This is a genomic window from Ruegeria sp. D3 (assembly GCF_056534465.1).
Genome location: NZ_JBQFPK010000002.1, coordinates 55,795 through 171,137, shown reverse-complemented (window position 1 = coordinate 171,137; position 115,343 = coordinate 55,795). Strand labels below are relative to the sequence as shown.

The following is a 115,343-nucleotide window of genomic DNA, read 5'->3' as shown; positions in this document are numbered from 1 at the left end:
GGTCTGGTGGCCTTGTCGGACGTGGCACGGATGGATTCGGCCCCGAACAGTTATCATCTAGGTTTCCTGCTGGGCCCCCGCGTGAATGCCGGGGGGCGGATCGGTCAGGCCGATCTAGGTGCGCGATTGCTCAGCACCGATTCCATGCACGAGGCCGAGGCCCTGTCGCAACGGCTGGATGAGTTGAACACCGAGCGCCGCGATATCGAAAACGCCGTGCGCGCGGCCGCCATCGAACAGGCCGAGGAGCGCGGGCTGGACGCGCCTTTGGTCTGGGCCGCCGGTGAGGGCTGGCATCCCGGCGTCGTGGGCATCGTTGCCTCGCGCCTGAAGGAGGCTGCGAACCGCCCCGCCATCGTCATCGGTTTTGATGGAGATGAGGGTAAAGGCTCGGGCCGGTCTGTGAGCGGTGTTGATCTGGGTGCCTCGATTCAACGGCTGGCGGCTGAGGGGCTGCTGGTCAAAGGTGGCGGGCACAAGATGGCCGCCGGGCTGACAGTGATGCGCGATCAGCTGGAACCGGCCATGGCGCGGCTTTCGGAACTGTTGGCCAAACAAGGCGCGGGCGAAGGCGGCCCAGCGGATCTGAAACTCGACGGCACATTGATGCCGGGTGCGGCCACCGTGGACCTGATCGAACAGATCGAAAAAGCAGGACCGTTCGGGGCCAGCGCCCCTGCCCCACGCTATGCCCTGCCCGATCTACAGGTGCGTTTTGCCAAACGCGTGGGCGAATCTCATTTGAAACTGTCCCTGTCCGATGGCGTGGGCGGCGGTCTGGACGCCATAGCCTTCGGTGCGTTCGATGGACCAATGGGCGAAAAGCTGTCCAATCACGGCGGCGCGCGGTTCCATTTCGCCGGTCGGCTCGAGGTCAATACATGGGGCGGACGGCAATCCGTGCAGCTTCGGCTGGAAGATGCCGCCGAGGCAAATTGAACCCGTCCCCGGCCCCAGCAAAAAACTTTTCCCTCCCTGCATTTTTCGGCTTGCGGGGGTGGTAGGTAAACCGTAAAAGGCCCTCCACAAGCCAGCGTGGCCCGTTCGTCTATCGGTTAGGACGCCAGGTTTTCAACCTGGAAAGAGGGGTTCGATTCCCCTACGGGCTACCACTTGTGCTTGTTTTGCCTAAATGGCCCGTTCGTCTATCGGTTAGGACGCCAGGTTTTCAACCTGGAAAGAGGGGTTCGATTCCCCTACGGGCTACCATTTCCTTACACTCCGAATTTCTCGCGGCACAGGTCTTCGATCTGCCCCCACGTGGATTTGAATTCTGGCGTGTTTTCTGCTGCATAGTGGAAGTTTTTCATCAACCCTGTCAGCTGCGTGAAAACCTGCCGCACCTCGGCCTTATCTTTGAATTCTGCGGTGGACTGGGTCACGCCATAGACAAGCTTGAAGGTCATCTTCTGTCGCTCCAGCGGGACGGTCGCGTCCACCTGATCGAATGCGTCCTGCTGCAGATAGACCATATCCACGAACAGCCCCTTTTGCTGGGTGACGAAGTCTTCGATCGTGACGCCCTCTTCGCCCGTCACCTGCATCATCTGGTCGACCTGTTCGCCCTTTTCGATAAGCGCCAGAAGATCACGGACCTTGCCGGTCCAACCGGCTTCGGCGTTCTTGTCATACCAGTCCGAGAGCTGATCCAGATAGCGCGACCAGCTGAGCATCGGGTCCACCGCCGGGTAGAATCGCTTGTAGGCACGCTCTGATGACAGGCCGAGGAAACACTTGACCGTGGACAAGGTCGACTGCGTGACTGGCTCGTCAAAATTGCCCCCGGCGGGTGAGACCGTGCCAATCAGCGTCAGGCTGCCCAACGCGCCATCATTGGTCTTCATCGCGCCCGCGCGTTCGTATAGCCCCTTGATCGAGCTTTCCAGATAGGCGGGGAAGCCCTCCTCACCCGGAATTTCCTCAAGCTTGCCCGAGGTCTCGCGCATGGCCTGCGCCCAGCGGCTGGTGCTATCGGCAATCAGCAGCACGTCATAGCCCATCTGGCGATAATATTCGCCCAACGTGATGCCGGTGAAGATCGATGCCTCGCGCGCAGCAACCGGCATGGACGAAGTGTTGCAGATGATGATCGTCCGGTCCATCAGGCTGCCGCCCGAGGTCGGGTCGGTCATCTTGGGGAATTCCGCGATGGTTTCCACCACCTCGCCCGCGCGCTCGCCGCAGGCCACGACGATCACGATATCGACCTTTGAGTTCCGCGCGATCAGGTTCTGCAAGACCGTCTTACCTGCACCGAACGGGCCGGGAATACAGGCCGTCCCTCCGCGCGCGATGGGAAAGAACGTGTCGATCAGGCGTTGCGAGGTCAGAACCGGTTCGGTCGGGTACAGACGTTCCGACAAGGCGCGTTTCAGGATGCCTTCCGGTAGCGCCCGCCGGACAGGCCATTTCTGCGACAGGGTCAGCGTGTGTTCGCCGCCCTGCTCATCCTCAAGCCGGGCCACGATGTCGTGGATCGTGGCCGCGCCTTTCTGGACCCAGACGACCTTATAGTCGCCCACCCAGTTGAACGGCAGCATGATCTTATGCTCGAACCGCCCCTCGGGCACAGTGCCGATACTGTCGCCCGCCGTCACCGTGTCGCCCACCTTGACCGAGGGCGTAAACGACCATTTCGCCAGCGTATCCAGCGGGGCCACATCTGCGCCGCGTGGCAGGAAAGTGCCAAAATCCGCCGCCAGTTTCGGCAGCGGCGATTGCAGCCCGTCAAACACCTGACCCAGCAGACCCGGCCCCAGTTCAACCGACAACAACTGGCCCGATTGTTCCACCGGGTCACCGACAGCCACGCCATCGGTGCTTTCATAGACCTGCACATCCGCCGTGTCGCTCCGCACGCGCAGCACTTCGGCTTTCAAACGCTCCTGACGGCCACCGGGGCCGGGGCGCGTGGGCAGGATGAAGACCACCTCGTTCTTGACCAATTGCCCCGGCGCGCCCGAGGCATCTGCGTTGGCCTGAATTTGCACCAGCCCCTCTTGCACCGCGACAACGCGGGCAGTGGCGGTTTGGGTGACGGGGGTTGGGGCGGTCATGCGTAGGCTCCCTCAAAGTCGATATCGGCGACGTCGGCCATTGCCTGTTGTGCCAGTTTTTCAAATCGCGTTGCCGCATCCTGCGCATTGCTCTGCGCCCAGCGGTCGAAAATATTCCAGATCAGAACGTAAATCGCTACGGCCTCGAAATCGAACAGATGGCGGGCAGCGTGGCGTTTCAGCTGCTTATGGCTAACCGAAAGCAGAAGCCTCTCCAGACCCAGCGGGTCCTCGGCCTCCAGCAGTTGATGCGCTTCCTTGAGCCACGGCATCGAGCTCTCAAGCTTAAAGGTCGGATCGCTCCAGTTGGCCGGGATGTGGCGGGCCCAGCGGCCCATGCCGAAGGTTCCGGCGGGCGAGCTGCCACCCTGTTTGCGAAGGCGCAATGCGGCTACGGCGGTGCGCAAATCCATCCGCTCCAGAAACAGCTTCTGCAAAGTCGGCTGCGGAATATCAGCAAGCGCGGCCTTGCACCGTTCGACGGCCTGCACGTCTGTCACGTCAATATCGTAATCGCCCCAGTTCAGGGCGTGCTCCAACACCCGCAGCACCTGCGCATCCTCTGGCGTCAACGCGCGCAGCCGCCGGTCTAGCCGTAAGCGCGAGATTGGGGGCTGTTTGGCGATAAACAACCGCTCTGAGCCGGGAAGGCTGCTGATTAGCGCGATATAGGCGTCGGGGTCCGACATGTCAGCGGATCACCCCTTCCAGCACGGCACGGAACCGGGGCTGCAGATGCTCCATCAACAACGAGGCCACGGCCTTGTCAGTCAGGTCCAGCACCACGCCCTGATCCTCGGCGCGCACCCGGATACCGTCCTGCGTGCCGTCTGCGGCGTGAAGTTCCACCTGTTCGCGCAGCATGTCGGCAGTCAGGCCCAGCACATATTTCGTCAGCTTGCCTGACTGGATATCGTCAGCGTTTTGTTTGATATCCTCTTGCGTGGCTACCTTGGCGGGCAGGATCACCTGCACCTTACCGTCCAGCTTGGCCCCTTCCGCCGCGCGCCCAACGACCTCGAGGATCATCTGTTTCAGCATCTCGGGGTCGGCCATTTCCTTGGTGACAAGGCGTTCGACATCTTCGCGGAACCGATCGGTCAGACCCGCCTTCATGGTCAACACCGCATCACGCATGGCGGTGTTCAGCGCCTCTTCCCCGGCGGCACGGTAATTGTCGGATTCGGTACGGGCCTTTTTCTGATACTCATCCGCTTCGCGCTTGGCATCGGCGAGGATCTTGGCCGCCTCGGCCTTGGCCTCAGAACGCAGCTTGTCCGCATCCGCCTGCCCTGCCGCAACACCGTCGCTGCGCAGCTTGTCGATCAGCGCATCCACCCCGTGCGAGATCATTCCGTCCTGTGTCATCAGCTGATCCCCGCGCTAATGACCAATGCGAAAACAAAGGCAAAAACGCCGAAGCCTTCGATGATCGCCGCCGGAGCCAGCGACAGGCCGAAGATTTCCGGTTTCTCCTTGGTGGCATTGATGGCCGCCGCACAGGCGCGGCCCTGCCAGATGCCGCAATACATCAGCGCAATCCCTGACAGGATGCCGATACCGAACAGCCCGCCCGCGTTTTCCGGGGTCACATCGCGGTTCAGCGTAAACATGATCACGATGCCGTAGATCACCATCGTAGACGGAAACGCCGAAACGCCGATGAACCGGCCATAGCCGCCCTCGGTCTCGGTCATCGCGCCGATACTGGCCTGCCCCGCAATGGCACAACCAATAGCGCTAGACGCCGCACCCAAAGCCATGGGCGCGTAGATTCCCAGCCAACCCAATGTCAATACAAGCTCATTCATTCCTGAACCTCCTTGCGGGCGAACGGGCGAAAGACGATGCCTTCATCCGGCAGACCCCATTTAAAGAATTCGATGTAATTCAGACGTAACCCGTGGACGACGCCACTCATCATCGCGAGGGCGAAATTGAGCAGATGCCCGGCAATCAGAATCAGCAGCCCGAACAGGATGCCCGGCCCTTTCAGCGCCTGCATCACTTGGACCGCCAGATCGTTGAACGTGATCGCCAGCGAGGCCGAGGCCAGACCAAGCGCGAACAGGCGCATATAGCTGAGCACGTCGCCAAAGGCTCCCATCGCACCCGCCAGCCCCTGCAGCCCTTCGATCAGACGCCACAGCCAGTCGGTAGGTTTGGTGATCTGTCGCTCGCTAGTGAACAGCAGAATGGTCAGAAAACCGGCAACCATCAGGACGGTTCCGGGCAGGGTCGCGCCGTCATTCATGTAGGCCAGCCACAGAACAAACCCGCCGATTAGCACTCCGATCCAGCCCAGATTGGCAACCGCTCTGCGCCGTCCCCACGCCGCCCGAGCGGCCAATGCGTTGGCCAGCACCAGATGGAACACCCCCACCACGATCGAGATCATCATCATGGCGTTGAAATTGTTCAGGTCCAGTATCTTGAGCCGCGCCCAGATCGACCCCTCCGCAGGGGACGCACCAAAATAGCTGCCGACCATGACCCCATAAATCACCGTCGCACCCGCTATGATCACACCATAGAGCCGCCACGACCGCTGCGCCGGGGACTTGTCCATCTTTTTCCAGAAGGTCAGCAGGCCCAACAGGATCACCGCGCCATAGCCCGCATCCGCGACGATCATCGCAAAGAAGATCGCGAACGAGGCCGCAACGATGATGCTGGGATCCCAATCCCGGTAGCCCGGTATCTGGTAAAACAGCGCCAGATCGACCGCCGCGCTGCGGTTTTCAGGCTGCTCCAGTAACGTCGGAGGGGCGTCATCCGGCCCCGGCTCCTCGATCAGAACAGCAGCGTCTCGCGCCTGCGCCATCTCCAGCACCGCATCCACGCGATCATCGGGCACCCAGCCCTGCAGGGCAAACATCGCGCCCTCGTCGCGCACTTTCTGCGTGGCATGGGCCAGTTCCGCCGCGCTTTCCGCCGCCGACAGGTTGCGGCGCATCAGCGTCAGGTAGCGGGTTTGGGCGATGCGTTCGGCCTCCAGCGCCTCGATCGCAATCTCGGCCTCTTCCAGCTGCGCCTCAAGCTCATGGATCGGCAGCGACCCGGTATGAGTGCGCGGCACCGGCAGAATATCATCACCCGGATCCTCGGGCGCGATCAGCACGGCATAGATATAGCGGTGATCCTGTTCCAGAATGGCCCAGGGCAGTTTGACCTCGGACAGCGCCTCGCGGTGTTTCACCGGCAGTTGGTAGAACCACAGCCGATTGCCCGCCAGAACGTCATCGGGTGGAAAGTCCAGGTCCCCCCACGGACGCACCTGCGCAATCCGATGCGCCAGAAAATCCCGCCGATCTGTTGCCTCTCGGGTGCGCTGCATCAGGTCAAGCACGTCGCGCACGAACTGGTCCATGTCGAAGGCCGGATCGCGCTGTATCTGGCGGCGCGGGTCGGCCACGTCGGTCAAAAAGCGCAGCGCCTTATAGGCGTCATGCGCGCCACGTTCGCTGATCTTTTCCGGCTCGGCGGGTGGAGGCGCCAGCGGCAGTACATGCATACAACCTAGCTCCTGCAACGCCTCTAACGTGCCGCCCTTATGCGCGGCCGGTCCGACGAGGGACAGTTTCTTCAGCCGTGCAACGCTCATGTCAGTGCCTCCTGCGCATGTTTGCGTTTGGAGATCTTCGAGCGCACAACCGATTGCATCTGTTCATCGCTCAGATAGATGCGGATCTTCTTGATATTGGCCTTGGCGCGCGGGATCAGAACCTTCTCGAACAGGTTCACCCGCTGCGTGATCGTGGCCACGGCCTTATCGAAGATGCGCACCCGTTCCTCGGCGACCTTCACACGCAGCCGCGCCTCGATCATGTCGTGCAACAGGCTGGAGGTAGCATCGACCCAATGGGGTTTGGCCAACAGCGAATAGGGTCGCACGGCAACTTCGATCCGGTCCAGATCGGGCATCTTGACGCCGACCACGTTGACCTCTTTCAACTGGTAATCCTTCAACTCGACCAACCCGTCCAGGTCGACCCCCTGCTGTGCCAGCATCGGCAGCTTTTCCCCGACCTGCTGCGCCAGATCATGCACCTCTCGCTGAAGGCGTTGGACATCTTCGCGTGCTTTGGCACGTTCCGCCATCAACTGCTGGCGTTTGAGGTCCAGCGACGGCAGGAACCGCTCGTAGCTTTTCAGCTGGGTCTGCTGGCGGGCCAGCGACGATTTATTCAGCTGCAACCGCGCCATCGGTATCCTTTGGGAAATACTTGTCGACCAAGGCCTGCTTCATCAGCAACTGCTCGGGTTGGAAACACTCGGCCAGCGTCTGCCACCCCAGATCCAGCGCGTCCTCCAGCGGGATCGAGACGTTGATATCCATGAACCGCGCCCGGAACAGCGCGCCGAATTTCAGCAACTGATGATCGTAATCCGACAGATCGAAGGCCATCGCCTGTTTCTGCGCCGCATCGCGGCTTTCGGAATAGAACCGGATCATCGTGTTCATGATCTGCCCGTGATCTTCACGCGTGGTCTTTCCGATCACGTTCTGCTTGAGGCGCGAGAGACTTCCGAACGGGTCAATCACCCCCGAATGCAGGTAAAACTGCCCCTCGGTGATATAGCCCGTGTTGTCCGGCACCGGGTGGGTCACATCATTGCCGGGCATTGTCGTCACGGTCAGCACCGTGACCGAACCGCCCTTGGCGTAATCGCACGCCTTCTCATACCGCCGCGCCAGCTGGGAATAGAGATCACCCATATAGCCGCGCTGCGAGGGCACGCGTTCCTGGCTGATGCCCACCTCTTTCATCGCATCGGCATAGGCGGTCATGTCGGTCAGCAGAACCAGCACCCGCTTGCCTTCCTCGACCGCGAATTTCTCGGCCACCGCCAGCGCCATATCCGGCACCAGTAGCCGTTCCACCAGCGGGTCCATCGCCTGATTGACGAACATCACCGTACGCGAGAACACGCCCGCATCCTCGAACGACGTCCGGAACGTGTGGTAATCGTCAAAGATCAGCCCCAGCCCGCCAAACACCACGATATCCGCGTCCGCCTGAATGCCGATCCGGCTGAGAAAGGCATTGAACGGCTCGCCCGAGACCGAAAAGATCGGGATTTTCTGGCTTTCCACCAACGTGTTGAACACGTCGATCATCGGCACGTCCGTGCGAATCATCTTGTTGGGCACTGCACGTTCCGAGGGGTTCACCGTCGGCCCGCCAATCTCTATCCGCGGCTCGGACGAAAGGTCCGGCCCACCGTCGATTGCCACCCCTGCCCCGTCAAAAACACGGCCCAGAATATTCGCCGAGTACGGTGTCTGCATCGGATGACCCAGAAAAGTGGCTGTCGCCTCGGTCGAGATACCCTTGGTGCCCGAGAACACCTGCAGCGTCACCACATCCCGGTCGATGAAAATCGCCTGCGCCAGCGTTTTATGTCCGTCGATGGTTTCGATCACCGCCAGATCGTTGAACCGCACAGCGGCGTCAGCCGACCCGTCCAGCGGCACCCGAACCTTGATGGTGTCGCCGACAATTTCCAGAACGCGTGTGTACTTCAAAAGACTTTGGGACATGAAACATCCTCAGTCATCAAAATGAAATTTGTCGCCCGGGCGCGCACCGCTTCGGGGCTTGTACGTGGAAGCAGCTTACTAAGAATCAACAACTTGGCAAGGATAGATGCCGATCAACGAATGAGTTACCCGACAAGACGCGCGAATCCGTCCGTCAAAGGCCCTCATCATCAAAAAGCGCATGTTTCTAAGGCTGTAAGGTGACCAATCTCATTTACTAAAAATTTAGTTTGACACATATGCAAAAAATCGCTGATGCTGAGCGCTATCCGGTCCGCACCGGATCACATAATCTTTGGGAGGAGACAGATGCGGAGACATCTACTTTGCGCAGTGGCGGCGGCGGCCGTCATTGCGGGCCACGGCTCTGCTTGGGCCGACGAAGCCGCAGCAACACGTTGGATCGACGACGAATTCCAGCCATCGACCCTGTCGAAAGACGAACAGATGGGCGAGATGAAGTGGTTCATCGAAGCTGCACAACCCTATGCCGGGATGGAAATCAACGTTCTGTCCGAAGGCATCCCCACGCACTCGTATGAATCCGAGGTTCTGACCAAGGCATTCGAGGAAATCACCGGCATCAAGGTCAACCACCAGATCCTGGGCGAAGGCGAAGTGGTTCAAGCTGTTCAGACCCAGATGCAGACGGGCCGGAACCTGTATGACGGCTATGTCAACGACAGTGACCTGATCGGTACGCACTCGCGCCTTCAACTGGCCTATAACCTGACCGAACAGATGGCAGGTGACTGGGCGGCGACCACATCGCCGACGCTGGATCTGGATGACTTCATGGGCATTCAGTTCACCACTGGCCCGGACGGAAACCTGTATCAGTTGCCCGACCAGCAGTTCGCGAACCTCTATTGGTTCCGCAAGGACTGGTTCGATGATGAGGCCAACAAGGCCGCATTTAAAGAGAAGTATGGCTATGACCTTGGTGTTCCTGTCAACTGGTCAGCCTATGAGGACATCGCCGAGTTCTTCACCAATGACGTGAAAGAAATCGACGGTGTCGCAATCTATGGCCACATGGATTACGGCAAGCGCGCGCCGGACCTGGGCTGGCGTATGACCGACGCTTGGCTGTCGATGGCCGGTGCCGGTGACGTGGGCGAGCCGAACGGTGTTCCGGTCGACGAATGGGGCATCCGCATGGAAGCGGGCACCTGTAACCCCGTTGGCGCGTCTGTTTCGCGCGGTGGTGCTGCAAACGGTCCGGCTGCGGTCTATGCGATCCGCAAATGGGACGAATGGCTGCGGAACTATGCGCCTCCGGGTTCGGCGTCTTATGACTTCTACCAGTCACTGCCCGCGCTCAGCCAAGGCAACGTGGCCCAGCAGATCTTCTGGTACACCGCCTTTACCGCCGACATGGTCAAGCCGAAGTCCGAAGGCAACAACACCGTGGATGACGAAGGTACGCCGCTGTGGCGGATGGCGCCCAGCCCGCATGGCCCCTACTGGGAAGAAGGTCAGAAGGTTGGTTATCAGGACGTGGGCTCTTGGACGTTCCTCAAATCGACCCCCTCGGATCGTGCCCAGGCCGCGTGGCTGTACGCTCAGTTCGTGACGTCCAAGACTGTTGATGTGAAGAAGTCCCACGTGGGTCTGACCTTCATCCGCGACAGCTCGGTCAACCACGAGTCCTTCACCGAACGCGCACCCAAGCTGGGTGGTCTGGTCGAGTTCTACCGCTCGCCCGATCGTGTGGCATGGTCGCCGACCGGCATCAATGTTCCGGACTATCCGAAGCTGGCCCAGATCTGGTGGCAGCAGATCGGTGACGTGAACTCGGGCGCCTTCACCCCGCAAGAGGCGATGGATCGTCTGGCCGAGGAAATGGACATCACCATGGCCCGGATGCAGGCCGCGGATGAGGCAGCCAACGTCTATGGCGGCTGCGGCCCGCGCCTGAACGAGCCGCAGGACCCTGCCTTCTGGCTGGAAAAAGCCGGTTCGCCTAAGGCCAAGTTGGACAACGAAAAGCCGCAGGGCCAGACCGTCAACTATGACGAGCTGGTTGCGCGCTGGCAGGCCAACTAAGCCAATGCACCCGGGGGTGCCGTGCGCGGCATCCCCACCCCACGACCAGTGCGCCGCACTGAAGGACCGGAACCCACGGACATGATCGAACTTCAAGACGCCACCAAGCGGGTTGGCAACGTTATTCATATCAAGCCTACCAACCTGAAGCTGCAGACCGGCCATTTCAATGTGCTGCTGGGGGCTACGGGATCGGGCAAGACCTCTCTGATCAAGATGATGGCCGGGCTGGATCCGATGGCCTCGGGCAAAGTGCTGATGGACGGGCAAGACGTGACCCGGCTGAACACGCAAAAGCGACAGATCAGCCTGGTGCACCAGTTCTTTGTGAACTACCCGCACATGACTGTTTTTGACAATATCGCCTCGCCCCTGCGCGTGGCTGGTATGGCGCAATCCGAAATCGAAGGCCGCGTCGAAGAGGCTGCTGACCTGCTGCAGTTGCGCCCCATGCTGCACCGCCGCCCGCACGAGCTGTCGGGTGGTCAGCAACAACGAACGGCTCTCGCCCGCGCGATTGCCAAGGAAAGCCGCGCGGTATTTCTGGACGAGCCGCTGGCAAACCTCGACTACAAACTGCGTGAGGAATTGCGCGAACAACTGCCCGACTTGTTCGCCGGGCGCGGCGCCGTGGTGGTCTATGCCACCTCGGAACCCGAAGAGGCGCTGCTGCTGGGTGGCTACACCGCCCTAATGGAGGATGGCCGCGTGACGCAGTTCGGCCCCACAGCAGATATCTATCGCAATCCTGAAAACATCGCCGCCGCGCGTGTGTTCTCGGACCCGCCGATCAACGTGGCCCAAATCACCGTGTCCGGCGCTCAAGCGCAACTGGCAGGTGGCGGTGGCTGGGCCGTCTCGGACATGGCCGATGGAGACTACATGGTCGCCGTGCGCCCGCACCGGGTGACGCCGTTCCGCACATCGGATGCGGATGTTGAACTGACGGGCCGGGTCATTGTGACCGAGCTGTCGGGATCAGATTCCAGCGCGCATTTCCGCCATGGATCGGATGATTGGGTTTCGCTGGCGGCGGGGGTGCATCCCTACCAAGTTGGCGAAGATCACAGTTTCTACATGAACCCGGCGCATTGCCGGTATTTCAGCCAAGACGGCAAAAGGGTGGCCTGACATGGCACAGATAAAACTTTCGAACCTGCGACACAGCTATATGCCCGCGCCGAAAGGCCCCGAAGATTATGCGCTAAAGGAAATCGACGTCACATGGCGCGATGGCGGAGCCTATGCGCTGCTGGGGCCGTCGGGCTGCGGCAAGTCCACCTTGCTGAACATCATCTCGGGCCTTCTGACCCCGTCCGAAGGACAAATCTTGTTCGATGATCGGGACGTGACCACCCTGCCCCCCGACCAGCGCAACATTGCGCAGGTGTTCCAGTTTCCAGTGATCTACGACACGATGACTGTGGGCGAAAACCTGGCCTTTCCGCTGAAAAACCGAGGCGTTGACCCGGCAACGATCAAACGCCGAGTCGATGAGATCGCCGAAATGCTGGATGTCACGGATATGCTGAGCACCCGCGCCAGCGGCCTCAGCCCGGATAACAAGCAGAAAATCTCGATGGGACGCGGGCTAGTGCGCGACGACGTGAACGCGGTGATGTTTGACGAACCGCTGACCGTGATTGACCCACATCTGAAATGGAAACTGCGGTCCAAGCTGAAAGAGCTGCACCAGCGGGTCAAAGCCACGATGATCTACGTGACCCACGACCAGACCGAGGCCCTGACCTTCGCCGACGAAGTCGTTGTCATGCAAGAAGGCGAAGTGGTGCAGATCGGCACGCCGGTTGAACTGTTCGAGCGCCCTCAGCATACGTTTGTGGGTCACTTCATCGGCTCACCCGGCATGAATGTTCTACCCTGCGAGGCCAAGGGCGACCGGGCCGTGTTTGAGGGCCATGAAGTGGTGCTGGAAGGTCCAACCCATGGCGACGGAGGACGCACTGATCTGGGTATCCGCCCGGAATATGTGGGCTTTGGCGATACAGGCATTCCGGCGCATGTGACCAAGGTCTCGGATATTGGTCGCCACTACGTGGTCAGCGCCATGGTCGGAAATACCGCCCTGAAAGCCGTTACCGAACACAGTGTGCCCGAGCCGGGTTCGCAGGTCTTCCTGCAATTCAAACCTGAACAATCCCGCGTCTACCGTGACGGCTGGATCGCAACCGAGGAGCGCAGCTGATGAGAACGGAAAACCAAAAAGCGTGGTTCTTTGTCCTGCCGGTGCTGGCGCTGGTCGCGTTCAACGCGCTGGTGCCGATGATGACGGTGGTCAACTACTCGGTGCAGGAAACCTTTGGCAACAACCAGTTCTTCTGGGAAGGACTGGGCTGGTTCGAACAAATCCTGCGCTCAGATCGGTTCCAAGCGGCCCTCGGTCGGCAGTTCCTCTTTACCTTCCTGATCCTGCTGATCGAGGTGCCTCTGGGCATTATTGTAGCCCTATCGATGCCCCGCAAAGGGTTCTGGGTGCCAGTCTGTCTGGTGCTGATGGCCCTGCCTATGCTGATCCCATGGAACGTGGTGGGCTCAATGTGGAACATCTTCACCCTGCCGAAAATCGGCCTGATGGGGTACTTCCTGAATGACGTTCTGGGCATCAACTATGACATGACGCAGCAGCCGCTGTCGGCTTGGATCACGGTCATTGTCATGGATGTCTGGCACTGGACCTCGCTGGTCGTCCTGCTGTGCTATGCGGGCCTCGTGTCGATCCCAGATGCCTATTATCAAGCGGCCAAGATCGACGGAGCCAGCCCGTGGTCGGTGTTCCGCTATATCCAGCTGCCCAAGATGAAAACCGTCCTGACCATCGCCGTTCTGCTGCGGTTCATGGACAGTTTCAACATCTATACCGAGCCCTTCGTTCTGACCGGCGGTGGCCCCGGCAACTCAACCACCTTGCTGTCGATCGACCTTGTGAAGATCGCGCTGGGACAGTTCGACCTCGGCCCTGCCGCCGCGATGAGCCTGATCTATTTCGCCATCACGCTGCTTGTGTCGTGGGTCTTCTACACTCTGATGACAAAGGATGACGCAGAATGAAAAAGCGCCCCATCATCCCGATTCTCTATGTCGCGTTCCTGATGCTGCCGATCTATTGGCTGGTCGCGATGTCCTTCAAGACCACGAACGAGATCCTGTCGGGCTTTTCCCTTTTTCCCCAGACCTTTACGCTGGAGAATTACATTACCATCTTCACCGATCCGACGTGGTATTGGGGCTATATCAACTCGATCGTCTATGTGACGCTGAACACGGTGCTGTCGGTCTGTGTGGCTCTGCCAGCGGCCTATGCGTTCTCGCGTTATCGGTTTCTGGGCGACAAGCAGCTGTTCTTTTGGCTGCTGACCAACCGGATGGCCCCGGCCGCCGTGTTCGCGCTGCCGTTCTTTCAGCTCTATTCCTCGATCGGGCTGTTTGACACCCATCTGGCCGTGGCGCTGGCGCATACGCTGTTCAACGTCCCGCTGGCGGTGTGGATTCTGGAAGGCTTCATGCGCGGCATCCCCAAGGAACTAGACGAAACCGCTTATGTGGACGGCTATTCCTTCCCGCGTTTCTTCGTGACGATTTTCCTACCCAACATCAAGGCGGGCGTCGGCGTGGCGGCGTTCTTCTGCTTCATGTTCTCGTGGGTCGAAATGCTGTTGGCTAAAACGCTCACAGCGGTCGAGGCGAAACCCATCGCCGCTGTAATGACCCGCACCGCCTCCAGCGCAGGGTATGAGCTTGGCCTGCTGGCTGCGGCCGGTACGCTGACCATCATTCCCGGCGCCATCGTCATCTGGTTTGTCCGCAACTACATCGCGCGTGGGTTCGCGATGGGCCGTGTGTGAGGTTCGATATGCGTAAACTACTTCTCACCCTCCCCTTCCTGCCGTCGATGGCGGCGGCCCAACAGGCAGGCTGGGGCAGTGTCGGCCAGCAAGAGGAAAAAGGGTTTTCCTGGACCGATCCCTTGTGGCCCGATTTCTGGATGGCCTGGACGCCCGCAACGCTGGCATTGTTCGTCGGCATCTTTTCGGCCATCGCGCTAATCGGCGTGCTGGAGGGCTTCAAATTCCGCGACGGGATCGAACGGCGCGGCGTGCTGGGCCTGACGACCACCCTGGGCGACCGGCTGTTCATCACCCTACTGGGATCGGCCTATATCTTCCTCGCCTGGCTTGGGATCGTTGGGCAACCCGTCTGGACACCGCTATTCCTATCCATCGGCTGGGGTATTTTCGTCTTCTGGAAAGTTTGAGCTTTGCGAAACAGCGAAAGGATGCTTGTCTGTCAGGCATACTAAAAAATGCGACACGAAAGACCGATGCGAAAGAAAAAGACAACAAACCTTCTGACCGAGGTAGAGCTGGAGTTCATGAATGAACTCTGGGCGCTGGGTCAGGGCTCGGTCCGTGACGTGCTTGATCGCCTGCCACCAGAACGCAATCTGGCGTATACCTCTGGCGCAACCATCCTGCGGATTCTCGACGAGAAAGGCTTTGTCGAAAGCCGCAAGGACGGCAAGACGCTTATCTATACGCCGCTGCTGGAGAAGGACAAGTATCAGGCACGGTCGTTGCAGAACCTCTCGCGTACATTGTTCGATGACACGCCTGCCTCGCTGGTGGCGCGTCTGGTTGACGATGCGGGCCTGAGCGAAGCCGATCTGGAGGATATTCGGGCACTGGTAGAGAGGAGACTGCAAAATGACAGCGGTTAAACCGGTTCTCGACGTATATCTGGAATTAAACATCGTGCTGGGTCTTGCTGCCCTGATTTGGATGGCCGCCCGGGTGGCTCTGACCAAAACTCCGATGCAATATGGATTTGTTGCGCAATTGAGGGCGCTCAAAGCGTTGTGCCTGTGCGTTTTGATCAGCCCAGTGTTGGCTGTGGGTATAGGCGCGCTTGCGGCGCAAACGTCGTCTCACGGGACAGTCGCAATAGGCGACATCGCCGTAGCGGCCTACTTGCGCGGAGAAATCGCAATGCCTGCAACCCAGTTCGAAGCGCTTCTGAACACGCGTGAACGCTGGGTCGAAATATTGCTCTCGGGCGCCTATCCCTTGGCGTCTGCTGCTCTGTCCCTTTTGGCGGTTATGGCGGTTGTCTATCTATTGCGGGCCGTCCGCGATGGGATAGCGATCCGCCAAACGATTCAAAACAGCTTTCTTTGGCGTCGCTCGGCCAAAGTAGACATTCGTCTGTCGGACCGGATTACCGTGCCCTTTGCGGTTCGCGGCCTGTTCCGCCGTCATGTCGTTTTGCCCAGCCACCTGCTGGACACCCCGCGCGAGCTGCGATTTGCCCTTGCGCATGAGCTGCAGCACTTGCGCGCCGGCGATGTGGAATGGGAATTGGGTTTTGAACTGCTTCGACCCCTGCTGTTCTGGAATCCAGCCTATATTGCGCTGAAATATCAATTCGACCGCTTGCGCGAACTGGCTTGTGACCAGTCGGTGGTCTCCCGCAGGGGTATCGACGCGCGCGACTATACGAACTGCCTGCTGGACTACTGCGCCAAAACGATCAGCCGCGGCAGCCCGCGTGTTCTGAACGTCGCGCTTGTGACCGGTGGAAAAGCCAAGCGAGTCCTGCGCCAACGTGTATTGGCCCTGACTGAGGCCCCGTCGGTGCAATCCACTGCACCGGTCGTTTTCCTTGTCCTAACGCTGACATTCGCCGCCGTTCTGGGCTTGGGCGCTGCTTCTGTCCAGCAGACCGAAGACTGGAGCCACGACCGGCTTATGCTGTCCACGGTCGTCAATCTGGAGCGTCTTGAGGCCCGCAACGCTGGCAACTGATCCGGGGGGCTACCACCCCCGGCGGCCAAACAGGGCCTGCAGGCGGTTCTGCCCTGCAAATGGATCAACACGCTGTGGCGCTTTCAGGCCGGACACAACGCGGCGCACAAGCACCCAACAGACCAAAGCGAATATGACCCCACCAAAGGCTTGGCCCAACAACACTCCCGGTGCTCCGGCAAAATATGCGCCCGCGACTGCAAACGGCCACGTCCCCAGTGTATGCCGTCCCCAATTCACCCAAGTGGAATAAATGGGGTGCCCCAGATTGTTAAAGCTGGCATTGGAGACAAAGATCACACCGTTGAAAAACGACGCCAGCGCCAACGGCCCACAAAACAAGTAGATCAAAGACCGCGTCTCTTCTTGCGCTTGAAACAGATCGGCGATGGGCGCGCGCAGCGCGAACAAAACTGCGGCCATCAACAGGACGTAGACGCCGGTAAATTTCACCCCTGCCAGAAAAGTTTCCTTGACGCGATCGTACTGCCCGGCCCCGAAATTCTGACCGACGATTGGACCAATGGCCCCCGACAACGCAAACACGACTGAAAACGCAACCGGCATCAGTCGCGCGATGATTGCCATGCCCGCCACGGCATCTGTTCCGAATTGAGCGACTTCGCGTATGACAATGGCGTTGCCCACCGGTGTTGCGATATTGGTCAGCACCGCAGGAACGGCGATACCGCGCACCGCCTGGAAATCCTGGGCGACTTGCCGCATCGAAGGCCGCGCAAAAGCGCGGTGTACCCTGATCGCCGGCCCAAGCGCAAAAACCAACATACAGAGACGGGCGATCACCGACGCAATAGCCGCACCGTCCAGTCCCAACCCGACAGCAAAGATCAGAATCGGATCCAGCACGGCATTTGCTACTCCGCCATAAATCGTCGCCATCATGGAACGACGCGCATCTCCATGGGCACGCAGAACAGCCATACCCGCCATGGCCAAAGCCATGACCCACATCGTTGGCAGAATTATCGAAACATAGCGTGCAGCCAGCCGCAGGACCTCGCCCTCTGCCCCCAGCAGTGAGAGAAAAAACCTGAGATTGAACAGGACAATCCCGGATACCAGAATCCCGAACACGACCCCCAGCATGGCGACGCTGGTGGCGTAATGGCGGGCACGATCGCCCCGCCCGCCACCAAGTTCGCGAGCGACAAGCGCCCCGGCCGCGATGGACAGGCCCACGTTTACGGAATTGGTGAAGAACAACAGCGTTCCCGCATATCCCACCGCCGCAGCCAACGCATCATTCCCGAGCATCGCGATGAAAACCATATCCACAAAATCGACCGCGAAAATGGCCATCAAGCCAATACTTGTGGTCAAGGACATGCGTGTCACATGCCGCATGAGGCTGCCTGTCAAAAAGACCGCCCGACCGGACGCTTGATTTGCCATTGGATTTCCCGCCCCCATTTGTTGTCATACAGAGACAACGCACAACCGATCTGAGCAACCCGAAAATGGCCGTTGCACCGCTGAAAACAGTGCCCGTTAACTCCGTGCGATCAAATGGTCGGCCAGGCGCAGCGATAATTGCACAATGGTGAAAGTGGGGTTCGCCTGTCCACATGTCGGAAATACACCAGAACCCGCGACGTAGAGATTAGTGGCTCCATGCACTTTGCAATCAGAGTCCACTACCCCGGTTTCAGCCGTCGCAGACATCCGCGCCCCGCCCATGTGATGGTTTGAATAGCCCAGCCCGATCTCTTCAACTGGCGCTAAGTCCCAAAGCTCAGGCACCATCCGCATCCGCCCCAGTCCATTGCGGATCAGGAACTTAGCCGCCTCACCTGCCGAACCGCGCATAGTTTCGATGTCTTTGTCAGTGAATTGCAGATCAAGCCCAACAACATTCAGCCCAAAGCGATCACGTTGTTCGGTCAGAACGATACGGCTGTCCATATTGGGCAGTTGTTCGCCCGTCACGAAACAATCACCCGTAAAGAAATAGTCCTGATCGTAGGTCAGCCCCTTGATGAATTCAGAATCCCCTACCAGCGCTTTGGCAATCGGACGCTGTTTCAGACGCTCCAGCCTGACGCTGGAATTCAACCAGCCATTTGCCATCATTGTCTCTTGGCTGGGACTTAACATCAGTTCCGGCACCGAGCGACGCAGAAGGCGTTCGAACTCCCATGACGCTGAATGAGAGTATAGGCGCTTGGTGATAAAGTAGGCACCAAACACGACAATCGGGTGCTCCATGAAACAGCGGCCGACCATGTCATTCTGATTGCCAAACCGGTTGTTTTCCTGCGCATTCAAATGCAGCAACATACGGCTGTTTTCAACGCCACCCATCGCCAGCACGAAGGTGTCTGCCTGAACTTTTCCTTCACCTTCAGCATAGTTTCGAACATGTGCTTGAGTGACGTTGCCGCTGTCGCCATCAACTGTGAAGCCCACGACGTTGGCATTCAGGACCAGATCAATGTTCTCCGAAGTCTCCAGATCCGACAAGTATTTGGTTCCAAAGCGGGCTGCTTCGTCATCACGCACGTCATAAAACTCGCGATCCGAACTGAACCTTTGCTCGACGATGTCGATTTGTCCGGTTTCGTCTGCTGGTTTGCGAAGTCGAGGGCCGAATTTACCCGTGCCTAACATACGTTCTGCGCCCGCCTGATAAGGCTGCAGGTCATCAAAGCCGATAGGCCAACCACTCAGTGGCACATCTTCACGAGGCAAAAAGTCAAAGGGATCAAGCATAGGGCAACGGCCATACCATGCAGACGTCGACCCACCCAAGGCCCGCATGCGCGTGGCAGAAAGAGATCCGTACTCAACGCCCAAATCTTGACCTTCGTACAGGTCTTGCGACTCTGACTCGATGTCCCTGTCACCGGCCTCTAGTACAAGCACCCGTTTGCCCGCCTCGGCCATTTTTAATGCCAGCGACAAACCCGCCGGCCCCGAACCTATGACACAGCAATCATACGTCCCGTTGAGGTTTGGAATTTCGGAACGCGCATCAAGGATCACGACGCTTCTCCTGCGCCAGGGTCACTTTCATCCAGCAGCCATCCGTCGACCAGAGTCAGTCGCGGCTCTGGCACCTGTGGAAGGGGATTGTCTTTAAGTTTCATCAAGCCGATCCGCGCGACTGGCACCACCGCAACCGCAGAAAGAAGCATCGCAAGGACCCGCCGACGGCTGGAAAATAGATTCATTTCAGTCACCGCAAACTAAAAAACTCATTCACACTACGAAGACCTGACACGGGTAAAGCAAACACCCGAGGGCCACATGTCATCAATGCTAGGCGGAACACACCAGAATTTCAAATATTTCCATACTACGCCGGATTGGGCGATGTTCCGGAGGGCGCGCATATCTGGGAAATCTGTTCTTACGTAGGCAAAAAGCCGGTGGGTGTGCCTGCCGTTAAGCCTGATTTCGGCGCACATCCGAAACCGACTTTTGCAGTGCCACGATCAGTGCATCGCGTTCTCGCGACAGGGCCGCAGGCGGCATTCCCTGTGTTTGCGCTTTTATCCCTGCGGTCAGCTGGTGCCTTACATCATCTGTCAAATAGACCTGACCCAGATCATCCCACCACCCGTTGAAGGTCTGGGAAAAATGATCGCAAAACGCATCCAACCCACCATCGCCTGCGCCAAGGTTGAACAGCATTGTCGGCCCCATCGCCGCCCATCGCAGGCCCGGCCCGGCCCAAACAGCTTTGTCCACATCCTCGACCGACGCGACGCCCGATATCACAAGATGGATCGCCTCGCGCCACAAAGCCGCCTGCAGGCGATTGGCGACGTGACCTGGGACTTCCTTGTTCAGGCGAATGGTGGTCTTACCCAAACTCTCGTAAAACCGCTGGGCGGTTTCAACCACTCCCGATGTCGTCCTGTCATTTCCCAACACCTCGACCAAGGGGATCAAGTGCGGAGGATTGAACGGATGCCCCAGAACAAACCGAGAGGGGTCTCTCCAGCCAGATTGCATCTGGCTTAACGTCAAACCGGACGCCGAGCTGGCAACGATTGCATGCGCTGAAAGCGAAGGTTCAATACTGGCAAAGGTCGCGTGTTTGACCTCTAGCTTTTCGGGGACGTTTTCCTGAATAAAATCTGCGCCTTCAACGGCTGCTGCCGGGTCTGTGCAAAAGGTGATCGCGTCAGGCCCGCCGGTTTCAGTCAAGCCAAGCGCGGCCAGCGTCTGCCACGCCTCTTCGATATAGGCGCGTACCTTGCTTTCGACATCCGGGGCGGGATCATACATCGCGACCGAGCGGCCAGAGGCCAGAAAAAGCGCCGCCCAACTGGCACCGATGACGCCACCGCCAAGACAACCCGTATGTTTAACATCCATCAAAACAGCCCCGGATTGAGTGGGGAGGCAGCGGTCATGCCGCCGTCCACTGTGAACAATTGCCCTGTTGCGAACCCGGCCTCGTCCGAGGCCAGCCAAAGGGCCATGGATGCGATATCTTCGGGTTTGCCAAAACGGCGCATCGCGTGCCGGGTCAGCGCGTCTTTTCGCGCGGCATCCGGATCGCCAGCCAACTCGAAACCGGCGTCGAGCATTCCTGTCTCAATCCACCCCGGGCAAATCGCGTTACAGCGAATGCGCGGGCCGTGATCCACAGCAATGGACCGTGTCAGCCCATGCACAAATGCCTTGGACGCATTGTACAGCGCCATAGACGGATCAGCGACATGGCCAGAAATAGAACCAATATTGATAATCGAACCGCCCTCGGGCATGCGGGGGATGTAAGCGCGGCAGAGATTGAATACGCCCCGGCAATTTGTCCCTATGACCGCCTCCCAATCCGCGTCCGTACTGTCCGCGACAGTCTTTTCCACCTGCACACCGGCGTTATTGACCAGAATATCCGTACCGTCGGTTGTGAAGGCCAGTTCCGCAACCGCAGCAGCATCGGTTACGTCCAGCGTGTACCAGATCACGTCCTTGCCCAGATCTGTCGGACGGGTACCGCGACCACACGTGGTGACAGCTGCGCCTTCGCGAACAAACGCCTCGACGATCCCGCGCCCGATACCCTGCCTACCGCCTGTCACCAGCGCTCTTTTACCAGCCAAACGCATCACTATTCTCCTGAACTGTTTTGCGAGGCGGCGTCTATCCCTGCCGCAACCCCGCTTGTCGACGGCATGCCCGGTTCGTCCCTAAGATCAGGGGCTGTCATAGCTTCATCTGCTGGACCTGAGCGCTCAAGCCTCCGTCCAAGACCCAAAGCTGTCCGCTGGCGTAACGCGCCTCGTCCGAGGCCAGCCAATTCACGAGGTTTGCGATATCATCAGGTGTGCCATAGGTCCGCATCGGGTGGACGTCGCGAACCGCCTGCTGCAACTGGTCGATCGACTTGCCACCTCCGCCTGAACCGTCACCCGAGAAAAAGCTCTGCAACATCGGAGTGTCGACATAGCCCGGGCAAATCGCGTTCACGCGAATGCCTTCAGGGCCGTGATCGCAGGCCATGGCCCTAGTCAACGCATGAACCGCGCCTTTGGTCGCACAATAAGCAGCCAGACCGGGGTCGGCTATAAAGCCGTCATAGCTGCCGAAGTTGATGATAGACGCCGTGGTTCCCTGTGCTGCCTTACGCATCAGTGGCAGCGCGTGTTTCGATGTCAAAAATGTCCCGGTGACATTGACCGCAAACGACAGGTTCCATTCTTCCAGTGTCGTTTCCTCAATCGTCTTTTCAATCTCGATCCCTGCCGCGTTGACCAGAATGTCCAACTGTCTAGATTCTGCCCCGACCTTGTGCATCGCCGCGACCGCGTCAGCCTCTTGCGTGACGTCGAGTTTTACGAAGATGCTGCCATCTTCATTGTGTTCCGCCAGCGACCCCTCGGGTGAAAGATCCGCAGCGTAAACGTGGGCCCCTTCGCGCAGGAAACGCGAAACGATGGCGCGTCCGATTCCCCCGCGTCCACCGGTGACCAAAGCGGTTTTGCCTTTCAGCATCATTCACTGTTCTCCTTTCGGGGCGGGTACCGATATCTTGCGGCGGCCGCAGTCCAGTCCATATGATTACGGACGTATTCCTGCGTCGCGTCGCGCCGAGGCGTATAGTCCCACGCTTCGCCGGCACCGGCCTCCATTGCGGCGTGTAGGGCACGTCGCGATTTCTGGGTCGCGATCACATCCTTACGCAACACCTCGCTGTCCCAGCGATGGGCGACCTCGGCCGCAAAAGCCCTGGCTTGTTTGATGTAGGCAGGGTCATTCGCGACGTTCGTCCGTTCACCGGGATCCTGTTCCAAATCATACAACTGCGGCGGATCGGGGTCACAATGAATGTACTTGAGCGCCCCCCGACGGATCATGAATACAGGATAGGGCGTCATCTCGGCGCAGTACTCGCCGATGGCCTCATCCACCGTGTCGACCTGCCCCTGCGCCAGAGGCATCAACGATCGGCCATCAATCGGTTCGCCCAGAATGGCATCTGTTCCACCGGCAATATCAATGAAGGTCGGCAACAGATCCACCAGCGAGCACGCACTCGCGGCCGCCCCGCAAGCGATCTCTGGCCCCGCCATGATCAGCGGCACCCGTGCCGAGTGTTCAAAGAAGTTCATCTTGTACCAAAGCCCGCGCTCGCCCAGCATGTCGCCGTGGTCTGCGGTCACGATGACGATTGTGTTGTCGCGTTCTCCGATATCTTCCAGGGCTTGGACGATGGCACCGACTTTGCTGTCGAAATAGCTGACATTTGCCAGATAAGCGCGGCGTGCACGACGAACCTCCTCATCACTCAACGGCACGTAGCTTGCTTCGATCCCGTCCATCACACGGCGTGAGTACGGATCCTGCTCCTCTGGTGTAAGCGTGTAATCCGGCATCGGAACGTCCAGGTCCGAGTACAAGTTCCACCATTCGGGTTTTGCCACATAGGGATCGTGCGGGTGGATGAAACTTGCGACCATGCAAAATGGCGCGGCATCCCCCGCGGCCCGATCCCTGCCCCGATCAATCAGCCATCGACGAGCTGCGAATTCGACCTCGTCATCATAGTCTGTCTGGAAGGTTGCGATAGCCACGCCGCTTTCTTTGACAGTTTGCATGTTGTGGTACCATTTGTCGATCCGTTCATCCGGCGCCTCCCAATCCGGGGTCCAGGCGAAATCAGCCGGATAGATATCGGTCGTCACCCGATCCTCGAACCCGTGTTTCTGGTCAGGGCCGACAAAGTGCATTTTACCGGACAGGCAAGTCCGATATCCCAGCGCCTTGAGGTAATGCGCAAAGGTGGGGACCGAAGCTTTGAACTCGCTGGCATTGTCATAGGCTGCAATCCGGCTGATCAGTTGTCCCGACATGAATGCGAACCGCGACGGCGCACACAGCGGAGAATTGCAATATGCCGCATCGAACCGCATCCCGCGAGCCGCCAACGCATCAATATTAGGTGTCTTCACCGTCGGATGGCCGTAAGCGCCGCAAAAATGCGGTGCTAACTGATCGGCCATGATGACGACGATATTGGGCCGCCTCACGGCGCAACCTTTTCATAAGCGTCGAGCACAAGACCATGAAAATGGTGAACCGCATGCTCGGACTTGCCCGATCCGCTAGGGTCGTGAACGATCCGCCCCTGCGAGAAAGCCGGGGTATTCATGCCGCGCTGCACACTTTCAACAATATCTATGTCTTCGCGCTGCAGTACTTCGTCAAGATAGCGGATCGCTTCAAGCTCCATATCGTCAGGCTCAGGAGTTTCCAAAAAGAAGTCATAGGTTTCCAGCGTGCGATCAGGGCCTACCGGGATAACGTTCAAGACAATCATCGACGATCTTCCCGGATAGCGCATCAGGCAGGTCGTGGGCCACAACCACCAGACCGCATGCGTACGAACGGTCGCGTTGGACACGTCATAGGCCGAGTTTGCGCCCTTGCCCGCCTCTGCCATATGGCTGGAATAGATCCCGTAGGTCGTGACCTTGTAGGTGTCCATGTCGACCAGGTCACAGAAATCTTTGTGTGCAGTCGGACAATGATAACACTCAAGAAAGTTGTCGACGACATTCTTCCAGTTCGACTTGATGTCATAGGTCAGTCGATGACCAAAAGTCAGATTATCGATATCGGGCGCCCAATGGCGGATTTCAGTCTGCAGATCGCCAGAGACCTCGGATAACGGGCGCGCCCCGGGGTCGAGGTTCACAAAGATAAAACCGGCGAACTCTTCCACTCCAACTTGGTCCAGGCAGATATCCGCAGTATCGAAACCTGTCAGGCTCTCGGTCTCGGGCGCCCGAACAAGCTGACCGTCCAGTTTATAGACCCATGCATGATATGGGCACATGATACGCGTCGTTTCGCCTTCGCCGGTTAACAAGTGATGCGCCCGGTGTTTGCAGACGTTATAAAACGCACGCAATACCCCCTGACGATCCCTAACCACCGCAATCGGTCGGCCTGCGATCTCAGTCGTCAAATAAGATCCCGGTCGGCGCAGCTTTTCGACATGACACACCCATTGCCATGTCTTCGCAAGAATCGCTGCCACATCTGCCTGATACCAACGAGGATCCACATAGGCGTCAGCTTTGAGCGAGCTTGAGTTGAACGGATCGGGACTAAAGCCTTCACAAATCGTATCAAATTGCGCTTTTGAGGGTAGCTCGCTCATCGTTCTCTCCGCGAAATCGGACGGTAAATTGGCCCGCCAATTGGGTCATCAGGCTCATGATCCGTGGAAAAAACACTTTTTCCTTAACTTTTTTTGCCATATTTTTTATTTTTTTAGCCATCTCGGTCCTTGGGATTTCTGTGCATTGGCCAAGCACGAAATTCAAATGGCACCCTGCCTTCGACCCTATCCACGCTGGGTGGCAAGCCAAACCTGTCTTTGTATGACCTGCTGAAATGCACTTGGCTGGCAAAGCCTGATGCAATGGCAATCTCGGCCAAGGGAAGGCGCGTCTGCGTCACAAGGCCCCGCGCCCGATCAAGACGGATATCCCGGTAATACAAGGCTGGTGTCTTTCCGACATGGACCGCAAACAAGCGATCGAGTTGCCGATGCGAGATACCGACGACTTTGCATATGTCGGGCACAGGCAATGGGTCTTCCAAATTGGCCTCCATAGCCTGAATTGCTAGACGCAGTTTCGCTGGAACCGTTGCCCCCAGCGGCTCGGCGCCGTCGGGTTGCTGCCTGTTGGCCGGGCCGCGTAGTGTGTCGTGGAACACGTACCGGGCCGCCGCATTGGCAAGCGCGCTTCCATGCAGACCCTGTAACACTTGCAACCCCAGATCGACCGAAGCCCCGCCACCACAGCATGTGATCCGGTTGCCGTCCAAAACAAACAAGTTCTCGACAACTTCCACGTCGGGGAAAAGCTCTTGGAACGCGTCGATATGTTCGTAATGCACTGTCGCCTTACGCCCCCGTAGCAACCCTGCCTGGGCAAGAATGAATGCTCCAGTATCCAGCGCGATCATACTCGCGCCTCGACGCGCCCAATTCCTAAGCGCCTTTTCGGTGCGATCCGTCGCATGCTTTTCCGGGGCCCAGCTGGCCGATACGACAACGATGTCCACTTCGGACGCAGCGACCTCGTTCAAAGGAAGGGTCCAGATTGCAGCCCCATTGCTGGACGTGCATGATCCTCCGGCTTCGGACGCAAATTCCCATTTGAAATGACCCGCGCCGTCGAGGTAATTCGCCGCCCTTAACGGATCGATAAACCCCATTGTTGTCGCGATGTTGAAACTGGGCGCGACGACGACCAAAACCCGCGTTTCTTGCAGCATGGTATCAGCCATTCAGGAGCTCCCGCCTCATATTCCCTAAATTCGAACATGATGGGTTTTGTGACCGCAGTGCAAGACCGCTGCGCCACGCCCACCGCAGCGATGTATCGCGGCCTTCTTACAGCCCCATTTCGAAGTCAGCCGGCTATCTTTCCTTGAATGCGCGATCCAATGTCGTCTGGACCGGCTTAAGAAGATAGGCCAGCAGCGTCTGTTCTCCGGTTTTCATTTCAGCAACCACGGTCATCCCGGCCTGCAGTGGTCGAGCGAAAGACCCAGTTCCGATCGACGCCTGCGCCAACGCCAAAGAGGCGCGGAAATAGGTTTCGCCCGTTTTTTCATCTGTTAATGGCAAGGGGTAAATCGAGTTCAATTGCCCCTCGACTTTGCCAAAACGGCGCACATCGAATGTGTCCACGCTGATCGATACCGGATCGTCGGCGTTGACATGCCCGACCTCGGCATTCGGAATACGTGCCTCGACTATCAGCGCCTGTCTGGTTGGTAGGATCTCAAAGATGGTTTCTCCGGGCGCGATCACTTCGCCTGGGTTGGGAAATGCGACCGATTGAATAACTCCACGCGCCGGCGCAACGATGCGCAGCCCGGCGAGTTTACCAGCTACGATCTGTTGGGACACACGCAGACGATCTCGTTCCTGCTCTAATTCGGAAATCCGGGTGAGAACGTCATCACGCAAAGACAGTGTCTCTTCTTGCAATGTCGAACTTGCCAAGATGAGCGCGCTTTGCGCCTCGGCAAGACGCACCGAAACTGCAGATGCGGCTGAGCGTACCGCTTCGACTTCGTCCTCCTCTTCGAGATAATCGCTAAGCGACTTGAGACCTTGAGCCTGAAGCTGAGCATACTTCGCCAGAAGCTCCTCTTTCTTGACCACACGCCTATTGGCAAGGTCCGCCGCCTGCCGCAAAATATTCAGCGTTTCCTTCTGCTGCTCCAATGATGTTTGTTGGATTCTCTGACGTTCAAAGAACAGCTGCAATCTGGATGACGCCGTCACAAGCCCCTGAGCTTCGAGCGCTTTGATCTCGGACACGCTTGGAGGCACAGCCCTGTTGAGCATCGCAAGTACGGTCATCGCATTTTCCAGATCTCGCTGGATTGCCTTGATCTGTTCTGCAGCCAGATCCCCTTCCTGCGTCAAATCCGGATGCTCCAACTCTACCAGTACATCGCCTGCCTCAACTCTTTGACCGTTTCGGACGTGGACCTCCTTTACGATTCCACCATGTAGAGTTTCGATCTGCGGGTAGTCCCCAATTGGCATGATCGTACCCGGCGCGCGCGTGATCTGTGGCATCATTGTTCGCCCGGCTACCGTCACGAGGCCACAGATCATCAAAAAAAAGACCAAAGTTAAAAAAGCCGCAAAACGAGGAGGTTTCTTGCGCCTTCTTTCCACCGCCCTGGCCATCGGTCCCGGCTTGGTATTGGTGTATTCCTTACGTGTCATGATCGACCCTCAGCAGTTTTCAGAGCAGCTTGGATTTTCTTTAACCCGGCATCCCCTGTTGCATTTACAACGACCCTATCGCCGTTCAGAAAAACGAAACGGTCTGCAATGTTGAGGAACGAGCGGTCCGCGCTGGAAATGAGTATCGTTTTTCGCCCTCTTTGCTCCCAAACCCATCTTTTGAATCCGTTACGGCGCATGTCCGAAAAACCGTTTGTAGGCTCGGAGAACAGATAGACAGTAGACGGGCGCGCGATACTGCGCGCTAAGGTCAGCGCTTTGACGGTTTCATCTGACAATTGCGCCAGTGTCACGTCCGTCAGGCGCGTTTCCAGCCCCTTTGCCAACAACCCAGTGTCATTCAACAAGTCCATATGATCCAGGGCGGCAACGATTTCGGCATCCGAAAGCGACGAACATGCAAGACGGAAATTTTGCGCGACCGTACCGTAAAACAGAGACTTCTCATAAGGGGCGTAGGTGACTGACTTACGCAGCTCATCCCGCGCTATCTGACGAATGTCGATGCCATCATGTTCGATCGTACCGGCCAATGGCGTGTGCAGCCCGTCGATCAGATCCAAAACCGCAGTCCGGCTGGTAGCATCACTACTCATGAGCAAAACAATTTCACTCGGTTCGCAATTCAAACTGGCCTGCGACAAAATCGGGCCAGTCAGCGGGTCCGGCCGATACGTAACCGAGGACAGTGAAATCGCTCCACGAAGTGTTTTTCGATGCGATTGGGCCAAACCCAGTTCCAATTCTTCCTGCAACCCCAGGACCCGGTCCGCCTGCGCTCGGCTGGAAACTGAATTTAACATCTGAGGGAAGCTGGCATACAAAGTCTGCACCGGAGTCAGCACCTTGGAAACCAGCGCTATGGCCGCAATCAAAGCGCCAAAACTCAGATCGGCAGTTACCGCCCCGTGGGCGCTCAGGATGATTGAGCCGACGACCGTCAAAGCGGACAAAGTTTGCGCAAGTGACTGGGTAAACGCCTGAAATTGGCGCGCGCGACGGGCTGCGGCTTCGGCGAGTTCGATCATTGGCGTCGAACGTCGCATCCATCTTTCCTGCAAGCCCAGGTTTGCAATTACTTTTTGATGAACGATCGCATCCTGAGCCAACGACTGGCCGACTTCTACGGCCTCGGCAGCGGCGCGATCCAAGTTGCGCTGACGCGGAATGGTAAGACAACCGACCAAGATGAACACGACAACCATGCCGAGACACAACAATCCGGCTTCGGGTGCGAGAAAGAATAGAAGGGTCAGAAAAATCAACACAAATGGCAAATCCAGAACGGTTGCCATCACCTGACCTGTGAAAACTTCTCTCAAAGATTCGAATTGGCGAAATCGAGCCAATTGCTGCGTCACATCTGACTTTTGCAGCTGGCTCAGCGGAAGGGACATCAGTTTTTGAAACAGGGCGATCATCAACTGACGCTCACCGTGCCATCCGACGTAAGCAAGCGCGCGAGATCGCGCAAGACGGAAGGCGAAATCCGATATTCCGATTATGGCGACACCGACTGCCAATGAAACCAACATATCAATGGATCCCGACGGAATGACACGATCATAGATCGCCATGATCAACAATGGAGTCAGCAGGCCCAAAACGTTTGTAAGCAGCGACGTAACCAACAACCAAGGCAGCATCGCGCGCATACCAGCGAAAGCCGAACGTACAGATGTAAATTTCTTCTCCGATATCCCTGGTGTCGCGGTTTGCAACTTGATTACAGTGCAAAGGCCTGAACCTGGAAGATAGTGACGCAGGTCGGGGTTTTGATTGTCACTGACCCTGATAGTCCGCGCGGAACGCCCAAGGGCAATGTAACACCCGCCGGACTTGGGAAAGACAAGCGCGGGACATTCTTGATCAGTTATCTCGCTTTCCCTGCACCTGACTCTCGAGAAGGGAATATTCAGGTTGCCAAGCGCTTCTATTATGTCGTCGCGGTGCAGTTCGGACGACAAATGAGGGAACGCTTCGGCAATAGTGTCCTTTCCATTTTTCCAACCCTCCGCCAATAGAAGTCGTTGTAGAAGTCCCCTTGCGCTTTGCGTACTTAGACTTGTCATGCCGCCCCCCGTTGTTTAAGCAGCGCGGCCTGGCGATCCAGCTCTGCATCATCCCTCCAAGACGTGATCTCGTCAGACAGCTTTGCCTTTAGATGAACGACCTGATCTGCCAGTTGTCGTAAGCGCGGGTCCGGACTGGACAAAACAATAGTCGGCCGCGGCGCAAGGGTTCTTAAACAATCCGCCAAAGCCTGGCGTTCTGGTGTGTCCAGAGCCGCCGACGGCTCATTCATGAGCAAAATTTTGGGTTGCAACGCCAATGCCCGTGTCAAAGAAACCAAGTGACGGTTGACTGGATCTTTCTCGAAACTTGTTCGCGCAGTCATGACGGCGTTGTATCCTGCGGGGAGCCGGTGAATGCGTTTTTCCAAACCCAACGCAGCAGCAAACTTTTTCGCCCTCTCAACGACTTGCGCGTCCCCAAATGCGCTCAGGTTTTCAAGTAAAGTGCCTGAAAACATTGCAGGGTCCGCCTCAAGCACGATCGTCGCGCCCTGCCCTTTTTGATTGACACGTTTGGCCCCGGAAAAGCCATCGATCAAGACCTCTCCGTTCGAGGGAAGCCGTTGACCAGAGATCGCATCAAAAACGGAGTCAACCATCCAACTCTGTTCGGCTTCCACCAAAACGCAACCAGAGGGCGGTACTAAAAAACTTACCGGAGCCATGAGCGCGCCTGCACTATCCGTGCGCTCGACAGTCATCTCGCGCACCGAAATTTGCCCCATTATTTCAGGCACTTGGCCAGAAGGTATTTCGTTGACTTCCAACTCCTCCATGTCATTCAACCGCCCTCGTGCAACCGAGACATTTTCGGATTGAACCCACAATGTCATCAACTTGGTCAAAGGCTGGATGATACGACCGTTCAACAACATGCAGGCTGCAAGCTCGGCAATGCCTATATGGTTCTGGATGACGAGGCAGGCCCCCCAAAGCCCCATTGCCGCGACCATCATTTGTGAAAAAATCGCTCCGAAACTCTGTGCAATCCCCGCAAATTGGATTAATTTGTTACTAATATTTACGGTTTGCTCTTCGAGCATTTCAAACCGGCGCGCCATCTGCGGTTCCATCCGGTTAGCTTTTACAGTCTGCACGTTGGACAGAGTTTCTAACAAAAAAGCGTATCTTCGGGCGTCCAGAGATTTGCGCCGTTCGAACAACACCCACTGAGCGCGCTTCATCACAAAGGCAAAACCAAGCACGATGCAAAACGCGCCGAGAGGAACAAGAAACAGCCAGCCTCCGATCAACCCGATCAACACCGCGAACAACACAGTAAAGGGTAAATCAATAGAAAGCGTCTGGCTTTGCCCTGATTGATAATCCCTCAACTGATCAATGGCGGCAAACCGTTCAAAATAAGTGCTGTCAGGATTTTGCGAAAATGACCGGGTGTTCGCATTTAGAACCTGTTTCAAAAAACGCCGACGGTTGCCTATCGCCGTGCCTTCGGCGGTGCTGGTCAGCATAATTGTTCTGCACTGGCGCAAAACAAGTTCTGCCGCGGCGCTGATGATCAATACGACGGTTAGTACCCGCAACGTATCTGTGGATTGAAACGGAATAATCCGATCGAAGATCATCAGAATGGACAAGGGCATCAGAAGCGCCAGAACATTCAACGAAAACGATGCAGCCCAGATTGGCAATCCAAATCCAGATCGGGACAAATTTCCAGCAAGCGGTTGCGGTTCCATGATGCACTATCACCCTTTCCTGTCCCAGAAGGTTGCGCGACCGCCGCTTTAGGAATGGTAAAGAACCCAGATGCCGTCGTGAATAATTTCCTTTAAATTGCAGATATTTATGAAACCTTTCTGTAGCACCCTTCATGATATCTATCGGTCGGACCGACAGATGAATCGAGGTAGCGCAATGAACAAATCCCCCCACGAAATTTCAAGTTTCGCGCAATCCCAGCTGTCAGAGACGGAAGAAAAAGAGGAATTCGCGGCGCAGTTTTCCCATGGGACACCGCAGGTTTCGAATGATCCCACCCGAACCGCACTGCACACGGGTGAAGACCGGGTAGGTTCCCTTGAGACGCGGCTCAGACCAGACGGCGCACCGGGCGGCCAGTCTGGGCGGGTTCATTCCGTGCAGGAACAGGCGTCTTACAAAAGCAATACCGCACCCGAAACAGAACAAACCGTGGATCAAACTTTGGCAACCGGGCCAACGGCAGACACGAAACCAAAGGCCGAAGCGCAACTTGGGCCTGATACCGGGGATCACACCGCGAGGTTCGAAATTCAAAGCAATACGCACGAAACACAACAAACGGTCCAGTATGATTCAGGACCAACTCCCTTCGTGCCCTCCCCCTTAAATCCAGGCACTCCGAGTGATAACTTCGTCACTTCCACTGAGGATGAAAATGACGCCCCCGAAGAAATCCTGTTGGATGCCCTAGAAGTCAGTGAGAACGCCGCCGGAGCTGTGGTGGGAACACTGACGGTCGTAGATCCTGATACATCAGACACGCATTCAATTCATGTGTCCGACGACCGGTTCGAGGTTGTGGGCGGACAGCTACAACTGAAACCCGAAGTGACCTTAGATCACGAAGAGGCAGCCCAGATCGAAGTCGACGTCACCGTGACTGATTCAGGCGGCTTGACACTCACAGAACGATTCACCGTCGAAGTATTGGACGTCAACGAAGCGCCCGACACAATCAAGTTAGACGGCGTTGCTGTCGCGGAAAACGCGGCAGGCGCAATTATTGGAGCTCTTACGGTTACCGACCCAGATGCGGATGATAACAACAACATCAGTGTTTCCGATGACAGATTCGAAGTGGTCGACGGATATCTGCAGTTGAAGCCCGGCGTTTCATTGAACTACGAAGACGCCGCCCAGGTCGAAGTCAACGTGACGGCGACGGACACCGGCGGGCTAAGCCTGACCGAGAGCTTCACAATCGACGTTCAAGACATTAACGTAGCACCCCAAGATGTGATCCTTGACAACCACTCGGTCGCAGAAAACGCCGCTGGGGCTGTGATTGGAAATCTATCAACGCTAGATTCCGACATCAACGACGACCATGCTTATCACGTCTCGGACGACCGGTTTGAGGTGGTTGATGGTGATCTTCGGCTAAAACCAGACGTACAGTTCGACCACGAAGAGACTGACCAGATCGAGCTGCAAATCACAACTACAGATTCTGGTGGCCTGAGTACTACGAAGGACTTCGTCATCTCCATTGAGAACGTGAATGAAGGTCCTGAAAACCTGACCCTCAGCATCAACACGGACAATCTGGTTTCCAACGGCAGCTTTGAAGAATTCGACCTCGATCAAGGAAGGTGGCGAGGATTTAACAATGACCCGTCGGGGTCTTGGACGGATTCACACGGCATCGAAATCTGGGACCAGTTCGGCGGCACCAAAGCCTCGGATGGCGACCAATTGATGGAATTGGACCACGGTCACGGCGTAGACAGTATTTCGCAAGTGATCCAAACAGTGGACGGCCAGCTTTATGATCTGGGGCTGGACCTTCGCGAGCGGCTTGCCGGCGGCACCGATACGGTCGAAGTCTATTGGAACGGAAACCTCGTTGCCGAGTTGGATTCCCAGTCATCGGATTGGGAGACGTTTCAACTACAGGTCGTCGGGACAGGACAGGATACGTTGGAGCTCCGCGAACCCGAGGGTCAGAACGACAGTTACGGGGCCTTGATCGACAACATCACCCTGACGGCGGCCATGCAAACGGTTGCCGAAAATGTCACCGGAGCCGTTGTCGGGAAAATCAGTTTTGACGACCCCGATCAAGGAGACACTCACCGGTTCGAAGTATCGGATGACCGATTTGAAGTTGTCGACAACCTTCTACGCCTAAAACCGGGTGTTTCATTGGATTTCGAGGAAGCCGCCTCTGTTAGTGTCAATGTGACAGTGATTGACGAGGGAGGGCTGAGCCAAACCGTCAACTATCAAGTGAACGTCGCCGATATGCCCGACGTCTCGATATCCAGCGGTTTCAGCGTTAAATTTTTTGGAACCACCGCCCAAGACGGTCTGGGGGACGTCGACTGGAACGCTGCTCCAGTCCGTACAGAAGTTGTTTCGACCACCGACTTTGGACAGGTCCTTCACCAGGACAGCAAGTCAAACGATGCATTCGGCATCGAAGTTTCTGGCAATATTAACGTTGAAGAAGGCGGACTTTTTACATTCCATCTGGATGACCACAATTCAGCGACACTGGTGGTCGACGGCGTGACTGTCATTCCGAATGGCTCTGCGCAAACAGGCGAAATCGACCTTGCGCCCGGCACGCATGTAATTGAATTGCGAAATGCCGGCACACCCGGTGCAGCAGGGCCAACCCTGGAATGGGAAGGCCCCGGTCTTGTTGGGCGACAGCCAGTCACGGCGCCGGACCTAGTGGATGCACAGACTGTATCGGGAATGCCTATTACCTTTGAAATCAGCGCCGGCGCCGTCGGCTTTACGGAAGAGTCTCACTTCGCGCTGAGTGATTTGCCAGAGGGCACACAGGTCGAAACAGAGTCCGGATCAGTGATTGCAGGCCCTGACGGCACCGTCGAACTGAGCGGCTGGAATGTGCAAGCTCTTTCGATCACGCCTCCTGCAGAGTTTACGGGACCAGTGCAGGCAACGTTGCACCATTCCACCCCAACGGGTGGGGACACCAGCTATGATGGCGTGGAAACGCTTGCTTTCGACGTTAATGCAGCACAACAAACCCTTCCATCGGCCCAAGTATTCGGCGGTTTCACTGCGCGCTTTTTTGACGTCGACCATAAACTGAAAAACTTGGACGACGTGGACTGGTCCGCAGACCCCAGCCATCAAGAGCTGATATCGGAAATAAATTTCGAAACCACCAAAGGCTCATTCTGGGCAGATGGGTCAAAAGACACTTTTGGCGCCCAGTTCGAAGGAAAAATTACGATCGAAGAAGGCGGGTCCTACACCTTTTTTGCCGGCGGGGACGACGGTGTCGCTGTATATATCAATGGCGTCGAGGTAGTTGACAACGACGGTCGCCATGGGTTTCGGACCCGTTCTGGTGAGATCGAACTCGAGACCGGAACGTATGACATCGAAGTCCGGTATTTCGAGAACCGTGGCCGAGCTGGTCTGAAACTGGAATGGGAAGGTCCCGACACCAACGGACGGGAATTCGTTCAAGCCGATGCCGGGACGACCATAGAGAAAGATGGCAGTTTCGAACTTGGGATAGACCTTAGCCACGCGAGTCCGACAGCATCCGTTTCGCTGGAAGGTTTGCCGCCAAACACCATGATACTTAGTGGCGAAGACGCAGCCCTGTCAGATGGTGGCTCGGTGGAGCTTCAGGGGTGGAACATAGACATGCTTGAGATTTCGCCTCCGCCAGGGTTTGAGGGCACTATAAAAGCCGAGATCACTGTCTCAGACAAAGGTTTCAATGGCGCAAATATTTCCTCTGAAACTCAGATTGATCTTGTTGTCGGGCACCCTGACGATACAGAAGGCGCGACGATGCAGCAAGGGCAAGATCTGTCTAACCTGCTGCAAAGCGAAACCGACGAGTTACTGGCGTGGGATGCACACTCTTCTCCTGCGGACGATGGCGCCGAAACCGATGTCATGGCAGAGACCGTCCAGACCTCACCCGAAGCTGAGATCACCAGCATTCAAAGCGATGCCTATGAGCGAGTAGACTGGTGATATCCAAATATGGCCGGGCGAGGTTAGAATACTGTCCCTACTCTCCGGCCAGCGCATTCTTTCCCAGTGAAAGGCGCTGTTCAGACAGTGCCTTTTTCTTGCTGACCTCCAGCAACGGGAATTCCACAAAGAATACGGTACCGACACCTAGTGTGCTTTCGTAGTCAATTGTCCCGCCGAAATGCTCAACAATCTCCTTCGAAATACTCATCCCCAAGCCGGTTCCTCCGGCGTGCCGTTCATCTGATGAATCAATCTGCGAAAAACGATCAAATACTTTGTCGCGACTACCCTCGGGGATGCCGATCCCCTGATCTTTAACGTATACCCGCACCCGCGATCCGACGACCTCGCACCCTACAGTGACGACGCCACGTTCAAACGAAAACTTCGCCGCGTTCGAGATCATGTTGGTCAGAACCTGGATCAACCGCGAGGCGTCACCTTTGATGAACAAATCTTGTTCGGACGAACGTTCTTCGACCAGTTCGACATTATGGGCGCTGGCAAATCCTAGGTTGCAAGCGATTGCCTCATCCACAAGCGAGTTCACGTTGATCCGCGTCTCTTTGATGACCATCTCGCCGGCTTCCATTTTCTGGATGTCCAAAACATCGTTTATCAACGAGGCCAAACGCTCACTGTTCTTACTCGCCAGCTCTACAAGGTTTTGCATCTTGTCTGGTACCTCACCCACGGCGCCTGACTTGATTAGGTCCAAAGAGCCCTTGATTGACGTCAATGGCGTACGCAGCTCATGGCTGACCGTCGAGATAAACTGAGTCTTCGCAATATAAGCCGCTTTGGTCCGCTCATGCTCCTCCCTGAGCTTTTCCAGCTGCTCTAAGTTGGTCTGGTACAGTTTGAGAAACACCAGCGAGCAATCGATCAGAAAGTACATCACGAAAACGACGGTAAAGAAATGCAGCCACAAGTCCGATGAAAGGTCGGGCTGTTCGATCCAGATGTCTTTGACCACGATCACCATGAACGAGATGCCATACATGGCGAGGCGCACAATCATGGCCCAAACGAATTGGTGGTTGTTCATGGCCGCAAATAGGGCGGCGGCGAACAAGAAAAAAAGCGGGGTGAAGTGACCGCCTGTTGGTTGTTTCAGCGCAACAGACACCGCGTATAGGCAGATAGCGGTAGAACTCAGAACCGTATTGAACAAAATCCACGCCACCATCATTGCGATAGACCGGCGTTCCTTGGGCGTAAGGCGTGCTACCCGCTTAGCCAGGTAAAGGTCTTGCGCCTCGCAGATCAATATTGTCCCGTAGAAAAACAGTGCGTTCAGCGGATTGAAGAAAAACGCTGTCAGGATCGTGGTTGCAAGGAAAATGGCCTGCCGCTGCCAAAGCAGCGCAAAGCTCATGGCAGTGTAGTCCTTGATATTCTGTAGCAGCCTGCTGTCGCTGTCTTGGGGTGCCCCGTCTAGTTGGGGTGCTTCGATGGCGGTCATCGTAAAGTCTTTTTTGCTGATCAGTTAGAGGAGATTTATCGACACAATGAGGACGTAGTTGGTCGGAATTTCGTTCACAGTTTGGCAATAGTTTTCATCGGGCCGAATTATTGTCGAACACCTTCGCTGGCCTATGCCGGTAAAGACACAACACTGTGCGTTATAAATTAACGATTTTATTGCCTTTTTGACCCCCTTACCCCTTAATGCAAGAACAGGCTAGCGAGACAAACAAAGAGGTGGGGTTGTGGTCGCTATTGGAAAGATAGAAGCCAATCACGAGGGTGTGACACCCGTTTCGGCACAGCTTGCCGAAGAGCCGGTCACATTGCTTCAATTCGCCCGCTCGGCAGGGCGCAACATGCTTGAGGTCATTCCCGCAGAAACGCTGCGCGAAACTTACGTCCGGGGTCCGCTGAATATCCACTATATCTGCGAACCCGAAATGATCACCGAGTTGCTGGTCGGTCAGGGGCGCGCTTTCCCCAAAGCGAAATTCACCAAGGACATTATCGGATCAGCTGTCGGGAACGGTCTCATCCTGTCCGAGGGAGAGAAATGGCGGAAGCAGCGGCATCGCTACTCGCCCTTATTTGCGGCACGCAACTTGCCGGTTCTGGCCCGCCATTTTGCCGCAACAGGGTTTGAAGTTGCGGATTCATTAGCCGAGCATCCCGGGCCAGTCGACGTGGCCCAGGTTGCGCCCGCCTCAACACTGACCAATATCTCTCGCGTCATTTTTTCGGGCAATGAAGAAGTCAGCGCCGAGCAGATCCGCGTTGGGTTGATTGCATATTTTAATTATATTTCAGACCTTTCCCTGTTTGACTTAATGGGCCTTCCGAAATGGTTGCCGCGCAAGAAATGGCTCAGCAGCAAGGCGCCAGTTACCACTATGCGCGATCTGGCCCGCCAGGTGATCGACCTGCGTCGTGCTGAAAGCCGCGATGAGCCTGAAGACTTTTTGGATCTGATGATTGAGGCTTTAAAGTCGGATTTTGAAGATGCTGAGACGACAGTGGACAACCTTCTGACATTCGTGGTCGCGGGACACGAAACTTCGGCCAATGCGCTTGCATGGGGGTATTACCTGCTGGCGCTGCACCCAGAAATGCAAAACCGCGTCCGACACGAGATCATGTCGGTTCGACCGGATGGCCCTGTGGAGTATTCCGATTTGGAAAACATGCCGCTGCTGAGGGCCCACATCAAAGAAACGCTCAGGCTGTATCCATCAGCCGCCTTTTTCGCCAGGGACGCAGGCGCTGAACTGGACATAAACGGTGTTAAGATCGAAGACGGTGACGCGTTGTTCTTCCCCGTATACTCGTTACATCGGAATGAGAAACTGTGGGACGAACCTGATCAATATCGTCCTGAACGTTTTCTTGGCGGGACCATACCCCGAGGGCAATATATACCTTTTGGTGCCGGACCGCGCATATGTATTGGCGCTCAATACGCCGAGACGGAAATCATGGTTCTCATGGCCTCAGTGCTGCGCAAAGTCGCGTTTTCGCTGTCAGACGAACCGTTGCCAGAACCGGTTTTGACTTTCACGATGCGCACAAGCGGCCCGCTTATTTTGAATGCCTCACCTGTCTAGGTAGGACATTGTTGGCTCAACCCCGATTCAGGTAAGTCTGGCTACCGTACATCTCTCGCAACACCGTTTCGAACAAGCTGCCTCGTGGCTTGGTCTTGTTGGGCGAATGTGGCGTCTGATCTTGCGTCGCCTGCTGCCCGGCCGGAGCGCCCTTTTCGCGCAGTTCCAACTTCGCGACGGCCTTGTCGAACGCAGCAAGAGCACCCGATTTAGACAACGCCCTCATTGAGATTGGTGTACTCATGACCGTACGGATATCGCCTGATACGTTCCGCTGCGCCAAAATCTGAGCGAAGTTCTGATTAAGTTGATCTTCACTTGGGAGTTTTGCTGCGCAATACCGTCCATGCGTCACGACCAAATAGATGCCGCTGCCACGGTATGAGAAAATAGCTTCGGCCTCGGCTGTCCCCGCTTGAATGCTTTTTCCAAGATCCGCGATGATGCGACGAAACTCTCCGAAGTCGTTCAGATCAAAGCGAAAGGCTGCATCTTGCAACCTGATGGCGGTCACCCACGAGTCAAACAAACGACTGCGGCCCAGTTGTTCGATATAGTTGTCGAATTCGACATAACGCAGACACCGTTTCAGACCGTCGACAGACAGAGGGTCCTCAAAGTTGAACTGCTGGTTGTAGTCGAGAACGTTTTGCAGGTTCTTGACCGAAACCGATGAAATCCGGTTGCGGACCCTTTCCTGCATCAACAGATGGGCCGCATTCATGCGACTGCGCAACTCGAAGAAATCAAACGGTTTTGTAACGTAGTCAAACGCACCTTCGGCAAAAGCGTCTTCGACATGTTTTCGGTCGCTCATGGCGGTCAGCATTATGGCAGGCGTTTCCGAGTTTCCGGGTGTGTTCCGTATCTGCCGCAGCAATTCGATCCCGTTGGTACCGGGCATCTGAATGTCCAATAGAAGGCAATCGAACGGTGTTTCCGCCTCTTTAATAACCTGCAGCGCTTGGCTGGCGGAACTGGCAACAGAGACCTGACAGCTTTCAAACTCGGCCAAAGCTGTTTGCAACAGCTCAAGAATTCCGGGTTCGTCGTCAACGGCCAGCACTTTCAGAGGCGTCCGCTTCAACGCGCGCATGTCCAATTTGCGCTGAAATTCATCACTTGTCGGAGTCGTATGCTTCATGACTAGTCAACCGCTTTCAACCTGTTAAACAGGCTCAGAATAGAAAACGACTAGGACGAAACAGCGGCAAAAATCGCAAAAACCTTGGATAAATTGGGTTTTTTCTTGGCGTTATTTTGGCGAAAACTCTCAGATCTAATGTCGCCGAGCACCGAGACTTAAAAGGTTTTTATGTTTAATCTTAACGATTTAGCAGCATATCACCCAGCTTGGGGTCAAATCAAACCCTGACATAATCTACCAGTCGCGGACAAATCGCTCAAGTTGTTTTACCGGTCCTACGATCGAGGGCTCGGATCAGTGTCAAGACGTGCTGTGGATATTGAACAAAACCGCCTGGCTTACTGTACCGTCTATCGAGAACTTTGCCCCGACCGGAGCAGCCCCAACACCCAATCTGCGCGACCAACGTGCCCAAACTGAAGGAACGATGCCCAGGATGCGTGTCGCGCCGTTTTCTTCTGCCGTAGTGGTCATCCTGAAAAACAGCTCTTGCTGCACGGCCAACCTGCGAGAAGCCGGTACGCTCTCGGTGACAAAAAACCGGGAGGCTTCCCAGATCTTGGGGTTCGCCGGTGCCTCGAAAAACAGGATGTCCGTCGGAAGATCGCGCAACAACCCTTTCTGTGCATCCCGCAGCATATAGGTGTAGGCCCCACAGCGCGCGTTCGTCGGCAAAAGGCGAACGCCCGCCAAAACCTCGCCGAATTCATGCAGAACGACCCACCGGCAGGCCGGTGTGTCATATTGGTCAAACTCCATCCCATCCGCCTCACCTACATTCCAATGCAGGCGATCGATGAAGATCGTTTTTCGAGTCTCGAGATATTTTGCCAACAATGTGCCGTGCTCGTGCATGTTGCGAAAGCTCATTGCGGTCGCACGGACATTCCCTAGCTCGCGCTTGCGATCAGGCGTGTCGCGCTTGAACGCAAATAGCTTACGCCGTGCCGACGGTTGGGGCACGGGTTGGGCCGTATTGGCTGGCTCCAGGTCCGGAAATACCTTGGACGCTGAGTATGCCTGTTCATACCTGAGTGGTCGGTCCATATTTTGCTCTTATTTTAGACACACTTATGACAAGATATGAATCGCTGCGTCTACAACTAAATGATGTTTTTTCCGGTAATCGCGTCATTGTGTGGCGAATTCACATCCCATACAAAACATTGAGCATTCAGGGCGAGTTTTTGGCATATTTAGCATGCGGTTTTGCGAAAAATGCACTGCATCGTGGTTTCAACCTGATTAGACAACGTCTTGAATCATCATTGTATTCCTTAATTCGCCAGTTTTAGAGCTTACACCATCGTAAAATTTAACCTCTCGCGGGCTGGTGGTTGTGAAACTGTCATTCTGCATCACTTCGCCGCCCAACCTGTGATTGCCGCGACCGGCCCTAACGAGCCAAACATGTCAGTTTCTGCGGCTAGTATGACTGAACCCGAAAAAAAATATTCGGTCACTTCCGCGCCCAGCATACGTCATCCTTTTGCCGTTTTTCTCGGACAGCCTGCGTGTAAGCGATATTCAACGCCCCTCCGGCCTTTGTGCGGCACTTTTTGAGTCCTCAAGGTCAGTGTGGTGGCAAAGATTGGTGACTGTTTATGCGTATACTTGCCGTAGATGACGACCCCAGCATCCTGGAGCTTCTGACTTGTGTCCTGGGGGCTTTTGGGTACGAAGACGTAGTGACTGCTCGCAGCGGTCAAGAGGCGCTCGACATCCTTGCGGAAACGACCGAGATTTTCGATTGTCTTTTGCTTGACGTCCAAATGCCCGAAATGAACGGCATCACACTTTGCGAGCATGCGCGCAATCTTCCTGACTATCAGTTTACGCCGATCATCATGATCACTGCTATGGTGCAAAAGCAGTACATCGACGAAGCGTTTGAGGTCGGCGCCACAGACTACGTGACGAAACCGTTCGAGTTTGCCGATCTGAAACAACGGCTTTCCGACGCCTACAGGCTGGCAGCTGAACGACGCGCAGCCATCGAAGTGATCGAAGCGGATGTGTATGCCGTCAACGATTCCGAGATTAACACCAATTTCCGCCTTAGCGATCCGCTCTATTTCGGTGACCTGCCCGGTTGTATCGGCTTGGCCGAGTTTGAGAACTATGTCGTACAGTTGTCGACAATGCACTCACGCGCGTCCAAGATGATGGCCGTCAAAGTGGCTGAGGTCGACGACATATTCCGAACCGCAACTTCGGTGGAATTCCGCGAAGCCATGGCGGCCGCTGGCAATGAACTACTGACTGTCTCGCAGGAAGGTCGGAATTTTGCCACCTATTGGGGCAATGGCGTTTTCCTACTGATACATGAAAGCAAGCCGGGTGTTTCCGCTGCCGAGTTGCAGCACAAACTTGCCAATCGCTTCGTAAAAGGCTCGCATGGCAGTGTTTCGGGTCGAGATTTCTCGTATCATGTTGGCGAAGTGGTCGCATTGCGCGCCTCGTCAAAGATGGAAGCTTTGTTCCTGATCGACAAGGCCGTTGAACTGGCAGACATTCCAAATGCTCCGGTTGCCCGGTTCGGCTAATCCAAGCCGAGCCCGGGAAAGCCATTTCCAAAACTCACTAAGAGTTCGCGCGTTCGCAGCCGCGCGGGCGGCTACAGGGACATACCGTGATCCAGTTTGATCATGTCGGCAGCTTTCTCACCGATCATGATCGAAGGCGCATTGGTGTTCGATGAGTTCACCGTGGGCATGATTGACGCATCCGCAACCCGCAATCCATCGATCCCATTGAAGCGCAGACGTGGGTCCAAAACCGCACCGTCATCCACCCCCATGCGGCACGTCCCGGCACAATGGTGCGAAGTTTTTGAGTGCACGCAAATAAAGTCGAAATAATCCTGATCTGTTCGAATATCCGGCCCTGGCAGTCGCTCGGCCAGAATAAAGGGCTTCAAAGCGTCTTGGGCGAGAATGCGTTGCACCAGCTTTAACCCACGGATCGACATCTCTCGATCATAAGGATCCGCCAGATAGTTCGGGTCGATCAAGGGCATCGCCATAGGGTCCGAACTTTGCAAACGCACTGTCCCGCGTGATCGTGGACGCAAGAAACATGCGTTGAGCGTGACGCCCCCGTTCGGCATCGCCTGAACCCCGGCCTCAATCCCTGTCCCCAGGCCCAGATGCATCTGTATGTCAGGCGAACGAGCCTGTGAATCGGCATACCAAAACCCTCCGGTCTCGAACAGACTCGACGCAACAGGGCCATTTCGCGTGAACACGTATTTCAACGCAGCCAGAGCCGAAAAGGGCAGCTTGGCAAATCGATCATACGTATGCGGACCGGTGACCTCGCAGATTGCGTATAGATCCAGATGATCCTGTAGGTTCGCACCAACCTGTGGCTGATCGTATGTGACTTTAAGCCTCAAAGACTCCAAATGATCGGCGGGGCCAATACCGGACAGTTGCAGAAGACGCGGTGATCCAATGGCCCCACAGCAAAGGATCACCTCGCGCGCCGCGGTCAGGACCGAGCCATCCATCATCTCTATCCCGGCCACCCGTCCATTTTCGACCACCAGTCGATGAACCTGCGCGCCGGTACGAATGGTTAGGTTTTGACGGTTGCGGTTCGGAGCAAGAAACGCCATCGCCGCCGAAGACCGACGTGCATTCCTCTGGGTCAGTTGGTAATAGCCTGCCCCATCCTGCTGATCACCATTAACATCGTACGTTTTGGGAATACCGACCTGCCCGGCGGCCTCGATGAAGGCATCGCAGATCGGCAAGGGCGCGACAGGCCTCGAGACTCCCAGCGGCCCGCCTTTGCCGTGGAACTCATCCTCGAAACTGTCGTTGTCTTCGGACTTGCGGAAATACGGCAAAACGTCGTTGTAACTCCATCCGACGCAGCCCATTTGTCGCCAATCATCATAGTCCTGCGCCGCGCCTCGGGTGTATATCTGCGCGTTAATGGAGGAGCCGCCCCCGATCACCTTGGCTTGGGTGTAAGGAAACACTTTGTTCTGCATGTGCCTCTGCGGCACGGTGGTCCATCCCCAACTGCCTATGCCCTTGGTCATCTTGGCAAACCCGGCAGGCAGATGAAAAAGCGGGTGCCGATCCGACGATCCAGCTTCAAGCAATAGGACCGTGGCCGAGGTATCTTCGGACAAACGCGCCGCTATCACCGACCCGGCCGAGCCCCCGCCGACCACTATAAAATCATACCCTTCGGGCATCACGGCGTGATCCGCATCTCACTTTCGGGATCGAATGCCACAGCCTTTTCCATGTTCACTGCAAAAGTGAAATCCTGCCCCGGCGCGACCTCGGCGTCCGACCGCATGCGAGCGATTACGTCCCGCCCACCCAACTGCATCGATACGAACGTGTCCGAGCCCGCCGGTTCGGTCACAACAATCCGATTGCCCATCTGAGCAATGTTCGAGGACTTGCGATCCGCCCCATCCATATCAGTGATCGTTTCAGGGCGAATGCCCAGCAGGATTTCGCGCCCGTCCCACGCGGCCAGGTTATCTTGACTGAACGGTAGCTGTGTCATTGACCCGTCATGGACGGCCACCTCGGCATGGGGTCGCCCGTTCAGCACCACCACTTTGGCCGGCACCACGTTCATCGCGGGCGACCCCATAAAGGTTGCTACAAAGATATTGGCGGGTGTGTCATAGATCTCTTGCGGCGTACCCAATTGTTGAACGTAGCCGCCGTTCATCACCGCGATGCGGCTGGACAGCGTCATCGCCTCGATCTGGTCATGGGTCACGTAGACAATGGTCGTGCCAAGATTCTGGTGCAGCTTCTTGATTTCCGTCCGCATGTCCACGCGTAGCTTGGCATCGAGGTTCGAGAGCGGCTCGTCAAACAGAAACACATCAGGGTTGCGCACCAAGGCCCGCCCCATTGCAACGCGCTGCCGCTGACCGCCCGACAACTGGCCGGGCTTGCGGTCCAGCAACTGCTCAATCTGCAACAGCTTGGCAACCTCGGCCATGGCCTTTTCACGTTCGGGCTTGGGCACGCCGTGCATCTCAAGCCCAAAGGTGATGTTCTGCCCAACGGTCATGTTTGGGTACAAAGCATAGCTTTGGAACACCATGGCGATGTTGCGGTTCGACGGGTGGACGCCGTTCATCACCTGATCCTTAATGCGGATTTCACCGCTGGTGATTTCTTCCAACCCCGCGATCATGTTCAGCAGGGTCGACTTGCCGCAACCCGAAGGGCCAACCAGCACCAGAAACTCGCCCTCTTGCACCGAGATATCGACCTTGTGCAAAACCTCGACCGCGCCATAGGATTTGGTCGCGTTGTCTATGTCTAGAAAACCCATGAGGTCTTATCCTTTCACCGAACCCGCCATCAGGCCGCGGACGAAATACCGACCGGCAACGATATAGACGAGCAGAGTTGGCAGGGCCGCCAAAATGGCCCCTGCGAAATGAACGTTGTATTCCTTTACCCCCGTGGATGACTGCACCAGATTGTTCAGCGCCACGGTCATGGGTTGGCTGTTGGCATCCGCAAATGAGGCCCCGAACAGGAAGTCATTCCAGATATTTGTGAACTGCCAGATGATCGACACCACGGCGATCGGTCCTGAACTGGGCAGCAGGATGCGCCAGAAGATCTGAAAGAACCCTGCGCCATCGATTTGTGCCGCCCGGATCAGCTCGGTCGGGAAAACGGCGTAATAGTTGCGGAAATACAGCGTGGTAAATCCGATACCATAAACCACATGCACCAGAGCAAGGCCCCATGTGGTGCCCGCCAGACCCATCAGGCCCAGCATCCGTGCCATAGGTATCAGCACGATCTGAAACGGGATGAAACAGGCAAACAGCATCAGTCCGAACAGGATGGTGTCATACTTGAACCGCCATTTGGTCAGCACATAGCCGTTCAGCGCCCCCAATATGGTCGAGACGATCACCGCCGGTACCACCATTTTGATCGAATTCCAGAAATAGGGCTTTAGCCCGGTCGGATCGACCCCGATCTGGGCCGAAGACCACGCCTTGAGCCAAGGCTCAAGCGTGAAGACCTGCGGCAGGTTCATCATGCCGCCGCCAGTGATCTCTTCCAGAGGTTTGACCGAGTTCACCAGCATCACATAAAGCGGCAGCATATAGAACAGGGCAAACAGCAGCAGCACCAGATAGATCAGAGTACGCGTGACGCGGCCCGTGCGAATTGCGGTGTCTTGCGAGGCTTGGCTCATCAGCGTTTCTCCCGCAATTCAGCGTACAGATACGGGATCATGATCGCCGCAATAGTCATCAGCATGATCGTGGCCGAAGCCGCGCCGATGCCCATCTGGTTCCGCGTGAAAGTATAGGAATACATGAAGGTCGCGGGCAGTTCGGTCGCGCGACCCGGCCCGCCACCAGTTAAGGCAATCACAAGATCAAAAGTCTTGATCGCAAGGTGGCTGAGGATCACGAAGGCCGACAGGAATGCCGGGCGCAATTGCGGGATGATGATCCGGCGATAGAGGTTCCAGTTCGATGCCCCGTCCATCTGCGCCGCGCGCAGGATTTCATTGTCGATGCCTCGAAGACCGGCCAGAAACATCGCCATAACAAATCCACTGGTTTGCCAGACAGCGGCGAGCACAACAGTATAGATCGCAAAGTCGCGGTTCTTTATCCAGTCAAACTCGAAATTGGTCCAGCCCCATGTTTGCATGACGTTTTCCAGCCCGATACCGGGGTCCAGAAACCACTTCCACGCGGTGCCGGTGACAATGAAACTCAGCGCCATGGGGTACAGGTAGATCGGGCGCAGCAACCCTTCGCCGCGGATTTTCTGATCAAGGAAAATCGCCAGCCCAAGCCCTATACAGGTGCAGATCACGATATAAAGCCCCGCGAAAATCCCCATGTTCTTCAACGAGATTTCCCAATGACTTAGCCGCCACAGTTTGTCGTAGTTTTCCCAACCAACCCAGCCATATGTCGGCAGAATACGGCTATCGGTAAAGGACAGGTAGACCGAGAACAAAATGAACCCGTAGACAAAGACCAGCATCATCGCCAGCGACGGCGACAAGACCAGCTTGGGTATCCAGTTCTGCAGACGAGTTTTGAAATCCGCGTCGGCCGATGAAGCCATGGCGCGCCCTCCTGCTTGGCGTATTGGGGAACCGGGGGCTTGTCACCCACGGTACGACAGGGCGATTTTCAGGCCGCCCTATCGAAAGGATCACAGGTGGATCACTTGGCGATCGAGACAGCGTCGACCAGCTCGGTCACAGCGGTTTCGCTGTCATATTCGCCGTTAAAATGCGCGGTCACCACGTCATAGATCGCGTTTTTCACCGATGCAGGTGCTGCATGGCCGTGCGCCATCGAACCGAACAGGTTGCCAGAAGACGCTGCGGCAGCCAGATCTTTCATGCCTTGCTGACCACAAGCGTCCAGATCGCTGCCATCCACGTCGGTCCGGGCCGGGACGGAACCCTTCACCTTGTTGAATGCAATCTGGAAGCTCGGCGACAGAATGGCGCTGGCCAACGCGGCCTGTTCGGCCGAAACCGAACCGCCTTGGTCGAACATCATGAACTGGTCGGCATTGAAGGTGACTTGATCTTGCGTACCTGGGAAACGGAAACACAAAAAGTCCTGCCCCGGAACTTTACCGGCGTTTAGGAATTCACCTTTGGCCCAGTCGCCCATCATCTGGAAACCAGCCTCACCGTTGATGACCATGGCGGTGGCCAGGTTCCAGTCGCGTCCCGAGAAGTTCTCATCCACGTTGTCGCGGACAAAGGCCATACGGTCGAAGGCTTCTTTCATGGCGTCACCGCCCAGCGTATCCTCGTCCAGATCGATAAAGGCGGCCTTATAGCCGTCCGGCCCCAGCGTGGACATTGCAATCGCGTCAAACACGGTAGCATCCTGCCACGCCTGACCGCCATGCGCGATCGGAGTGACCCCGGCCGCTTTCAGTGTTTCAACCGCCGAAACGAACTCATCCCAGTTGGTAGGTTGCGCGATACCGTTTGCATCCAGAACCGCCTTGTTCGCCCAGACCCAGTTGGTCGAGTGCACGTTCACCGGAGCCGCAACCCATTTGCCGTCGCTCTTGGCGAAGGCTTTAAGCGCATCCGGGACCACATCGTCCCACCCTTCTTTCGCGGCGACTTCGTTCAGGTCTGCCAAGGCACCCTGATTGGCCCAATCCAGAATATCAAAGCCCAGGGCCTGAACGGCAGTCGGTGCATTGCCAGCCGTGACACGGGCGCGCAAAACGGTCATTGCCTGCTCACCGCCGCCACCAGCAACCGGCATATCGGTCCATCCGATACCTTGCCCAGACAGGTCGTCCTTAAGTACGTTCAGCGCGGCAGCTTCACCACCCGAGGTCCACCAGTGCAGAACCTCGACATCTTCAGCTTGCGCCAGGCTGGTCGTAGCCAGTAGCCCTGCCACAATCAGAGACTTCGTCTTAAGCAGATTACGCATTCTTGTTTCCTCCCTAAATGCGATATCATTGAACGGACCTTTTGCAGGCCCTTTGTCTTACGTGTTGCATTACCCAACTGTCCCAGACATCGCCGGGACGAAGGATCGCCCAACTTACCTCGAAGACAAAACGAACAAGTCATGTCCGCTGTCCCTCCCGCGTCTGACTGGCCCTATGAGGTCAATTCAACCAGACTTTGATCCATCAGGCCCCGCTTCTGAACGGCGGGCGCTTCAAAGCAAAAATGACATCGTCACCCTGATCTCTGCCGATGGACTGTAAGCGCTATCATTGGTCACCAAGAATGGTTCGTCCAGTGTTTTCATAGACAAGCTGGGCATAACCGATGCAGGCAACCGCTCTGTGCTGTCTGGAAAAGACCGAAGAATGACCGGTTGGTCCGACACCTTACATCGCCACACAACTTCCAACGGAGTTATAATCACGCGAAATCGGGCCGCATTGGATGTTGCGGTTAATCGGAAATCCGAGTGGTTTAATTACAAGGTGTGCAGATTGCGATAAGGCGCGCGTTTGACCAACGCTTCAACCTATGTGCGCAAGTGGCGGTGCTGTCAGACGAATTCGAACCAGTCTCAGTGTGCCGCGGAAACCGCTAACCTATCCGGAACAAAGTTGACGCCACTCGCTAAGAGCGGCGGCGCGGGTCAGCTTGAAGGTGTCTCGACTGGCTAACGATCTTTCCTGGTTGAAGTGGTTGCAAACGGAGGAATGGACGGAGGCGAATTTCTGTAAACTTCGCATGTGCCTGAAACGCAGCATCGCGCGTTCGCGTCGTCGAAACGGCAGGTGCGAGTTCTCGACTCGGTTGTTGAGCCACCTGCCCGTCTGCTGTTTTTCGGTAGCGCCAAGCTCTCTGAGAGCGGCCTGGTACGACGCGAAGCGATCCGTGACGACGGTTTTTGCTTTACCGTGCCGCTTCATCAATTTCTTGAGGAATTTCAGTGCTGCAGCTTTGTTTCGGCGTTTGGTGACAATGGCTTCCAGCACCTCGCCTTCATGATCAACGGCCCGCCAGAGATAGTGTCTCTTGCCATTCACCTTCACGAAAACCTCGTCAACGTGCCACTTCCATTTTGAAAAGGCTCGGAGTTGCTGAACCCGTTTTCTTCGGATCTCTGATGCAAACATAGGGCCAAACCTGTTCCACCAATATCGGACAGTTTCGTGGCTCACGTCGATGCCTCGCTCATGCAGCAGATCTTCGACATTCCGAAGCGAGAGTGGGAAACGGACGTACAGCATCACCGCCAGGCGGATGATCTCGGGGCTGGTTTTGAAATACTTGAAGGCGGCAGGTTTGGTCATTCCCAGACGCTACGAAACCGCCCTGCCCCGCTCAAGCAAAGTTCTTCTGACAAGACCCTTTCGACAACGTTGATGCGACGGTTCCGTTGGACAGGCAAAAAATAACCTTCAAGCTCGTTTATGACGTAACGCAATCCGAGGCGACGTTCGAAGACAAGGAAAATGTACGAAAAACATTCACGCAGTTGACTGGCTTAATGAAGAACTTCCATTATGCAGCGGACGGCACGCCCGAATACAAAGACACTTGGGAGCAGGTGCGAGAGTTGTGTCGAGAGAAATTTGGCGTTTAGGTTCCGGTCGCGGTAAAGTAAAGTCGAGATGATGCTGTCAGACCGACCCAAACTCGTCTCTACTAGGCCGGCACTGCTGTTATTTATCCTGAACTAAGTTCGCGCGCCTTGGGAAAACCGACGGCACTTGGCAGTCCGAAAGTGTCTTGGCTTGATGTATCTTTGTATTTTTCAAGAGGGTTCTCGATTGAAAGCACGCACTCTTTCTCGACCCGATACACTAGAAACCACCAATTGTCCGTGCAGCTCGAGATCTTTTTGTGGCGCGTAGCAGTCGCTTTCTCATCAATCGTATGAAGGAATGGGTTCAGCTGGAAGTTGATGAAACGTCACTTTTGTGGATACCAGAACCGTCTCCGCCGGAATCGTCCGTTCGGAAAAGCGCAGGCGCGATTGCGGCAAGCATGATTGCAACAAGCGGATTCAGCAGGTTGAAAAATGCAAAGGGCGCGTAAGTGGCCGTTGCAACTCCGAGTGTAGCAGCCATGTAGGCACCACAGGAATTCCACGGGATTAACGCGGACGTGACAGTCGCACTGTCGCCAACAGTGCGGGATACAGCGGTCTTTGACAGCCCGCGTTTGATAAAAGTTGAGCGGAACATCCGACCAGGCAATACAATTGCAATGTACTGATCAGAAGCGAGCAAATTGGTACCGATGCATGCCCCAACCAAGGCCGCAACGAGCGCGACAACGGACTTTGCTGCGTCCACAATCGGCTTCAAAATTCGTTCAAGAACACGAGTTTTTTCAACTACGCCGCCAAAAGCCAGTGCCGTCAGAATAAGCCAAATTGTGATTAGCATGCTTTCCATTCCCCCACGCGAAAGCAACTCGTCAATTCCGGGCCGACCTGTATCTGAGATGTAGCCATTGGCCATGGCTGACCAGACACCTTTCAATAGGCCCAACGTAGTCGGCAGGTTTTCGGCATCCGCAAACTCGATCACCCGTTCTGGAAGCAAAACGACAGCCACAATGCCTCCTATAAGTGCGCCCAAAAAAATGGTGGTAAAAGGAGGCCAACGTGTAATTGCCAAAACAAGAACGAAAATTAAAGGAATGAAGGGCACAACGCCCACGTTGTATTCGGCAGCAATTGCCTCAGTAATAGGCGAAGCGTCATATTCCTGCGGGCTGCCAAGAAACCAGAAAATTGCCAGAGTAATCAGAAGGGTCGGCCCTGAAGTCCAGAATGCGGCCTTAATGTGCTCATACAAATCGGCGCCCGAGGAAATTGCTGCCAGGTTGGTAGCGTCTGAAAGCGGGGATGATTTATCTCCGAAGTAAGCACCGGATATCACCGCGCCCGCCGTGATTGCCGGATTGAGTCCGATGGATGATGAGACACCCATCAATCCAATTCCAATCGTTCCTGCGACAGTCCATGAGGATCCAATGCAGAGGGCGACGACGGCACATATAACCGCCGAAGTCATATAGAAATAATCCGGCTGCAGAACTTTTAGCCCCCAATAGACCATGGCAACCAGAGTACCTGACATTGCCCACGTACCGATCAGTGATCCAACCGCGAGCAGAATAAAGATAGCGGTGATGCCAGTTGTGACACTTTGGACTGCTGCTTCACGCATTTCTTCTAGTGAGTAGCCGTTTTGATGCCCGATCCAAATTGCAACGAGCGCGCAAAATACTAACGCAATCTGATTGGGGCCGGATGCCGCTTGCTCTCCATAGAGGGAGTAAGCCGTCGCAAGGAGAACGACTAACACTGCGACCGGCACTAGCGCTTGTGTTAAAGAAGGTATTTTTCCGTTCATTTCTGATCTATTCGGTCATGCCTCTAAGTCGCTTGTCTCACGCATGACAAAGTTTGCCCAAATTGGCCATTTTCGGCCAAAATTGTGCGTCATGCGAGCGCACTATCCGTTTTAGCTTGCTCCAGACTAGTACAATTATAGTTTAGTAAACAAATTTCCAAAACCTATGTTTCCAATATGGGGTTGACCAAGATGTTTCTACGCAAGCTATACACTCTGATCTTGTTTCTGCCATTCTTTGCTGTTCCTGCATTTGCTCAGGACACCATCGAAAACTATATCCGCGAGTATCCCAACCAGGAACAAGTGCGCATGATGCAGCGCTGGCTTGAAACCAACGAGCCGGGCAGTTTTCAGTTCACGGGACTCGTCGACCCCACCGATGACACGGTGATCACGCCGCAGGCGACAGTGAATTACGGCTATAACTGGTTCAGCCTTTCCGAGGGGCCCGCGATCATCCGCACGCCGCGATACGACCGCTACTTCTCAGTGTCGATTTTCGACATGAAGCACAACATACCAGGCGTCATTGTGAACCCAGAATTGCCGATCCTGCTATACCGGCCTGGGCAAACCTTGCCCGAAGGCGATTTTCACAAACTGGCCCTTGAAACCGACCAAGGGCTTGCGTTCACCCGAATGGTCGTGGTCGACAATCTTGACGAAGTCATGGCACTGAGCGGTGAAATCGTGATGGAAGGTGGTCAGGGCGACATGGACCGCGACGTGCAGCGATTTTCGCCTGAGACCGAGGCGGCTGCACTGACGCTGATCGAAACCGCCGTGCCACTGGTGGATACTGACAAGATTTTCGGGTCGGTTTCAGGTGATGTGGGAGAAATTCACGCTGCTGTAGGAGTGTTTCAGGGACAGCTTGGCACGCCGTCCAACGTGGTGAGGTACGGCCTACTGGCGTTTGACGAAAACGGCCAGCCTTTTAACGGTGATGACACATACGTTCTGACCGTGCCTGCAAACATCGTCGAAGACGGTGGTTATTTCTCCGTTACGGTTTATGCGTCCGCCAATAAGCTACTGATCCCGAACGACAAGGGCATCTACGATCAAACCAGCTATACAGCGGAGCCGAATGAAGACGGCACCTATACCGTGACGCTCAGCCCGTCCGGCGAAGGGCAGAACGGTATTCCGACCGGAACACCGTTTTATGGCGTCCTTCGCGCCTATGTTCCGGTTCCCGGCACTGACTTGACAGTCGAGGTTGAAACAAAATGAAAAACGCATCCAAGAAGTTTCACAAGATTGCTGCCGCCCTGTTTTGCAGCACTCTGATCGCACCGCCGTCATTGGCGGATATCCCGGATATAGACAGTTCCGGCTGGTCCACAGATCCGAACGATTACGGGATGAGCGCCGCCGAATATATCAACGCAGACAGCCGGGCGTTCTTCGCGAACTTCATGGGTCGCTCTGGCATCAACCAGTTCTTTCACTTCACGAACCTGTCCACCGCCGACGACCGCTGGGTCGTCTCGCCCAATAACGACACCATCTATTCGATTGCGATTGTTAATACGCGACAGGGGTTCACGCTGGATGTGCCAGATGTGGGCGACAGGTTCCTATCGATCCAGATCATTACGGAAGACCACATGACTCCGTTCTACCTGTACGGGGACGGTCAATACACATTCTCGTCCGAGGAGTTCGAGACCGATTTCGTCGCCGTTGGCATTCGGACCGGAACAGATGCTACGCCTGACGATGTGCGTGTGGTGACCGAAGAACTCCAACCACAGTATGCAATTTCAGGTGCCGCGTCAGAGGATAATCTGCAGAGCTTTGACGCGGAGGTACTTGAAAGGGTGCGCGCAGCCCTGCTGGCGGAGTATTCCAAACTGCCTTCATCGTTCGGTGCGATGCAGAAGCGGGTCGCCGATGTCGAGGACTGGGAGTATTTCACCTATGTCACGGCAGGCGCCTGGGGTTTGTCGGCAGACGAAAACGCAATGTACGCTATTGGTGGTCCTGAAAACGCGGTGGGAGGCACTTGTTATACGGCAACCTTCGCGGAAGTGCCGGTCGATGCATTCTTTTCCATCACGGTGTATGGTCCGCAGAAATACCTGATGTCGGACACGGATAACATCGTCAGCTCAAACCAGGGCGTTGTCAGCAACGACGACGGCTCGTTTGACGTTGCATTCGGTGGCGAGGACTGTCGCGGACTTGCACCTAACTTTGCCTTCACGCCTGAAGATGGTTGGAACCTGCTACTTCGGGCATATCGCCCGGATGTCGAAGAGTTTCGAGCCTATCGTGTTCCGGATATTGTTCCAGCGGAATAAAGGCCTTAGTTTGGGTTGTATCACTCTATGAAGCCTCTTTTCCAGCACGATCGTCTAGTCCAAAACCGGCTAACTTGCAGGACTGACAATGAACAGACTCCCGATGTCAAAAGCTATTGCTTTGGCTATACCGCCCACCGGCTCCAGAAACCGTCGTGCCAATGGGCCAGTGACCCTCTATGCGCTAACAATCAAACTGGACTAGTCAGATCAGGCTGCTCATCGCCCCATAGCGTCGCTTATCCCGTGAGGACACTTTCGTCAGAGCCAACATGAACTCCAATACGACCCTTTTGGCGACATCCCTTGTTGTTATCACCGCCGCAGGCCTTTGGGGCATTCTCGACCCCGGCGGAGCCTTAAACACATCGCGCGCGCTTGTAGAGGTCTCATTTGAAAGCCGTGGCTGGTTCATAATGCTGGCTGTCACGGGCCTGTTGTTTTTCTGTATAGCAGTTGCGGTTTCTCCGCTCGGTCTAGTGCGGTTAGGGAAAGACGAGGACAGACCTGAGTTTTCGACGCCTGCATGGCTTGCGATGTTGTTTTCAGCCGGCATGGGCGTGGGATTGCTATTCTGGGCTGCCGCCGAACCCCTTACGCATATCACGTTTGCGCGCGACTACCTCCCGGAACCGGAGGCCGCAAACGAAGCACTGACAACAACACTATTTCATTGGGGTCTTCACGCCTGGGGTATTTATACCGCCACGGCGCTTTGTATCGCCTATTTCGCATTTCGGCGCGGTACAGCCATGATGATGAGTGCGCCTTTACGCTTTCTGTTCCCGGGAGAGCGTTGGGCCAGTGTTGTTGGCTGGTTTGCTGACTTTGCGGCAATAACCGCCATCGCCATAGGTGTCGGTGGCTCCATTGCTATGGGTGTATTCCAGGTTGCTGATGGTATCGACATTCTGAGCAGCGGAGACGGTGCGAGCGTCTGGCTGACCAGTGTGGTTTTTGTCGCTCTTGTTGTGTGCTTCCTACCGCCGCTGATGGTCGACCTTGGAGCGGGTATGTCGCGGCTGTCAAATCTGGCCATGATCCTCGCTGGTTTGTTGCTGGCGTTTGTCGTTCTTTTCGGGCCTACGCAATTTCTCATGAATTCTGTGCTCAGCAGTTTTGGCGACTACATTGCCGAGGTCATTCCGCGCGGGTTTCAGACCTTCACCTTTTACGACGACGGATTGAACCGATGGTTCAAGGACTGGACGCTCACCTACATGGTTTGGTGGATCGCATGGGGTCCGTTCGTCGGCGTGTTTATCGCCCGCATATCCAAAGGCAGGACGATCCGGGAGTTCGTCCTGGGTGTGCTGGTTGTTCCTACAGTGTTTTCGATGATTTGGTTCGGTGCGTTCGGAGGGATCGGAATGTTCGATACGCTGTACGGGACCGGTGAATTGATGACGGTGACGCAAACGAACATCGACAGAGTGACGTTCGAATTACTTGCGCGGCTACCTTTGTTCGAAGTCACAACCCTTGTGACAATTCTTGCCGCTTTTCTTTTTATCGTAACCAGTGTGGTCAGTGCGGCCTTTGTTCTAGGCACCTTCTCAACGGGCGGCAATCCTGAACCCGCCCCGCGCATCCGGTTGATCTGGGGCATTCTGTTGGGTTTGCTGGGGGCCGCGATGATCGTGTCCGGCTCTATTGATGCCGTCCGCAGCATGATTGCACTTGGTGCCCTGCCCTTTGTCTTTATCCTGCTTTTATTGGTGACCTGCCTCGCCCGCGCCTTGAAAGATGAGCTCAATGCTGACCGGTGATCTGATCAACACTGTTATGAATATCTCTGCCTTTTGCTTTCTGGGAGCTCTGGTTTGGGTCTTTGCCAAACCCTCCAAACGCGACAAGGACGACCTCTAAAAGTTCAAAAACACCTGAACGATTAGAGCGTTCACCAAATCCACGAAGAATGCGGAGACACGCAGCAGGGTAATGACGGCAAGGGGCGCCGGACCATACCGTTTGGCAACCGAGGACATATTGGCAATCGCTGTTGGCGTTGCACCGAGCACGAAACCAGCAAAACCGGAGCTGAGGACTGCGGCTATGTAATTGCGACAAAGCCCGACAAACAATACCCCGGGAATAAAGGCTATGGCGACGACGACTTGCATGAGAAGAATAACAAACAGCGTGAGCCCGAGATCCGCGAGAGTCCATAATTGCGTACTCATCAAGGACATGGCGAGGAACACAGACAGGCAATAGTCCGAGATGATTGTGAGAGCGGCGGTGAGAAAGTCGTCCACGGTAGCGGCGGGATGACCCTGCTGCGGGCGGCGTAAAAGTCGTCCATCTTTGCCCTTCTTTTCGTAACGGGGGGGCGGGAGGATCTTTTCCGTGGATTTGTATCGTAGAGTTCGTCTGGCCTGTGCCGAGGGTATGAGTCAGCGAGAAGCGGCCCGACATTTCGGGATATCTCGTGACAGCGTTCGCAAGATTTTGGCGTTTTCGGTCCCACCTGGTTACCGGCGGTCAGCACCGATCCGGCGGCCCAAGTTGGATGGCTTCACTGGGATCGTTGATCAGTGGCTGTCGGAAGATCGGCAGCGACCGCGCAAACAGCGGCATACGGCCAAGCGGATCTTCGAGCGACTGCGCGATGAGCATGGCTTCGAGGGTGGTTACACCATCATCAAGGATTATGTTCGGGAACATGGTCGACGGCATCGCGAGATGTTCGTACCGCTTAATCATTCACCCGGCCATGCTCAGGCCGACTTCGGCGAACCGGTTGTTGTGATCGGTGGCATTGAACAGAAGGCCCGCTTCTTTGCCTTGGACCTTCCACATAGCGATGCCTGTTACGTCCGGGCCTATCCGGCGGCGACCGCGGAAGCCTGGATGGATGGCCACGTCCATGCCTTTAGGTTCTTCGGGGCCGTTCCGAAGTCGATCCTGTACGACAACGACCGGTGCCTTGTGGCGAAGATCGAGCCCGACGGAACTCGCAGGCGCGCGCGGCTGTTCAGCGAGATGCTGTCCCACTACGTGATCCGGGACCGCTACGGGCGTCCTGGCAAGGGCAACGACAAGGGGTCCGTCGAAGGGCTGGTTGGCTATTCCCGGCGCAACTTCATGGTGCCGGTCCCGAGTCTTCCGACCTGGGATGCCTTCAACGACTGGCTCGAAGAGCAGTGCCGGAAGCGCCAAAACGACAAGCTGCGCGGGCACAATGAGACGATTGGAGAGCGGCTTCAACGCGATCTGGAGATCATGGCGCCGCTCCCCGCCCGGTCCTTTGACGCCTGTGACCAGGCATCGGGCCGGGTCAGTTCCCTGTCGCTGCTGCGCTATAAGACCAACGACTATTCCGTGCCGGTTGCTTACGGCCATCGCGATGTCTGGATCCGCGCCTATGTTGACCGTGTGGTCATCGGATGTGGTGGGGAGGTCATCGCGCGGCATGTTCGCAGCTACGACCGCGAGGACATGGTCTTCGATCCAGTTCATTACCTGCCGCTGATCGAGAAGAAGATAAACGCTTTCGAACAGGCGGCTCCGCTGGCCGGATGGGAGCTTCCCAAGGCGTTTGATACTCTCCAGAAGCTGATGGAGGCACGCATGCTGAAAGCTGGGCGGCGCGAATACGTGCAGGTCCTACGGCTGCTCGAAAGCTTCGAGATGGAGGAGGTTCATGCTGCCGTGAAGACGGCTCTCCAGATGGGAGCAATCAGCTTTGATGCCGTGAAGCATCTGGTGCTGTGCCGGGTGGAGCGGCGGCCGCCGAGGCTCGATCTGGATGTCTACCCGTTCCTGCCACGGGCTAAGGTGGCGACGACATCTCCGGCCAGCTACATGTGCCTGACAACAGGTGCCTCGACATGACGGAGACACCACAGATCCTGCTGAACCACCGACTCAAAAAGCTGAAGCTGCCGACCATCCTGCGGGAATACGACAAGCAGGCTCGGCTCTGCGCTGCCGAAGGGAGAGATCACGTCCAGTTCCTGGCCCGTCTGATCGAGCTCGAACTCATCGACCGGGAGCGGCGGATGATCGAACGCCGGATCAAGGCCGCGAAATTCCCCGCGACCAAGAGCCTCGACAGCTTCGATTTTGCCGCGATCCCAACCCTCAACAAGATGCAGGTGCTGGAACTGGCGCGTGGTGAATGGATCGACCGCGGAGAGAACGTCATCGCTCTCGGCCCCAGCGGCACCGGTAAGACCCACGTGGCGCTCGGCCTCGGTCTGGCCGCCTGCCAGAAAGGCCTGGCGGTTCGCTTTACTACTGCCGCGGCCATCGTGCACGAGTTGATGGAAGCCCGTGACGAGCGCCAGCTCCTACGCCTTCAGAAACAGCTGGTGAAGCAGAAGCTCCTGATCATCGACGAGTTGGGCTTCGTGCCCCTCAGCAAGACCGGCGCCGAACTGTTGTTCGAACTGATCTCTCAGCGATACGAGCGCGGCTCGATCCTGATCACCTCGAACCTGCCCTTCGACGAATGGACGGAAACCTTCGGTTCCGAGCGTCTCACCGGTGCCTTGCTCGACCGGTTGACCCACCATGTCAGTATCCTGGAGATGAACGGAGGAAGCTATCGTCTCGCACAGAGCAAGGCCCGGCAGAACTCCTAAGGCACAGAAGAGATTGGTCCTGACGGACCAAGACGCCTTGGCAACCGCCAGCTATTTGGGAGCGCGTTTGCCAAGGCGCCGGTCAACCAAACAGTGGACGACTTTTGCTCCGCCCAATGGCCGGTTATTACGCCGTTGACATTGGATACCGAATTGGTGACCAATCCGGACGGTAGCGTGGACATTTACTTCGGTCCGGAAGCGCCAGAAGTGAAAGGAGGCAATTGGGCCCCAACGGTCGCGGGACGTGACTATTTTCTTCTATTCCGCTTCTACGGACCCACGGGCCCTTTTTATGACAAATCTTGGGTTCTTGGTGATCTGGAGAGAGTAGAGTGAACAGTATTGCCGTCGAGAACAAGGCTCGGAGCGCGAACATGGATGCTACCAGAGCAAGAAACCCACATCTTTTCCAAATGCCTATAGGGAGGCGAAATTGAGAAAATTAGAAGCCGCAAGAAACTGTTTTAAGGTGCGCCCGGATAACCGTTCCAGAACAAGAACAAGTGTGGCTTTTGTCGCTGGCATCGTTTCGTTGATGAGTGCTGATCTGGCCTTTGCGCAAGAAGAAAGCGATTTGGCCAGAGCCAATCGCGAAATTGCCAACCCTCTGACAAACAACACGCTTTTTATCTTCGAGTCAGACACTTTTCGTTTGCGCGGTGACATCACGGATGACGACAAATGGGGCAATGTCACTATTATTGAGCCTCTTATTCCATTTGCGATTGGTGACACCGGCTGGACGTACATCATGCGACCAATTGTGCCTTTAGCTTTTTCTGTCGATACCCCGGAAGCTGGACCATCGGGTGTGAGTTTTGATAGTAATTCTGGCTTGGGCGACATTGGATTACTGAACTTGTTTACGCCGGGCATGAATGCCAAAGGATTTCAGTGGGGGATTGGGGCAACTGTACAGGCTCCGACAGCCACCGATGACGCACTAGGCTCGGAAAAATGGACGATCGGCCCGTCTGCAATACTTGTAAAAAACACTTCGTTGCTGCGCCCCAGAGACTTTACTATGGGCCTTTTGATGCAAAACTTCTTCTCCTTCGCCGGCGACGATGATCGTGAAGACGTGGACCGAACAACACTTCAGTACTTTGGCACTTGGTCGATTACGGACCAATGGGGTCTTTTGACGGCACCAACCATAGTTTGGGACAGAACTCGAGACGACGAATGGTCTGTGCCTGTGGGTATGGGCGTGTCCTATACAACTAGGCTTGGCTCTAAAGGTATTCCCACACGTTTCGTTCTTGAGGGTCAGTACTTTGTTGAACGACCTGATGACTTCTCTGCTGACTGGAACATCCGGTTCGCCATGGCGATGTTCTTGCCGAAAGGCGGCAGGTAAACTTTGCAGTAAGTGCATCTGCCCTGTCTGAAAACAACGATGAAATCTGGAGATCAACTTTTGACAAGGAGTCAATATTATGAAGACAAAAAGTATCGCAGCGATTATTGCATCTGCATCAATCGGCGTCTCTCTGGCTGGTCAAAAGCTCGTCCTTACTCAAAGCGGCTCATAAGAAACGCGTCATTGTAGACATCTCCATCATGCGACGGCATCGTGTTGTACGTTTGCCGTTCGCTTCAGATGGTGGATATATACTTGCGCGTCAAAAAAATCCAATGGGCTGGATACTTGATGATCGGTTTTCAATTTATTGTCGAAAGGATTACGACTATTCCGAAACTCGGTCTTGTGATGGAGAGCCACTAATGAAATGGACTAAGCCGACGTGAAGTATATTCGCTGTTTCGCAAACAGAAGAAACAACTTTCTATCGACATTTCGTCTCGCAATGATCGTGGGAATCGCATCCGGCTCGCCGGCTGTTTCTGAAGATGCCGCCCTCAATTGGTCTCCAACCTCAACGAGAAGCATGAGCGCGTCACCTTGGCAATTCTCCGGCGCTATCTACGCTTGGTTGCCAAACGCACCTGCAGACATCACCGTTGGCGGTCGCACGTTTACGTTCGATGAAAACATAGACACCATTCTGGACTCCGCGCTCTTGGCCTTCGAGGGCGAGCTCTCTGCGCGGAAAGGTCCGCTTGGTCTATTTTTCGCAGCCATTTACTACGAAGGCGAGTACGACGACACAGCCATAGGCCCGCTTGGAATAACTCGGCAAAACGAGTTGGAAGAAAAAGCCTGGTTGGTAAACTATGGTCTCTCATATGAGATCGGAACCTTATCATTCGGGGGCGCACCAGATGCGACCAGGGTTGCTGTCTCGCCTTTCGTCGGTGGTACATATTTTCATGACGAAGTGTCTTTGACGGTCACTCCTGGTTTTCTATCTCCGCAGTTCGATTTTGACACCACGGTCGAATTTCACACACCTGTCGTGGGCTTGGATACACTCTGGAGTTTTTCAGACAAATGGGGTGGCAGAATACGAGCGCACTATGGCGGCTTTGGCGGAATTGATGGTGTAGAAGACACATGGGAGGTTATCGCCGGTTTGACTTATGCAACTGAAGCGTGGGGTAGAAATGGTAGATGGTACGCAGGATGGCGCCACACTGACATTGACTACCGCAGTGGCGCCGCTGACCTGGCTTTGGAAATAAGCGGACCGTTCTTCGGGTACGAGGTCGACTTTTAGAACAACTGGATCAAGCACGGCATAATTTTGGCAGAAGGAAAAAAATGTTGATCAAAGCAGAAACACAGAAACACTTTACTGCAAAAAGCATACTTTGCTCTATCGCCTTAAGCTTGCTTGCGGCGTTGCCCGTATCTGCTCAGAGCAGTTCAGACGATGCTGCACAAGCCAACAACCCTTTGGCTAATTTCACGGCATTCAACATCCAAAATTACTATATTGATGAATTCACCGGTCCAGGGGATGAAGATGGCAATCAGCTTGTGCTGCGGTACGCTCAGCCTTTTAGTATAGGCAACTCCAACTGGCTGCTGCGTGCGTCTTTGCCTTACAACAGCTTTCCAGTTGGGCCGGGTGGTTCTACGGAAAGCGGGATCGCTGATTTTGATGTTTTTGCTGCCTACCTGTTCGATACAAAAGATCCAGCTATCAGCTTTGGCCTTGGACCTCAGATTGTAGTCCCAACTGGTGACGACGATGTCGCAGCATCGCAATGGCAATTGGGCTTTGCCAACGTGATGTTCAATGCGCGATCCCCAAAACTCCAGTTCGGCTATCTATTGACTTGGCGGTATGGCGTTGGCAGCCTTGACGGAAACGATCGGGTCAATGCCGGTGCGTTTCAACCGTTCGCTTTCTACCAGCTGGGTAACGGATGGTACACGGGAGGCGCCCCGGTATGGAGCGCAAACCTTGAGAACGGCGACTACTCTATTCCTCTCGGCATCCGTCTAGGCAAAGTTTTCAAAAGGGGATCAACCGTATTCAACGTATTTGCTGAACCTCAAATTTCCGTTGCAGACAGCGGGGTAGGACAGCCTGAAAAGCAAATCTTTCTGGCTGTAAATATGCAGTTCAAGTGATTAATACTTAGAAAACTGAGTAAATGCTGTCATACAGATGTCGTTGCCGCAAGGCGGCGGTCGAAACATCAGATCATGAATCCCGGGACTCATTCGCTGCAAAGCGCAGCGTACTGGCTGTTCTACCGGCTGCTTTGGGCTCAAAGCCGTCATCCGACGGCATTAGCGATTAGACCGGTTTGTGGTTGCGAGCGGTCATTGGGGCCGCTCTCAGGATTGGTCCGACATCGGCCCTCCCAGTACTATTCAACGAGTTTTCAAGCTTGACGCTGAGGTTCTACCGCCGTCTGATCCGCTCGCGACGGCGCTCGCGACGTTCGATGTTTATCTGATGATCATGGCCTAGCGCCCGATAGAACCCCACTTCCTTGGACCAGTTCACAAAGTGGGCAAAGCTGTCGACCTGATCGTCGTTGCGTCCGCGTGGAAAGGATTGAAGCTCTCGTTTGAACACCGGCAGCCAGGGTGCATCTGCAGGCAGATAAACCTTGCCCTCTTCGACAGGACCGCAAGCGGACTGGAACCGGGTTTCCTTGTCCTTGTCGGGTTTAATGCGTTCGTAGCGCCGACGGTCATCACGAAACAGCTCGTCCAAAAGGTGCTGTCAGACGAATTCGAACCAGTCTCAGTTTGCCGCGGAAACCGCGAACCTATCCGGAACAAAGCTGACGCCACTCGCTAAGAGCGGCGGCGCGGGTCAGCTTGAAGGTGTCTCGACTGGCTAGCGATCTTTCCTGGTTGAAGTGATTGTAGACGGAGGAATGGACGGAGGCGAATTTCTGTAGACTTCGCATGCGCCTGAAACGCTGCATCGCGCGTTCGCGTCGTCGAAACGGCAGGTGTGAATTCTCGGCGCGGTTGTTGAGCCACCTGCCCGTCTGTTGTTTTTCGAACGCGCCTATTTCTCTGAGCGCAGCCTTGTAGGAAGCGAAGCGATCTGTGAAGACCTCCTTGGCGCAACCGTGCCGTTTCATCAATTTCCTGAGGAATTTTAGTGCTGCAGCCTTGTTTCGGCGCTTGGTGACAACTGCTTCCAGCACTTCACCTTCGTGATCTACTGCACGCCACAGATAATGTCGCTTGCCATTCACCTTTACGAAAACCTCGTCCACGTGCCACTTCCATTTCGAGAACGCGCGCAGCTGCTGCACACGCTTCCGTCGGATCTCAGCTGCAAACATTGGACCAAACCTGTTCCACCAATATCGGACGGTTTCGTGGCTCACGTCGATGCCTCGCTCGTGCAACAGATCTTCGACATTTCGAAGCGAGAGCGGGAAACGGATGTACAGCATCACCGCAAGGCGGATGACCTCGGGACTGGTTTTGAAGTACTTGAAAGAGGCAGGTTTGGTCATGGGCAAAAGCTACGCAACCGTCCTGCCTGCCTCAAGACAAGTTCTTCTGACAAGACCAGCGCTAAGACGAGTTTTTCTGGCAAGTCGCTACCAATTATTCATCTTTTTCATAAACTATAAATGGCGTTCTCTTAGCGACTTTGTCGTACAGAACTCGACCGGGATAATTAAATTCTTGAGTTGTCCAGTAGGTGGTCGGAACACCGTCCTGCTTGGCGATCTGGAAGACAGTTTCGATTAGAGCTCGACCAACACCTTTTCCTCTAACCTGCTGATCAGCGAAGAGATCCATCAAATAACAGGTATCCTCCACCGACCACATGAACCTATGGTAAAGGTAGTGCGCTAGTCCAACCGGTTTCCCTTCTAACTCAGCGATGAGGCAATTGTATTCACCTGCATCTGTTGACAACAATCTGTTGAACGAAACCTCGTAGACTTCTTCTGAGACAGAGGTCTCGTAGAAATCCAAGTATGCCGTCCATAAGCGCCGCCACTCTTCGTTGTCTTTCAATTCAAGCGGACGGATGATTAAGCCTTCCGGCATGGGTGATTTCTCCTGCGTTCCCTTGAGTGCGTACAACCGAGATCGTCCAGCGCAGTCAAATCGGCTGCTGCCGGACATCCAGACGATCATGTCTAAGTGGAATGTCCTCATCCACTGCTTCGTCCAATTCCTGCGCGTATCGATGGCCTGAATAAACCGCCGCCGCAATTATCGCCGGAGCGTCGCAATCTCCTATGCGACGAAGGCTGAACGGCAAATCCTCGGAACTCGCCCGCCCCAGTAATCCCCTGTAGAGACCATCATTTGGCTTCCGAGCAGTAACCATCACTATGTTGGCAACCGGAACATTCACATTTGGACCGCCATAGGCGCACTCCAACTCTGCGATTTCGCCATCAAATTGCTTAAGCGACTTTGACGGCAGGACCTCGACCCCTAAGCGAAGCAAATGCCTTCTGATGCGCCAACGTTCGGACGTATTTCTTGCCCAGTCAGAAACACTGTCAAACGGTGTGACCAGCGTGACGGCATGTCCCTGCGTTCTGATTTTTTCAGCAACAACACTGGCCATGTAGTAGCCATCACCATCAAAAACGAGCGTTGGTCCAATGGGAAGATTCCCATCCATGATGTCATCGGGAGTAAAGACCCGACCTAAGGCTGACCCTTTTGCGACCGGGGCGAAACGTTCTTCGTCAAAATGCTCTTTTCGCCAAGTCGCGCCGGTTGCGATCGCAACGTGGTCAGCATCGACGGCCAAGATATCGTCAACTGTCAGCGGGCTTTCACGGTAGATTTCAACGTTGGGCATCTCCATCAATTGCTGCTCGCGATAATCTTTGACGCGAATGTACTCGCTCATTCCAGGCAGAGCCGCTTCGCGCGAGACCCTGCCACCCAACTCACGAGTAGCTTCCGCCAATTGGACATCATACCCACGCACGCCAAGTGCCCGTGCCGCTTCCAGTCCGGCAGCGCCTGCCCCGACAATCAAGACGCGCGCATCTGAGGATTTCTTACGAATGATTTCAGGGTGCCAGCCTTTGCGCCACTCCTCTCCCATTGTTGGGTTCTGAGTGCATCGAATAGGTACCCCTATCGAGTCACTGGCGTAACAAACATTGCATCCGATACACTCGCGGATCGCGGACAAGCGTCCTTCTTCGATCTTCTTTGGAAGGTAAGGATCAGCGATTGAGGGGCGTGCAGCCCCAATGAAATCCGTAATCCCCCGCCTGACTTGCGAGACCATGGTATCAGGTGACGTGAAGCGACCAACGGTCACGACGGGCTTATCCGTCACGGACTTGACCCAATGCATATAGGGTTCAAGAGCAGCTTCTTTAGTAAAACGGGAGACACCCATCTCAACCGAGTAATCTGCGATGTTGATATCCCACAAATCCGGAAGATCGGAGAGCATCTCAAACATCTCTCGTCGCTCACCATAGATTGGCTGGCCATCCTCGCCGATCTCTTCGTCAGCCGAGAACCGAACGGCCACGGCGCACCGGTCGCCAACGGCGTCCTTGGTTTCCTGAATCAATTCTCGGGTGAGACGCACCCTATTTTCTAAGTTGCCACCATATTCGTCACCGCGCGTATTCACGCGCGGATGCAAAAAATTCGAGATCAGGTATCCGTGCGTTGCATAGACATAGACAACGTCAAATCCAGCGTCCCGTGCCCTCAATGCGGCCTTTCGATGCCAGCGGCGTAGATCCCGGATGTCCTGCTTGTCCATTGCACGGGTCTGAAAAGGGTGCCCTTTCGTATTGGGACGGCTGTCGACGTCCATGCTCGGCAACCGGGAAAACAAGTTGTTCGAGTTGGCGCCTCCGTACCAAAGCTCAGCACCTGCCAGGCTACCGTATTCGTGTACGGCATCGGTCATAAGGGTGTGCGCCCGAACATCACTTTCATCCCAAAGCGAAGCATAAGGATGCGGTAGGTCATCAGACGACGGGTGGATCGAGTTATACTCTGTGCATATGACGCCCCACCCCCCTTGCGCCTTCACTTTTCGCATTGCAGCAAGAGTACGCGGATATTGCCAACCCATACCTGTACAGTGCGGCACCTGATAGAACCGATTTGGCGCAGTAACTGGCCCGATTTGAACCGGTTCGAAAAGGATATCGTAGCGAGGGTCCCTATCCATTTTTGATCCTTGGTTGGCTGCGCCATGCGCTGGCTGATCTTGTCTGGAGTGTCCGGTTTGAAAGCCGCTCTGTTTCAACCACCGTTTTTGAACGCGGGCATTCGAAAGTGATCTGGGTAGACCTTGGCAAGAAAGGCGGCAATGTGATCCCGGGCAACCGAACGTTGAAAGTTCTCGGGATAGGTCAAAAGCTCCAACCAGATTCCGTCGTACAGAGATTCCAGAATATTGACGACTTGCCTTGGCGGTATGTCCTTGTATCCACCGTCTTCAGCAATCTCTGAACACAGTCTCAGTGCTACGTCGTACCGCTCCTGATCGATGTCATTGATCAGACTGCGATAGACTTCGCGCCGTCCTGCCTCTCCAAAAAACGCAAACCAAACAGCTAGCTTTTTTGGCGTGCAAATCTGAGGGTAAAAGTGCGCATCGACGATCGCCAACAATTTTTCAGGCGCTGACAATCCTGCATTGTCAAAGGCTTCCAACCACTGTTCGTGGTGTTCCTTTGCTAGAAACAGCAACGTTTCTTCCAGCAAGTTCTGCTTACTTTTGAAGTGGAAGTTGACGATGCCCAATGACAAACCTGCAATCTCGGTCACTGTGGACATGGTCGTTCCACCAATCCCGTTTTCGGCAATCGAGTCGATTGTCGCATCGATGAGTTGTTGTCTCCTTACCTCCTTGGACTCGGTACGACGCCGTCCCTCAGGGTTTGTTTTTTCGATTGGCGATTGTCTCACCAAAATGCATCCCATCTACTAAGCACTTCTTTTGTCTTGCCTGCCCCCAACAGCCGTTCTCACTCAGCGTGTGGACGATTGACATCTAAGCGATAGATGCCATTGATTGAACGATCATTCAATGGAAAAGAGAAAATGATGTGAAAACATCCGGACGTACGCAATCGCAGATCTAGAGTTCCGACCAAAAAGTGAAAACCGGATCGTGCACCAAAGAAATAACTCTACGATGCAAAGCCCCCAAAGGCTCAACGCGGCCTTCAATGGCGGCCCAAGCCGCGTCTGCCTGCGATTGATCCCTGAACTCTACAACAGCCATAAGCGTATGGTTGCGCAGCTCGTCGGTATCGTAACCACTTGCGGGGATGCGCCTGCACAAAGGCGCACCCTCGGCGGCAAGGTCCGTCTTGATCAAGTGTTCGACAAACGCGTTCCACGCCTGCTCGAATGCATCGAGCTCGACGGTTGGTTTCAATTCGAATTGGTTCAAAAGTCTGGGCATTCGTCACATACTATCCGGCAAGTATCACGAGCCAAACCTACGTAGTTCCCCCCACAAGGCAAGCGCGAGGCCACTAGATGATCCGAAACGAAAACCCAGTCATTGCAAATAGCCTGTGGTCAGCAACAGCAGGCTATTCGTCAGAATGTCCACAATTGGTTGGCGAACAGCACTCTGACGTGACCGTGATTGGCGCCGGGTTTACCGGGCTTTCGGCAGCACTTCACCTGGCCGAGAAAGGCGTCAAAGCTGTTGTCATCGATGCGCATCATCCGGGCTGGGGAGCTTCTGGACGTAATGGCGGTCAAATCAATGTAGGCCTAAAGGACGGGCCGACGGGCATCAAAACCAAATTTGGTGACATCTGGGGAACCAGAATGATCCGAATGGCCGGTGACGCCGCCGATCTTGTGTTTGACTTAATAACTCGGCACGGGATTGAGTGCGACGCAAATCGTCCTGGCTGGCTGCGCGCGGCGCATAGTAAAAAAACACTCAGTGAACTACACAAACTAGCCGAGGATTGGGACAACCACGGCGGGGGTATGGTATCGCTTGATCAAAGCGAAATGCAGCGACTGACCGGGACCGAAGCTTACCTTGGCGGCGTTCTGGATCGCCGCGGCGGTGTTTTGCACCCGTTAAACTATGCACTTGGGCTGGCCGAAGCAGGTCGCCGCAATGGCGTGCAAATTTTCGGTGGAACGCCTGCCAAGCAGATTTTGTCAGAGGCCGGTCGCTTTCGGATTGAAACTCCCAAAGGAGCGGTTATCTCAGAAAAAGTGCTGATCTGTACGAACGCCTATTCTGGAGATCTGCATCCGCGCTTGGCTAAATCCGTTTTGCCCGTTCGCTCGGTCCAAGTCGCTACGGCGCCCCTGTCCGACAATGTCCGCCAGTCAATTCTGCCAGAAGGCAACGCTTTGTCGGACGCACGACGCCTGCTTCTGTACTTCAGGCAAGACGCGGAAGGTCGCTTTCTGATGGGAGGACGCGGCACATACAACGACAATTCCACTCTCGAACAAATTGAGCGGTTGAAACGCATTTCTGTTGAACTTTTCCCCCAGTTATCTGGAGTTCAGTGGGAATACGAGTGGGGCGGCTTTGTTGCATTGACGAGAGATCACTATCCACATCTGCATGAGCTCACACCGGGGATTATGACAGGTTTGGGATATAATGGGCGCGGCGTTGCTATAGCTACTACAATGGGGCGCGTCCTCGCTAAATGGGCGAGTGGAACCAAATCAGACGAGTTGGAATTTCCGGTCACCCCCCTCAGACCACTGCCTTTCTCCTTTGCGAAAGAGACTCTGGTCGAAGCGGAAATCCTGCGCCTGAAACTCTTAGACAAGTTGGGCCTTTAGAAGGCCAGCAAACAGCGCCGCTTAGCGGTTTTGGGAGAAGAAGCGATAGGTCAACGCGATAGCCGCCAAAGAGAGACCTGAGCCGTATCCGATCCAAACTCCGTTGGGACCGAACCCAAGCCAAAAGCCCAGCGCATATCCAAGCGGCAATGCAAAGAGCCAATATGCAATCAGGGTAATCGCAACAGGAACGTGATTGTCCATCATGCCCCGAAAAGCGCCCAGCATTGTCCCCTGCACGCCATCTGCGATCTGCATTGCAGCAATCACAAGGAACATCGATATCGCGAGAGAAACAACTTTTGGATCATCTGAGAGGCTATTGGCCAAAGGAGCGCGGCCAATCAAAATACCAGTAACGACAACGGCCATCCAACTAACGATGACCAACAGCGATGCCAATACTATCGGCTTCAGCCTTTCTTTTTCATTGGCGCCAATGGCCTGAGCTACACGTATCGAAATTGCAATCGAAACGCCCAAGGGCACCATGTAAACTACGTCGCTGACCGCAGAAACGATTTGATGCGCGGCGAGCGCAGCGGCGCTGAACCAACCAAGCATAAGGCCGGCAACTGCGTAAGCGGCCCCCTCCCCCAGATAACCAACGGAGATAATGAATCCTTCTTTGAGCTGCGCTTTGACCTCGGATCTGTCGAAACTCGCGGCCCTCAGAAGGCCTCTCTTTCTTTTCCATACTCGTATGATCACGAGCGCCATGATCAACGGCACTATCTGAGACAACAGACTTGCAATCCCGGCGCCAACAAGACCCAGACCTGGCCAGCCACCAACTCCGTGGATCAAAACATAGTTTGAAGGGATGTTGAAACCGACCGCAAGAAACGCAAGACCAACCCCAATCCACGGACGGTTCATGGCGTCAAAGAGAGCCTTAAGCGTGTAGAAAACCGTGAAGGGCACCAAAAGAAGGCTCATCGCAATCCAATACCCGCCAATTAGACTGACCACTTCAGGCGGCTGCCCAATCCAAGAAAGAGCAGGCTTAAGGCAGATCATTGCAACAGCGCCAACTGACCCCACGACTAGGGAAACAAAAACCCCGGCGTTTGTTGCTGCTGCCAACCCTTGGTCACTTGTTTTCCCAAAAGCTTCGGCCATACGCACACCAATTGCGGACACAAAGCCGTAGAGCGCTGAATAGAAAATGATCAGCACCGAGGCCGTAATTGAGACCGCCGCCAGAGGAAGTGTGCCCAACGGGGCCACCATCACTGTGTCAACGACGCCAATCAAAGCAGCAGCAGCAAGAGAAATGACTATCGGAAAGGCAAGCCGCGCAAGGTAACGCGCCTCTTTTAAGATGGCGCCCCAGGATGGCCGAGGCCGCTGCGATATCCGAACTCGCGTCATATTGTGGGGCCTTTCAGTCGAAATTGACTAAGCCGTATCTCCAAGTAATTCTGGAACCAAACGAACAAGGCATCCCCAGGCAGCTTGCTCCGCCTGCTTTCGGCTCAGGCCTTCCGGAGCTAGATGCAATCGTTGCCAATAACCATCAGTTAATGTCTCCATCCATTCAGCCATTTGATCTGCTGATATAGCGTCGTCTGCTGAGAGCAGTTCATTCCAGATCAATCTCAAAGTCTCTCTTCGACGTGTCTCAAAATGCTCGGCAACTTCGTCATACTGCAGCTGAAATCGAAGCTCGCCCCAAAATGCATACCAAAGGGGCAAGACATCGGGACCACAGGCATCCGGGTGGAAGTCAGCTTTTATCAAAGCCCTTATCTTTTCGGCGGGCTTGTCCCCTGCTCGCTCTAAAGAAGCTGTCCAGTGCTTTTCGTAACGCTGGTAAAGGTCGCGCAATGTTTCTGTCAGAAGACCTAGTTTTGACTTGAAGTAAAACGCCGCGACACCCTGAGAAAGCTCAGCCTCAGACGCCACCGTTGCAAGCGTCGTTTTTGCCAACCCGTGCGTCAATATAGAGCGGCAAGCCGCGTCCAGCAGCTGCCGGCGACGACGATCTGCGTTCTCCTTCCGCTCTTTGCGAGGACGTTTCCGCTCAACTTCGACCAATTGCCGCTCCTCCTACGAATGCAGCCATCTACAGCGCGCAAAAAAGATGCGTCAATAGCTTGAAGTTTATTTGAGCGCTCAAATAAACTTTACGAACGCGCACCCGATCTGTAAACGGAAGAGAAAGGGATGGAGCAATTTGACAGTTGATAACAGATACGATGTGATTGTGGCTGGCGCTGGTCACAACGGATTAACCGCCGCAGCCTATTTGGCGCGCGCTGGCATGCGTGTTTTGGTGGTCGAAAAGAACGACTGGATTGGTGGCGCGGCAGTCAGCCGGTCGCTACACGAGGGTTGGACATACTCCAACTGCTCGTACGTTTGCTCTCTTCTGCGGCGCGAGATTGCCAGGGACCTCGAGCTTCCGAAATACGGACTTCAGGTTATTCCGTATGAAGGCGGCGCGAGCTTCACACGCGATGGGGATTACTTCGCCTACTATTCCGATCACAACGCACTGAAGCGTGAGATGGCACGTCATTCTGAAAAAGATGCCGACGCCTATCGCCGCTATTCGCAAGCCATTATGCGGCAATGCCGTTTTATCCGTCCCTTTCTACTTCGGGACGCACCGGACCCCGCTTCTCTCCATCCGCGCGATCTCGGCGAACTGGCATACCTCGTAAAAAAAGCACATGGTCTGGGCAGTCGGGAGCTTGGTGAAACGCTGAAGTTCTGGACAATGTCCATTGGTGACTTCTTGGATGAACATTTCGAAAACGACCTGATTAAGGCCCATTTGGCAGGCTCAGGTATTATCGGAACCGGCCTCGGGGTGTATTCGCCCGGAACAGCCTACGTTCTGCTGCACCACTACATGGGTGACATTGATGGCGGCATCGGTGCCTGGGGTTTCGCGCGCGGTGGGATGGGCGCGATTTCGAATGCGATTGCTGCCTCATTCAAAGAGCACGGGGGTACGATTCACACAGGTTCAGGGGTTGAGAAAATCCTCAGCAAAGATGGACGCGTTGAAGGTGTAGCTCTCGAGGACGGCAAGGTTTTTTATGCCCCTGTCGTTGCCTCCAATATGGATATCAAACGCACTGTTCTGCACCATATTGACGCGGCCGAGTTGCCGGATGACTTCACCAAGGCGGTGCGGAACTTCAAAATTCGCGGATCTTCGGCGAAACTCAACATCGCACTTGATCGCTTTCCAAATTTCCCTGCAGCACCCGAGCACACCAGCTTCCTCAGGGGTGATTTGCATGTGTCGCAGAGCCTCCTTGAACTTGAAAAGGCCTACGATGATTGGAAAGTCGGGCGCTGGTCGGAAAAGCCTTATATTGACATGCTCATCCCTAGCCAGATTGATCCGACTATGGCGCCGACAGGTGCCCACATGATGACGGTTTTCGTCCAATATGCGCCTTATGACCTAGAAGTCGACGGCGTTAAATCGGCCGAGAATTGGGACGAAAAGCAGCGCAACGCGATGGCAGAAACTGTACTCGACCAGATGTCTGTGGCGTGTCCCGACATTCGCGAGCGCGTTGTTCATATGGAAGTTCGCTCACCATTGGAAATTGAGCGCGAGGTCGGTCTGACAGAGGGCAACATTTTCCAAGGCGAACTGACTTTTGATCAGCTTTTCTTCAATCGGCCCGTCCCGGGTTGGTCGCAGTACAATTTACCTATCAAGGGGCTTTATTTGTGCGGGTCGTCCGCCCATCCCGGCGGAGGGGTTATGGGGGCCCCAGGTGCAAACGCTGCCCGCGCTATTCTCAGAAAAGAAACACGGCATGGCCGAATGAAGGGGTATGCCGCATGAGCCAATTTGATGCGATTGTCGTTGGCGGCGGTGTAAACGGCCTGATTGCCGGAACACTCCTTGGTCGACGCGGCAAGAATGTCTGTATCATTGAGAAATCCGACAGGTTCGGCGGCATGGCGTCTTATTCTGTGGACGGCGGTCCGACCCTTGCACATTCGCTATACAACCTGAGCCCGCGGGCATTGGGTGACATCGGCATAGGTATTCAACACCCTGTCCTGTCCAGCAAACCCGTCTCCACGGTCTCTCTGTCTGAGGATGGGCGGCACATCGTCTTCAAGAACGACGGCGTGTATTGGAGCGACGGGACAAAACACCGGGAATCAGATGCCTGGTCTGATCTGACACGCCAGCTGATTACATATGGAGACCTTTTGCGCCAACTCGCCGAGGCTCCACCTCCCGGGGGGCAAAAGGCCATCCTTTCCCGGGGTGCGCTCAACGAGTTCTTGCGCCTGGCGAAACTGGGCATAGACCTGAAAAAGCTGGGCAAATCTGAAATGCGGCGTTTCCTGCAGGTCGTCTTATCTAATGTCCACGACATTATCCTAGATGACCTGTCGGAAGGACCGGTGGCTGGAATGCTTGCTGCTGATGCAATCTGGGGGACAGCCACTGGTCCAAGATCTCCGGGCACTGTGTTCAATCTGATCTATCGTTTGGGTCACGGAGGGACCATCACTCAACCAGCAGGCGGGATGTGCGCGTTAACCGATTTGATGGTGGAAGCTGCGCAAAAGGCAGGTTGCCTGCTGATGCCGGACACTGAAGTATCCCGCATTCTGTTGGACAACGATGCAGTCTCCGGAGTGGAAACCACCGATGGACGAACCATTGCCGCGCCTAATGTGCTCAGCAGCCTTGCCCCGAAACTAACAAGCCGAATGACCGGTCCCTCTGCCTTTGACATCGAAACGATGCGGCGAGTGCGAAATATACGGGCGCGTGGAACAACGGCTAAGGTCAATCTACGGCTCAAGGATAGCTCCGCCCTGCCCAGCCTGAGTGACGAATTGGCACACGAACGTCTGATCTATGCTCCTTCTGTGGAATACGTCGAAGCTGCGTTCAATCCGGCTAAGTATGGTCAAATGTCCAAAGCACCTGTGATTGAAGCTTTCAAAATGCAGACAGCCGACGGGGCAAGCTGGCTGTCAACCATAGTGCAATATGCGCCATCTGACCTTGAAGGCGGCTGGACTGAGACTGCAAAGGAACAGCTTGCGGAAATTGCAGTCGAAACTCTTAGCCGCGCCCTGCCCGGCTTGGGTGATCAAATTGCAGGTAAGCAGGTCATAACACCGGATAAAATCGAAAGCGCAACCGGAGCGCCCGGCGGGCACTGGCACCATGCAGAAATGTCTTTGGACCAGCTCCTGACACTTCGGCCCACGAACGGGATGTCCAGATACTCCATGGGGCCGAAAGGGCTGTTCCAATGCGGTGCAGCAACGCATCCCGGTGGCGACGTCATGGGCCTCGCTGGTCGCAATGCGGCCCTGGCGGCGCTGGAGGCTCTGCCATGAGCATCTTTACCGATCCAAAACTCGGTTTGATACCCGGGCCATTTCACAAAAAACTCGAAGAGCAAAATCGCGCACAAAATTGGTACGATTGGGCCGGTTATGCTGGCCCGGGTGTGCTGGACAGTGTCGAGTTCGAGTACTTCGCGCTGCGAAATCAGGCCTCTTTGTTTGATATCACACCAATGCACAAGTACCGATTGACCGGGCCGGACACGACCGCGATGCTCAATCGCCTCGTGACACGGGACGTCCGAAAAATCAGCGTTGGTCGCGTGGGGTACGCGGTCTGGTGTGATGAAGAGGGTATGATCATCGATGACGGGACTCTTTTCCATCTTGGCGACAACGATTGGCGCCTTTGTTGTCAGGAACAAATGCTGACATGGCTACTCGACGCTGCATGGGGTTTTGACGTTTCAGTCGTCGACGAAACTCACAGTGTTGCTGGACTTTCGCTGCAAGGGCCGACCTCTTATGCAGTTTTGGAAGCCGCTGGTTTAGATGTCAGCAAGCTGAAGCCATTCGATCTCGCTCAAATTGAACACAGTCTCATGATCTCGCGGACGGGTTTTACTGGTGACTTAGGTTACGAGCTCTGGTGCGACTGGGACAAGGCAGAAGCGCTTTGGGACAGAATTTGGAAAGGCGGCACACATCAGGGACTGCGCGCCATTGGATACGAAGCTGTAAACTTGGCCCGCATCGAAGCCGGTTTTCTGACCGCAGGTGTGGATTTTCAACCGGTTCATGCGACCGAACGGTTGCACCGAGGCCAAACACCCTTCGAACTTGGTCTGGGTCGGCTAGTCGATTTCAACAAAGGACATTTCAATGGCCGGCGAGAGCTGCTGTCCAAGCGAGAGAATCCAAGAAGCCTCCTCCTACGTTTCGATGTCGAAGGATTCAAACCCTCGGAAGGGTCGTTGATCTACAATCGACGCAAAAAAGAAGTTGGGCACATAACATCCGGGATATGGTCGCCGACCGCCAAGCGCAGCATTGCGTTGGCCCATGTCCGTATGCCGGATGCTGGCCGGTCATCTGGCTTAAAGGCCGAGATTTACACTCTGCAAGAAGGCAAATGGCGCACCAGGATGGCGCGCCTCACTCCTGTCACCAAAGCCTTTTTCGCACCGCCCCGCGCACGAGCTACGCCACCGGCCCGCACCTAAAGGAGAAGCAGACGTGAACACCCTGGGTAATACACCAACCGACGGCGACCTTGTCGCTTGGGATCGCGACCATCACCTACATCCTTGGGCCGGAACCAACGGCTTTGGGTCTGACGAGTACATGCGGGTAAATACAGCGGATGGTATCTACCTTTGGGATGCTGCCGGGAAGCGATATATCGATGGCCCTGGCGGAATGTGGTGCACACAGATCGGATATGGGCGTCAAGAGATGGCTGATACCATTTCCCAACAGGTTGTGAAGATGCCCTACGCGTCGCCGTGGTCGTTTACGACCGAACCCGCGGCAGTTTTGGCGCGAATGATCGCCGAACGTACACCAGGCGATCTGAACACGGTGCACTTCACGACCGGTGGGTCTACGGCCGTTGACACCGCACTGCGGACCGCACTTTTCATGAACAAACGGCTTGGCCGACCGGAGAAGAGGATCGTGATCGGCCGGGAAAAAGGCTACCACGGCTCAACCTTTCTCGCCGCGACTGTCACTGGAAAAGAACGTTTCGAAACGAGCTTTGAGAAAGCTCAGGATCTGGTGCGTTTTCTGCCCGACGTGAATCCCTACCACCGGCCAGAGGGCATGAGTGTTGATGCCTGGTGCGACGCCAAAGTTGCGGACCTTGAGAACCTGATTGCTGACGTCGGCGCCAACCGTATTGCCGCCTTTATCGCGGAACCGATCCTATGTTCCGGTGGCGTGATCGTTCCACCTCCGGGTTATCACAAGCGCACGCTCGAAATTTGCCGGGCAAACGACATTCTGTACATTTCGGATGAAGTCGTAACCGGCTTTGGCAGGCTGGGCCATTGGTTCGCCTCAGAAGAGGTCTTTGGCATCGTCCCTGACATTATCACCTGCGCAAAAGGTTTAACTTCGGGCTATCTGCCGCTAGGTGCCTGCGTAATCTCGGACGCAGTAGTGAAACGCATTTCAGACGCACCGGGAGAGGATGTTTTCTACAACGGCTACACATACTCCGGGCACCCTGTGAGCTGCGCGGCTGCCATTAAAAATATTGAAATCATGGAGCGCGAGGACATCCTAGGACACGTTCAACGCGTCACACCGCATTTCCAGGACCGCCTAAATCAAATAAAGGAAAAGTTTCCGATAGTTGGGGATGTGCGCGGTGACGGGCTCCTCGGGTGCATAGAATGTCGCCCTGAATTGAACGTCGAGAGTTATGAAGCGCATGTGAAGTTTGGACAGAAACTGGACGATGCGTGCGAGGAGATGGGACTCCTGTTGCGACCATTTGGAAACATGGCCGTGTTCTCGCCCCCTCTGATCATAACTCCGTCGCAGATAGATGAAATGTTCGACATCATGGAAGCTGGTATGGCGCAGGTCAGCAAGGACTACGACGCATAACGGTCATCGCGCCCATTCAAAGTTCCAGTCAGATCAGGCAGGTTTCCGACCACGGATGTGATGCGGGCAATGCTCTCCGGTTTTCAACACTGGCTGCATAGCGTCCCAGATCTCGATCTGATGTTCGATAAACTCCGCACCATGCCGAGCTTCCCAGTCGGCTCGGTTTGGCCCGGTCAATTCCTCAAGCTCAGCAGCTGATACCTGAGCATACCAAGGGTTGCGGTTGACTAACTCTACGTCCTCAAAGCCAGCCAGCTCCATCGCAGCGCGGTACTTAGAGGGCGACGCCATCTGAAACTCTAAGGCTTCCATCTTTACGTAGTGCGCCATTTCTGGTGACATCTCACCATCATGATTGGTCAGCCAGTCAGAAGCAGCGAAATGACCGCCTGGGTTGAGCACACGAAAAGCTTCCGCAGCCATCGTTACTTTGTCGGGGATATGGATTATCGAGTCTTTCGAAAACACTACGTCAAAAGCACCATCTTCGAATGGCATTGGACCTGGAGTGACCCGTATGATTTCGACCTTCTCCTCCAAGCCTGCCTGCTTAGCTCGCTCTCTCGCAGCCGCGCAAACTGGGGCCTCTACATCAATCCCCGTAACTCTAGCGGCGCCGAACTCCCGTGCCATCAACACTGCAATGGCCCCAGATCCGCATCCGATATCAAGGATATGCTTATCTTTCAGATCAATCCCTTTAACAACACGCGCAACTTCTTCAGGGCCTCCCGGTGAAAGAAACCCCTCTCCCCAGAGCTCTTCCAGAAAGCTGATTGCCTGTTGGTCATATAGGATCTCGTCTGACATAGGATTCCCCCGCATCTGATTGTCAGTCAGTCACTGCAGTGAAACCTTTTATCTCATCTCAGACAAGCTTTATCGCGAAATCGCAGGTCATAGATTCAGCTATAATTGAATGATCATTCAGTCAGTAGACAGCAAGTGATTTGGCTGGTATTCGGAGAAAAGAACGCCTAAAAGGATTTTCTCGCAATGGCTGACACCCTACCGACGCATGCCCAAACCGTGATTATTGGTGGGGGGTCGATCGGCGCGAACACGGCCTATCACTTGACTAAGCTTGGCCATACCGATGTTGTCGTTCTGGAACAGGGACAACTGACATCAGGGACCACTTGGCATGCCGCCGGCCTGATAGTAGCCGGCCTTCTCAAATCCGAAGCTGAGTGCGCTATCTACACGCACGGTCGAGACCTTTATGCGAAACTAGAGAAGGAAACCGGTATATCCACAGGTTTCCGCGACGTTGGATATCTGCAGATTGCAACCAATGAAGAACGCCTGCATGAGATGCGTCGCGTCGCAGCCTTCATGCGGCGTTTTGGGATAAACAACCACGAAGTCTCAGTAAAAGAAGCGCAGGATATGTTCCCTATAGGGGACCTCTCAGACGTCGTTGGAGCGTTCCTCATTCCGGAGGACGGTCGGGCCAACCCGGTGGACGTGACAATGTCTCTGACCAAGGGAGCCAAAAACAGAGGCGCACGTTTCTTTGAAGGCGTGCGGGTTGAAGAGATTTTAGCCAGGAACGGCACTGCGACCGGGGTCCGCACTGCGAACGGTCATACTATAACAGCCGAAAACGTTGTGATCTGCGGAGGCATGTGGTCTCGCCAACTTGGTGCAAAACACGGTGTAAATCTACCGCTCCAGGCGGCTGAACACTACTACCTGATAACGGAAAGTATCCCGGGCCTACCTCGCGATCTACCCGTTCTCGAAGACCCTTCCACCTACACTTATTACCGTGAAGAAGTCGGCGGGATGATGTTAGGGCTTTTTGAGCCCGGCGCTGCGGCTTGGAAGCTCGATGGTATCCCGGATGAATGGCAATTCGGAGAGATTGAACCAGATTGGGAACGTGTTGGGCCCGACCTGGAGAAAGCCTATTCGCGCGTGCCTGACACCATGAACTACGGTGTCAAAAAACTATTCTGCGGCCCTGAGAGCTTTACGCCTGATCTTGCGCCGCTTGTTGGCTCGACGCCTGAACTGCGCAATCTCTGGGTTGCATGTGGGATGAACTCACTTGGCATCCTGAATGGCGCGGGTACGGGAATGGTTTTGGCCCATTGGATGGTGGACGGCTTGCCGCCCATCGATGTTACCGGCATCAACGTCAATCGCTTTTCCCGTGAAATGGCGACACCGGCCTTTCGACGCGACAGAACACCTGAGTTGCTGGGAAAGCTCTTTGGTCAGCACTACCACAATGAGAACTACAAAACGGCCAGGAACGTTAAGCGTTCAATGCTCTATGACCGTCTCAAAGCGGCCGGAGCCTTTTTCGGCGAAGGAAATGGTTGGGAACAACCTGATTGGTTTGCTCCGACGCCCGAGGAGGCCAAAGTCGAGAAATACAGTTGGCATCGCCAAAATTGGTTTGAATGGCACGCTGAAGAACACCGGGCAGCACGCGAGGATGTCATCGTAATGGACATGACATCAATGGCGTGTTTCAGCGTCGAAGGACCGGATGCCTGCGCCCTCCTCTCTCGCCTTTCCTGCAATGACGTTGATGTTGAACCCGGTCGCGTCGTCTACACGGCCTGGGTAAATGAACGGGGTGGGTTTGAGGCAGACCTTACGGTTACCCGGCTATCCGATCGGAAATACTGGGTCATCGTGGGAGAAAACTCGGCGGGTCATACCGAGATGCGCATGCGACGGCACGTCCTGGACAACGAGAACGTTGTTATAACAGACATCACCGCAGGGCGCTGCCAAATCAACGTTCACGGCCCAAAGTCGCGTGAACTATTGAGCAGAATATCCGGAGCTGATTTGTCGGACGAAGGTTTTCCCTTCATGACGGCGCGTGAAATCGACATCGGGTACGCCGTAGTTATGGCCTATCGCGTGACGTTTGTTGGCGAACTCGGCTGGGAACTTCACGTACCGGCCACTCAGGCCATTCAGACCTACGATCTGATTATGGAAGCAGGTCGAGATCTGGGTGTTCGCAATGCTGGAATGCAAACTCTCAACTCCCTACGGCTAGAGAAGGCTTATCGTGATTTCGGAATTGACGTGGACAACACGGACAACCCAATTGAGGCCGGGCTTGGTTTTGCCATCAAATTGGACAAACCCGGTGGCTTCATCGGCAGGGAAGCACTCGCCACGATCAAGGCGAAAGGCACGCCCAACAACCGGATGTTGCAGTTCCTGCTAAAAGACCCAGAGCCTCTCATGTACGGCAATGAGATGATTTATCTAAACGGCAATGAAGTCGGATATATTCAAGTTGGCGGATATGGGCACACGCTCGGCGCTGCCGTCGGCATTGGTTTCGCCGAGATTGACGAACCGTTGACCGCGGACATAGTCGCAACTGGGCATTGGCAGATCGAAATCGCAGACGAGAAATACGACGCGGCAGCCTCGTTAAAGCCGCTCTATGACCCCGGCATGCACAAAATAAAGCGCTGAAGCCATATTGTTCGATGCTTTCGCTCAGACTGGAAAGTGTTTTGGGAAGAACCGCGACAGCGAAAGCATGCAAACATCCCTGAATTCCCGACGATCAGCCACTTTTGGATACAACATCAAACTTAGCCAGGCCCCGTCTGACATCGCCTCTACGGCCCGAGCTGTTTTTTCTGGATCAAGATCGTCGTAGCCACCGTCGGCAATCAATTCACCACATAGGTGCAAAATTCTATCATATCTTTCGTTGTCATATTTATTATGAATCTTCAGGTAATTAGGCCGATACTTCGCTTGCCCCCAGAAGGCAAACCAGACGGCCAACCGCTTGTGGGTACAAATGCTCTTGTCAAAGTCCGCTCGAATAATCGCAGCCAGCCGATGTGCGGCTGTAGGTTCCGCAGCCTCATAGTATTTGAGCCAATTTTCATAGTGTTCTTGTGCAAGGAAACCCAGCGCGGCGTCATACAAAGCTTCCTTACTGTCGAAGTGATAATTCACCACGCCATGGGACAGATTGGCTGTTTCTGTCACGTGTTTTAGCGTCGTGTCAGAAAACCCGCGTTTCGAGATCGAGTCTATGGCGGCCATGATCAACTGTAAGCGACGAACTTCGGGAGGTTCGGTGCGTCGTTTTTTCTGAAGCTCATGCGTCTCCAATTTAACTCTCCTCTCGTTCAGCCATTTGCCTGTCCAACAAATCCGCTCTCTGTTGCCGGAACATAATTATTGCTGCGATAGCGACACAGATAGCGATCACAAGAATCATGATGGTTGCTAGCGCGTTGATGTCCGGCCTGAGGCCCAGTCGAATGCGCGAAAAGATCAAAATTGGCAAGGTATTTGCGCCTGGGCCGGTAACAAAACTTGCTATGACCAAGTCATCGAGAGACAGCGTGAAGGCCAGCAACCATCCCGAAATTAGTGCCGGCGTCAGCTGTGGGATCGTTATGGCCGTCAGAACTTTGAACGGTTTTGCGCCAAGATCGGCGGCGGCTTCTTCCAGTGTTTGCCCCACACCGGTTAAGCGTGCCTGAATTGTTACCGCCACATAGGCCATGGAAAAGGTAATATGCGCGATCGTAATCGTCGCAAAACCGCGCTCAGCAGGCCATCCGATCAGCTGGTTCAGCGAGATGAAGAAAACCAGCAAGGACAATCCGGTTATCACCTCGGGCATCACCAAGGGCGCGACCAACATGCCACCGAACAAGGTCCGCCCCTTGAACCGTCCAAAGCGCACCATAGCCAGACCTGCCAAGGTGCCAAGCGCCGTGGCAAAAGTAGCGTTGACAACGGCAATCTGAAGACTGAGTGAAACAGCGCTCCAGACTTCCGCAGATTGAAAAAGCTCTTTGTACCAGCGCAACGACCATCCACCCCAAACCGGTACCAGCTTGGAGTAGTTGAATGAGTAAATAACCAACAGGATCATTGGGATGTAAAAGAATGCCAGTCCCAAGGTCAGCATGATGGTTAAGAAACGGGAGCGTTTGGCGTACATCTATTGCTCCTCCGCTGCTTTGCCTTGGTAGTGCTGGAAAACCATGATTGGCAGCACCAGTATGAACAGCAGAACAATCGCAACTGCGGCGGCCACTGGCCAATCGCTGTTTCTAGAGAACTCATTGTAGAGAACCCGCCCAATCATCTGCACGTTGCCGCCACCTAACAGATCGGGGATAACGTACTCGCCGGTCGCAGGGATAAAGACCAGCAGTGAACCAGCGACAATTCCAGGCATCGTCAGAGGCAATGTGATTTTGAAGAAAGTGTTCGTTGGTTTGGAACCAAGGTCGGCGGCCGCCTCGTTCAGGCTGTTGTCCAGCTTCTCCATATTCGCGTACAGCGGCAGGATCATGAACGGCATATAGGTGTAGACGATCCCGATATAGACGGCGAATTCCGTGTAAAGCATGCGGATCGGCTCATCGATCACCCCCAGCGCTATCAGAAGGTTGTTGATCGTGCCTTGATCCGCAAGCAGGCCCATCCACGAATAGACCCGCAACAAGAAAGACGTCCAAAACGGAAGAATGATTGCAAACAACAAGAGCGGCTTCGCAACCGGCCCCGATCGTACAATTGCATAGGCAATAGGGTAGCCAAACAAGAGGCACAAGAACGTACACGTTACTGAAATCTTGAGTGAATTTACGTAAGTGTCAAAGTACAGGCTGTCTTCCCAGATGTAGACAAAATTGTCGAAGACCAGGCGGATTGTCATGATCCCGTCACCTGTCCACTCAATTAAACTTGTGAATGGCGGGCTCGCAATCGCCAGTTCAGCTAAGCTTATCTTGGCGACAATGAAAAACGGTGCCAGAAAGAATACAAGCAACCAGAAGAACGGTATGACGGTGACGATCTGACGCCATCTGCTATGGATACGCCGCATCACTAAACGGATCATGGGTTGTCGTTCAACCTGCGGCGGTTCGAACATATCCTCGGTGAAATCCGTCATGAGTGGAGCAACATGGCGCTAGACGGATCCCAGCTGATATTTACCTTGTCTTCCCAGGTTAATCGCTGCGCAGCATGCGTCGGACGTGACTGGTTGGGCTGAGTGACGTCGAAGATTTCGCCATTGGGAAGCCTTACCTTGTAGATCGATGTCTCTCCCAAATACCCAACATCGTCGATAACGGCCGCTGTCTGGTTCGCGCCCTCAGCAATTGTATCAGATTTCTCAAGTCGAATTTTCTCGGGCCTCAGCGCAACCCAAATCTTGCTGCCAGCCTTAACAGAATGACCGTGATCAATATAAACTTCGCAGAACTCGGTTTCGACCCGAACATGGTCGACCCCATCCTCGGTCACCCTGCCCTCAAAAATATTTGCTGATCCGATAAAGTCAGCCACAAAGCGGGATTCTGGAAACTCGTAGATCTCTGTCGGAGTTCCAATCTGTTTGAAGCGACCCGCGTCCATAACGGCCATTCGCGAAGACAGGGTCATTGCTTCTTCCTGATCGTGAGTCACGACGATGAACGTGACGCCGACCTTGTCCTGAATGTTGGCAAGCTCAAACTGCGTTTGCTTACGCAGTTTTTTGTCCAGAGCAGCCAAAGGTTCATCCAGGAGCAGCAACTTGGGACGTTTGACCAAGGCCCGCGCCAATGCAACACGCTGGCGTTGCCCACCGGACAATTGTTTAGGTTTTCTCTTTTTGAAATCTTCCAACTCAACAAGCTTGAGGATGTCGTGAACTCTGTCCGCAATGTCTAGCTTGGGGACATGGTCTTGCTCCAACCCGAAAGCCACGTTTTTTTCGACGGTCATATGCGGAAACAGCGCATAGCTTTGGAACATCATATTGGTCGGACGTTCGTAAGCTGGCACATCGGCCATATCGACTCCGTCGATAGTGATTGTACCACTGTTCAAATCCTCAAACCCAGCAAGCATTCGAAGTAGTGTCGACTTTCCACATCCAGATCCGCCTAAAAGGCAGAATAACTCTCCTTTGTAGATATCCAGATCAACGTTATCGACAGCAGTCACTGCACCGTATTTTTTGGTTACGCCTCTGATTTTGACCAGAGGTTCCTGTTCTTTTTGATCGAGCCATGGTTCTGGGCTGACAGCCGTGGAAACAGTCAATTTGGGCCTCTTAGTCTGCCAGTCGGGATCTGGGGATGCAGTAGCGAACCGGTCTGGTCCGCTACTTCATTTGCCGGTGTGAGTGGATTTAGTTTCCGGCCTTAAAGTCAGTCCAGGTACGTGTCTGCAAGCGCTCGACCTTGGGAGGAAGTACGGCAGTCGTGTACATCTTGGCAACCTGATCCGATGTTGGGAACGCGGCTGGGCTGGAGGTTACAGCCTCATCAACCATGGGCTTGGCCGTCAGGTTGGCGGTCGCATACCAGGTGAAGTTACTATCATTGGCCGCAACCTCGGGGCGCATCATATAGTTCAGGAAAAGATGAGCGTCTTCTTTGTTCGCGGCGTCTTCCGGGATTAGCCAACCATCAATCCACAGCTGCGCTGTACGATCACCTTCGGGCAGGAAGAAGTCTAGCACTACACCAGTGTCGGCTTCCGCTGCGCCAGACATGGCAAGGAGACCGTCAGGGCCCCATGTGGTTGAGACACAGAACTCTTTCTGAGGCATCCGTTGATAAGCATAGTTATCGAAGGTTTTGATGTATGGCCTGATTTCCGCCAACATCTCCCCAACCTTCTCATAGTCTTCCTTGTTTGTGGAGTTCGCATCCAGGCCCATATGCGCTAAAGCCATCGGAATGATGTCGCCCGGGGAATCCAGGAATGAAACTCCACACTTGGACAGCTCTTTCATGTGAACAGGATCGAAAACCATATCCATCGAGCCTATGGGGGCATCTGGATACGTCTCTTTCACCAATTCTTCGTTGTATGTGACGCCGTGCGTTCCCCACATATAAGGAATGAAGTGTTGGTTGCCTGGATCCCATTCACTTGACAACTGCTCCATGATTGCCGGGTCGATGTGCTTGATATTGTCCAGCTTCGACATATCCAACGGTGCAACAATTCCCGCCTTAATCAGACGAGCCGTATCACTGCCGGCATGACTAACCACATCATATCCGCTGTTTCCCGCGAGTAGCTTGGCATCAATTGCTTCGGCAGAGTCATACGGATCATAGATCACCTTAATACCGTATTCTTTTTCGAAGTTCTCGATTGTGTCTTCAGCGATGTATTCTCCCCAATTCGTAACCTTCAACACACGCTCTTGCGCGTATGCCGATCCCGAAACTGCAGTAGTAGTTGCTGCTATAACTGTAATTCCGGCGATTTTCCTGATTGAGTTCATAACTTCGCTTCCTCTCCCTGAGTGGTGGCTGAATTTGTCTTGCCTTGTTTGCTAGTCTGTCTTCTCGAATGATCGCGCCTGCGTTGCCGGCGCGATCACCAAGCACCCCATTCCCCCAAGTCGCTATGTTTTTATCTGACTGGTCATTCAAAACGGTAGTCCGCTGAAATCTGCACTGTCAAGCTTGGTTGAATGAATTTTGATCATATCTCTACGTATCACTGGTTTTGCACCTGATTTGAGCAGGTAAATCGAAAACCATCGACCAAGGAAACCTCACAGGCGTGACTAGCAGCACATTTCTGAATGATCATTCAGTCAGAAAAAGTTGACGAGCAAGTCAATTTAAGCGACACCTACACTCAGTCGAAGAGTGGCGGATCCAGCAAGGCCAAATTTTCACTCCTGGATACTGTCCCCATCTGAGACCCAAACTGACCAAACCAAAACTATGCGGGTTGTTCCGATGCGCGACGAAGTAAGAAACACAGAAATTCCTACCAATTGGGACCGTCGCGGGTTGCCCGGTTGGTGCTATCACAGCAATGCCCTTCTTGAACTTGAGAAGAGCGAACTTTTCAAAACGCATTGGCAAATCGCGTGCCATGTTTCGGATGTTCCGGAACCCGGTAATTTTCTATGTTTTGACATGTGCGGTGAGCGCGCCCTGATCTTGAAGGACAGCAACTCGGACATCCGCGCGTTTCTAAACGTTTGTCGTCACCGCGGTTCTCGGCTGGTCTCGAAAGAGCAAGGAAAATGTGCAAACGCTCTAGTCTGCCCATTTCACGGCTGGGTTTACAATCTTGATGGAACGCTACGCGGCGCCGCCCGTCCAGAGTCGTTCCCCGATCTAGACAAGCACGAGTTTGGCCTGAAAGAGATTGAAATGGAAATCTGGCAGGGTTTTGTCTTCGTCCGATTCAAACCTGGACCCCAGCCATCAGTAGCCGAACTGCTAGCCCCGATTGAACAGGAAGTCTCTGCCTACAAAATGGCCGAACATGTCCCGACGGACGGAATCTGGACCGAGGAGACTCCTGTAAACTGGAAATCGATCAGAGATGTCGACAACGAAGGGTATCATGTCCCGCTCGCGCACCCTGCCCTTCAGGATCTGTATGGCTCGACCTATTCAGACGAACCATATGTCGATGGTATCTCACGTTCTGACGGAAAATTCACTCCGACAAAGGGCCGGAGGTGGGCCGTTCGCAACTACAAGAAATTCACTAAACCACAGCCTCACCTGCCAGAACACTTGCACAAAACTTGGCTTTACTACGGCATTTTTCCAAATGCGGTCATAGCCGTCACACCTGAGACGACCCTCTTTTATCAAGAGTTTCCGATCACGACGGATAAATCCATTCTACGGAGCGCGACATACCGAAACCCGAACGAAGACCGCCAACAAAGAGCGGCACGCTACCTTGCCGCCCGGATTGATCGAGAGACAGTGGAAGAAGATATTCAGCTCACGATATGGTCCAACGAAGCGATGGCTTCGGAGGCGTTTGAAGGCTTCTATCTTTCTGATCTCGAGTACGGCGTGCGCTCTCATCATGACCATCTCAGGAACATTCTGCCAATCTACAACTCTGAATCAGCGCCTGGAGAAGATGAAGTTGCCGCGTTGAATGATGCGATGTCCGCTGAGCCGAAATCGTGACTAAAGGTATATTCAAAGTGGAGGAAGCAGAAGCTCAAACGCAGTTCCTGGTAACAGCCATCGGAAAACCTGGCTCTGGCGCCACAAGATATGCTGCCGCGATGTATTTTTTTAAGAGCGGCGAGCTTTCTGCCGAGATGCTGGAAATCTACCGAAGATGCAGCAAGCTTGACACGGAAGATCCGCTCGATCTGGCTAGATACGAGGGCGTTTCAATTCCAGAATTCGTTTGCAATCTAAACTCAAGAACCAATCAATGACTGCTTCCGCGCAAACGACAAAATCCTTGGATAACTCAAATCCTTGTAAATTCTCAAAATGTAAGGAAAGCGCAAACCCACTCCGAAAACCATCTCTCATGCCAATCTCATTTCTGGAGCGAAAGCATTGAAAGTTCACGACTTTGACGTCGTTGTCGTTGGCGCCGGAGCAGCAGGAATTGCAGCTACTCACGCTCTCAAATCCGCGGGACTCTCAGTAGTCTGCATCGAGGCATCCAACCGCGTCGGGGGGCGCACACACACGGACACGGAAATCTTTGGCGTCCCGTTCGACATGGGTGCGCACTGGATGCATACCGAACATGCAAACGCTCTGAAAGCTCCAGGTCTCGCACTCGGCCTTGATCTCTATGCAGCCCCAGACAACGCGGTGACATATGGCTTGGAGGATGACGCTGTTCTGTGGGACGAAGTCGACGAGCTTCATAGCGCGATCACTGAAGCGGCGCGCATCGATGCAGAAATTGAAGCAAGTACCGGAATTCCAACAGACCGGTCCTTGGCAGACATTTGGCAGAACAAAGGGCATTGGTCGTTCACGGCAGCGATGACATTTGCCTTGTCGATTGCCAGAGATTTGCCGGATACATCTCTGCGAGACATCAGTGCCTGGGAGGGCGGAGACGATTGGTTTTGTCGCGAAGGCTTCGGACACCTAATTGCATGCACTGCAAAGGGGCTGCCAATTAAATTGGCCACTCCGGTCACAGAAATAAAATCTCTCACTGAAGGGGTGCAGATAACTACGGCCACTGGCAAGATCAAAGCTCGAACCGTAATTGTTACAGTTTCCGTCGGCGTCCTAGCCGAAGACATCATCCACTTTGATCCCCCGCTAGAATCCGACCGACGCTCAGCGCTCGAGCTCATCACTATGGGAGACTACAATCACGCTGGCCTCCTTTTCCGCTCCGGAGCTTTGCCAGTGCAACCCGATACTTGGTTGACGTACCACTTAGAACCCGACGCCAACGGGGTAGCCCGCGGAGGCGGTTTTCTTTGCAACATCGCAAACACCGGCCTTACCAGCTTTGAAAGTTCTGGAAGCTTTTCCAGACTTTTGCAGGACGCGGGGCCTGAAAGCGCCATAGAGCACGCGCTCGAAACATTGGTTGGCTTTTTCGGCACAACAGTCAGAAAAGCCTTCATCAAAGGCCACGCTACCGCTTGGCGAAATGAACCCTATGTGCGTGGTTCTTACGCTGGAGCCAAGCCGGGAGGCCACAACAAACGCGCTGTCTTACGCCAGTCTCATGCTGAGCGGGTGCACTTCGCCGGTGAAGCTACACATCCTAACCAACAATGCTCGGTCAGCGGAGCCCACCTAGAAGGATAAAGGGCCGCGGAAGATGTGTTGGCGCAGCTACGCTGAACACCTGGCGATCAACTTGCTCCAGCAAGTGGAACAGTCTTAGAATTTCGAATGAACCTTTGACTATAAGTCACAAGGCCAAGTTCATCTTTCGCATGCTCCGCGACCAGTTCAGGGTAAGCTATCCGGTCACAGAAAGATGATAAGAAATTGAAAGTTTTGAAGAACAAAAGCTGACCATGTTTCAGCGGGGTGGCTCGATGGGGACCAGATACTCTCTGTCTTGAGCAGTTTTCCTGGATGTCCGCTAAAGAACGGAACCAGACTTTGTGTCGTAAAACGACTATGTCTGCTGTGCGGACAAAGCTGCCATCCATCGCCATTGATGCAATGTCCGCTTCCAGTCGAAACACTCAGCTATTCCTTGGATCAGAGTTCCTTTGCACAGACACGAAGTTACCCAGAATTGGCAAATCATCAGGTTCAAGTGCTGAAGCGATACAAGTGACAACTCAAAGTTACCTGGCCTCTTTGATCTTAGAAGACTTGTGCTGGAGCAGATTGCGGAATTGATCCAGCGAGCCGATGCGGAAAAGCTTTTCGAGGCAGATTTCAGTGTGAAAAGGTTGCCAAGTTAATTCCGACTGTCCACATTGGCTTGGAAACGCCCTATCGCTAGGTGGGATACTTGGGTAAGTCCGCACAACCAACGTACTCGGAAGACGTAGCTGGGGCTATTCGGGCCGTAGGGACGTCCAACTTTATGCCAGAGTTGTTGAACCTCATGCGCGGAGCAGCTTCGTTCAAGGGCGCGTTTGTCAGCCTTCTGAACCCAGGAAAAGCGCCCGAACATGTCTATGACAATGTACGTGCAGAACGCCGCTCGGTCGTTGTGGACCGATGGCTTGATCGCGCTTGGTTGCTGGACCCATTTGTTGTTCGTTTCATCGGTGAACGCCACGAACCGGTGATGGTGCTGAGAGATGTGGCGCCAGACAGGTTTGCCAACTCCGACTACTTTCGCATCTACTACAAGACCCTGTTTCTAAGAGATGAGATGGGGGTTTTCGTGACAATTGCCAACGGCACCTTGTTTCTTTCCCTCGGTCCCTCGGAGGGAAGAACCCGGTTCTCCCGGCGGAATGTCGAAAGGCTAACGGATCTACATCCAATAATATCGGCGCTTTGCGAGCAGCACTTTCATCGCACCCCCTCATCAGGCCAGTTCGAAGATAGCGAGGTCGATTTCGATGGGGTGATCGACAAGGTTTGCAAGGGTTTGACACAGCGGGAGATCGAGGTGGTGCAATCCCTTTTGCGCGGGCACTCGACGCGGTCGATAGCACTTTTGCTGGACGTTTCCCCTTCGACGATCAAAGTGCATCGCAAGAACATCTACCGAAAGCTGGGGATTTCTTCTCAATCTGCCCTGTTTTCGATGTTCCTGCATTCGACCAACGACTAGGCCTACCCCTTTGGGGGTACAAGTCACCCCGCCCTTTGGAGGTATTCACAGGTTCGGTCTCATGGCTCTAAGCTGATTCTGCATACCAACAAGTGCAGGTGTCTGGATCAGACCATGATCGACGTAAAGAATGTGACAAAACGCTTTGGCGAAGGCCAAGCGGCCGTAACGGCTCTGGGAGACGTGTCGCTGACCATTCCCGAAGGAAGCTTTTTCACGCTTTTGGGCCCGTCGGGTTGTGGCAAGACGACGCTTTTGCGATTGATCGCCGGGTTCGAGCTTCCGACCGAAGGCGAGATTACACTGGATGGCGAGTCGATCGGCCATTTGGCTCCAAACAATCGCCCCGTGAATACAGTGTTCCAGAACTATGCGCTGTTTCCCCACATGAGCGTGGCCCGCAACGTTGGGTTTGGCCTTGAGATGCTGAAGAGGCCCAAGGCCGAAATCGACAGCACCATCAACGAGATGCTGGATCTGGTCCAGCTCGGAGAGTTTGCAACGCGTCGTGTAGATCAGTTGTCAGGCGGGCAGCAGCAACGCGTGGCTTTGGCGCGCGCGCTGGCGCCGCGTCCCAAGGTTCTTCTTCTTGATGAGCCACTTTCTGCGCTGGACCTGAAACTTCGAAAAGGGATGCAGAGCGAGTTGAAGCGGCTGCAGCATGAGACAGGCATTACCTTTGTCTTTGTCACCCATGACCAAGGTGAAGCGCTGGCAATGTCGGACCAGATCGCAGTGATGTCGGCAGGTGCGATACGCCAAGTTGGCACACCGGAAGAGATCTACACAGCTCCACAAAGCAGGTTCGTCGCGGACTTTATTGGCGACACCAATATCGTGCATGCGACGTTGCTTGGCTTTGACGGGGATGCGGCAAAAATCCAATTTGGCGAGGGTTCACCACTCACGGTTCATACAGCCAGCACCTCGCTCACACCCGGCCCCGTGCATGTGGCTCTACGCCCTGAAACCATCCGCGTGGTTGATGAGAGTGCAGAGACGGCGCTCTTGCGAGGTGAGGTCGTAGACAGCATCTATTTCGGGGCCGGGTCACAGATGCTCGTGCTGTTGGAAGATGGCGTCAGCGTTCATGTCCAGGTTTCCACCCCACGCCCCGTCGGATCGCGGGTTGGCCTCGAATGTGACACCTCCATGCTGCACGTACTGGAAGACTGATGAGTGCCGCTGCACATATCTCGCGCACCGACGCCGAAACGAGATTGCGCGCGGCCCAAGAAGAACGCGCGCGTCAAAGGCGCAGAACGCGGCTCTTCCTGCTGACCCCAGCACTCGGGATCATTGGCATCTTTGGTCTGTTCCCGCTCTCGATTGCCCTGGTTTACTCGTTTCTTGAGCCCGGAACATACGGCGGCGTTGAATGGGTGTTCTCCTACGACGCCTACGTGCAGTTCCTTTTCGAGAGGGACATCTTTGATGATACGCTGAGCTTCAACAGCGCCTATCTGCAAATCTTCGGGCGCTCCTTTGGTCTCGCCATCACCACCATGATTGGCACCCTGATCCTCGGGTTTCCCGTGGCCTACTTCATTGCGGCCCGCCCTCCGGAGCAACGCAATTTCTGGCTCTTCGCCATCACGCTGCCGTTCTGGACCAACCTCTTGATCCGTACCTACTCGATGCTTTTGATCGTACGGGACGAGGGCTTTGTGAACCTGATGCTGATGAAGATCGGCCTGATCAGCGAACCGCTTGAGATGTTGTACACCGACGGCGCGGTACTTGCCGGGCTGGTCTACAGCTACCTGCCATTCATGATCCTCCCGATCTATGCCTCGCTCGAGAAGTTCGATTTTTCGCTGCTTGAGGCCGGACATGACCTCTATGCGACGCGTACGCAGGTTTTCCGCCACATCATCATCCCGATTACCCGCCCGGGCATCGTCGCAGGCTGCGTGCTGGTGCTGATCCCGGCGCTCGGGGCCTACATCACGCCGGAACTGTTGGGCGGTGGCAAGAAACTGATGATCGGCAACCTGATCGCCTTGCAATTCGGGTCGGGGCGCAATTGGCCCTTTGGGGCCGCGGCAGCGCTGATCCTGATGGCAGTTGTGTTGATCGCGCTCCTTGTCAGCCTGCGGGCAGGTGCTTCGAAGGAGGGTGGAAATGGATAAACTGCTGTCGATCTTCCGCCCGTCGACCGGGTCTCGCGAGTTGCGCAGGCAACCCCTGTTTACTGGCATGTCCTGGCTGGTTCTGTTGTTCCTCTACGCACCAATTGCCGTACTGGTCGTGTTCTCTTTCAACGACAACCGCTCTGTTGTGCGGTGGACCGAGTTCAGCTTGCGCTGGTACGCGGCAGCCTTGGAAAACGACGACATCCGGCGTTCGGCGATGATCTCTATTCAGGTTGCGCTCACGGCGACCGTGTTTTCCACCATCATTGCCACAATGGCAGCATTGGCAACAACGCGCGGGGGCGTCTATCGCGGTCGCTCTGCGGCCATCGCGCTCATAAACCAACCCCTGATGATCCCCGAGATTGTCACGGCGATTGCCACGCTGGCCTTCTTTTCGATCCTGCGCCAGCTCACGGGGGTAACCGGGATCGGCTGGCTGATCCTCGCCCACACGGTTTTCTGCGTGCCCTTTGCTTACATGCCGATCCGCGCACGTTTGTCAGATATGTCCGTGACCTATGAAGCCGCCGCTGCGGATTTGTACGCAACACCCTGGCAAACATTCCGCCATGTGACGCTGCCGCTCCTGATGCCCGGAGTCATGGCGGGCGCCATGCTGGCCTTTGTCGTATCGCTGGATGACGTGATCATCACGCTTCTGGTGGCCGGCCCGGGCGAGACCACTTTGCCTATCTACATCCTCGGCCAGATCCGTCGTGGCGTGACGCCAGAGGTCAACGCCGTCTCGACAATCCTGATCGGGCTGACCGTGGCCATGGTCACGTTCACCTTCTTTCTGCAACGCAAACGAAAATAACAAGAAGCCCGCGTCGGTGCGGGACGCTAACCACTCAACGGAGGACTAAAATGAAACTCTCACTACTCAAAGCCGCCGCTGTCTCAGCCCTCGCGCTTAGCGCAGCCTCGGCCCACGCCGAAGGCAAACTGAACATCTACAACTGGGGCAACTACACCAACCCCGAGATGATCGAGAAATTCGAAGCCCAATATGGCGTCGAAGTCACGCTGGATGGCTATGACAGCAATGAAACCATGTTGGCCAAGGTCAAGGAAGGCAACACCGGCTATGACGTCGTTGTGCCCGGCGACTACATGATTGCGATCATGGTTGGCGAAGGCCTGCTGGCCGAGATCAACGCGTCCGAAATGGAGAACTTCAAGAACATGGATCCGAACTGGGTCGATGTCTACTGGGATCCGGGTCGCAAGTATTCAGTTCCCTACCAGTGGGGCACCACCAGCTTTACAGTCGACAGCGCAGTCTACAGCGGCGACATCAACACGCTTGGTCTGATCTTTGATACTCCCGAAGAACTCAAAGGTCGCATCAACATGCTCAATGACATGAACGATGTGATCAACGCCGGCCTGCGTTACCTCGGATACCCGCGTTGCAACTCGAACCCCGATCAGATGAAAGAGCTGATGGCGCTTCTCGCCAAGGCCAAGGGCGACTGGCGCACGATGGATTATGCGGTGATCGAGAAGCTGACATCGAAAGACGTAGACCTGTCGCAAAGCTGGAATGGCGCTGCCATGCGCGCTCGGGCGGATCGCCCCTCGCTGCAATACGCCTATCCAAAAGAGGGTTTCACTGGCTGGATGGACAATGTTGCCGTTCTTGCCGATGCACCCAACATGGAAAACGCAAAGCTCTTTGTGAACTTCATGATGGACCCGGAGAACGCCGCGATGACCTCGAACTTCGCGCGCTATGCCAACGGTATCAAAGGGTCGGAGGCCTTTATGGACCCCGAGATGCTCAGCGCGCCTGAGATCGTCATGCCCGCCGATGCACCGATTCCGGACTTTGTGAAGCCCTGCGATCAGGATGTCGTTGACCTTTACAACAAGGTTTGGACCCGCCTGAAGCAATAAGGCTTGAAGTCTCCTGAATGACGGCCCGCCGTTGGCCGGGCCGTCACTTTCCGAAGTTTCTTACTCTGACTGCGACCCCTTTTTGGTCGCCCTGCGGGAGCGTGGAAAATGCACGACAGCAAATCCGGCACCAGGCCCAAGACGGCGCGTGAGATCGGCATCATGCAGGGCTTCCCGCCCCCGCCTGAGAAGCGTCCTTCGCTCGAGAACTGGGACCTTGCTCCGTTCAATCGCTGGACTTTCCAGAACATGCGAAGCCTGTTTCCTACGGTAGATGTGCGTCCAGGACCGGAGACCCGAGAATTGAAACAGGCCCACCGCGACCTGTTGGAAATCGAATTTCAAACTTTTGACGACCGCCCCCTTTCCGTCGCGGCCTGGCTCTCTGAAAGCTACACAGATGGTTTCCTGGTGCTGAAGGGTGACCAGATACTTACCGAGATTTACGCCAACGATTTCACTCCAGACGCTACGCATCTGGGCCAATCCGTCTCCAAATCCCTGATTGGATCTCTGGCCGGTGTGCTCCATGGAGAAGGCAAGCTCGACCTCACGGAACCGCTTGAAAACATCGTGCCGGAATTGGCCGCGACAGGCTATGCCGGATGCACCGTGGATCAGGCGCTTGATATGCAATCAGGGGTGCGTTTCACCGAGGATTACGGCCTTCCGGACAGCGACATGACCCGCGTCGATGTGGCGTCAGGCTGGCGCCCCGTTCGCAAGGGTGAAATCAAGCCAACCATTCGGGACGTTATTCTGACATTGCCTCAAGTCAGACCCCATGGGCAGGTGTTTTCTTACCGCTCGATCGAGACGGATGTCGTAGCCTGGGCCTTGGAACGCGTCAGCGGAGAAGACCTTGCTTCGCTCTTGTCGAGCCGTATCTGGCAAAAAATTGGCTGCGTGCATTCCGGCTTTTTCACAGTGGACGACGCCAAGACCGCGCTCGCGGACGGTGGGTTCAACGCAACGCTGCGCGATTATGCGCGGTTCGGTCGGATGATGGCCGATGGTGGCAAAGTTGGTGACCAACAAGTGGTGCCGGAAAGCTGGGTTTCGGGGATTTGTTCGGGTGCGGACCCCTCGAAACATGGTGATCCCTATGACGTGCTGTCTCCCCAAGGGGCATACCGAAGGTTCTGGTGGGTTCACGACCCCGGTCGGGGCGTGTTCATGGCGCGTGGAGTTTTTGGTCAACTGATCTTCATTGATCTGATGGCGGACGTCGTTATCGTCAAGCTGTCCAGCTGGCCCGACTATCTGATCCAGTCCTTTAGCCACGATGCCGTGCTCGCTTGCGAGGCCATCATTCGCGCGCTTGGTTAGTTCGAAACCCATCTCAGACACACGAGGCCGCATGTCGCCGACACCTGATCTGATTATCCTCAACGGCTCTCTTCTGACCTTTGACGAGGCCACACCAAAGGCTTCGGCATTGGCCATTCGGGGCGACACAATTGTGGCTGTCGGAGACACCGACGACATTCGCGCCATGGCTGGGGCCGGAACCAAAATCATCGACGCTGCCGGTGGCACAGTTATGCCCGGCTTTATTGACAGCCACGTGCACCTTTTTGGCGGGGCGGCCGAGTTGGGAATGCTGGACCTGCGCGAAACGATGGGCGCAGATGCTCTGACCAAGGCGTTGCGAACTTTTGCGGCTGAGCACCCAGAAGAACCTTTGCTGATGGGCGTTGCGGCCGATTACGAAATTCTTGGACCAGGCGTTAAAACCACTCGGCAATATTTGGATCGCATTCTGTCTGAGCGTCCCGTTGCGCTGATGTCGGCTGACCACCACACGGTCTGGGCGAACACAATTGCCTTGGAGAAGGCAGGCATTCTTCACGGCTCAGTTGTTCCCCCCGGTTCGGAAATCGTGATGGCTGGGGACGGCACCGCACAAGGTCAGCTGAATGAAACCGGTGCTTTTGGCCCGGTTCTGCGCCTGTCGCAACTGGGAGGACGTGATCTGCTGGGCTACGTCACAGGAGCGGATCCCGAGCCACCCGCAACGCCCAAAGAACGCGCCTTTGACAAAGAGGTCATCCTACGTGGCCTGAATCACTGTGCATCCCACGGGATTACGGGGCTGCACAACATGGATGGCAACTTTTATCAACTTGAACTGCTCAGCGAACTTGAGGCCGAGGGGCGCCTTCCGATCCGTGTTCAGGTGCCCATGCATTTGAAGAACACCGACCCTCTGGATCGGTTGCAAGAGGCCGATGAAATGCGCCGCCGTTTTGCGTCCAATATGGTTTGGTCAGGGCGGGTTAAGATGTTCATGGACGGCGTGCTGGACAGCTACACGGCGCTGATGCTTGCGCCTTATCCGGGAAAACCTAAGAGCCTCGGTGATGCCGTTTTCAGTGCGGAACACTTCAACGAAGCCTGTATTCGCGCTGATGCAATGGGGTTGCAACTCAGCACGCATGCCATTGGCGACGGTGCCGTTCGGCGTACGTTGGACGGTTACGAGGCAGCGCGCAACGCCAACGGCGCCCGAGATTCCCGACACCGCATTGAACATATTGAAGTAATAGACCCCGCGGACCTGCCCCGGCTGGTTGCCCTTGACGTCGTTGCCTCTCTTCAACCCCTGCACTCACCCGCAGGAGGATTGTTTTCCCCCTATTCCGCCGGAAATATTCTGACAGCGGAGCAAATCCCTTTTGCTTTTGCATGGAACAAGATCCGTGAGAGCGGCGCCAAAGTCTGTTTCTCGACGGATTGGCCAGTCGTCCCTGTCGACACAATGATGACGGTTGCCGGGGCCGTTAACTGCACTGAGCTGCCACCTCCTTGGCTGGACAACCGTCAAAGCCTTATGGCTACGCTGTCTGCCTATACGCATGACAATGCCTGGCTAGAGTTTAACGAGGACCGAAAGGGCCGCTTGAAGCCAGGATACCTGGCCGACATCGCCATCCTCGAACAGGATCTGTTTTCAATTGATAAAAACCAGTTGGCCCATGCGCGCATTGCGCTGACAATTTGCGGGGGAAGAATCTCTTTTGGAGATCTCCAAAGCTGATTCCGCCAGAGAGGCCATGAAAAGATTGTGTCAAAGTTTCGATGCTCCTCCTTTTCATCGTCGGTTGTCAGCCTTGGGCACCGCAATGCCGACATTGGCACACGGTGCAGCGTTCCGTATTTTGGGCTCGAGGCAGACGTTCGCTCACCTACGCTCAATGACTGCATTGCGGACTTTCCCGCCGTTCGCCTTGCGCCCCTATACGGCCGCTATCTGCGCATTGCGGTCGTTGGTCGAGCACCGCACTTCGCAAGCGCAGCACGATCTCAGACCCTCGTGAACGGCCCAGAGCCGCCGTTCGCTCACCAACCAAGATGCCGCAATTGCAGCCCGCATTCCCGACATTCGCTGCTTCAGCGAGATGCGAGCGGCATCCTGTGACCGCTCCGCGGATATTCCGGACACTTGATTATCCAATCTCTGCTTGGCTCCAATCTAAACTATGGAGGCCCATTCGGACACGACGGCCCACCCCAACGCATTGGTCCCACAACAGCTAACTGCCGAGATTTGCCCTGCCGCAGATGTCGTGCACGACTGCGATACGGGTGAAGCGCAACACGAGCATCCGGCAAGCATGCCCTTCTGCGCGATGCCTGACACATCAGCAAGCGCGTACAGCGGCTTTGTTGGTGGATTTGTCGTATCCCGTGGTGGAGATAGTGACGCGCGGTCTAGATCGAAGTCGTCTGATACAGGGAAAATGTCGCCCTCAAGCACGGTCCCCCAGATGCCGATGTCTTTGATCTTTTCCGCCTCTACCTCGAATGGGTCTTCTTCAAGGATGGTGAAGTTCGCGAACTTGCCGGGAGCAATGGAGCCAATCTCATCTTCCAATCGAAGAGATTGGGCCGCATCGATGGTCATAGCCCGCAGCGCGTCTTCGACCGACAGGCGGTGTTCCGGACCTGCAACGCGGCCAGATACTGTCGTCCGGTTCACACCAGCCCACACGAGAAACAGCGGCTCACCCGGAGCCATTGGCACGTCTGAGTGGAAAGAAATCGGGGTTCCATTGGCCTTGATTGGGCCAAGCGGCACGATGTCATCTGCACGGTCCGGGCCAAGTCCAAGCTCGCTATATCGATCTGACAGCGCGGTTACGTAGTATGGATTGCCGCTGACGATACAGCCCAGTTCAGCGATGCGTTTTGCTTGATCTTCTCTCGCATAACCGAAGTGGACCAGTGTCGTGCGGTGATCGGCTCGCGGCATCCGGCGCATGTTTCGCTCAACAGCGTCCAGGATCAAGTCCACGGCAAGGTCGCCGGTTTGATGAACATGCAACTGGTAGCCTGCCTCCCAGTAGGCATCGAAAACAGGATTGAACTCATCTGGTTGCATAATCCACTCGCCGTGGAAATCGCCGCCTACGTAGGGCTCCGAGACCTGCATAGCCAAACTGTAAACAGCGCCATCGGCGAAGAGTTTCACCTGCTTCGGCATGAAAGCCGTTTTGCCTTCACCCCAATCAAGTAGCTTTTCCGTCTCCTCGATCATCGTTCCGTTTTGGAGGTGCAAGGCAGCCAGAGATTTCCCGTCGGGTATGAAATAGGTCCTGAGCGGTGCGTCAGGCCCGGAAAAGACGGCGTTGGTTGCTTCTTGAAGTGGACGTGACAGCACGCCTCCCGGTTCCGCAGCAACCGTGACGCCTGCACGGTGCATATACTCGCGCGCCAGCCTGAGACCAGCGCCCAGACGCTCTGGTGTTGAAAGCACCGGTGCAACTGCGGGAAGAACGGCAAACATGCCCGCCTCGAAGAAATACCCGTCTTCAAAGCTCGACTGCTCAAGCGCAAGCCCCGCAAAGCCATTTACGAAGTCTTCGGTGATGCCCAGAAACTCCAATGCGGGCGTGTTCAAGATAAGTTCGTGTGCAGATCGGTGGACTATGATGATTGGGCGTGTGCTGCTGATCTCGTCGAGTTGTGCACGCCTGATCTCGCCATGAAAAAAGTGGTGGTATCCCCATGTCAGTAACAAGGCGTCGGGATCATCCATTGCCGCTTCAGCGGCTTGCAAGCGAGACTTATAATCCGCTTCATCCTCGGCGGCCTTCGAAAAGCCAGTCGGAATATTCCAATCCTCAATCGATATGATCTCGGAGGTCAGGGTCAATCCGGCGAGGAAAGGGTGCACATGCTGGTCGATCAAACCGGCAATGATCACCTTGTCAAAAAACCGTTCGTCCAGCCGAAACGGCTGCGAACCAATCCGATTAACGATTGCATCGCGCGATCCCGCGGCCAGAATACGGTCTCCGACCACGGCGACCGCGTTGATTGCTGGGTCGTTGTCCTCCATGGTGATGACGCGCTGCGCTGTGTAAACAGTGATTTCGGGCAGCGTCTGAAGCTGGCTTCCAAAATCCTGCAATGACGAGGCCGCATGAGTTGAGGTGGCATGAGAAATCGCGATCATTGACGCGCTGCCGAGGATGGTCATTGCGGTGCGGCGGGTAACGTTCAGTTTGGTCATGGCTCTTAATGCTCAGTAAGGCGAAATTTGCCTGAGCCTAGCATCGAGATGATCTTAGGTGGAAAGGAAAACTGCTGCCGATATCGAATTGAGCGCTAAGTTTCCCAAGCAAAATGATGCTATGATTTAGCGACTGACCTCGACCGCTTTGGGCTCCTAGCAGACTTCGGACGCAGCGCGGCGTTCTTAAACATAGGTAGCCAATCTTCCGTCACTCACGGCCCATTCCTGTCTTTCGTAGTCAGGTCAAAATGCTGCGTCCGCAAACCGCTTTACGGACATTGGCTTCCTTGATCAGTTTTTCTATCTTCTGCGGCAGGCCAACGAGGTATTCAGATGGAACGCGAACCTAATCTTGTCATTTCTAGCGCTTCGCAGCGCATCGTTAAGGATGGGGTGCCATTCAAGGTGGACATCTACAAACTCGAAGGCGGAGACGGGTGGTCGCTGGAGGTTGTGACTGAAGACGGGACATCCATCGTCTGGGACGATCTCTTTGACGACGACCAGGATGCGCTAGAGGAAGCAGTCACCACAATTCGCCGAGAAGGTGCAGTGGCATTTGTCAATGGCGAGTCAAACGTCATTCCATTCAAGAACTAAGCCAGACACGAGCGGCCCAAAGCCGACATCCAGCCGTCTACAGGGATGCTGTACCGCGGCTCAGCAATGCTGCCGTTCGCCGCATATGCACGATACCATGCCGGATCGACAGTACGTAAGTGATCAAAATGGTAGTGCCTGCAATGGTCAGTAGGGCGCCGTCTACAAGTTGCGGGTGAGATCGAGAAAGACCGGGCCGTTCGGTTTGAAACTTCGATCTCCCGCCGTAAGTATAGGCCGTTTTGCTACAACAAAACTGATGTTGTTCAAGCACTGCGATTAATTAGGCAGGTGCAACGGTGTGATGCGCTTTATCAGGTTGCCAAAGATGTAGAGCCAGATCCTGCGTCCATTTTGTTGAAAAGTTGATATGACGCTCGTTGTGGTCTTTTGCCAACCTCCAAACAGTCAGCATTTAGGGAATCACTTGAAAATGAAATCAGGATACAGCGCGCTCGCGCTAGCTATTTTGCTCGCAGGCTCGCCGCTACTTGCTCAGCAAGCCGACACCGTTTTCCTGAGTGAAAACATCATCACGTCAAACCCCGAGTTGCCACTGGCGCAATCCGTGGCGGTTGCGGGAAACACGATCATTTGTGTACGCACTGATGACAGTTGCCGCGAGTTGGCAGGCGATGGCACCCAGATCGTGGATGCGGGCACAAATACCGTTATGGCTGGTATCATCGACACTCACTTGCACACACGCATCTTTGGGCAGACGCATTTCGTCATGCTCAACCTGTTCGGTTACAACGATGCGTCGCGTGAGGAGGTTGTCGAAGTAATCCGGGAGTACGCGGCGACGCTCGGGCCAGATGAGTGGGTGATCGGCGGCGGTTGGTCCGACGCGCATTTTCAGAATCCCACCAAGGAAGAACTGGACGAAATCGTTGGTGGACGCCCTGCATTGATCTCCGACAATACGCAACATAACGGCTGGTATTCGACGAAAGCTCTGGAATACCTCGGGATCACTGCCGATTGGGAGCCACCGAAAGGCGGCTACATGCCTTTGAATGACGCTGGCGATGAACCTTCCGGACTTTTGCAGGAGAAAGCTCACCTTTCGACAGGGTTTGTCGAACAGCACAAACTCTATTCTTTTGAGAAACAGGAGGAAGCGATTATTGGTGCCGCTCGCGTGCTCAACGCGGTCGGGGTCACCGGTGCAACGGAAGCTGCCGCCGGGTCCAAGGAGGGGGCAGATGACGTCTACGTCCGTTTGGCGCAAAAAGGAGAACTAACACTCAGGCACGAATTAGCCATGGTGTTCTGGGGCACCGGCACGCCAGAGGGCGATACCGCAATGATCGAACAATTAGAGATACGGCGGGCCGCAGTCGAGGATGCGGGCGTTGATCCCAGTATTCTCCATGCGAACACTGTGAAGTTCGCTATTGATGGAACACCGGGGCGTTTTGCCTATATGGAAGGCCCGTATCTGGACGGCACACGGCCGGATATGAACTTTCGACCAGACAACCTTGCAGAGATTTTCGACGCACTAACAGAGCGTGATTTTACCTTGATGCTGCACGTTGAAGGGAACGCGGGGATCCGCCGCTCGCTCGACGCGCTGGAATTTGCACATGAAACCGGCGAGCCCCTTCGCGACGACATCCCTCAGATTTTCACGCATGTTGACCATTTGTCTATCGACAACGCTCGTCGCATGTCTCGGCTCGGGGTTTCCGGGCAGCTTCAACTTCACTGGGCTGATCCCACCGAGGAGTACTTTCGTAATGTGACCAGTCAGAACCTGCCAAAAGAGGTGCTGGAGCGTATGTACCAGTTCAAACTCGTGACCGAGTTCATGGAGTATGGATTTGGACCTGACGCGCCGACGTCTCCTGTGTTTTCGCCGTGGGAAGGAATGGAGATCGGCATGACACGACAGGCTATGGGAACACCCGGCGGTCTTGTCATGCCCGGTGAACCATTGACCTTTGAAGAGGTTATCCATGGCTCGACCCTGGGTAGTGCACGCCTTCAGGATCGGGGCGATGTGTTGGGGAGTCTCGAGGAAGGCAAGATTGCAGACATCATCGTGCTCGACCGAGATATTCGCAGACAGGCCGAAGAGAACGTTTTTGAATTTCACAAGACTGAAGTGCTGCAAACCTATTTTGGCGGCGAACTGGTCTACGATATTGATCGCGACGGCGAACCGGACAAACTATTGACCGAGCCGGAGTGGGAAGAAGGCGACGACGAGAAACTGCGCCGAGGCGTCGCAGTTACTAGCGTGAGAGTGTCTGAGGGATGACGAGTCCGCTGTCAGCTTTTGCGATTGGCGCTCTGTTTGGTCTGATATCTCTCCCGGTTGCGGCACAAAGCATTGAGAGCGCATGGCAGCGCGCGATTGCGGGCCAGCAACCCGGTGGTATGCCGTTTGATCCGCTTGCAGCTCCGCTTGATTTGACCCGAACGCCAGTCAGTGTAGCGCCGCAAAACATGTCGACAGGTACGCGTGTGATTGGCTGGCAGGATCTGCTACCAGTGCATGTCTCCAGCGAAACGCCCTTTGCCGACATGCGACCGTTTCTGCGCGACGCCATGCGCATCCACGTCGAATGGCGCACGTCGACACCGCGCGAACGGGAAGATATGGCACTATTTGAACGCCACGAAGCTGCTCTTACACTCCTCTCAATGCATCAAGTTGACGTAGACGGCCTGATGAGAGAGCGGCGGAACATCATCGCTCAGAATGGCAAAGCAAGGCGCGCACCCAACCAGAACATTCTCGGACAATCTATACGGCTTGCCGGTTACGTTGTCCCGCTCGCCTTCGAAGAGAAAAAGGTGACAGAATTCCTGTTTGTGCCAGTTGCAGGTGCCTGCGTTCACACGCCAACACCGCCTCCAAACCAGATTGTCCATGTGGACTATCCAAAGGGTGTTGCCTTCAGCTCAATCTTCGAAGCTTTCTGGATCGAAGGAGAATTGAACGCCGAGGATACACGGCGCGACGTCGTCTTTTTTGATGGCGCTGCAAACATTGAGGCGCAATATAGCCTGAAAGCAAAGACCGTAGAGGTCTACAATTCTTGGTGAAATCAATCGTCAGCCATGATTGATGCTTGAGCCATTTGATAGAGAGAATGTCCAAACGAACTTATGGATCCGTTGCCCCTTACCGGACATTTGAGCTCGAATAGACAGAAGGGCGCAATCTGCGGACGGCCTATTGGGGCCAAGCCGCACGCAGCTATTCTCCACTTGTGAGACAAGCAACAGACGATTTATTGGCTATTCTGAAACGGCCCGAGCTCCTCTGGCCCAGGCTTTCAGGCAAAGAAGTTCTGCGGCGATCATTGCGGCTGCGTTGGAGGTCATCTCCGCATGATCAAACGGGGGGGAGACTTCGACCACATCCATGCCGACTGGATCGAGCCCCTTCATGGCCCGGATTATGGCGAGCGCTTGGTAGCTGGTAAGCCCGCCCGGGACCGGTGTGCCCGTCCCGGGAGCAGTGGACGGATCGAGGCAGTCTATGTCGAAGGTCAGGTAGGTCGGACCATCCCCAGCGGTGGACAAAATGGTTGCGGCAATCTCTTCAGCTGGAGCAGCATGTACGGCGTCTGCATGCAAGATTTTCATGCCATAGGTCTCTTCGCCCTCGAAACAGGTGCGGATGCCCACCTGAACGGTCCGTTGCGGATCTATGATGCCCTCGCGAACCGCTAGGTTGAACATACTGCCGTGATCCATGCGTCCACCCTCGTCGGGCTCGACGTCCCGATGGGCATCAAACTGGATGAGACCGATTGGGCCGTACTTCTCAGCATAGGACTTAAGTACCGGATAGGTGATGAAATGATCGCCGCCCAGAACAAGGCTGGCCGTTCCTCCCGAGATTATCTCCGATATGTGGCGCTCTATGGCCAACGGGACGTCTTGGGGCACGCCCCAGTCGAAAACGCAATCACCGTAATCGATTGCTGCAAGCGTATCGAATGGATCAAACCGCCAGGGCCAAATTGGGCCCCAGGCATGTTGAGCGCTTGCCTTGCGAATTGCCTCTGGGCCAAAGCGGGTTCCAGGACGGTTACTCACAGAAAGATCAAAGGGAACTCCGGTGATCGCTACATCCGCCCCCTCAAGATCCTTTGTGTATTTGCGGCGCATAAAACTCAGAGCGCCGGAATAACTGGGCTCAATCTGTGAACCTTTGAGTGCGCCACGGGTAAAGGCGGCATCGATGCCATAGGATTTAAGGTCTGTAGCCATGGTGTTTTGGTCAGTTTCTTGTGATAGGTTTCATGGCTTTTTCTATTCTCATTATCGGCTGGATGCTATCTGGTGATCTTGATCTTGCAGCCGATTTTCGGCGGCGCAGTGATTATCTTAGTTGCAAAATCAATCGAATGTCAGCTTTCGGCAGAGGTCCTTGCCTATTTTGCGGACACAACGAAAGTCAGCTTTCCGCCCATCTTGACCGCCTTGGTTTCTGCGAACTCTGACTTCTCGTGCCCGCAGCGAAGGTCCGTAAGGTCGGCATTCTGCCCGTTCGTGACAAAAGCTGCATCGGTCGGGAAGGGCTCAAAGCCGTCATCCGACGGCATTAGCGATTAGACCGGTTTGTGGTTGCGAGCGGTCATTGGGGCCGCTCTCAGGATTGGTCCGACATCGGCCCTCCCAGTACTATTCAACGAGTTTTCAAGCTCAACTCCGAGATCCTACCGTCGCCTGACCCTCTCTCGATTACGCTCCCGACGTTCGATGTTGATCCGGTGGTCGCGGCCCAATGCCCGGTAGAAGCCCGGTCCCTTGGACCAGTTCAGAAAGTGGGCAAAGCTGTCGACCTGATCGTCGTTGCGTCCGCGTGGAAAGGACTGAAGCTCCCGTTTGAATACCGGCAGCCAGGGTGCATCTGCAGGCAGATAAACCTTGCCCTCTTCGACAGGACCGCAAGCGGACTGGAACCGGGTTTCCTTGTCCTTGTCGGGTTTAATGCGTTCGTAGCGCCGACGGTCATCACGAAACAATTCGTCCAAAAGAGGTTTGCCGGAGGCCGCATCTTCGATCAGGACACGATCGGGATCCCAACGGCCGACAAGTTGCAGTGCCTTGGCTTTCAGGTCTGGGTAGTCTACCTGCCCGCGCCAGACGTCGATAAGATGCCACGCATTTTCGCGGAACCCCCAGGTTGTACAGACAGAGAAATCAGACCGGGGGTCTGCCGACATGCCCGTATCCCAGCTCTGAACCACCAGTTGGAACCAGCGGCGATCTTCGATGGTCTCGTAGGTGCCAAACCACTCCCAGCGCAAGGGCGACCCGTCGGGAGCAATGGGGTTCTGCTGATACTGGCAATTGAACACGGCCGCGCCCATTTCGCGACGCTTGGTATCCAGCGTTTGCTGATCCAAACGGGACGGGCACAGGAGATCACCCGGTTTGCGGCGCATGACCCTTCCACGCCCAAGAGGAACCACCTCATGGCCTTCTGCGATGGCAGGCAGATTCAGATGCCGGTAGGTCCCGCGTTCGAGCAGATAACCCGGCGGATCCATCTCGTGCAACCGTTGCGCAACCATAACCACACGCCCTTCGGCCGGATTGTCGAAGCGCGACAACAAGGTCCCCTCAATGAACTCCTGCGCCTTGACCAGCTCGGCTTCGGAGCCGGCATCTCCGGCTTTCAGCAGGTCATCGATGATGATGTAATCGGCGCCATGACCGGTGACAGAACTTCCAATGGAGACAGCCTTACGGCTGCCTCCCTTTGTGGTGCGGATTTCTTCTGAGGTGTTGCCCTTTTTAGCCAAGACCGTTTCAGGGAACATTTCCCGGTACCAGCGCGCAGACATGATCCGACGACAATCTTCGGAATGTTTGCGCGCCAGATCCAACCCATAGCTGGCAACGATGATCTTGGCGCTGGGGTTATGACCGAGAAGATAAGCGACATATGCAACGGCCACGGTGACCGATTTCAGGCAACGTGGCGGGATGTTGATGATCAGTCGCTTGTTTTCGCCTCGACGGACATTGTCCAACTCATGGCACATGGCCCGCACATGCCAGGCCGGATCAAAGCTGCGGTCAGTTCCCTGGTGCAGCGTGCCAAACACACGCCAAACGAAGGGAAAGAAATTGTCCCGGCAAACCTCGCGAGCGGCTTGCACGACGATTTTTGGATCAGGAGTCGTCATCTTCCGCCTCCTCGTTTTCCAGATCACCGTCACCGTCCAGTTGGCTGGAAAAGAAATCCCGGAGGATGTCGTAGTCGACAGCGTCGGGCTCAACCGTACGGACGCTTTCTTGCGCGTCCAATTCACTTGCGTTGAACAGATCTGTGTCCAGCTTAAGCAGCGCCATCAACAATTTCGTGTCGCCCTTCAACGCGCCTGCCGTGAACCGCTTGGCAATTGCCTCAGCCTTGGAAATCCGGATTTCGTGGCTGCCTTCGCGAACCGTAATCTTGGTTTCCAATTCACGTTTCAAGCTGGCATTCACCCCCTTGGCACCTTTCGGCCGCCCTTTCGGATTGCCGGATCGGCCTTTTTTGAATTGGGTCGCTTTGGGCGGTTTGCCGTAGCCGACCTCATACTCTTTCGTATCGTCAGACATGACCCACCTCCTGTTGTGAAGTGGTATCGTTGGCCGCAAAACGCGCATCGAACGTCTGGCCTGTTACCGCGTGCACGGCGCTATCACCGGTCATCTCCTGCCAACGGCGGATGGCCACATCGACATAAGCCGGGTCGAGCTCAATAAGCCGCGCTTGGCGCCCGGTTTTCTCAGCTGCCAGCAGAGTCGCGCCGGACCCGCCAAAGGCGTCCAGCACGACATCGCCGCGGTGGCTCACATCCATGATGGCATCTGCAACCAGAGCTGTCGGCTTCACCGTGGGATGATCCGCGAGATCCGCCTCGCGCCCTGCCCCAAAGCTGTTCACACCGGCGTAATCCCAGACGTTGGTCCGGTTGCGCCCGTGCTTGCCCAATTCGACATTATTGATATGCGGCGCACCGGGCTTCTTGAAGATGCAAACCAGCTCGTGCTTCGAGCGATAAAGGCTGCCCATGCCTCCGTTCGTCTTATTCCAGACGCAGAGATTGATGAGGTCCAATCCAGCTGCCTTGCCCACTACAATCAGTTCTTCGATGTGACGCCAGTCCATGCAGATCATCGCAATGCCTCCGTCGGGCAAGCAGTGAAACAGCCGGTTGATCACGTCTGAGAGAAAGCTGCGGAACTCGCTATCCGACATTTCTCCCGACGCCATGGCAAACTCGCGGTGTTCGGCGCTATTGCCGGACCGCACATGCCCATTGACCGGTACGTTATAGGGAGGATCAGTGAACACCATCTGCGGGCTCTCGCCTTTCAACAAGGTGTCGTAGATCTGGGCTTGCAGGGCATCCCCGCAGAAGATGCGATGATCTCCAAGAACCCAGAGGTCACCCGGCTCCGTGACTACGGGTGCCGCAGGGTTCGGCGTATCAACAGATTCCGCTTCAGTCTCCGTGGCCTCGCCCGTGCCGTCGATGATGATGTCGATCTCCGGTGTTTCGAACCCTGTGATGTCCAGATCAAAGTTCAACTCGCCATCAAGGCTGAGATCCATCAGCTCGGCAAATTCGATCTGCAGGGCCGCCTCATTCCAGTCGGACAATTCTGCCAGCTTGTTATCCGCAATACGCAGAGCGCGCACTTCCCCGTCTGACAAGTGATCCGCGACAACAGTCGGCACGGACATCAACCCCAGGGCCTTGGCGGCTTCATAGCGGCCATGACCCGCGATGATTGTGCCCGAACCATCCAACAGGATCGGAGTGACAAAGCCAAACTGGGCCACCGATGCTTTCAGTTTGTCGACATTCTTGGCCGCGTGCACGCGGTTGTTGTTGGCGTAGGGCTTGATCTGGCTGATCTTCAATTGGATGACTTTCTCCGCCATCCAGATCGGCGTATTGGACGCCAGAGCGTCACTTAGTGTTTTGTTGGCAGGCATAACCGCCTCCTTTTGCGTGACGCCGCGCGGACGTCGAGATGGAGGGATCGCGTTGGAAAATCGGAGAGAGCACAAATCGCAACTCCCCGGACCAATCGATCCGAGACGTTGCTCCTTTGAATGCTCTCTGCGGAAACCTGTGTTTCCAATGAGTGCTGCCTGCGGGAGCAGTTTCCCGCCCTGATAGTCCGGGCGATTAGGTCGAATGTAGGTGCCATCAATACGAGACGCAACCCCCCAAACTAAAAGTAACCAATTAAGATTGTTGACGAATAATCGGGGGTACGGCAGCGTCGCACTTCAAAACACACGCCTCCAGTAATCGTTTCAGAAAGAGCTGGACTGTTGCCGTAAACCACGCATCACTGAACCCACGCCCGAGCCATTCGGGCGCTCCTCGGTACTGGGGTTCGGCATCTCGCTGACCCAAGATCAGAGGAGACAGTTAATGTCCAAACGGAAGCAAACCAAAATTGACAAGGTTCAAGCTTTGTTGCGTCGCCCGAGCGGCGCCAACCTGGAAGCGCTGTGCAAAGCAACGGGATGGCAGCCTCATTCGGTCCGAGCAGCTCTAAGCGGTCTGCGGAAAAAAGGCGTCACAATTGAACGGCGGACATCCGACAAACCAAATGGACCATCCACATATCATCTGGCGGCGGGAACTGGAGAAGCGTCATGACCAAGACGAGCGATGTCGCCGATCTCGCCGCCATGGGTCGATCGGATCTGGTCACGCTTTGGCAGCAACTGTTTGATCAACCCGCCCCCGCCATGCTCAGCCAACCCTTTCTGCGCCGCTTTATCGCCTTTGAGATGCAGTCCCGCCGTCATGGCAGGCTACCCCGCCAGGTCAAAGCCACGCTGGAAAAGGGCTCTGGGAAGAAACCCCGGCCTACATGCCCTGCCCTAAAACCCGGCGGGCGCCTGCTACGCGAGTGGAATAGTGTGACCCATGTAGTCGACGTTACAGAAGACGGCTTCACTTGGAACGGTCGGTCCTATCGCTCACTCTCGGCCATCGCCCGAGAGATTACCGGCGCGCATTGGTCAGGGCCGCGTTTCTTTGGGCTCACCGGCAAGGCGGCCAAATGAGCCCGCGCCGTAAAATCCGATGCGCCATCTACACGCGCAAGTCCTCAGAAGATGGTCTGGATCAGGACTTCAATTCGCTGGATGCGCAATATGAGGCCTGCGCGGCCTATGTCGCAAGCCAGCGACATGAAGGCTGGACCCTGTTGTCCGGGCGCTACGATGACGGTGGCCTGTCGGGCGGCACCCTAGAGCGACCCGCCCTTCAGCGCCTTCTTGAAGAGATCGATGCCGGGCGTATTGACATGGTGGTGGTCTACAAGATTGACCGGCTGACCCGGTCGCTTGCCGACTTCTCTAAGCTGGTCGACCGGCTGGAACAGGCAAACTGTTCTTTTGTGTCCGTCACGCAGGCCTTCAATACCTCATCTTCCATGGGCCGTTTAACGCTGAATGTGCTGTTGTCCTTTGCTCAGTTTGAACGGGAAGTCACCGCCGAACGTATTCGCGACAAGATTGCAGCGTCGAAGAAGAAGGGGCTTTGGATGGGTGGCAACCTGCCTCTGGGCTATGATCGCCACCCCGATCCGAAGGCAAGAACGCTGGTGGTGAATGAAGAGGAGGCCAGAACGGTCCGGCATCTCTTTGGGCTTTATGACGAGCTTGGTTGCCTGCGCAAAGTAGAAGAACGGGCAACGGCAGAAGACCTGCGGTCAAAACGGGTTGTTCGGACAGATGGCAGTGTGAAGGGGGATTGTCCGCTGTCACGGGGTCAAATCTATTACCTGCTGCGCAATCCGGTCTATCTCGGAAAAATCCGCCACAAGGATAAGATCTGGGACGGACAACATCCGGCGATCATCGATCAGGACATCTGGGACCGGGTGCAGGAAAAAATGCGACAGGCCTCCAACCGCTCGCGGGCACGCGGCGACTCCGATGCGCGCCAACACTCCACTGACCCCGGGGCCTGGCTCACCGGTCTGCTGTATGACGAAACTGGTGATCGGTTGACGCCGACCCACACCACGCGCAAAGGCCGACGGTTGCGCTACTATATCTCCAATCGACTGATCTCAGGCGGCAAGGATATCTCTGGCTGGCGACTGCCCGGCCCAGCGCTGGAAAACGCGGTCATTGATGTCATCGTCAGACATTTGCAAGACGCCGCCGCGGCGCACCAAGTACTGGCGCAGCCGGAGGCCGGGTCAGCCGAGGCAGTTCAGACTTCAGTTGCGGATTTAGTAACCCGGCTTCTAGGCCATGGCTGTCAGATCGGCGCTGCTCTTCTGGCCAAAGGCAAACTTGCACGAGGACAGATCGACCTCGAATTTAACCCCAAAACTCTGGCAAGCGCACTTGGCATCGCGGCCGATCATCTGCACCCGGATCTCACCCACGTCACCGCATCTTTCGATCTGTGCCGCCGCGGCGTCGAGGCCAAGGTCATCGCCGGAGACATGGCACCCCAACCTGATCCCCACCTCCGGTCCATGCTGATCCGCGCCCATGGCTGGGCCCGTGATCTGAAGGCCGGAGTTCAACTGATGGAGATTGCCCGCCGCGAAAGCGTCCCTGACGCCTTCATCCGCACCCGTGCTCAGCTCGCCTTTCTCTCACCAAAGATTCAAACGGCGATTCTCGACGGGAGCCAGCCGCCCGAACTCACACTCAAGCGTCTGGTCAGCGTGACCCACCCACTTGAATGGTCCGAACAGGAACGCCTGTTCGGCTTCTGACATCTCCAGCTCCTGCGTCCCTGATACAGACTTCGCCCTCCCTGATCCGGCGGAACAATTCCCTGTTCGCACGAGGAAATTCCCTGTTCCACCTTTTAGGGAATTTGCAACATAAACCTCTGAGAAACATACAGTTCTGATAGAAGAAATGACGGAAGTCAGTCCCGGTTTGCGAATATTCCCTGTAAATTGCAGGTTATCAGGGAAATCCAGCCCAAAGCGACCCCGCTAAAATGCGACACTGAGACTCGCGCCTGAATTGTCCTCTGAATGTACGGTTTGCTTCGTCTCTGATTGAAAGCGCATGCGCCAACGCGCGGGAATTGCGTAACAATTCCGGATCAGAAAATACAACTGAAGTGAGACAGGTATGAGTGGCGGGGAGACAGGGATTCGAACCCTGGGAACGCTCTCACGTTCAACGGTTTTCAAGACCGCCGCATTCGACCACTCTGCCACCTCCCCGCGTGATGCTGGGTCTAAGGCGAACGCAAACCGGTGGCAAGACCAAATAGGGAATTCTTGCCGAAGCTGTCGCAGCGGTCTTTCCTTGATACCTTGCTCACGCTATGATCGGGCCACAAACCGTACCAGACCGGCGTTGCAGAACCGGCGAAACGCGGTGGGGTTCAGGAAACCGACCCCTTACAGGCAAGGGATAAAACGATGGATCGAGCGACCGAAACACGCGCAAAGCCGCTGGCGTTGGCGGTTCTGGCCGTGATGTCTTTGGTTCTGGCCGGATGCGAAGAAGCACTTGAAACCGGCAACGAAGCGACCGAGGCGTCTTCGGACAGCACGCAGAACTCAGCAAAACGAGAGATTTTCCCCGAAGCGACCGGAAACCCCCGTGACGATGTCGAGGCACCCGAGGTGTTTGCATTGACCGAGGCAGGGTTGTGGGATGGCCGTCCGTCTCTTGGTGGAATCTGGATCGCACATCCTGATGTCACCCAGCCAGAGCGCGTTCGCATCAAGAACACCGCAAACAACAAGACAGTCACAGGCGCTTTATTCCGGCGAGAACGTAACTTGCCGGGTCCTGCATTGCAGCTGTCGTCTGACGCAGCGGTAAAGCTTGGCATTCTCGCCGGTTCTCCAACACGCGTCGAGGTCGTCGCCCTGCGGCGTAAACCCGTCGAGCCTGCGCCAAAAGCAGAACCCGAAACCTCTCCAGAACCCGAGGTTGCAGAACCGGTTACAGGCGACGCTCCGACCGAAGATCAAACCGCCGAGGCCGAAGATAAACCCAAGCGGAAGTGGTGGCAGAAAAAGGAAACCGCTGCTGCTGCGGGCACTGCCGCTGTGGCAGCGGATGCCGCCGCCGAGACCGCGACCGAAGTTGCCGAGACTGCAGTGGAAGCTGCGCCTGAGGTGGCGACTTCCACTCTGTCTGATCCCGAAGTCACCCCGCCTGCGGACGCGTCCGCCAAGAAGAAATGGTGGCAAAAGAAATCTTCTGACGAAATCACCCAGACATCGCTCGACCCGATTGAAGGGGCTGCGGCGGCGATTGAGGCGTCTGAACCAACCCCGCCCACCGCTGCGGCATCGGCAGAATCCGATACTGCTTCGGTATCCAAACCATATGTTCAGGTTGGCACATTCAGCGTCGAAGAAAATGCTGAAAGCGCTGCTCGGAAAATTCGCCGCAATGGCCTGACAACCGAAGTACGCGAGTTAAAAACCGGCGAGAAATCAGTCTGGAGAGTTCTTGTTGGCCCCGCCAAAACCCGGGGCGAACGCACCGCTTTGCAGCGAGACGTCAAGGATCTGGGCTTTACCGACGCTTTCGTCGTCAAGAACTGAAAAACAGGAGGTTACTGTGCCGTCCACTTTGCGATCATCCGTTCTGGCAATGGGGTTGGCGCTGACAGCTCTGCCCGCCTTCGCCTTTGATACATCCGCCCGCGCAGCCTATGTGATGGACCAGACAACAGGCACTGTGCTTTTGTCGAAAGACGCCGAACAACCCTTGCCCCCTGCCTCAATGTCGAAGCTCATGACCCTATATGTCGCGTTCGAGGCGTTGCGGGATGGACGTCTTACCCTGAACGAAACCCTACCCGTGTCTGAACACGCCATGAGCTATGGCGGCTCGACGATGTTCCTGAACACACAAGACCGCGTGTCGGTCGAGGACTTGCTGCGCGGCATCATCGTTCTGTCCGGCAATGACGCCTGTGTTGTCATCGCCGAGGCGCTCAGCCCTGACGGAACCGAGGCAGGTTTCGCTCGGTATATGACACAGCGCGCGGAACAGTTGGGTATGGACAATTCCACTTTTGCCAACTCGAACGGCTGGCCTGCAGCCGGGCACATGATGTCGGTTCACGATCTTGCCATACTGGCCGATCGGTTGATCACAGATTTCCCAGAATATTATCCCCTGTTCGCCGAGGAAGAGTTTGAATTCGATGGCCGCGCGCCTTCGAACAAGCGCAACCGCAACCCGTTGTTGAAGCTGGGGATCGGTGCGGATGGTTTGAAAACCGGCCACACGCAAGAGGCCGGCTATGGACTTGTTGGCTCGGCCAAGCAGGGTGATCGCAGGGTGATCTTTGTGCTCACCGGCCTGGACAGCACCGGCCAGCGCGCAGAGGAGGCTGAGGCCGTGGTTAACTGGTCGTTTCGAAATTTTGTCGAGAGGACAATTGCCAACAAAGACGCGCCGATAGCCGAGGCAGAGGTTTGGATGGGGGCGCAAAAGACGGTTGGCCTTGTACCCGAAGACGATCTGAACATCCTGCTGCCGGTTCTGGGCGACGAAAACGTAGCTGCCGAGGTCGTCTATGACGGCCCGATCAACGCTCCGATTGCCAAGGGTCAGAAACTGGCCGAACTGGTAATCAAGCCTGAAGGTCTGCCCGAAATTCGGCGCCCTCTGGTCGCGGTACAGGATGTGGCCGCGGGTGGTTTTCTGGTTCGGATGATGACCGTTGGAGGGATCGTTCTGACCGATGTGATCGGCAACCCTCTGGACGCTTTTTGACAAGGGCACCGCGTGTTTCTGACATTTGAAGGCATTGATGGGTCGGGCAAGTCCTCGCAGGCGCGTATGCTGGCCGATCACTTGCGCGGATTGGGTCGCGACGTTGTTCTGACCCGCGAACCCGGCGGTTCAGCCGGGGCCGAGGAAATTCGCCGGCTGGTACTGGAAGGTGATCCGGACCGTTGGTCAGCCGAGACCGAGCTGCTGCTGTTCACCGCCGCCCGCCGCGACCACCTGGAACGCACTATTGAACCAGCGCTGGCGGCTGGAAAGGTCGTAATTTGCGACCGCTTCGCCGACAGCACCCGCATGTATCAGGGCATGTCGCGCGGCAATCTGCGCCCTCTGGTCGATCAGTTGCACAAGCTGATGATCGGGCGCGAACCCGACCTGACCGTCCTGATCGACATGGACCCGGAAATCGGCCTGTCCCGCGCCAAAGGGCGGCAAGGCACAGAAGAACGGTTCGAGGATTTCGGACTGGAATTGCAACAGAAAATGCGCTCCGGGTTTCTGGCGCTGGCCGATGAGTTCTCGGACCGCTTTCGCGTGATTGATGGCAACCGAGACATGGACAGTGTAGCCCGCGATGTGACAGATATCGTCCTGCAATCCTTGTGACGGACGACCCATGAGCGACGACACCCCCACCCCGGATCAGGCCCCCGGTGCCCCGCACCCGCGCGAAACCGCGACCTTGTTCGGGCAGTCCGAGGCTGAACAGGCGTTTCTGAACGCTTATAACTCGGACCGTCTGCACCACGGCTGGCTGCTGACCGGCCCGCGCGGGGTGGGTAAAGCGACTCTGGCTTGGCAGATCGCACGGTTCCTACTGGCGACCCCTCCGGCCGAGGATGACGGACTGTTCGGTGCCCCGCCGCCCCCTGAGACGCTCGCGATCGACCCCGACCACCCCGTCGCCCACCGCATTCAGGCCGGAGCCGAGCCAGGCCTTGCCGCAATCACCCGGTCATTGAACGATCAGGGACGCTTGCGGACCGAAATCGTAGTGGATGACATCCGCAAGCTGGGCAAATTCTTCGGCCTGTCTTCGGCCGATGGCGGGCGGCGCGTGGTCATCGTGGATTCAGCCGATGAGATGAATGTCAGCGCTGCCAACGCCCTGTTGAAGATGTTGGAAGAACCGCCCGCGCGCACGACTCTGCTGTTGATCTCACACCAGCCCTCACGCCTTTTACCAACAATCCGGTCGCGCTGCCGAACCCTGCGCCTATCCCCGTTAAGGGCCGAAGACATGCAGTCCGCACTGGCGCAAACCGGGGCCGAATTGCCCGCGCAGCCGGATCATCTGGCCGCCCTCGCCGCTGGCTCTGTTGGGGACGCGGTGCGCCTGATCAACCTCGGCGGTCTTGAGATCTACGCCGAATTCATCGCCATCCTCGGCACCCTGCCCCGTATGGACCGTCAACGCGCCCTGAAACTGGCCGAGGCCGCCGCCCAGCGCGGCGCGGCTGAGCGGTTCGAGTTGCTGCTGACCCTGATCGACGTGGCCTTGTCCCGTCTTGCACTGACCGGCGCGACCGGAGCAGCCCCCCTGCCCGAGGCTGCTCCGAATGAGGCCGAAATCCTGTCGCGCCTGTCCCAATCCCCCCATCAGGCCCGCAAATGGGCTGAGGTGGCTGCAACAATCACCGCCCGCGCACGACATGGTCAGGCGGTGAACCTTGACCCTGCGGCTCTGGTCCTAGATACGGTGTTCAAGATACAGGAAACCGCCGGTCAGAGCAGATGAGCGACACCCCTCAGATCACCGACAGCCATTGCCATCTGGACTTCCCCGATTTCGAAGGCCAGTTGGACCAGATCGTTGCCAATGCGATTGACGCGGGCGTGACCCGAATGGTCACGATCTGCACCAAACTGCGCAACGAACCAAGCGTCCGCGCGATAGCCGACGCCCACGCCTCCGTCTTCTACG

97 protein-coding genes and 3 tRNA genes (2 of these 100 only partly in view) are annotated in these 115,343 nt (G+C 55.4%); 50 read left to right on the top strand and 50 right to left on the bottom strand.

Annotation, left to right across the window (positions count from 1 at the left end; translation table 11 throughout):
• The 3 genes from recJ to ACR0DX_RS03225 form a co-directional block, all read left to right on the top strand.
• A protein-coding gene (gene recJ / locus ACR0DX_RS03235; RefSeq protein WP_170352725.1) for a single-stranded-DNA-specific exonuclease RecJ crosses the window boundary here: on the top strand, nucleotides 1–939 show its 3' portion. 804 nt of this gene lie to the left of the window's left edge; only the last 939 of its 1,743 coding nucleotides appear in the window; its start codon lies beyond the left edge, outside the window; it ends in the stop codon at nucleotides 937–939.
• Between the two features lie 98 nt (nucleotides 940–1,037).
• Nucleotides 1,038–1,112, top strand: a tRNA-Glu gene (locus ACR0DX_RS03230).
• A gap of 22 nt (nucleotides 1,113–1,134) precedes the next feature.
• Nucleotides 1,135–1,209 (top strand) — tRNA-Glu (locus ACR0DX_RS03225).
• Nucleotides 1,210–1,214: 5 nt separating this feature from the next.
• On the opposite strand, the gene ACR0DX_RS03220 is transcribed toward ACR0DX_RS03225, so the two are convergent.
• From ACR0DX_RS03220 to ACR0DX_RS03190, 7 genes are read right to left on the bottom strand one after another with little or no spacing between them, the layout of a single operon-like run.
• Nucleotides 1,215–3,056 (bottom strand): V-type ATP synthase subunit A, encoded by a 1,842-nt coding sequence (locus tag ACR0DX_RS03220; RefSeq protein WP_170352724.1) that lies wholly within the window; start codon nucleotides 3,054–3,056, stop codon nucleotides 1,215–1,217.
• A complete protein-coding gene (locus ACR0DX_RS03215) occupies nucleotides 3,053–3,745 on the bottom strand; it encodes a hypothetical protein (protein WP_170352723.1) in 693 nt (230 codons plus the stop codon). Before ACR0DX_RS03215 ends, ACR0DX_RS03220 begins: the two co-directional genes overlap by 4 nt.
• 1 nt (nucleotide 3,746) lies before the next feature.
• Nucleotides 3,747–4,424: a hypothetical protein gene (locus ACR0DX_RS03210; RefSeq protein ID WP_170724205.1), complete on the bottom strand. Its 678-nt coding sequence runs from the start codon at nucleotides 4,422–4,424 to the stop codon at nucleotides 3,747–3,749.
• On the bottom strand, nucleotides 4,424–4,867 hold the full coding sequence (locus ACR0DX_RS03205; RefSeq protein ID WP_170352721.1) for an ATP synthase subunit C: 444 nt from the start codon (nucleotides 4,865–4,867) through the stop codon (nucleotides 4,424–4,426). The genes ACR0DX_RS03210 and ACR0DX_RS03205 overlap by 1 nt, the downstream gene beginning before the upstream one ends.
• The gene (locus tag ACR0DX_RS03200) at nucleotides 4,864–6,660 is read right to left on the bottom strand and encodes a V-type ATP synthase subunit I domain-containing protein (RefSeq protein ID WP_170352720.1); all 1,797 of its coding nucleotides are present in this window, start codon (nucleotides 6,658–6,660) and stop codon (nucleotides 4,864–4,866) included. The genes ACR0DX_RS03205 and ACR0DX_RS03200 overlap by 4 nt, the downstream gene beginning before the upstream one ends.
• Nucleotides 6,657–7,262 carry a V-type ATP synthase subunit D gene (locus ACR0DX_RS03195; RefSeq protein ID WP_170352719.1) on the bottom strand — a complete coding sequence of 202 codons (606 nt, stop codon included), beginning with the start codon at nucleotides 7,260–7,262 and terminating at the stop codon, nucleotides 6,657–6,659. Before ACR0DX_RS03195 ends, ACR0DX_RS03200 begins: the two co-directional genes overlap by 4 nt.
• The gene (locus ACR0DX_RS03190; protein WP_170527375.1) at nucleotides 7,240–8,601 is read right to left on the bottom strand and encodes a V-type ATP synthase subunit B; all 1,362 of its coding nucleotides are present in this window, start codon (nucleotides 8,599–8,601) and stop codon (nucleotides 7,240–7,242) included. Before ACR0DX_RS03190 ends, ACR0DX_RS03195 begins: the two co-directional genes overlap by 23 nt.
• 309 nt (nucleotides 8,602–8,910) lie before the next feature.
• Here ACR0DX_RS03190 and ACR0DX_RS03185 point away from each other — a divergent pair, with 309 nt between their 5' ends.
• The 8 genes from ACR0DX_RS03185 to ACR0DX_RS03150 all read left to right on the top strand — a co-directional run bounded on the left by ACR0DX_RS03185 (nucleotide 8,911) and on the right by ACR0DX_RS03150 (nucleotide 16,469).
• Entirely contained in the window at nucleotides 8,911–10,650 is a 1,740-nt protein-coding gene (locus ACR0DX_RS03185; protein ID WP_170352717.1) for an ABC transporter substrate-binding protein, read from the top strand.
• 81 nt (nucleotides 10,651–10,731) lie between these two features.
• Nucleotides 10,732–11,781 (top strand): ABC transporter ATP-binding protein, encoded by a 1,050-nt coding sequence (locus ACR0DX_RS03180; RefSeq protein ID WP_170352716.1) that lies wholly within the window; start codon nucleotides 10,732–10,734, stop codon nucleotides 11,779–11,781.
• 1 nt (nucleotide 11,782) lies between these two features.
• On the top strand, nucleotides 11,783–12,856 hold the full coding sequence (locus ACR0DX_RS03175; protein ID WP_170352715.1) for an ABC transporter ATP-binding protein: 1,074 nt from the start codon (nucleotides 11,783–11,785) through the stop codon (nucleotides 12,854–12,856).
• The gene (locus tag ACR0DX_RS03170) at nucleotides 12,856–13,719 is read left to right on the top strand and encodes a carbohydrate ABC transporter permease (RefSeq protein ID WP_170724206.1); all 864 of its coding nucleotides are present in this window, start codon (nucleotides 12,856–12,858) and stop codon (nucleotides 13,717–13,719) included. Before ACR0DX_RS03175 ends, ACR0DX_RS03170 begins: the two co-directional genes overlap by 1 nt.
• Nucleotides 13,716–14,513 carry a carbohydrate ABC transporter permease gene (locus tag ACR0DX_RS03165; protein ID WP_170724207.1) on the top strand — a complete coding sequence of 266 codons (798 nt, stop codon included), beginning with the start codon at nucleotides 13,716–13,718 and terminating at the stop codon, nucleotides 14,511–14,513. Before ACR0DX_RS03170 ends, ACR0DX_RS03165 begins: the two co-directional genes overlap by 4 nt.
• An 8-nt stretch (nucleotides 14,514–14,521) precedes the next feature.
• The gene (locus tag ACR0DX_RS03160) at nucleotides 14,522–14,923 is read left to right on the top strand and encodes a DUF2160 domain-containing protein (RefSeq protein WP_170352712.1); all 402 of its coding nucleotides are present in this window, start codon (nucleotides 14,522–14,524) and stop codon (nucleotides 14,921–14,923) included.
• A gap of 66 nt (nucleotides 14,924–14,989) precedes the next feature.
• Nucleotides 14,990–15,385 carry a BlaI/MecI/CopY family transcriptional regulator gene (locus ACR0DX_RS03155; protein WP_170352711.1) on the top strand — a complete coding sequence of 132 codons (396 nt, stop codon included), beginning with the start codon at nucleotides 14,990–14,992 and terminating at the stop codon, nucleotides 15,383–15,385.
• The gene (locus ACR0DX_RS03150) at nucleotides 15,372–16,469 is read left to right on the top strand and encodes a M56 family metallopeptidase (protein WP_170724209.1); all 1,098 of its coding nucleotides are present in this window, start codon (nucleotides 15,372–15,374) and stop codon (nucleotides 16,467–16,469) included. The genes ACR0DX_RS03155 and ACR0DX_RS03150 overlap by 14 nt, the downstream gene beginning before the upstream one ends.
• Before the next feature lie 9 nt (nucleotides 16,470–16,478).
• On the opposite strand, the gene ACR0DX_RS03145 is transcribed toward ACR0DX_RS03150, so the two are convergent.
• The 12 genes from ACR0DX_RS03145 to ACR0DX_RS03090 all read right to left on the bottom strand — a co-directional run bounded on the left by ACR0DX_RS03145 (nucleotide 16,479) and on the right by ACR0DX_RS03090 (nucleotide 31,432).
• Nucleotides 16,479–17,816, bottom strand: a complete 1,338-nt coding sequence (locus ACR0DX_RS03145; RefSeq protein ID WP_480845137.1) for an MATE family efflux transporter — start codon at nucleotides 17,814–17,816, stop codon at nucleotides 16,479–16,481.
• 162 nt (nucleotides 17,817–17,978) lie between these two features.
• Nucleotides 17,979–19,472 carry a GMC oxidoreductase gene (locus tag ACR0DX_RS03140; protein WP_480845134.1) on the bottom strand — a complete coding sequence of 498 codons (1,494 nt, stop codon included), beginning with the start codon at nucleotides 19,470–19,472 and terminating at the stop codon, nucleotides 17,979–17,981.
• Entirely contained in the window at nucleotides 19,469–19,660 is a 192-nt protein-coding gene (locus ACR0DX_RS03135; RefSeq protein ID WP_170352707.1) for a hypothetical protein, read from the bottom strand. The genes ACR0DX_RS03140 and ACR0DX_RS03135 overlap by 4 nt, the downstream gene beginning before the upstream one ends.
• A 214-nt stretch (nucleotides 19,661–19,874) precedes the next feature.
• Complete coding sequence (locus tag ACR0DX_RS03130; protein ID WP_170352706.1) at nucleotides 19,875–20,813, bottom strand: 3-hydroxyacyl-CoA dehydrogenase family protein; 939 nt, start codon at nucleotides 20,811–20,813, stop codon at nucleotides 19,875–19,877.
• Nucleotides 20,813–21,553, bottom strand: a complete 741-nt coding sequence (locus ACR0DX_RS03125) for an SDR family oxidoreductase (RefSeq protein WP_170352705.1) — start codon at nucleotides 21,551–21,553, stop codon at nucleotides 20,813–20,815. The genes ACR0DX_RS03130 and ACR0DX_RS03125 overlap by 1 nt, the downstream gene beginning before the upstream one ends.
• A gap of 97 nt (nucleotides 21,554–21,650) precedes the next feature.
• On the bottom strand, nucleotides 21,651–22,442 hold the full coding sequence (locus ACR0DX_RS03120) for an SDR family oxidoreductase (protein WP_170352704.1): 792 nt from the start codon (nucleotides 22,440–22,442) through the stop codon (nucleotides 21,651–21,653).
• On the bottom strand, nucleotides 22,439–23,974 hold the full coding sequence (gene betC, locus ACR0DX_RS03115; RefSeq protein ID WP_170352703.1) for a choline-sulfatase: 1,536 nt from the start codon (nucleotides 23,972–23,974) through the stop codon (nucleotides 22,439–22,441). The genes ACR0DX_RS03120 and betC overlap by 4 nt, the downstream gene beginning before the upstream one ends.
• Nucleotides 23,971–25,110, bottom strand: coding sequence for a ring-hydroxylating oxygenase subunit alpha (locus tag ACR0DX_RS03110; RefSeq protein WP_170724210.1), 1,140 nt, complete (start codon nucleotides 25,108–25,110; stop codon nucleotides 23,971–23,973). The genes betC and ACR0DX_RS03110 overlap by 4 nt, the downstream gene beginning before the upstream one ends.
• A 113-nt stretch (nucleotides 25,111–25,223) precedes the next feature.
• Complete coding sequence (locus ACR0DX_RS03105) at nucleotides 25,224–26,249, bottom strand: GlxA family transcriptional regulator (RefSeq protein WP_480845130.1); 1,026 nt, start codon at nucleotides 26,247–26,249, stop codon at nucleotides 25,224–25,226.
• Nucleotides 26,250–26,382: 133 nt separating this feature from the next.
• The gene (locus ACR0DX_RS03100) at nucleotides 26,383–27,672 is read right to left on the bottom strand and encodes an HlyD family type I secretion periplasmic adaptor subunit (protein WP_480845337.1); all 1,290 of its coding nucleotides are present in this window, start codon (nucleotides 27,670–27,672) and stop codon (nucleotides 26,383–26,385) included.
• A 35-nt stretch (nucleotides 27,673–27,707) separates the two neighbouring features.
• Nucleotides 27,708–29,387, bottom strand: coding sequence for an ABC transporter transmembrane domain-containing protein (locus tag ACR0DX_RS03095; RefSeq protein ID WP_480845128.1), 1,680 nt, complete (start codon nucleotides 29,385–29,387; stop codon nucleotides 27,708–27,710).
• 413 nt (nucleotides 29,388–29,800) lie between these two features.
• Nucleotides 29,801–31,432, bottom strand: a complete 1,632-nt coding sequence (locus ACR0DX_RS03090) for an ABC transporter transmembrane domain-containing protein (protein ID WP_170724214.1) — start codon at nucleotides 31,430–31,432, stop codon at nucleotides 29,801–29,803.
• Between the two features lie 253 nt (nucleotides 31,433–31,685).
• Here ACR0DX_RS03090 and ACR0DX_RS03085 point away from each other — a divergent pair, with 253 nt between their 5' ends.
• Nucleotides 31,686–35,504, top strand: a complete 3,819-nt coding sequence (locus ACR0DX_RS03085; RefSeq protein WP_480845126.1) for a PA14 domain-containing protein — start codon at nucleotides 31,686–31,688, stop codon at nucleotides 35,502–35,504.
• Nucleotides 35,505–35,541: 37 nt separating this feature from the next.
• Here the strand turns inward: ACR0DX_RS03085 and ACR0DX_RS03080 are convergent, their stop codons facing one another.
• The gene (locus ACR0DX_RS03080) at nucleotides 35,542–36,972 is read right to left on the bottom strand and encodes a sensor histidine kinase (protein ID WP_480845124.1); all 1,431 of its coding nucleotides are present in this window, start codon (nucleotides 36,970–36,972) and stop codon (nucleotides 35,542–35,544) included.
• Nucleotides 36,973–37,219: 247 nt separating this feature from the next.
• On the opposite strand from ACR0DX_RS03080, the gene ACR0DX_RS03075 reads away from it, so the two are divergent.
• Nucleotides 37,220–38,578: a cytochrome P450 gene (locus ACR0DX_RS03075; RefSeq protein ID WP_480845122.1), complete on the top strand. Its 1,359-nt coding sequence runs from the start codon at nucleotides 37,220–37,222 to the stop codon at nucleotides 38,576–38,578.
• Between the two features lie 16 nt (nucleotides 38,579–38,594).
• On the opposite strand, the gene ACR0DX_RS03070 is transcribed toward ACR0DX_RS03075, so the two are convergent.
• Both ACR0DX_RS03070 and ACR0DX_RS03065 read right to left on the bottom strand, forming a co-directional pair.
• A complete protein-coding gene (locus ACR0DX_RS03070) occupies nucleotides 38,595–39,722 on the bottom strand; it encodes a response regulator (RefSeq protein ID WP_170352695.1) in 1,128 nt (375 codons plus the stop codon).
• Between the two features lie 303 nt (nucleotides 39,723–40,025).
• Complete coding sequence (locus ACR0DX_RS03065) at nucleotides 40,026–40,772, bottom strand: acyl-homoserine-lactone synthase (protein ID WP_353393350.1); 747 nt, start codon at nucleotides 40,770–40,772, stop codon at nucleotides 40,026–40,028.
• Nucleotides 40,773–41,329: 557 nt separating this feature from the next.
• Here ACR0DX_RS03065 and ACR0DX_RS03060 point away from each other — a divergent pair.
• Entirely contained in the window at nucleotides 41,330–42,271 is a 942-nt protein-coding gene (locus tag ACR0DX_RS03060; RefSeq protein ID WP_170352694.1) for a response regulator, read from the top strand.
• 71 nt (nucleotides 42,272–42,342) lie between these two features.
• Here the strand turns inward: ACR0DX_RS03060 and ACR0DX_RS03055 are convergent, their stop codons facing one another.
• From ACR0DX_RS03055 to ACR0DX_RS03025, 7 genes are all read right to left on the bottom strand, one after another.
• Nucleotides 42,343–43,935, bottom strand: a complete 1,593-nt coding sequence (locus tag ACR0DX_RS03055; RefSeq protein ID WP_170352693.1) for an FAD-dependent oxidoreductase — start codon at nucleotides 43,933–43,935, stop codon at nucleotides 42,343–42,345.
• On the bottom strand, nucleotides 43,935–45,047 hold the full coding sequence (locus tag ACR0DX_RS03050; RefSeq protein WP_170352692.1) for an ABC transporter ATP-binding protein: 1,113 nt from the start codon (nucleotides 45,045–45,047) through the stop codon (nucleotides 43,935–43,937). Before ACR0DX_RS03050 ends, ACR0DX_RS03055 begins: the two co-directional genes overlap by 1 nt.
• A 6-nt stretch (nucleotides 45,048–45,053) precedes the next feature.
• Entirely contained in the window at nucleotides 45,054–45,935 is an 882-nt protein-coding gene (locus ACR0DX_RS03045; RefSeq protein WP_170352691.1) for a carbohydrate ABC transporter permease, read from the bottom strand.
• Nucleotides 45,935–46,828, bottom strand: a complete 894-nt coding sequence (locus ACR0DX_RS03040; protein ID WP_170352690.1) for a carbohydrate ABC transporter permease — start codon at nucleotides 46,826–46,828, stop codon at nucleotides 45,935–45,937. Before ACR0DX_RS03040 ends, ACR0DX_RS03045 begins: the two co-directional genes overlap by 1 nt.
• 101 nt (nucleotides 46,829–46,929) lie before the next feature.
• Nucleotides 46,930–48,180: an ABC transporter substrate-binding protein gene (locus ACR0DX_RS03035; RefSeq protein ID WP_170352689.1), complete on the bottom strand. Its 1,251-nt coding sequence runs from the start codon at nucleotides 48,178–48,180 to the stop codon at nucleotides 46,930–46,932.
• A gap of 622 nt (nucleotides 48,181–48,802) precedes the next feature.
• On the bottom strand, nucleotides 48,803–49,510 hold the full coding sequence (locus tag ACR0DX_RS03030) for an IS6 family transposase (RefSeq protein ID WP_170352688.1): 708 nt from the start codon (nucleotides 49,508–49,510) through the stop codon (nucleotides 48,803–48,805).
• Between the two features lie 600 nt (nucleotides 49,511–50,110).
• Nucleotides 50,111–51,586 (bottom strand): Na+/H+ antiporter NhaC family protein, encoded by a 1,476-nt coding sequence (locus ACR0DX_RS03025; RefSeq protein ID WP_170352687.1) that lies wholly within the window; start codon nucleotides 51,584–51,586, stop codon nucleotides 50,111–50,113.
• A 177-nt stretch (nucleotides 51,587–51,763) separates the two neighbouring features.
• Between ACR0DX_RS03025 and ACR0DX_RS03020 the strand changes: the two genes are divergently transcribed.
• The 3 genes from ACR0DX_RS03020 to ACR0DX_RS03010 all read left to right on the top strand — a co-directional run bounded on the left by ACR0DX_RS03020 (nucleotide 51,764) and on the right by ACR0DX_RS03010 (nucleotide 55,667).
• The gene (locus tag ACR0DX_RS03020; RefSeq protein WP_480845116.1) at nucleotides 51,764–52,825 is read left to right on the top strand and encodes a DUF1214 domain-containing protein; all 1,062 of its coding nucleotides are present in this window, start codon (nucleotides 51,764–51,766) and stop codon (nucleotides 52,823–52,825) included.
• Nucleotides 52,822–53,898, top strand: coding sequence for a DUF1254 domain-containing protein (locus tag ACR0DX_RS03015; protein WP_170352686.1), 1,077 nt, complete (start codon nucleotides 52,822–52,824; stop codon nucleotides 53,896–53,898). Before ACR0DX_RS03020 ends, ACR0DX_RS03015 begins: the two co-directional genes overlap by 4 nt.
• 272 nt (nucleotides 53,899–54,170) lie before the next feature.
• Complete coding sequence (locus ACR0DX_RS03010; protein WP_480845114.1) at nucleotides 54,171–55,667, top strand: BCCT family transporter; 1,497 nt, start codon at nucleotides 54,171–54,173, stop codon at nucleotides 55,665–55,667.
• A gap of 96 nt (nucleotides 55,668–55,763) precedes the next feature.
• Here ACR0DX_RS03010 and ACR0DX_RS03005 read toward each other — a convergent pair whose 3' ends face one another.
• Nucleotides 55,764–56,156, bottom strand: a complete 393-nt coding sequence (locus ACR0DX_RS03005) for a sodium/glutamate symporter (RefSeq protein ID WP_480549559.1) — start codon at nucleotides 56,154–56,156, stop codon at nucleotides 55,764–55,766.
• 91 nt (nucleotides 56,157–56,247) lie between these two features.
• Here ACR0DX_RS03005 and istA point away from each other — a divergent pair, with 91 nt between their 5' ends.
• The 6 genes from istA to ACR0DX_RS02975 all read left to right on the top strand — a co-directional run bounded on the left by istA (nucleotide 56,248) and on the right by ACR0DX_RS02975 (nucleotide 61,974).
• Complete coding sequence (gene istA, locus ACR0DX_RS03000; RefSeq protein WP_170352684.1) at nucleotides 56,248–57,735, top strand: IS21 family transposase; 1,488 nt, start codon at nucleotides 56,248–56,250, stop codon at nucleotides 57,733–57,735.
• Nucleotides 57,732–58,487, top strand: a complete 756-nt coding sequence (gene istB / locus ACR0DX_RS02995; protein ID WP_170352683.1) for an IS21-like element helper ATPase IstB — start codon at nucleotides 57,732–57,734, stop codon at nucleotides 58,485–58,487. The genes istA and istB overlap by 4 nt, the downstream gene beginning before the upstream one ends.
• Before the next feature lie 93 nt (nucleotides 58,488–58,580).
• Nucleotides 58,581–58,826 carry a DUF1214 domain-containing protein gene (locus tag ACR0DX_RS02990; protein WP_480845110.1) on the top strand — a complete coding sequence of 82 codons (246 nt, stop codon included), beginning with the start codon at nucleotides 58,581–58,583 and terminating at the stop codon, nucleotides 58,824–58,826.
• Nucleotides 58,827–58,923: 97 nt separating this feature from the next.
• Nucleotides 58,924–59,850, top strand: a complete 927-nt coding sequence (locus ACR0DX_RS02985; RefSeq protein ID WP_170352682.1) for a transporter family protein — start codon at nucleotides 58,924–58,926, stop codon at nucleotides 59,848–59,850.
• 388 nt (nucleotides 59,851–60,238) lie between these two features.
• Nucleotides 60,239–61,111: a hypothetical protein gene (locus ACR0DX_RS02980; RefSeq protein WP_170352681.1), complete on the top strand. Its 873-nt coding sequence runs from the start codon at nucleotides 60,239–60,241 to the stop codon at nucleotides 61,109–61,111.
• 44 nt (nucleotides 61,112–61,155) lie between these two features.
• Nucleotides 61,156–61,974, top strand: coding sequence for a hypothetical protein (locus ACR0DX_RS02975; protein WP_480549551.1), 819 nt, complete (start codon nucleotides 61,156–61,158; stop codon nucleotides 61,972–61,974).
• 277 nt (nucleotides 61,975–62,251) lie between these two features.
• On the opposite strand, the gene terL (ACR0DX_RS02970) is transcribed toward ACR0DX_RS02975, so the two are convergent.
• The 6 genes from terL (ACR0DX_RS02970) to ACR0DX_RS02945 all read right to left on the bottom strand — a co-directional run bounded on the left by terL (ACR0DX_RS02970) (nucleotide 62,252) and on the right by ACR0DX_RS02945 (nucleotide 67,246).
• Nucleotides 62,252–62,569 (bottom strand): phage terminase large subunit, encoded by a 318-nt coding sequence (gene terL, locus ACR0DX_RS02970; RefSeq protein WP_170352680.1) that lies wholly within the window; start codon nucleotides 62,567–62,569, stop codon nucleotides 62,252–62,254.
• A 55-nt stretch (nucleotides 62,570–62,624) separates the two neighbouring features.
• Nucleotides 62,625–63,332 (bottom strand): IS6 family transposase, encoded by a 708-nt coding sequence (locus ACR0DX_RS02965; RefSeq protein ID WP_170352679.1) that lies wholly within the window; start codon nucleotides 63,330–63,332, stop codon nucleotides 62,625–62,627.
• Between the two features lie 94 nt (nucleotides 63,333–63,426).
• Nucleotides 63,427–63,969: a GNAT family N-acetyltransferase gene (locus ACR0DX_RS02960; RefSeq protein WP_371810531.1), complete on the bottom strand. Its 543-nt coding sequence runs from the start codon at nucleotides 63,967–63,969 to the stop codon at nucleotides 63,427–63,429.
• Nucleotides 63,935–66,001, bottom strand: coding sequence for an oxidoreductase (locus ACR0DX_RS02955; protein ID WP_170352678.1), 2,067 nt, complete (start codon nucleotides 65,999–66,001; stop codon nucleotides 63,935–63,937). The genes ACR0DX_RS02960 and ACR0DX_RS02955 overlap by 35 nt, the downstream gene beginning before the upstream one ends.
• Nucleotides 66,002–66,075: 74 nt before the next feature.
• Nucleotides 66,076–66,759 (bottom strand): TetR/AcrR family transcriptional regulator, encoded by a 684-nt coding sequence (locus ACR0DX_RS02950; protein WP_170352677.1) that lies wholly within the window; start codon nucleotides 66,757–66,759, stop codon nucleotides 66,076–66,078.
• 157 nt (nucleotides 66,760–66,916) lie between these two features.
• Nucleotides 66,917–67,246, bottom strand: coding sequence for a DUF6614 family protein (locus ACR0DX_RS02945; protein WP_170352676.1), 330 nt, complete (start codon nucleotides 67,244–67,246; stop codon nucleotides 66,917–66,919).
• A gap of 77 nt (nucleotides 67,247–67,323) precedes the next feature.
• Here ACR0DX_RS02945 and ACR0DX_RS02940 point away from each other — a divergent pair, with 77 nt between their 5' ends.
• A complete protein-coding gene (locus tag ACR0DX_RS02940; protein WP_170352675.1) occupies nucleotides 67,324–68,616 on the top strand; it encodes an NAD(P)/FAD-dependent oxidoreductase in 1,293 nt (430 codons plus the stop codon).
• Nucleotides 68,617–68,637: 21 nt separating this feature from the next.
• Here ACR0DX_RS02940 and ACR0DX_RS02935 read toward each other — a convergent pair whose 3' ends face one another.
• Both ACR0DX_RS02935 and ACR0DX_RS02930 read right to left on the bottom strand, forming a co-directional pair.
• Complete coding sequence (locus ACR0DX_RS02935; RefSeq protein WP_170352674.1) at nucleotides 68,638–69,990, bottom strand: MATE family efflux transporter; 1,353 nt, start codon at nucleotides 69,988–69,990, stop codon at nucleotides 68,638–68,640.
• Between the two features lie 27 nt (nucleotides 69,991–70,017).
• Nucleotides 70,018–70,656 (bottom strand): TetR family transcriptional regulator C-terminal domain-containing protein, encoded by a 639-nt coding sequence (locus ACR0DX_RS02930; protein WP_170352673.1) that lies wholly within the window; start codon nucleotides 70,654–70,656, stop codon nucleotides 70,018–70,020.
• A gap of 139 nt (nucleotides 70,657–70,795) precedes the next feature.
• Here ACR0DX_RS02930 and ACR0DX_RS02925 point away from each other — a divergent pair, with 139 nt between their 5' ends.
• The 4 genes from ACR0DX_RS02925 to ACR0DX_RS02910 are packed head-to-tail and all read left to right on the top strand — an operon-like array spanning nucleotide 70,796 to nucleotide 76,527.
• Nucleotides 70,796–72,433, top strand: coding sequence for a phytoene desaturase family protein (locus tag ACR0DX_RS02925; protein WP_170352672.1), 1,638 nt, complete (start codon nucleotides 70,796–70,798; stop codon nucleotides 72,431–72,433).
• A complete protein-coding gene (locus tag ACR0DX_RS02920; RefSeq protein WP_170352671.1) occupies nucleotides 72,430–73,962 on the top strand; it encodes a phytoene desaturase family protein in 1,533 nt (510 codons plus the stop codon). Before ACR0DX_RS02925 ends, ACR0DX_RS02920 begins: the two co-directional genes overlap by 4 nt.
• The gene (locus ACR0DX_RS02915) at nucleotides 73,959–75,134 is read left to right on the top strand and encodes an aminomethyl transferase family protein (RefSeq protein ID WP_480845104.1); all 1,176 of its coding nucleotides are present in this window, start codon (nucleotides 73,959–73,961) and stop codon (nucleotides 75,132–75,134) included. The genes ACR0DX_RS02920 and ACR0DX_RS02915 overlap by 4 nt, the downstream gene beginning before the upstream one ends.
• Before the next feature lie 13 nt (nucleotides 75,135–75,147).
• Entirely contained in the window at nucleotides 75,148–76,527 is a 1,380-nt protein-coding gene (locus ACR0DX_RS02910; RefSeq protein WP_170352669.1) for an aminotransferase, read from the top strand.
• A gap of 33 nt (nucleotides 76,528–76,560) precedes the next feature.
• On the opposite strand, the gene ACR0DX_RS02905 is transcribed toward ACR0DX_RS02910, so the two are convergent.
• The gene (locus ACR0DX_RS02905; protein ID WP_170352668.1) at nucleotides 76,561–77,340 is read right to left on the bottom strand and encodes a class I SAM-dependent methyltransferase; all 780 of its coding nucleotides are present in this window, start codon (nucleotides 77,338–77,340) and stop codon (nucleotides 76,561–76,563) included.
• 186 nt (nucleotides 77,341–77,526) lie between these two features.
• Between ACR0DX_RS02905 and ACR0DX_RS02900 the strand changes: the two genes are divergently transcribed.
• Entirely contained in the window at nucleotides 77,527–79,986 is a 2,460-nt protein-coding gene (locus ACR0DX_RS02900; protein ID WP_170352667.1) for a GcvT family protein, read from the top strand.
• A gap of 24 nt (nucleotides 79,987–80,010) precedes the next feature.
• Here the strand turns inward: ACR0DX_RS02900 and ACR0DX_RS02895 are convergent, their stop codons facing one another.
• The 5 genes from ACR0DX_RS02895 to ACR0DX_RS02875 form a co-directional block, all read right to left on the bottom strand.
• Complete coding sequence (locus tag ACR0DX_RS02895; RefSeq protein WP_170352666.1) at nucleotides 80,011–80,643, bottom strand: TetR/AcrR family transcriptional regulator; 633 nt, start codon at nucleotides 80,641–80,643, stop codon at nucleotides 80,011–80,013.
• 1 nt (nucleotide 80,644) lies between these two features.
• Nucleotides 80,645–81,487, bottom strand: a complete 843-nt coding sequence (locus ACR0DX_RS02890) for an ABC transporter permease subunit (protein ID WP_170352665.1) — start codon at nucleotides 81,485–81,487, stop codon at nucleotides 80,645–80,647.
• On the bottom strand, nucleotides 81,488–82,381 hold the full coding sequence (locus tag ACR0DX_RS02885; RefSeq protein ID WP_216599185.1) for an ABC transporter permease subunit: 894 nt from the start codon (nucleotides 82,379–82,381) through the stop codon (nucleotides 81,488–81,490). It lies immediately after the preceding gene.
• Between the two features lie 65 nt (nucleotides 82,382–82,446).
• A complete protein-coding gene (locus ACR0DX_RS02880; RefSeq protein WP_170352663.1) occupies nucleotides 82,447–83,589 on the bottom strand; it encodes an ABC transporter ATP-binding protein in 1,143 nt (380 codons plus the stop codon).
• An 88-nt stretch (nucleotides 83,590–83,677) separates the two neighbouring features.
• On the bottom strand, nucleotides 83,678–84,787 hold the full coding sequence (locus tag ACR0DX_RS02875; protein ID WP_170352662.1) for an extracellular solute-binding protein: 1,110 nt from the start codon (nucleotides 84,785–84,787) through the stop codon (nucleotides 83,678–83,680).
• Nucleotides 84,788–85,253: 466 nt separating this feature from the next.
• Here ACR0DX_RS02875 and ACR0DX_RS02870 point away from each other — a divergent pair, with 466 nt between their 5' ends.
• From ACR0DX_RS02870 to ACR0DX_RS02825, 10 genes are all read left to right on the top strand, one after another.
• Nucleotides 85,254–86,459 (top strand): aromatic ring-hydroxylating oxygenase subunit alpha, encoded by a 1,206-nt coding sequence (locus ACR0DX_RS02870; RefSeq protein WP_170352661.1) that lies wholly within the window; start codon nucleotides 85,254–85,256, stop codon nucleotides 86,457–86,459.
• On the top strand, nucleotides 86,456–86,719 hold the full coding sequence (locus ACR0DX_RS02865; RefSeq protein WP_348540225.1) for a hypothetical protein: 264 nt from the start codon (nucleotides 86,456–86,458) through the stop codon (nucleotides 86,717–86,719). Before ACR0DX_RS02870 ends, ACR0DX_RS02865 begins: the two co-directional genes overlap by 4 nt.
• Nucleotides 86,720–86,846: 127 nt before the next feature.
• Nucleotides 86,847–88,076 (top strand): flavin monoamine oxidase family protein, encoded by a 1,230-nt coding sequence (locus ACR0DX_RS02860; RefSeq protein WP_480845098.1) that lies wholly within the window; start codon nucleotides 86,847–86,849, stop codon nucleotides 88,074–88,076.
• 664 nt (nucleotides 88,077–88,740) lie between these two features.
• The gene (locus ACR0DX_RS02855; protein ID WP_480845096.1) at nucleotides 88,741–89,517 is read left to right on the top strand and encodes a helix-turn-helix transcriptional regulator; all 777 of its coding nucleotides are present in this window, start codon (nucleotides 88,741–88,743) and stop codon (nucleotides 89,515–89,517) included.
• Nucleotides 89,518–89,631: 114 nt separating this feature from the next.
• The gene (locus ACR0DX_RS02850) at nucleotides 89,632–90,693 is read left to right on the top strand and encodes an ABC transporter ATP-binding protein (RefSeq protein ID WP_170352658.1); all 1,062 of its coding nucleotides are present in this window, start codon (nucleotides 89,632–89,634) and stop codon (nucleotides 90,691–90,693) included.
• On the top strand, nucleotides 90,693–91,649 hold the full coding sequence (locus ACR0DX_RS02845; protein ID WP_170352657.1) for an ABC transporter permease: 957 nt from the start codon (nucleotides 90,693–90,695) through the stop codon (nucleotides 91,647–91,649). Before ACR0DX_RS02850 ends, ACR0DX_RS02845 begins: the two co-directional genes overlap by 1 nt.
• Nucleotides 91,642–92,472 (top strand): ABC transporter permease, encoded by an 831-nt coding sequence (locus ACR0DX_RS02840; RefSeq protein WP_170352656.1) that lies wholly within the window; start codon nucleotides 91,642–91,644, stop codon nucleotides 92,470–92,472. The genes ACR0DX_RS02845 and ACR0DX_RS02840 overlap by 8 nt, the downstream gene beginning before the upstream one ends.
• A gap of 50 nt (nucleotides 92,473–92,522) precedes the next feature.
• Nucleotides 92,523–93,554, top strand: coding sequence for an extracellular solute-binding protein (locus ACR0DX_RS02835; RefSeq protein ID WP_170352655.1), 1,032 nt, complete (start codon nucleotides 92,523–92,525; stop codon nucleotides 93,552–93,554).
• Nucleotides 93,555–93,662: 108 nt separating this feature from the next.
• Nucleotides 93,663–94,883 carry a serine hydrolase domain-containing protein gene (locus ACR0DX_RS02830; RefSeq protein ID WP_170352654.1) on the top strand — a complete coding sequence of 407 codons (1,221 nt, stop codon included), beginning with the start codon at nucleotides 93,663–93,665 and terminating at the stop codon, nucleotides 94,881–94,883.
• Nucleotides 94,884–94,914: 31 nt separating this feature from the next.
• A complete protein-coding gene (locus ACR0DX_RS02825) occupies nucleotides 94,915–96,594 on the top strand; it encodes an amidohydrolase (RefSeq protein WP_170352653.1) in 1,680 nt (559 codons plus the stop codon).
• A 435-nt stretch (nucleotides 96,595–97,029) separates the two neighbouring features.
• Here ACR0DX_RS02825 and ACR0DX_RS02820 read toward each other — a convergent pair whose 3' ends face one another.
• Nucleotides 97,030–99,072, bottom strand: coding sequence for an amidohydrolase (locus ACR0DX_RS02820; RefSeq protein ID WP_480845092.1), 2,043 nt, complete (start codon nucleotides 99,070–99,072; stop codon nucleotides 97,030–97,032).
• 336 nt (nucleotides 99,073–99,408) lie between these two features.
• Between ACR0DX_RS02820 and ACR0DX_RS02815 the strand changes: the two genes are divergently transcribed.
• From ACR0DX_RS02815 to ACR0DX_RS02805, 3 genes are all read left to right on the top strand, one after another.
• On the top strand, nucleotides 99,409–99,675 hold the full coding sequence (locus tag ACR0DX_RS02815; protein ID WP_480845090.1) for a hypothetical protein: 267 nt from the start codon (nucleotides 99,409–99,411) through the stop codon (nucleotides 99,673–99,675).
• 370 nt (nucleotides 99,676–100,045) lie between these two features.
• Entirely contained in the window at nucleotides 100,046–101,944 is a 1,899-nt protein-coding gene (locus ACR0DX_RS02810) for an amidohydrolase family protein (protein ID WP_170352651.1), read from the top strand.
• A complete protein-coding gene (locus tag ACR0DX_RS02805) occupies nucleotides 101,941–102,735 on the top strand; it encodes a DUF3299 domain-containing protein (RefSeq protein WP_170485422.1) in 795 nt (264 codons plus the stop codon). The genes ACR0DX_RS02810 and ACR0DX_RS02805 overlap by 4 nt, the downstream gene beginning before the upstream one ends.
• Nucleotides 102,736–102,930: 195 nt before the next feature.
• On the opposite strand, the gene speB is transcribed toward ACR0DX_RS02805, so the two are convergent.
• From speB to ACR0DX_RS02785, 4 genes are all read right to left on the bottom strand, one after another.
• Nucleotides 102,931–103,911 (bottom strand): agmatinase, encoded by a 981-nt coding sequence (gene speB / locus ACR0DX_RS02800; protein ID WP_170352649.1) that lies wholly within the window; start codon nucleotides 103,909–103,911, stop codon nucleotides 102,931–102,933.
• 449 nt (nucleotides 103,912–104,360) lie between these two features.
• Nucleotides 104,361–105,839 carry a phage terminase large subunit gene (gene terL, locus ACR0DX_RS02795; protein WP_170352647.1) on the bottom strand — a complete coding sequence of 493 codons (1,479 nt, stop codon included), beginning with the start codon at nucleotides 105,837–105,839 and terminating at the stop codon, nucleotides 104,361–104,363.
• A complete protein-coding gene (locus ACR0DX_RS02790; RefSeq protein ID WP_093964947.1) occupies nucleotides 105,826–106,257 on the bottom strand; it encodes a DUF5681 domain-containing protein in 432 nt (143 codons plus the stop codon). Before ACR0DX_RS02790 ends, terL (ACR0DX_RS02795) begins: the two co-directional genes overlap by 14 nt.
• Nucleotides 106,250–107,644 carry a site-specific DNA-methyltransferase gene (locus tag ACR0DX_RS02785; protein ID WP_480845086.1) on the bottom strand — a complete coding sequence of 465 codons (1,395 nt, stop codon included), beginning with the start codon at nucleotides 107,642–107,644 and terminating at the stop codon, nucleotides 106,250–106,252. Before ACR0DX_RS02785 ends, ACR0DX_RS02790 begins: the two co-directional genes overlap by 8 nt.
• A 448-nt stretch (nucleotides 107,645–108,092) precedes the next feature.
• On the opposite strand from ACR0DX_RS02785, the gene ACR0DX_RS02780 reads away from it, so the two are divergent.
• Genes ACR0DX_RS02780 through ACR0DX_RS02770 form a run of 3 tightly spaced genes read left to right on the top strand, consistent with a single transcriptional unit; the run spans nucleotide 108,093 to nucleotide 110,412 of the window.
• Nucleotides 108,093–108,323 (top strand): DUF3489 domain-containing protein, encoded by a 231-nt coding sequence (locus tag ACR0DX_RS02780; RefSeq protein WP_170352646.1) that lies wholly within the window; start codon nucleotides 108,093–108,095, stop codon nucleotides 108,321–108,323.
• Entirely contained in the window at nucleotides 108,320–108,736 is a 417-nt protein-coding gene (locus ACR0DX_RS02775) for a DUF2924 domain-containing protein (protein WP_093964944.1), read from the top strand. Before ACR0DX_RS02780 ends, ACR0DX_RS02775 begins: the two co-directional genes overlap by 4 nt.
• On the top strand, nucleotides 108,733–110,412 hold the full coding sequence (locus tag ACR0DX_RS02770; RefSeq protein WP_093964943.1) for a recombinase family protein: 1,680 nt from the start codon (nucleotides 108,733–108,735) through the stop codon (nucleotides 110,410–110,412). The genes ACR0DX_RS02775 and ACR0DX_RS02770 overlap by 4 nt, the downstream gene beginning before the upstream one ends.
• A gap of 375 nt (nucleotides 110,413–110,787) precedes the next feature.
• On the opposite strand, the gene ACR0DX_RS02765 is transcribed toward ACR0DX_RS02770, so the two are convergent.
• Nucleotides 110,788–110,877, bottom strand: a tRNA-Ser gene (locus ACR0DX_RS02765).
• A 201-nt stretch (nucleotides 110,878–111,078) separates the two neighbouring features.
• Between ACR0DX_RS02765 and ACR0DX_RS02760 the strand changes: the two genes are divergently transcribed.
• The 5 genes in view from ACR0DX_RS02760 to ACR0DX_RS02740 are tightly spaced (at most 49 nt apart) and all read left to right on the top strand, a layout consistent with a single transcriptional unit that may run on beyond the window.
• On the top strand, nucleotides 111,079–112,221 hold the full coding sequence (locus tag ACR0DX_RS02760; protein ID WP_170352645.1) for an SPOR domain-containing protein: 1,143 nt from the start codon (nucleotides 111,079–111,081) through the stop codon (nucleotides 112,219–112,221).
• A 49-nt stretch (nucleotides 112,222–112,270) separates the two neighbouring features.
• The gene (locus ACR0DX_RS02755; RefSeq protein ID WP_170353129.1) at nucleotides 112,271–113,404 is read left to right on the top strand and encodes a D-alanyl-D-alanine carboxypeptidase family protein; all 1,134 of its coding nucleotides are present in this window, start codon (nucleotides 112,271–112,273) and stop codon (nucleotides 113,402–113,404) included.
• Between the two features lie 12 nt (nucleotides 113,405–113,416).
• A complete protein-coding gene (gene tmk, locus ACR0DX_RS02750; RefSeq protein WP_170352644.1) occupies nucleotides 113,417–114,025 on the top strand; it encodes a dTMP kinase in 609 nt (202 codons plus the stop codon).
• 10 nt (nucleotides 114,026–114,035) lie between these two features.
• Entirely contained in the window at nucleotides 114,036–115,157 is a 1,122-nt protein-coding gene (locus tag ACR0DX_RS02745) for a DNA polymerase III subunit delta' (RefSeq protein ID WP_170352643.1), read from the top strand.
• Nucleotides 115,154–115,343, top strand: partial view of a TatD family hydrolase gene (locus tag ACR0DX_RS02740; protein WP_170352642.1) — the 5' portion only. The gene runs 617 nt beyond the window's last position; only the first 190 of its 807 coding nucleotides appear in the window; the start codon lies at nucleotides 115,154–115,156; the stop codon falls past the right edge of the window. Before ACR0DX_RS02745 ends, ACR0DX_RS02740 begins: the two co-directional genes overlap by 4 nt.

Coding starts and splice junctions, on each gene's coding strand:
- ACR0DX_RS03220 (WP_170352724.1), bottom strand. CDS start 3,056: ATGACCGCCCCAACCCCCGTCACCCAAACCGCCACTGCCCGCGTTGTC.
- ACR0DX_RS03215 (WP_170352723.1), bottom strand. CDS start 3,745: ATGTCGGACCCCGACGCCTATATCGCGCTAATCAGCAGCCTTCCCGGC.
- ACR0DX_RS03210 (WP_170724205.1), bottom strand. CDS start 4,424: ATGACACAGGACGGAATGATCTCGCACGGGGTGGATGCGCTGATCGAC.
- ACR0DX_RS03205 (WP_170352721.1), bottom strand. CDS start 4,867: ATGAATGAGCTTGTATTGACATTGGGTTGGCTGGGAATCTACGCGCCC.
- ACR0DX_RS03200 (WP_170352720.1), bottom strand. CDS start 6,660: ATGAGCGTTGCACGGCTGAAGAAACTGTCCCTCGTCGGACCGGCCGCG.
- ACR0DX_RS03195 (WP_170352719.1), bottom strand. CDS start 7,262: ATGGCGCGGTTGCAGCTGAATAAATCGTCGCTGGCCCGCCAGCAGACC.
- ACR0DX_RS03190 (WP_170527375.1), bottom strand. CDS start 8,601: ATGTCCCAAAGTCTTTTGAAGTACACACGCGTTCTGGAAATTGTCGGC.
- ACR0DX_RS03185 (WP_170352717.1), top strand. CDS start 8,911: ATGCGGAGACATCTACTTTGCGCAGTGGCGGCGGCGGCCGTCATTGCG.
- ACR0DX_RS03180 (WP_170352716.1), top strand. CDS start 10,732: ATGATCGAACTTCAAGACGCCACCAAGCGGGTTGGCAACGTTATTCAT.
- ACR0DX_RS03175 (WP_170352715.1), top strand. CDS start 11,783: ATGGCACAGATAAAACTTTCGAACCTGCGACACAGCTATATGCCCGCG.
- ACR0DX_RS03170 (WP_170724206.1), top strand. CDS start 12,856: ATGAGAACGGAAAACCAAAAAGCGTGGTTCTTTGTCCTGCCGGTGCTG.
- ACR0DX_RS03165 (WP_170724207.1), top strand. CDS start 13,716: ATGAAAAAGCGCCCCATCATCCCGATTCTCTATGTCGCGTTCCTGATG.
- ACR0DX_RS03160 (WP_170352712.1), top strand. CDS start 14,522: ATGCGTAAACTACTTCTCACCCTCCCCTTCCTGCCGTCGATGGCGGCG.
- ACR0DX_RS03155 (WP_170352711.1), top strand. CDS start 14,990: ATGCGAAAGAAAAAGACAACAAACCTTCTGACCGAGGTAGAGCTGGAG.
- ACR0DX_RS03150 (WP_170724209.1), top strand. CDS start 15,372: ATGACAGCGGTTAAACCGGTTCTCGACGTATATCTGGAATTAAACATC.
- ACR0DX_RS03145 (WP_480845137.1), bottom strand. CDS start 17,816: ATGTCCTTGACCACAAGTATTGGCTTGATGGCCATTTTCGCGGTCGAT.
- ACR0DX_RS03135 (WP_170352707.1), bottom strand. CDS start 19,660: ATGAATCTATTTTCCAGCCGTCGGCGGGTCCTTGCGATGCTTCTTTCT.
- ACR0DX_RS03130 (WP_170352706.1), bottom strand. CDS start 20,813: ATGGATGTTAAACATACGGGTTGTCTTGGCGGTGGCGTCATCGGTGCC.
- ACR0DX_RS03125 (WP_170352705.1), bottom strand. CDS start 21,553: ATGCGTTTGGCTGGTAAAAGAGCGCTGGTGACAGGCGGTAGGCAGGGT.
- ACR0DX_RS03120 (WP_170352704.1), bottom strand. CDS start 22,442: ATGATGCTGAAAGGCAAAACCGCTTTGGTCACCGGTGGACGCGGGGGA.
- ACR0DX_RS03110 (WP_170724210.1), bottom strand. CDS start 25,110: ATGAGCGAGCTACCCTCAAAAGCGCAATTTGATACGATTTGTGAAGGC.
- ACR0DX_RS03105 (WP_480845130.1), bottom strand. CDS start 26,249: ATGGCTGATACCATGCTGCAAGAAACGCGGGTTTTGGTCGTCGTCGCG.
- ACR0DX_RS03100 (WP_480845337.1), bottom strand. CDS start 27,672: ATGGCCAGGGCGGTGGAAAGAAGGCGCAAGAAACCTCCTCGTTTTGCG.
- ACR0DX_RS03095 (WP_480845128.1), bottom strand. CDS start 29,387: ATGCGCGCGATGCTGCCTTGGTTGTTGGTTACGTCGCTGCTTACAAAC.
- ACR0DX_RS03085 (WP_480845126.1), top strand. CDS start 31,686: ATGAACAAATCCCCCCACGAAATTTCAAGTTTCGCGCAATCCCAGCTG.
- ACR0DX_RS03080 (WP_480845124.1), bottom strand. CDS start 36,972: ATGACCGCCATCGAAGCACCCCAACTAGACGGGGCACCCCAAGACAGC.
- ACR0DX_RS03070 (WP_170352695.1), bottom strand. CDS start 39,722: ATGAAGCATACGACTCCGACAAGTGATGAATTTCAGCGCAAATTGGAC.
- ACR0DX_RS03065 (WP_353393350.1), bottom strand. CDS start 40,772: ATGGACCGACCACTCAGGTATGAACAGGCATACTCAGCGTCCAAGGTA.
- ACR0DX_RS03060 (WP_170352694.1), top strand. CDS start 41,330: ATGCGTATACTTGCCGTAGATGACGACCCCAGCATCCTGGAGCTTCTG.
- ACR0DX_RS03055 (WP_170352693.1), bottom strand. CDS start 43,935: ATGCCCGAAGGGTATGATTTTATAGTGGTCGGCGGGGGCTCGGCCGGG.
- ACR0DX_RS03050 (WP_170352692.1), bottom strand. CDS start 45,047: ATGGGTTTTCTAGACATAGACAACGCGACCAAATCCTATGGCGCGGTC.
- ACR0DX_RS03045 (WP_170352691.1), bottom strand. CDS start 45,935: ATGAGCCAAGCCTCGCAAGACACCGCAATTCGCACGGGCCGCGTCACG.
- ACR0DX_RS03040 (WP_170352690.1), bottom strand. CDS start 46,828: ATGGCTTCATCGGCCGACGCGGATTTCAAAACTCGTCTGCAGAACTGG.
- ACR0DX_RS03035 (WP_170352689.1), bottom strand. CDS start 48,180: ATGCGTAATCTGCTTAAGACGAAGTCTCTGATTGTGGCAGGGCTACTG.
- ACR0DX_RS03030 (WP_170352688.1), bottom strand. CDS start 49,510: ATGACCAAACCTGCCGCCTTCAAGTATTTCAAAACCAGCCCCGAGATC.
- ACR0DX_RS03025 (WP_170352687.1), bottom strand. CDS start 51,586: ATGAACGGAAAAATACCTTCTTTAACACAAGCGCTAGTGCCGGTCGCA.
- ACR0DX_RS03020 (WP_480845116.1), top strand. CDS start 51,764: ATGGGGTTGACCAAGATGTTTCTACGCAAGCTATACACTCTGATCTTG.
- ACR0DX_RS03015 (WP_170352686.1), top strand. CDS start 52,822: ATGAAAAACGCATCCAAGAAGTTTCACAAGATTGCTGCCGCCCTGTTT.
- ACR0DX_RS03010 (WP_480845114.1), top strand. CDS start 54,171: ATGAACTCCAATACGACCCTTTTGGCGACATCCCTTGTTGTTATCACC.
- istB (WP_170352683.1), top strand. CDS start 57,732: ATGACGGAGACACCACAGATCCTGCTGAACCACCGACTCAAAAAGCTG.
- ACR0DX_RS02975 (WP_480549551.1), top strand. CDS start 61,156: ATGTTGATCAAAGCAGAAACACAGAAACACTTTACTGCAAAAAGCATA.
- ACR0DX_RS02965 (WP_170352679.1), bottom strand. CDS start 63,332: ATGACCAAACCTGCCTCTTTCAAGTACTTCAAAACCAGTCCCGAGGTC.
- ACR0DX_RS02960 (WP_371810531.1), bottom strand. CDS start 63,969: ATGATCGTCTGGATGTCCGGCAGCAGCCGATTTGACTGCGCTGGACGA.
- ACR0DX_RS02955 (WP_170352678.1), bottom strand. CDS start 66,001: ATGGATAGGGACCCTCGCTACGATATCCTTTTCGAACCGGTTCAAATC.
- ACR0DX_RS02950 (WP_170352677.1), bottom strand. CDS start 66,759: ATGGGATGCATTTTGGTGAGACAATCGCCAATCGAAAAAACAAACCCT.
- ACR0DX_RS02945 (WP_170352676.1), bottom strand. CDS start 67,246: ATGCCCAGACTTTTGAACCAATTCGAATTGAAACCAACCGTCGAGCTC.
- ACR0DX_RS02940 (WP_170352675.1), top strand. CDS start 67,324: ATGATCCGAAACGAAAACCCAGTCATTGCAAATAGCCTGTGGTCAGCA.
- ACR0DX_RS02935 (WP_170352674.1), bottom strand. CDS start 69,990: ATGACGCGAGTTCGGATATCGCAGCGGCCTCGGCCATCCTGGGGCGCC.
- ACR0DX_RS02920 (WP_170352671.1), top strand. CDS start 72,430: ATGAGCCAATTTGATGCGATTGTCGTTGGCGGCGGTGTAAACGGCCTG.
- ACR0DX_RS02915 (WP_480845104.1), top strand. CDS start 73,959: ATGAGCATCTTTACCGATCCAAAACTCGGTTTGATACCCGGGCCATTT.
- ACR0DX_RS02905 (WP_170352668.1), bottom strand. CDS start 77,340: ATGTCAGACGAGATCCTATATGACCAACAGGCAATCAGCTTTCTGGAA.
- ACR0DX_RS02900 (WP_170352667.1), top strand. CDS start 77,527: ATGGCTGACACCCTACCGACGCATGCCCAAACCGTGATTATTGGTGGG.
- ACR0DX_RS02890 (WP_170352665.1), bottom strand. CDS start 81,487: ATGTACGCCAAACGCTCCCGTTTCTTAACCATCATGCTGACCTTGGGA.
- ACR0DX_RS02885 (WP_216599185.1), bottom strand. CDS start 82,381: ATGCGGCGTATCCATAGCAGATGGCGTCAGATCGTCACCGTCATACCG.
- ACR0DX_RS02875 (WP_170352662.1), bottom strand. CDS start 84,787: ATGAACTCAATCAGGAAAATCGCCGGAATTACAGTTATAGCAGCAACT.
- ACR0DX_RS02870 (WP_170352661.1), top strand. CDS start 85,254: ATGCGCGACGAAGTAAGAAACACAGAAATTCCTACCAATTGGGACCGT.
- ACR0DX_RS02850 (WP_170352658.1), top strand. CDS start 89,632: ATGATCGACGTAAAGAATGTGACAAAACGCTTTGGCGAAGGCCAAGCG.
- ACR0DX_RS02845 (WP_170352657.1), top strand. CDS start 90,693: ATGAGTGCCGCTGCACATATCTCGCGCACCGACGCCGAAACGAGATTG.
- ACR0DX_RS02840 (WP_170352656.1), top strand. CDS start 91,642: ATGGATAAACTGCTGTCGATCTTCCGCCCGTCGACCGGGTCTCGCGAG.
- ACR0DX_RS02835 (WP_170352655.1), top strand. CDS start 92,523: ATGAAACTCTCACTACTCAAAGCCGCCGCTGTCTCAGCCCTCGCGCTT.
- ACR0DX_RS02830 (WP_170352654.1), top strand. CDS start 93,663: ATGCACGACAGCAAATCCGGCACCAGGCCCAAGACGGCGCGTGAGATC.
- ACR0DX_RS02825 (WP_170352653.1), top strand. CDS start 94,915: ATGTCGCCGACACCTGATCTGATTATCCTCAACGGCTCTCTTCTGACC.
- ACR0DX_RS02820 (WP_480845092.1), bottom strand. CDS start 99,072: ATGACCAAACTGAACGTTACCCGCCGCACCGCAATGACCATCCTCGGC.
- ACR0DX_RS02815 (WP_480845090.1), top strand. CDS start 99,409: ATGGAACGCGAACCTAATCTTGTCATTTCTAGCGCTTCGCAGCGCATC.
- ACR0DX_RS02810 (WP_170352651.1), top strand. CDS start 100,046: ATGACGCTCGTTGTGGTCTTTTGCCAACCTCCAAACAGTCAGCATTTA.
- ACR0DX_RS02805 (WP_170485422.1), top strand. CDS start 101,941: ATGACGAGTCCGCTGTCAGCTTTTGCGATTGGCGCTCTGTTTGGTCTG.
- speB (WP_170352649.1), bottom strand. CDS start 103,911: ATGGCTACAGACCTTAAATCCTATGGCATCGATGCCGCCTTTACCCGT.
- terL (WP_170352647.1), bottom strand. CDS start 105,839: ATGACGACTCCTGATCCAAAAATCGTCGTGCAAGCCGCTCGCGAGGTT.
- ACR0DX_RS02790 (WP_093964947.1), bottom strand. CDS start 106,257: ATGTCTGACGATACGAAAGAGTATGAGGTCGGCTACGGCAAACCGCCC.
- ACR0DX_RS02785 (WP_480845086.1), bottom strand. CDS start 107,644: ATGCCTGCCAACAAAACACTAAGTGACGCTCTGGCGTCCAATACGCCG.
- ACR0DX_RS02780 (WP_170352646.1), top strand. CDS start 108,093: ATGTCCAAACGGAAGCAAACCAAAATTGACAAGGTTCAAGCTTTGTTG.
- ACR0DX_RS02775 (WP_093964944.1), top strand. CDS start 108,320: ATGACCAAGACGAGCGATGTCGCCGATCTCGCCGCCATGGGTCGATCG.
- ACR0DX_RS02770 (WP_093964943.1), top strand. CDS start 108,733: ATGAGCCCGCGCCGTAAAATCCGATGCGCCATCTACACGCGCAAGTCC.
- ACR0DX_RS02760 (WP_170352645.1), top strand. CDS start 111,079: ATGGATCGAGCGACCGAAACACGCGCAAAGCCGCTGGCGTTGGCGGTT.
- ACR0DX_RS02755 (WP_170353129.1), top strand. CDS start 112,271: ATGGGGTTGGCGCTGACAGCTCTGCCCGCCTTCGCCTTTGATACATCC.
- ACR0DX_RS02745 (WP_170352643.1), top strand. CDS start 114,036: ATGAGCGACGACACCCCCACCCCGGATCAGGCCCCCGGTGCCCCGCAC.